Origin of the sequence: Demequina lignilytica, assembly GCF_030418305.1 — a bacterium.
In the GTDB taxonomy this organism is placed as follows: domain Bacteria; phylum Actinomycetota; class Actinomycetes; order Actinomycetales; family Demequinaceae; genus Demequina; species Demequina lignilytica.
The window spans coordinates 112,392-225,995 of record NZ_JAUHPX010000002.1; the positions used below are offsets into that span (position 1 = coordinate 112,392).

The 113,604-nt window shown below is 72.5% G+C and carries 109 protein-coding genes (2 of these 109 running past the window's edge); 20 read left to right on the top strand and 89 right to left on the bottom strand.

The window, feature by feature from the left end:
- The 4 genes from QQX10_RS03830 to mraZ form a co-directional block, all read right to left on the bottom strand.
- On the bottom strand, positions 1–1,144 hold the 5' portion of the coding sequence (locus QQX10_RS03830; RefSeq protein WP_301118363.1) for a peptidoglycan D,D-transpeptidase FtsI family protein. 644 nt of this gene lie to the left of the window's left edge; only the first 1,144 of its 1,788 coding nucleotides appear in the window; it begins with the start codon at positions 1,142–1,144; the stop codon falls past the left edge of the window.
- Positions 1,145–1,148: 4 nt separating this feature from the next.
- Complete coding sequence (ftsL, locus tag QQX10_RS03835) at positions 1,149–1,598, bottom strand: cell division protein FtsL (protein WP_301118364.1); 450 nt, start codon at positions 1,596–1,598, stop codon at positions 1,149–1,151.
- Entirely contained in the window at positions 1,595–2,587 is a 993-nt protein-coding gene (gene rsmH / locus QQX10_RS03840) for a 16S rRNA (cytosine(1402)-N(4))-methyltransferase RsmH (protein ID WP_301118365.1), read from the bottom strand. Before rsmH ends, ftsL begins: the two co-directional genes overlap by 4 nt.
- Before the next feature lie 111 nt (positions 2,588–2,698).
- Positions 2,699–3,166 carry a division/cell wall cluster transcriptional repressor MraZ gene (gene mraZ / locus QQX10_RS03845; protein ID WP_301118366.1) on the bottom strand — a complete coding sequence of 156 codons (468 nt, stop codon included), beginning with the start codon at positions 3,164–3,166 and terminating at the stop codon, positions 2,699–2,701.
- Between the two features lie 199 nt (positions 3,167–3,365).
- On the opposite strand from mraZ, the gene QQX10_RS03850 reads away from it, so the two are divergent.
- From QQX10_RS03850 to QQX10_RS03860, 3 genes are read left to right on the top strand one after another with little or no spacing between them, the layout of a single operon-like run.
- Complete coding sequence (locus tag QQX10_RS03850) at positions 3,366–4,358, top strand: AAA family ATPase (RefSeq protein ID WP_301118367.1); 993 nt, start codon at positions 3,366–3,368, stop codon at positions 4,356–4,358.
- Entirely contained in the window at positions 4,355–5,605 is a 1,251-nt protein-coding gene (locus QQX10_RS03855) for a DUF58 domain-containing protein (protein WP_301118368.1), read from the top strand. The genes QQX10_RS03850 and QQX10_RS03855 overlap by 4 nt, the downstream gene beginning before the upstream one ends.
- The gene (locus tag QQX10_RS03860; protein WP_301118369.1) at positions 5,602–7,764 is read left to right on the top strand and encodes a transglutaminase TgpA family protein; all 2,163 of its coding nucleotides are present in this window, start codon (positions 5,602–5,604) and stop codon (positions 7,762–7,764) included. Before QQX10_RS03855 ends, QQX10_RS03860 begins: the two co-directional genes overlap by 4 nt.
- A 6-nt stretch (positions 7,765–7,770) precedes the next feature.
- Here the strand turns inward: QQX10_RS03860 and QQX10_RS03865 are convergent, their stop codons facing one another.
- Positions 7,771–8,157 (bottom strand): SCO2097 family morphological protein, encoded by a 387-nt coding sequence (locus QQX10_RS03865; protein WP_301118370.1) that lies wholly within the window; start codon positions 8,155–8,157, stop codon positions 7,771–7,773.
- A 222-nt stretch (positions 8,158–8,379) separates the two neighbouring features.
- Here QQX10_RS03865 and QQX10_RS03870 point away from each other — a divergent pair, with 222 nt between their 5' ends.
- The gene (locus tag QQX10_RS03870; protein ID WP_301118371.1) at positions 8,380–9,018 is read left to right on the top strand and encodes a spermidine synthase; all 639 of its coding nucleotides are present in this window, start codon (positions 8,380–8,382) and stop codon (positions 9,016–9,018) included.
- Positions 9,019–9,100: 82 nt separating this feature from the next.
- Here the strand turns inward: QQX10_RS03870 and QQX10_RS03875 are convergent, their stop codons facing one another.
- Both QQX10_RS03875 and QQX10_RS03880 read right to left on the bottom strand, forming a co-directional pair.
- On the bottom strand, positions 9,101–9,304 hold the full coding sequence (locus QQX10_RS03875) for a cold-shock protein (protein WP_301118372.1): 204 nt from the start codon (positions 9,302–9,304) through the stop codon (positions 9,101–9,103).
- A gap of 142 nt (positions 9,305–9,446) precedes the next feature.
- The gene (locus QQX10_RS03880; protein WP_301118373.1) at positions 9,447–10,373 is read right to left on the bottom strand and encodes a PAC2 family protein; all 927 of its coding nucleotides are present in this window, start codon (positions 10,371–10,373) and stop codon (positions 9,447–9,449) included.
- Between the two features lie 156 nt (positions 10,374–10,529).
- Here QQX10_RS03880 and QQX10_RS03885 point away from each other — a divergent pair, with 156 nt between their 5' ends.
- Positions 10,530–12,725: a HelD family protein gene (locus QQX10_RS03885; RefSeq protein ID WP_301118374.1), complete on the top strand. Its 2,196-nt coding sequence runs from the start codon at positions 10,530–10,532 to the stop codon at positions 12,723–12,725.
- 16 nt (positions 12,726–12,741) lie between these two features.
- Here QQX10_RS03885 and QQX10_RS03890 read toward each other — a convergent pair whose 3' ends face one another.
- On the bottom strand, positions 12,742–13,554 hold the full coding sequence (locus tag QQX10_RS03890) for a zinc metalloprotease (RefSeq protein ID WP_301118375.1): 813 nt from the start codon (positions 13,552–13,554) through the stop codon (positions 12,742–12,744).
- 109 nt (positions 13,555–13,663) lie between these two features.
- Here QQX10_RS03890 and serA point away from each other — a divergent pair, with 109 nt between their 5' ends.
- Complete coding sequence (gene serA / locus QQX10_RS03895) at positions 13,664–14,869, top strand: phosphoglycerate dehydrogenase (protein ID WP_301118617.1); 1,206 nt, start codon at positions 13,664–13,666, stop codon at positions 14,867–14,869.
- 97 nt (positions 14,870–14,966) lie between these two features.
- Here serA and nrdR read toward each other — a convergent pair whose 3' ends face one another.
- A complete protein-coding gene (nrdR, locus tag QQX10_RS03900) occupies positions 14,967–15,452 on the bottom strand; it encodes a transcriptional regulator NrdR (RefSeq protein WP_301118376.1) in 486 nt (161 codons plus the stop codon).
- An 84-nt stretch (positions 15,453–15,536) separates the two neighbouring features.
- Entirely contained in the window at positions 15,537–15,857 is a 321-nt protein-coding gene (locus tag QQX10_RS03905; RefSeq protein ID WP_301118377.1) for a LysM peptidoglycan-binding domain-containing protein, read from the bottom strand.
- A gap of 188 nt (positions 15,858–16,045) precedes the next feature.
- Between QQX10_RS03905 and lexA the strand changes: the two genes are divergently transcribed.
- Entirely contained in the window at positions 16,046–16,792 is a 747-nt protein-coding gene (gene lexA / locus QQX10_RS03910) for a transcriptional repressor LexA (protein WP_301118378.1), read from the top strand.
- A 2-nt stretch (positions 16,793–16,794) separates the two neighbouring features.
- Here the strand turns inward: lexA and QQX10_RS03915 are convergent, their stop codons facing one another.
- Both QQX10_RS03915 and hflX read right to left on the bottom strand, forming a co-directional pair.
- On the bottom strand, positions 16,795–18,750 hold the full coding sequence (locus QQX10_RS03915; protein WP_301118379.1) for an ATP-dependent DNA helicase: 1,956 nt from the start codon (positions 18,748–18,750) through the stop codon (positions 16,795–16,797).
- A complete protein-coding gene (hflX, locus tag QQX10_RS03920) occupies positions 18,747–20,255 on the bottom strand; it encodes a GTPase HflX (RefSeq protein ID WP_301118380.1) in 1,509 nt (502 codons plus the stop codon). The genes QQX10_RS03915 and hflX overlap by 4 nt, the downstream gene beginning before the upstream one ends.
- Positions 20,256–20,317: 62 nt before the next feature.
- On the opposite strand from hflX, the gene QQX10_RS03925 reads away from it, so the two are divergent.
- A complete protein-coding gene (locus QQX10_RS03925) occupies positions 20,318–20,920 on the top strand; it encodes a class I SAM-dependent methyltransferase (protein ID WP_301118381.1) in 603 nt (200 codons plus the stop codon).
- A gap of 10 nt (positions 20,921–20,930) precedes the next feature.
- Here the strand turns inward: QQX10_RS03925 and QQX10_RS03930 are convergent, their stop codons facing one another.
- From QQX10_RS03930 to pgsA, 11 genes are all read right to left on the bottom strand, one after another.
- Complete coding sequence (locus QQX10_RS03930; RefSeq protein WP_301118382.1) at positions 20,931–21,515, bottom strand: YdeI/OmpD-associated family protein; 585 nt, start codon at positions 21,513–21,515, stop codon at positions 20,931–20,933.
- A 2-nt stretch (positions 21,516–21,517) separates the two neighbouring features.
- On the bottom strand, positions 21,518–22,390 hold the full coding sequence (gene dapF, locus QQX10_RS03935) for a diaminopimelate epimerase (protein ID WP_301118383.1): 873 nt from the start codon (positions 22,388–22,390) through the stop codon (positions 21,518–21,520).
- A gap of 31 nt (positions 22,391–22,421) precedes the next feature.
- Positions 22,422–23,384, bottom strand: coding sequence for a tRNA (adenosine(37)-N6)-dimethylallyltransferase MiaA (gene miaA / locus QQX10_RS03940; protein WP_301118384.1), 963 nt, complete (start codon positions 23,382–23,384; stop codon positions 22,422–22,424).
- Positions 23,381–24,886: a tRNA (N6-isopentenyl adenosine(37)-C2)-methylthiotransferase MiaB gene (gene miaB / locus QQX10_RS03945; protein WP_301118385.1), complete on the bottom strand. Its 1,506-nt coding sequence runs from the start codon at positions 24,884–24,886 to the stop codon at positions 23,381–23,383. Before miaB ends, miaA begins: the two co-directional genes overlap by 4 nt.
- Positions 24,883–26,349 carry a ribonuclease Y gene (gene rny / locus QQX10_RS03950; protein WP_301118386.1) on the bottom strand — a complete coding sequence of 489 codons (1,467 nt, stop codon included), beginning with the start codon at positions 26,347–26,349 and terminating at the stop codon, positions 24,883–24,885. The genes miaB and rny overlap by 4 nt, the downstream gene beginning before the upstream one ends.
- A gap of 15 nt (positions 26,350–26,364) precedes the next feature.
- Positions 26,365–26,913, bottom strand: a complete 549-nt coding sequence (locus QQX10_RS03955) for a regulatory protein RecX (RefSeq protein WP_301118387.1) — start codon at positions 26,911–26,913, stop codon at positions 26,365–26,367.
- Complete coding sequence (gene recA, locus QQX10_RS03960) at positions 26,913–27,986, bottom strand: recombinase RecA (RefSeq protein ID WP_301118388.1); 1,074 nt, start codon at positions 27,984–27,986, stop codon at positions 26,913–26,915. The genes QQX10_RS03955 and recA overlap by 1 nt, the downstream gene beginning before the upstream one ends.
- 179 nt (positions 27,987–28,165) lie before the next feature.
- Positions 28,166–28,402: a DUF3046 domain-containing protein gene (locus QQX10_RS03965; RefSeq protein WP_301118389.1), complete on the bottom strand. Its 237-nt coding sequence runs from the start codon at positions 28,400–28,402 to the stop codon at positions 28,166–28,168.
- Positions 28,403–28,405: 3 nt separating this feature from the next.
- Complete coding sequence (locus QQX10_RS03970) at positions 28,406–28,717, bottom strand: helix-turn-helix domain-containing protein (protein ID WP_301118390.1); 312 nt, start codon at positions 28,715–28,717, stop codon at positions 28,406–28,408.
- A 92-nt stretch (positions 28,718–28,809) separates the two neighbouring features.
- Positions 28,810–29,292, bottom strand: coding sequence for a CinA family protein (locus QQX10_RS03975; RefSeq protein WP_301118391.1), 483 nt, complete (start codon positions 29,290–29,292; stop codon positions 28,810–28,812).
- Positions 29,279–29,848 (bottom strand): CDP-diacylglycerol--glycerol-3-phosphate 3-phosphatidyltransferase, encoded by a 570-nt coding sequence (pgsA, locus tag QQX10_RS03980; RefSeq protein WP_301118392.1) that lies wholly within the window; start codon positions 29,846–29,848, stop codon positions 29,279–29,281. Before pgsA ends, QQX10_RS03975 begins: the two co-directional genes overlap by 14 nt.
- Positions 29,849–29,917: 69 nt before the next feature.
- Here pgsA and QQX10_RS03985 point away from each other — a divergent pair, with 69 nt between their 5' ends.
- A complete protein-coding gene (locus QQX10_RS03985) occupies positions 29,918–31,246 on the top strand; it encodes a CapA family protein (RefSeq protein ID WP_301118393.1) in 1,329 nt (442 codons plus the stop codon).
- Between the two features lie 48 nt (positions 31,247–31,294).
- Here the strand turns inward: QQX10_RS03985 and QQX10_RS03990 are convergent, their stop codons facing one another.
- The 4 genes from QQX10_RS03990 to dapA form a co-directional block, all read right to left on the bottom strand.
- Positions 31,295–33,562 carry a putative bifunctional diguanylate cyclase/phosphodiesterase gene (locus tag QQX10_RS03990; RefSeq protein ID WP_301118394.1) on the bottom strand — a complete coding sequence of 756 codons (2,268 nt, stop codon included), beginning with the start codon at positions 33,560–33,562 and terminating at the stop codon, positions 31,295–31,297.
- On the bottom strand, positions 33,547–36,192 hold the full coding sequence (locus tag QQX10_RS03995) for an FtsK/SpoIIIE family DNA translocase (protein ID WP_301118395.1): 2,646 nt from the start codon (positions 36,190–36,192) through the stop codon (positions 33,547–33,549). The genes QQX10_RS03990 and QQX10_RS03995 overlap by 16 nt, the downstream gene beginning before the upstream one ends.
- A 71-nt stretch (positions 36,193–36,263) precedes the next feature.
- Entirely contained in the window at positions 36,264–37,946 is a 1,683-nt protein-coding gene (locus QQX10_RS04000; protein WP_301118396.1) for a ribonuclease J, read from the bottom strand.
- Between the two features lie 10 nt (positions 37,947–37,956).
- Positions 37,957–38,850 carry a 4-hydroxy-tetrahydrodipicolinate synthase gene (gene dapA / locus QQX10_RS04005; RefSeq protein WP_301118397.1) on the bottom strand — a complete coding sequence of 298 codons (894 nt, stop codon included), beginning with the start codon at positions 38,848–38,850 and terminating at the stop codon, positions 37,957–37,959.
- A 224-nt stretch (positions 38,851–39,074) separates the two neighbouring features.
- Here dapA and QQX10_RS04010 point away from each other — a divergent pair, with 224 nt between their 5' ends.
- The 7 genes from QQX10_RS04010 (at position 39,075) to QQX10_RS04040 (ending at position 43,565) form a co-directional block, all read left to right on the top strand.
- On the top strand, positions 39,075–39,950 hold the full coding sequence (locus QQX10_RS04010) for a hypothetical protein (protein ID WP_301118398.1): 876 nt from the start codon (positions 39,075–39,077) through the stop codon (positions 39,948–39,950).
- A 112-nt stretch (positions 39,951–40,062) separates the two neighbouring features.
- Positions 40,063–40,866, top strand: coding sequence for a thymidylate synthase (locus QQX10_RS04015; protein ID WP_301118399.1), 804 nt, complete (start codon positions 40,063–40,065; stop codon positions 40,864–40,866).
- 2 nt (positions 40,867–40,868) lie between these two features.
- Positions 40,869–41,372, top strand: a complete 504-nt coding sequence (locus QQX10_RS04020) for a dihydrofolate reductase (RefSeq protein ID WP_301118400.1) — start codon at positions 40,869–40,871, stop codon at positions 41,370–41,372.
- Positions 41,369–42,001, top strand: coding sequence for a GNAT family N-acetyltransferase (locus QQX10_RS04025; protein WP_301118401.1), 633 nt, complete (start codon positions 41,369–41,371; stop codon positions 41,999–42,001). The genes QQX10_RS04020 and QQX10_RS04025 overlap by 4 nt, the downstream gene beginning before the upstream one ends.
- Positions 41,998–42,681: an AzlC family ABC transporter permease gene (locus QQX10_RS04030; protein WP_301118402.1), complete on the top strand. Its 684-nt coding sequence runs from the start codon at positions 41,998–42,000 to the stop codon at positions 42,679–42,681. The genes QQX10_RS04025 and QQX10_RS04030 overlap by 4 nt, the downstream gene beginning before the upstream one ends.
- Positions 42,678–43,001, top strand: a complete 324-nt coding sequence (locus tag QQX10_RS04035) for an AzlD domain-containing protein (RefSeq protein WP_436968574.1) — start codon at positions 42,678–42,680, stop codon at positions 42,999–43,001. The genes QQX10_RS04030 and QQX10_RS04035 overlap by 4 nt, the downstream gene beginning before the upstream one ends.
- Positions 43,002–43,055: 54 nt before the next feature.
- Positions 43,056–43,565, top strand: a complete 510-nt coding sequence (locus QQX10_RS04040) for a GNAT family N-acetyltransferase (RefSeq protein WP_301118403.1) — start codon at positions 43,056–43,058, stop codon at positions 43,563–43,565.
- Here QQX10_RS04040 and QQX10_RS04045 read toward each other — a convergent pair whose 3' ends face one another.
- The 17 genes from QQX10_RS04045 to rimP all read right to left on the bottom strand — a co-directional run bounded on the left by QQX10_RS04045 (position 43,566) and on the right by rimP (position 60,286).
- On the bottom strand, positions 43,566–44,048 hold the full coding sequence (locus QQX10_RS04045) for a GNAT family N-acetyltransferase (RefSeq protein ID WP_301118404.1): 483 nt from the start codon (positions 44,046–44,048) through the stop codon (positions 43,566–43,568).
- The gene (locus QQX10_RS04050; protein ID WP_301118405.1) at positions 44,045–44,506 is read right to left on the bottom strand and encodes a hypothetical protein; all 462 of its coding nucleotides are present in this window, start codon (positions 44,504–44,506) and stop codon (positions 44,045–44,047) included. Before QQX10_RS04050 ends, QQX10_RS04045 begins: the two co-directional genes overlap by 4 nt.
- The gene (gene dapB / locus QQX10_RS04055; RefSeq protein WP_301118406.1) at positions 44,503–45,246 is read right to left on the bottom strand and encodes a 4-hydroxy-tetrahydrodipicolinate reductase; all 744 of its coding nucleotides are present in this window, start codon (positions 45,244–45,246) and stop codon (positions 44,503–44,505) included. The genes QQX10_RS04050 and dapB overlap by 4 nt, the downstream gene beginning before the upstream one ends.
- 61 nt (positions 45,247–45,307) lie before the next feature.
- A complete protein-coding gene (locus tag QQX10_RS04060; RefSeq protein WP_301118407.1) occupies positions 45,308–46,633 on the bottom strand; it encodes a M16 family metallopeptidase in 1,326 nt (441 codons plus the stop codon).
- A gap of 146 nt (positions 46,634–46,779) precedes the next feature.
- Positions 46,780–48,984, bottom strand: a complete 2,205-nt coding sequence (locus tag QQX10_RS04065) for a polyribonucleotide nucleotidyltransferase (RefSeq protein WP_301118408.1) — start codon at positions 48,982–48,984, stop codon at positions 46,780–46,782.
- Positions 48,985–49,321: 337 nt separating this feature from the next.
- Positions 49,322–49,591, bottom strand: coding sequence for a 30S ribosomal protein S15 (rpsO, locus tag QQX10_RS04070; RefSeq protein ID WP_062301281.1), 270 nt, complete (start codon positions 49,589–49,591; stop codon positions 49,322–49,324).
- 157 nt (positions 49,592–49,748) lie between these two features.
- The gene (locus tag QQX10_RS04075; RefSeq protein ID WP_301118409.1) at positions 49,749–50,813 is read right to left on the bottom strand and encodes an amino acid ABC transporter permease; all 1,065 of its coding nucleotides are present in this window, start codon (positions 50,811–50,813) and stop codon (positions 49,749–49,751) included.
- Entirely contained in the window at positions 50,810–51,463 is a 654-nt protein-coding gene (locus tag QQX10_RS04080; RefSeq protein WP_301118410.1) for an amino acid ABC transporter permease, read from the bottom strand. The genes QQX10_RS04075 and QQX10_RS04080 overlap by 4 nt, the downstream gene beginning before the upstream one ends.
- Positions 51,464–51,520: 57 nt before the next feature.
- Positions 51,521–52,402, bottom strand: a complete 882-nt coding sequence (locus QQX10_RS04085; RefSeq protein WP_301118411.1) for a glutamate ABC transporter substrate-binding protein — start codon at positions 52,400–52,402, stop codon at positions 51,521–51,523.
- 54 nt (positions 52,403–52,456) lie between these two features.
- A complete protein-coding gene (locus tag QQX10_RS04090) occupies positions 52,457–53,206 on the bottom strand; it encodes an amino acid ABC transporter ATP-binding protein (protein WP_301118412.1) in 750 nt (249 codons plus the stop codon).
- A 94-nt stretch (positions 53,207–53,300) separates the two neighbouring features.
- Entirely contained in the window at positions 53,301–54,275 is a 975-nt protein-coding gene (locus QQX10_RS04095) for a bifunctional riboflavin kinase/FAD synthetase (RefSeq protein WP_301118413.1), read from the bottom strand.
- Positions 54,276–54,280: 5 nt separating this feature from the next.
- A complete protein-coding gene (truB, locus tag QQX10_RS04100; RefSeq protein ID WP_301118414.1) occupies positions 54,281–55,240 on the bottom strand; it encodes a tRNA pseudouridine(55) synthase TruB in 960 nt (319 codons plus the stop codon).
- Positions 55,241–55,243: 3 nt separating this feature from the next.
- Entirely contained in the window at positions 55,244–55,675 is a 432-nt protein-coding gene (gene rbfA, locus QQX10_RS04105) for a 30S ribosome-binding factor RbfA (RefSeq protein WP_301118415.1), read from the bottom strand.
- Complete coding sequence (gene infB, locus QQX10_RS04110) at positions 55,675–58,380, bottom strand: translation initiation factor IF-2 (RefSeq protein ID WP_301118416.1); 2,706 nt, start codon at positions 58,378–58,380, stop codon at positions 55,675–55,677. The genes rbfA and infB overlap by 1 nt, the downstream gene beginning before the upstream one ends.
- Positions 58,381–58,472: 92 nt before the next feature.
- Entirely contained in the window at positions 58,473–58,793 is a 321-nt protein-coding gene (locus QQX10_RS04115) for a YlxR family protein (RefSeq protein WP_367281255.1), read from the bottom strand.
- Between the two features lie 18 nt (positions 58,794–58,811).
- Complete coding sequence (gene nusA, locus QQX10_RS04120) at positions 58,812–59,819, bottom strand: transcription termination factor NusA (protein WP_301118418.1); 1,008 nt, start codon at positions 59,817–59,819, stop codon at positions 58,812–58,814.
- Positions 59,819–60,286, bottom strand: coding sequence for a ribosome maturation factor RimP (rimP, locus tag QQX10_RS04125; protein ID WP_301118419.1), 468 nt, complete (start codon positions 60,284–60,286; stop codon positions 59,819–59,821). The genes nusA and rimP overlap by 1 nt, the downstream gene beginning before the upstream one ends.
- 94 nt (positions 60,287–60,380) lie before the next feature.
- On the opposite strand from rimP, the gene QQX10_RS04130 reads away from it, so the two are divergent.
- Positions 60,381–61,319, top strand: coding sequence for a hypothetical protein (locus QQX10_RS04130; RefSeq protein WP_301118420.1), 939 nt, complete (start codon positions 60,381–60,383; stop codon positions 61,317–61,319).
- 13 nt (positions 61,320–61,332) lie between these two features.
- Here the strand turns inward: QQX10_RS04130 and QQX10_RS04135 are convergent, their stop codons facing one another.
- From QQX10_RS04135 to rpsB, 14 genes are all read right to left on the bottom strand, one after another.
- Positions 61,333–63,126 carry a proline--tRNA ligase gene (locus QQX10_RS04135; protein ID WP_301118619.1) on the bottom strand — a complete coding sequence of 598 codons (1,794 nt, stop codon included), beginning with the start codon at positions 63,124–63,126 and terminating at the stop codon, positions 61,333–61,335.
- A gap of 60 nt (positions 63,127–63,186) precedes the next feature.
- On the bottom strand, positions 63,187–63,903 hold the full coding sequence (locus QQX10_RS04140; protein ID WP_301118421.1) for a glycerophosphodiester phosphodiesterase: 717 nt from the start codon (positions 63,901–63,903) through the stop codon (positions 63,187–63,189).
- Positions 63,904–63,973: 70 nt separating this feature from the next.
- On the bottom strand, positions 63,974–65,359 hold the full coding sequence (locus tag QQX10_RS04145; RefSeq protein WP_301118422.1) for an S-layer homology domain-containing protein: 1,386 nt from the start codon (positions 65,357–65,359) through the stop codon (positions 63,974–63,976).
- A 176-nt stretch (positions 65,360–65,535) separates the two neighbouring features.
- Positions 65,536–66,456 carry a GNAT family N-acetyltransferase gene (locus tag QQX10_RS04150; protein ID WP_301118423.1) on the bottom strand — a complete coding sequence of 307 codons (921 nt, stop codon included), beginning with the start codon at positions 66,454–66,456 and terminating at the stop codon, positions 65,536–65,538.
- Between the two features lies 1 nt (position 66,457).
- Positions 66,458–67,588: a flavodoxin-dependent (E)-4-hydroxy-3-methylbut-2-enyl-diphosphate synthase gene (gene ispG / locus QQX10_RS04155; RefSeq protein ID WP_301118620.1), complete on the bottom strand. Its 1,131-nt coding sequence runs from the start codon at positions 67,586–67,588 to the stop codon at positions 66,458–66,460.
- A 57-nt stretch (positions 67,589–67,645) separates the two neighbouring features.
- The gene (locus tag QQX10_RS04160) at positions 67,646–68,956 is read right to left on the bottom strand and encodes a M50 family metallopeptidase (protein ID WP_301118424.1); all 1,311 of its coding nucleotides are present in this window, start codon (positions 68,954–68,956) and stop codon (positions 67,646–67,648) included.
- Between the two features lie 5 nt (positions 68,957–68,961).
- Positions 68,962–70,134 carry a 1-deoxy-D-xylulose-5-phosphate reductoisomerase gene (gene dxr, locus QQX10_RS04165; RefSeq protein ID WP_301118425.1) on the bottom strand — a complete coding sequence of 391 codons (1,173 nt, stop codon included), beginning with the start codon at positions 70,132–70,134 and terminating at the stop codon, positions 68,962–68,964.
- Positions 70,131–70,697 carry a DivIVA domain-containing protein gene (locus QQX10_RS04170; protein ID WP_301118426.1) on the bottom strand — a complete coding sequence of 189 codons (567 nt, stop codon included), beginning with the start codon at positions 70,695–70,697 and terminating at the stop codon, positions 70,131–70,133. Before QQX10_RS04170 ends, dxr begins: the two co-directional genes overlap by 4 nt.
- Entirely contained in the window at positions 70,697–71,809 is a 1,113-nt protein-coding gene (gene rlmN / locus QQX10_RS04175; protein ID WP_301118427.1) for a dual-specificity RNA methyltransferase RlmN, read from the bottom strand. Before rlmN ends, QQX10_RS04170 begins: the two co-directional genes overlap by 1 nt.
- Complete coding sequence (locus QQX10_RS04180; RefSeq protein ID WP_301118428.1) at positions 71,806–72,942, bottom strand: phosphatidate cytidylyltransferase; 1,137 nt, start codon at positions 72,940–72,942, stop codon at positions 71,806–71,808. Before QQX10_RS04180 ends, rlmN begins: the two co-directional genes overlap by 4 nt.
- 31 nt (positions 72,943–72,973) lie before the next feature.
- Complete coding sequence (gene frr, locus QQX10_RS04185; RefSeq protein WP_436968576.1) at positions 72,974–73,522, bottom strand: ribosome recycling factor; 549 nt, start codon at positions 73,520–73,522, stop codon at positions 72,974–72,976.
- A 34-nt stretch (positions 73,523–73,556) separates the two neighbouring features.
- Positions 73,557–74,303, bottom strand: coding sequence for a UMP kinase (gene pyrH / locus QQX10_RS04190; RefSeq protein WP_301118430.1), 747 nt, complete (start codon positions 74,301–74,303; stop codon positions 73,557–73,559).
- 54 nt (positions 74,304–74,357) lie between these two features.
- Positions 74,358–75,197: a translation elongation factor Ts gene (tsf, locus tag QQX10_RS04195; protein ID WP_301118431.1), complete on the bottom strand. Its 840-nt coding sequence runs from the start codon at positions 75,195–75,197 to the stop codon at positions 74,358–74,360.
- Positions 75,198–75,208: 11 nt separating this feature from the next.
- Positions 75,209–76,090, bottom strand: coding sequence for a 30S ribosomal protein S2 (rpsB, locus tag QQX10_RS04200; protein ID WP_301118432.1), 882 nt, complete (start codon positions 76,088–76,090; stop codon positions 75,209–75,211).
- A 338-nt stretch (positions 76,091–76,428) separates the two neighbouring features.
- On the opposite strand from rpsB, the gene QQX10_RS04205 reads away from it, so the two are divergent.
- Positions 76,429–76,965, top strand: coding sequence for a murein hydrolase activator EnvC family protein (locus QQX10_RS04205; RefSeq protein ID WP_301118433.1), 537 nt, complete (start codon positions 76,429–76,431; stop codon positions 76,963–76,965).
- 15 nt (positions 76,966–76,980) lie between these two features.
- Here QQX10_RS04205 and QQX10_RS04210 read toward each other — a convergent pair whose 3' ends face one another.
- The 13 genes from QQX10_RS04210 to rimM all read right to left on the bottom strand — a co-directional run bounded on the left by QQX10_RS04210 (position 76,981) and on the right by rimM (position 87,984).
- The gene (locus QQX10_RS04210) at positions 76,981–77,799 is read right to left on the bottom strand and encodes a sigma-70 family RNA polymerase sigma factor (RefSeq protein ID WP_301118434.1); all 819 of its coding nucleotides are present in this window, start codon (positions 77,797–77,799) and stop codon (positions 76,981–76,983) included.
- Positions 77,800–77,813: 14 nt separating this feature from the next.
- Positions 77,814–78,740, bottom strand: a complete 927-nt coding sequence (locus tag QQX10_RS04215; protein WP_367281256.1) for a tyrosine recombinase XerC — start codon at positions 78,738–78,740, stop codon at positions 77,814–77,816.
- A gap of 105 nt (positions 78,741–78,845) precedes the next feature.
- A complete protein-coding gene (gene dprA / locus QQX10_RS04220; protein WP_301118435.1) occupies positions 78,846–80,000 on the bottom strand; it encodes a DNA-processing protein DprA in 1,155 nt (384 codons plus the stop codon).
- Positions 79,997–81,508, bottom strand: coding sequence for a YifB family Mg chelatase-like AAA ATPase (locus tag QQX10_RS04225; protein ID WP_301118436.1), 1,512 nt, complete (start codon positions 81,506–81,508; stop codon positions 79,997–79,999). Before QQX10_RS04225 ends, dprA begins: the two co-directional genes overlap by 4 nt.
- Positions 81,505–81,921 carry a YraN family protein gene (locus tag QQX10_RS04230; RefSeq protein WP_367281257.1) on the bottom strand — a complete coding sequence of 139 codons (417 nt, stop codon included), beginning with the start codon at positions 81,919–81,921 and terminating at the stop codon, positions 81,505–81,507. Before QQX10_RS04230 ends, QQX10_RS04225 begins: the two co-directional genes overlap by 4 nt.
- 155 nt (positions 81,922–82,076) lie before the next feature.
- Positions 82,077–83,642, bottom strand: a complete 1,566-nt coding sequence (locus tag QQX10_RS04235) for an MDR family MFS transporter (protein WP_301118437.1) — start codon at positions 83,640–83,642, stop codon at positions 82,077–82,079.
- 31 nt (positions 83,643–83,673) lie between these two features.
- A complete protein-coding gene (locus QQX10_RS04240) occupies positions 83,674–84,342 on the bottom strand; it encodes a TetR/AcrR family transcriptional regulator (protein WP_301118438.1) in 669 nt (222 codons plus the stop codon).
- A 134-nt stretch (positions 84,343–84,476) separates the two neighbouring features.
- A complete protein-coding gene (locus tag QQX10_RS04245) occupies positions 84,477–84,800 on the bottom strand; it encodes a DUF2469 domain-containing protein (RefSeq protein ID WP_301118439.1) in 324 nt (107 codons plus the stop codon).
- A 35-nt stretch (positions 84,801–84,835) separates the two neighbouring features.
- Positions 84,836–85,498, bottom strand: a complete 663-nt coding sequence (gene rnhB / locus QQX10_RS04250; RefSeq protein WP_301118440.1) for a ribonuclease HII — start codon at positions 85,496–85,498, stop codon at positions 84,836–84,838.
- A gap of 1 nt (position 85,499) precedes the next feature.
- The gene (gene lepB, locus QQX10_RS04255; RefSeq protein ID WP_301118441.1) at positions 85,500–86,129 is read right to left on the bottom strand and encodes a signal peptidase I; all 630 of its coding nucleotides are present in this window, start codon (positions 86,127–86,129) and stop codon (positions 85,500–85,502) included.
- Between the two features lie 86 nt (positions 86,130–86,215).
- A complete protein-coding gene (gene rplS / locus QQX10_RS04260) occupies positions 86,216–86,563 on the bottom strand; it encodes a 50S ribosomal protein L19 (RefSeq protein ID WP_301118442.1) in 348 nt (115 codons plus the stop codon).
- Positions 86,564–86,737: 174 nt separating this feature from the next.
- The gene (trmD, locus tag QQX10_RS04265; protein WP_301118443.1) at positions 86,738–87,448 is read right to left on the bottom strand and encodes a tRNA (guanosine(37)-N1)-methyltransferase TrmD; all 711 of its coding nucleotides are present in this window, start codon (positions 87,446–87,448) and stop codon (positions 86,738–86,740) included.
- Between the two features lie 2 nt (positions 87,449–87,450).
- Positions 87,451–87,984, bottom strand: coding sequence for a ribosome maturation factor RimM (rimM, locus tag QQX10_RS04270; protein WP_301118444.1), 534 nt, complete (start codon positions 87,982–87,984; stop codon positions 87,451–87,453).
- Between the two features lie 106 nt (positions 87,985–88,090).
- On the opposite strand from rimM, the gene QQX10_RS04275 reads away from it, so the two are divergent.
- Together QQX10_RS04275 and QQX10_RS04280 are read left to right on the top strand one after the other, a co-directional pair.
- The gene (locus QQX10_RS04275) at positions 88,091–88,504 is read left to right on the top strand and encodes a hypothetical protein (RefSeq protein WP_301118445.1); all 414 of its coding nucleotides are present in this window, start codon (positions 88,091–88,093) and stop codon (positions 88,502–88,504) included.
- A gap of 50 nt (positions 88,505–88,554) precedes the next feature.
- Positions 88,555–88,965 carry a hypothetical protein gene (locus tag QQX10_RS04280; protein WP_301118446.1) on the top strand — a complete coding sequence of 137 codons (411 nt, stop codon included), beginning with the start codon at positions 88,555–88,557 and terminating at the stop codon, positions 88,963–88,965.
- A gap of 61 nt (positions 88,966–89,026) precedes the next feature.
- Here the strand turns inward: QQX10_RS04280 and QQX10_RS04285 are convergent, their stop codons facing one another.
- From QQX10_RS04285 to smc, 18 genes are all read right to left on the bottom strand, one after another.
- Complete coding sequence (locus QQX10_RS04285) at positions 89,027–89,257, bottom strand: KH domain-containing protein (protein WP_062301210.1); 231 nt, start codon at positions 89,255–89,257, stop codon at positions 89,027–89,029.
- 2 nt (positions 89,258–89,259) lie between these two features.
- Positions 89,260–89,697 carry a 30S ribosomal protein S16 gene (gene rpsP, locus QQX10_RS04290; RefSeq protein ID WP_301118447.1) on the bottom strand — a complete coding sequence of 146 codons (438 nt, stop codon included), beginning with the start codon at positions 89,695–89,697 and terminating at the stop codon, positions 89,260–89,262.
- A 161-nt stretch (positions 89,698–89,858) separates the two neighbouring features.
- On the bottom strand, positions 89,859–90,632 hold the full coding sequence (locus QQX10_RS04295) for an FAD:protein FMN transferase (protein ID WP_301118448.1): 774 nt from the start codon (positions 90,630–90,632) through the stop codon (positions 89,859–89,861).
- A 46-nt stretch (positions 90,633–90,678) separates the two neighbouring features.
- A complete protein-coding gene (locus QQX10_RS04300) occupies positions 90,679–91,152 on the bottom strand; it encodes an FMN-binding protein (RefSeq protein ID WP_301118449.1) in 474 nt (157 codons plus the stop codon).
- 13 nt (positions 91,153–91,165) lie between these two features.
- Positions 91,166–92,509 (bottom strand): ferredoxin reductase family protein, encoded by a 1,344-nt coding sequence (locus tag QQX10_RS04305; RefSeq protein WP_301118450.1) that lies wholly within the window; start codon positions 92,507–92,509, stop codon positions 91,166–91,168.
- 116 nt (positions 92,510–92,625) lie between these two features.
- Complete coding sequence (locus QQX10_RS04310; protein ID WP_301118451.1) at positions 92,626–99,459, bottom strand: choice-of-anchor D domain-containing protein; 6,834 nt, start codon at positions 99,457–99,459, stop codon at positions 92,626–92,628.
- Positions 99,460–99,668: 209 nt separating this feature from the next.
- On the bottom strand, positions 99,669–101,075 hold the full coding sequence (locus tag QQX10_RS04315) for a ferredoxin reductase family protein (protein ID WP_301118452.1): 1,407 nt from the start codon (positions 101,073–101,075) through the stop codon (positions 99,669–99,671).
- Entirely contained in the window at positions 101,072–101,659 is a 588-nt protein-coding gene (locus tag QQX10_RS04320) for an FMN-binding protein (protein ID WP_301118453.1), read from the bottom strand. Before QQX10_RS04320 ends, QQX10_RS04315 begins: the two co-directional genes overlap by 4 nt.
- Before the next feature lie 72 nt (positions 101,660–101,731).
- On the bottom strand, positions 101,732–102,805 hold the full coding sequence (locus tag QQX10_RS04325; protein ID WP_301118454.1) for an amidohydrolase family protein: 1,074 nt from the start codon (positions 102,803–102,805) through the stop codon (positions 101,732–101,734).
- A gap of 1 nt (position 102,806) precedes the next feature.
- A complete protein-coding gene (gene ffh, locus QQX10_RS04330; RefSeq protein ID WP_301118455.1) occupies positions 102,807–104,408 on the bottom strand; it encodes a signal recognition particle protein in 1,602 nt (533 codons plus the stop codon).
- 29 nt (positions 104,409–104,437) lie between these two features.
- Positions 104,438–106,231, bottom strand: a complete 1,794-nt coding sequence (locus QQX10_RS04335) for a [protein-PII] uridylyltransferase family protein (protein ID WP_301118456.1) — start codon at positions 106,229–106,231, stop codon at positions 104,438–104,440.
- Between the two features lie 17 nt (positions 106,232–106,248).
- On the bottom strand, positions 106,249–106,587 hold the full coding sequence (locus QQX10_RS04340) for a P-II family nitrogen regulator (RefSeq protein WP_042215355.1): 339 nt from the start codon (positions 106,585–106,587) through the stop codon (positions 106,249–106,251).
- 2 nt (positions 106,588–106,589) lie between these two features.
- Positions 106,590–107,858 carry an ammonium transporter gene (locus QQX10_RS04345; protein WP_301118457.1) on the bottom strand — a complete coding sequence of 423 codons (1,269 nt, stop codon included), beginning with the start codon at positions 107,856–107,858 and terminating at the stop codon, positions 106,590–106,592.
- Between the two features lie 193 nt (positions 107,859–108,051).
- Positions 108,052–108,645, bottom strand: coding sequence for a DUF2510 domain-containing protein (locus tag QQX10_RS04350; RefSeq protein WP_301118458.1), 594 nt, complete (start codon positions 108,643–108,645; stop codon positions 108,052–108,054).
- Positions 108,646–108,652: 7 nt separating this feature from the next.
- A complete protein-coding gene (locus QQX10_RS04355; protein ID WP_301118459.1) occupies positions 108,653–109,381 on the bottom strand; it encodes a DUF2510 domain-containing protein in 729 nt (242 codons plus the stop codon).
- Between the two features lie 70 nt (positions 109,382–109,451).
- A complete protein-coding gene (gene ftsY / locus QQX10_RS04360; RefSeq protein ID WP_301118460.1) occupies positions 109,452–110,585 on the bottom strand; it encodes a signal recognition particle-docking protein FtsY in 1,134 nt (377 codons plus the stop codon).
- Between the two features lie 48 nt (positions 110,586–110,633).
- Entirely contained in the window at positions 110,634–110,876 is a 243-nt protein-coding gene (locus QQX10_RS04365; RefSeq protein WP_301118461.1) for a hypothetical protein, read from the bottom strand.
- A gap of 240 nt (positions 110,877–111,116) precedes the next feature.
- Positions 111,117–113,604 carry the 3' portion of a chromosome segregation protein SMC gene (gene smc / locus QQX10_RS04370; RefSeq protein ID WP_301118462.1) on the bottom strand. The gene runs 1,061 nt beyond the window's last position, so 2,488 of the gene's 3,549 nt are visible here — the last part of the coding sequence; its start codon lies off the right edge, out of view; its stop codon occupies positions 111,117–111,119.

The following is a 113,604-nucleotide window of genomic DNA, read 5'->3' on the forward strand; positions in this document are numbered from 1 at the left end:
TGGTGAGCAGCTCGCCCACCTGGACGGTGCCCGTGTTGGAGGACTCCGCGAGGATCCCCGCCAGCGTGAGCTGCTGCGTCTCGTGCTCGTGGGAGTCCTTGAAGGTCTGGTTGTTGTCGGTCGTGTACTGGTAGGGCGCGACGAACTCCGACGTGGGCGTCGCGACCCCCTCCTCGAGCGCGGCGGCCATCGTGATGACCTTCGCGGTCGAGCCGGGCTCGAAGACCGTCGACACCGCCCGGGACCCGCGCGCGGCGCTGTCGGTGGCGGACGGGTCGTTGGGATCGACCGACCCCGAGTCCACGAGCGCGAGGATCTCGCCGGTCTGGACGTCCTCGACCACCACCGTGGCGCGGCTCGCCCCCGTCTCCTTGAGCGCCTGCGCGACCCGCTCCTGGGCGTACCACTGGATGTCGCGGTCGAGGGTCAGCACCACGTCGTCCCCGGGCACGGCCGCGACCTCCTCGCGCACGCCCGTGGGGATGATCGTGCCGTTGGGGCCGCGCTCGTAGGTCAGCGAGCCCGCCTCCCCCTCGAGCTGCTCGCTGTACGAGAGCTCCACCCCCGCGAGCCCGACCGTGCCGGCGCTCTCGCCGTCGCCGCCCATGAAGCCGACCACGTTGCCCGCGAGCGCTCCGTTGGGGTACACGCGCTTCTCGACGGCCTCGGGTTCGATGCCCGTGATCTTCTCCGCCGCGATCAGGTCCCACGTCTCCGGCGAGATGTCCTTCACCAGGTAGACGAACGTGCTGTCGCCGACCATGGAGGCGGCGAGTTCGGACGCGTTCATGTCGAGGATGGGTGCGAGGATCTCCGCGGCGCCGGACGGCCCCGACAGCGTGACCTCGCCGTTCTCCGTGCGTTCGAAGTCGGCGATCTTGACCTGGTTCACGCCCACGTTGTAGCGCTCCACCGAGGTCGCCAGCACCACGCCGTTGCGGTCGACGATGTCCGCACGCGGCTCCGTCAGCACCTTGGTCGCGAGCCGCGAGGACAGGGCCTCCGACGACAGCACGGACGACCGCACCCCCTGGATGAAGACGAGCCGCGCGGCGAACACGACCAGCACGAGCAGCAGCAGGATCGCGAGGATGCGCTGGCGCGTGCGCGGATCCGCGAGTCGCGGCGCGCGCGGTGAGGCCATGCGGCTACTTCCCGTTCTCGAGGACGATGCCGTCCGATAGTGACATGAAGCCCAGCGCCGTCGCGGGAGCCATGCCGAGCTGCTCGGCTCGCGCCGCGAGCGCCTCGGGCGCGCCGTTCGCCTCGAGCGTCTCGGAGAGCGTCTCCGCCTCCTGGTGCAGGGCGGCGATCTCGATCTTCAGATCGCGGCGCTCGTAGGCGCCCTCCGCCATCGCGGTGTTGATCAGCAGGACCGCCGCGAGCGCGCCGACCACGGGAAGGATGCACGCCCACATGAAGGGCATGAGCGAGCGCGCCTGCTCGGGGGCCGCGACCGGGCGGAGGTGGCGCTGGGGATCCGACGGACGCGCGCCGGCGGCGGACCGCGAGGCGCGTCCCGTGGCCGGCGCTCCCGCGCGCTGGTCCGGACGCTGCCGCGGGATGGGTCGCTGCTGGCGCAGGGGCGCGGCGCTCATGCGATCCTCCTCAGGCGCTCGGGGGGTGTGGGCCGGATGCGCTCGACGGCGCGCAGCCGCACCGGCTTCGACCGCGGATTGGCCTCGGCCTCCTCGACCGAGGCCTTCTCCGCGCCCCGCGTCAGCAGCGCGAGGTACGGCTGGTCCGCGTCGGGGACGATCGGCAGCCCGGGGGGCGCCGTCGACTCCGCGCCGGCGGCGAAGGCGTGCTTGACGATCCGGTCCTCGAGGGAGTGGTACGACATCACCACCACGCGGCCCCCGACCGCGACGCCCTCGATGGCGGCGCGGATCGCGTCCTCGAGCACCTCGAGCTCGCGGTTGACGGCGATCCGCAGCGCCTGGAAGGTGCGCTTGGCGGGGTTGCCCCCGTGCACGCGCTGGGCGGCGGGGATGGACGCTCGGACCACGTCGACCAGCTGCGACGACCGCTCGAACGGCTCGCTCTCGCGCCGACGCACGATCGACCGCGCGATCTTGAGGGCGAACCGCTCCTCGCCGTAGTCGCGGAGGATCCGCGTGAGCTCGCGCTCGTCGGCGTCGCGCAGGATGTCCGCGGCCGTCACGGGATCGCCGGGGTTCATCCGCATGTCCAGCGGCGCGTCCTGCGCATAGGAGAAGCCGCGCTCCGCATCGTCGATCTGCAGCGAGCTGACGCCGAGGTCGAGGAGGACGCCGTCGGCGATCTCCGCTCCCGCCGCCTCGAGGGCGCCCTCGACGTCGTCGTACTCGGAGTGGTGCGCGACGAACCGGTCCCCGAAACGCGCCAGCCTCGCCGACGCGAGGGCGATCGCCTGCGGGTCGCGGTCGATCCCCACGACCCGGGCCTCGGGGCAGCGCTCGAGGATGGCCTCGCTGTGCCCGCCCATCCCGAGGGTGCCGTCGATGGCGAGCGCGCCCGGGCGTGACAGGGCGGGCGCGAGCAGCTCGACGCACCGGTCCAGCATCACCGGCGTGTGCCGCGTGGCCGCCTCGTGGCGCTCGTCCATCTCACCCCTCCCTGCCTGCTCGGTGCCCGTGCCCCGTGGTCTCCCTCCGGGCTCCTCTGGCGGGGGGAAGTCCGCCAGAGCGACACGGGAGGAGGCCACGGGGCACGCGCGCTACATCACGTCGAAGATCTCTGCTGCCGTCTGGGCGTACGCGTCCTCGCCCGACTCCTGATAGTCGTCCCAGGCCTGGGCGTCCCAGATCTCGACCCGGGAGCCCATGCCCACCACCGCGACGTCCCGGTCGAGCCCCGCGTACCTGCGCAGCGGGGACGACAGCAGGATCCGGCCCTGCTTGTCGGGGATGTCGTCGTTGGCGAGCCCGAGGAACGCGCGCATGTAGTCGCGCGCGGCCTTGTTCTCGAGCGGCGCCTTGCGCAGGCGCTCGTGCACCACCTGGAACTCGTCGAGCGGGAAGAGGAACACGCACCGGTCCAGACCGCGCGTCGCCACCAGGCCGGAGGCCAGACGACCGCGGAACTTCGCCGGGAGGATCAGCCGTCCCTTGTCGTCGAGACGGGGCGTGAAGTGGCCGAGCAGCAGGCCCGTGGGGCCCAGCCCGAGCGAAGCCGTCTCCGACATCGGACCTCCCCTCCGGATCCCTCGTGCTCCCGATGCCCCCACTTTACTCCACTTCCCTCCACATTTCGCGGAAATATCGCAAGAATCGCGTCGTGAGGCCACATAGACCCAGGTATCAGCGATGGAGCATGGTGGAGGGAATCTCCCGCCACTCTGACGGCGCCCTGGGATAGGCTCGTGCTCAGCGGGAGGGGGAGCCATGGAGCCGACGGTGCCGTCCGAATCCGACCTGGCCACGGTGGCCGACCTGGCCCGATCGATCAGGACCGAGCTGGCCCGCGTGCTCTCCGGCCTCGATCGCGCCGTCGACGCGGTCCTCGCCACCGTGCTGGCCGAGGGACACGTGCTCCTCGAGGACGTGCCCGGCGTCGGCAAGACCACCCTGGCTCGCGCCCTGGGACGCGCCTGCGACGTCAGCGTCGGCCGCATCCAGTTCACCCCGGACCTGCTCCCCTCCGACGTGACCGGCGTGAGCGTCCTGCGCGGCACCGACCGCGCCTTCGAGTTCCGCCCGGGACCGGTGTTCGCGAACATCGTCATCGCCGACGAGATCAACCGGGCCTCGCCCAAGACGCAGGCGGCCCTGCTCGAGTCGATGCAGGAGCACGCCGTCACCGTGGACGGCCAGACGCGTCCGCTGCCACGGCCGTTCCTGGTGGTCGCGACCCAGAACCCCGTGGACATGGAGGGCACCTACCCGCTGCCCGAGGCCCAGCGCGACCGCTTCATGACACGGATCACCGTCGGGTACCCGTCCGGCGACGATGAGATGGAGATGCTGCGCACCCACGACCGCGTGGACCCGCTCGACAGCGTCGCGGTGGTCGCCGACGCCGGAGCGCTCGCGCACGCGATCGAGGTGGTCCGGTCGGTCTACACCTCGGAGCCCGCGCGGCGGTACGTCGTCGACCTGGTGCGGGCGACGCGCGAGAGCCCCGAGCTGCGGCTCGGCGCCTCACCGCGGGCGTCCCTGCAGCTGCTCGCGCTCGCGAAGGCGCGCGCCGCGATGTCGGGGCGCGACCACGTGCTCCCCGACGACGTCAAGGCGCTGGCTCCGGCCGCGCTCGCCCATCGCGTGATCCTCACCGCCCAGGCACGCTCCGCCGCACGCACCGCGGAGGCGGTCGTGACCGACCTCACCGCGTCCGTGCCGGTGCCCACGGCGGGACGGCCGGTCCCGGCGCCGCGGTGACCGCCGGCGCACGCACCGACGCGGGCGGCCGCTCGCTCTTCGTCACCACGCGCGGCATCGGGATGACGGCCTCGGCGGCCGCGGTGACGGTGCTCGGCGTCGGCATCGCGTCCCGTCCGCTCGTGCTCGTCGGCGCCGCCATGATCGGAGCGGTCCTGGTGGCCGTGGCGTGGATCCTCGTCTCCGTCTGGGGTGCGCGGCGCGCGCTGAGCGCGGTCGAGCGCACCGTCAGCCCTCCCACGCTCGCGGTCGGCGGCCGCGGCGCGGTGGAGGTACGGGTCGGGGCCCATCGCGCGCTCGCCCGCACCCTCGCCCTGCGGGAGCAGGCCGCCTCCGAGCTCACGGGAGACACGCCGGTCCGCGCCACGGTCGCGCGGTCCCGCGACGAGATCCGCCTGCGCTACCCGCTCGCGCCCGTGCAGCGTGGGCGCTGGGCGCTCGGCCCCGCGATCGCGCGGACTCTTGACCCGTTCGGGCTGGTCGAGGTGGAGCTGGAGATCGGCGGCGCGCACCGGATCGCGGTGTGGCCCGCGGTGGACGACCTCGCGGCGAGCGCCGGCGACCTCATGGCGGTGTCCGACCGCGCCCACGCGGGCGCGCGCACCCCGGCGACCGACGACGCCGCGCTCCGCGACTACCGCGACGGCGACGACCTCCGCCGCATCCACTGGCGCTCCTCGGCGCGACGCGGCGAGCTGCTCGTCCGCTCGGAGGAGCAGCAGGGCCGCACCGAGGCCACCGTGCTCGTGGGGCTGCCGCCCGACCCCACCGCGCTCGAGTGGGCGATCCGCGCCGCCGCGTCCGTGTCCCTGTCGGTGCTGGACGCCGGGCATCCCGTCAGGCTCATCGCCGGAGGCGCGACCGCGTCGGCGCACGGCACCGTCGCTCGGGCCGCGGAGACGGCGCGCGCGGCGATCCTCGACGCCATGGTCGACCTGCACGGAGCGCCGAGCGCGGCAGCGGCGGAGCGCGACGTCGCGACGGGCGCCGAGCTCATCGAGGCGGGTCCGGGCGCGGTGACCGTGGCGATCGTCGAGCCGCTCGGCGCCACCGCGCTCGCGGCGCTCGAGCCCCACGGGGACCTCGGACGGGCGTGGGCGCTCGTCCGCGGCTACGACCGCGACCGGCTGCGCGCCCAGCGCACCGCGGACGCGCTGCGGGCCGCGGGCTGGCGGGCCGTCGTCACCACCGCCCCGGAGAGCGTGCCGGACGCCTGGTCCCGGCTGCTCGCGGAGGCGCAGCCATGAGCCGGGCGTCGCTGGGAGGAGCCGCGGCGCGCACCTGGGCGACGCCCGCCGTCGCCATCACGGTCGCCCTGTCGCTCGCCGGCGTCGCCGCCCTGCTCGAGCCCGGCGGCTGGTACCGCACCCCCGCGACCATCCTCGGCGCGACCGCGCTCGTGGTGGTCATCGCGCGGCTCGCGACCAGGCGCGCCTTCGTGCCGACGGCGATCGGCGGCCTGGTCGGCGCGTGGCTCGTGCTTCTCGCCTACGTGCCCGCGCCGGACGGCGGCAGGAGCTGGTGGCCGTCGCCCGGCGCGCTCCGCTCGGCGCGCGACATGGCCGTCGACGCGGTCGGGTACGTCTACGACACGGTCGCGCCCGCCCCCGTGACCGTCCCGCTCGAGGCGCTGCTGGCCACCGCCGCCCTCGCGCTCTTCCTCGCGGCGGACGCGCTCGCGGTGGGCGCGGGGCTCGCCGCGACCTCCGGGATCCTGCTGCTCGCGCCGTGGATCCCCCCGCTCGCGCTCGGGGCCGACGTGCCCGTCGGGGCGCTCGTCGGGTGCCTGGCGCTGTGGTTGGCCACGGTGGCGCTCACGCGGCGCTCGACGGGCACGCGCTGGCGCTCGCGCGCGGCGGACGCCCCTGCGACCGGGGGCGTCGTGCTGGGCGCGGCCTCGCTGGCCGTGCTGCTCGCGGTGGCGATCGCCCCCCTCGCCCCCGGGGTGCCCGGCTGGGGCGACCTGCCTCGCGCGACCCTGCCGTCCGCGTGGGGTGGGGGCCAGCGCCTCGACCTCGAGATCGACCTGCGCGACTCGCTCACGGCGCGCTCCGACGAGCCGTTCCTGGTCTACACGTCCGCGTCCGGGCGCGTGCCCGTGCTCCGCGCGTTCTCCCGCGCGGACTTCGACGGCAACGGATGGCGCGTGGAGACGCCGACGGAGACGGAGCAGCCGTCGGGGCCGCTGTGGCCGCTGCCGTACGCGGGCTGGGTGGGCGACCAGACGCGCTCGTTCACGGTCAGGGTCGGCGACGTCCGCAACGCCTTCGTCCCCATCCCCGACGCGCCCCGCTCGGTGAGCGCGGCCGCGGGCTGGACGTACGCACCGAGCTCGGACGAGCTGCGGGTCGGTGAGGGGGACCTGGTCGCCTTCGCGCAGTACAGCGTCAAGTACGCGACCGGCTTCCACACCGAGGAGGCCCTGCGCGCCGCCGAGGCGGCCATCGCGGCGGGCGGGGACGCGGAGGTCGAGGCACGCTACGTGGCGGTGCCGGACGCCCTCGACCAGGACGGGGTCCGCGCGCTCGCGGAGGAGGTCACCGCAGGCGCGGCCGACCGCTACGAGATGGCGCGGCAGCTCCAGGACTACCTGAGCGGTGACACGTTCGCGTACCGCACCGACGTCGACTACGACGGCGACGACATGGTGTCCGCCTTCCTGGAGGACCGCGCCGGATACTGCATCCACTTCGCCACCACCATGGTGATGATGGCGCGCACCCTCGACATCCCCGCGCGCTTCGCCGTCGGCTTCCTCGGCGGCACGGACACCGGCGGCTCCGAGTTCGTCGTCACGGGAGGCGACGCGCACGCCTGGCCGGAGATCTACTTCCCGGGCCATGGCTGGGTGCGCTTCGAGCCGACCCCTCCGATCCAGACGGGCGCACCGCCCGAGTACGCCGCCCCGGAGGCCGGCCCCGAGGCCGTGCCCGACGTGCGTGACACGATCCGGCCCACCGCCGCCCCGTCGACCGCGACCACCTCCCCCAGCGCGACCGCGACCGCGGTGACGGACCCGGTCGCGGAGGACGAGCAGCCGTGGGCGTTCGCGATCGCGGTCGGCGCGCTCGTGCTGACGGCTCTCGCGCTCGCGGTCGCCGCGGCGCGCCTGGCGGCGCGGCGCCGGGTCCTCGACCCCGAGCGCGCGTGGCAGTCGGCGCTGCGGGCGGTGGACGGCGGCGCGACCGCGAGGGCGCAGACCCCCGCGGAGGCGAGGGAGACCCCCACTCTCGCGCAGGACGAGTGGACCGACGATGAGCGGGAGGCCTGGAGGCGCCTCGCGGCCGCGGTCGAGGATCACCGGTACGCGCCGGGAGGCAGCACGGCGACGCCCGAGGAGCTCGGGATGTGGGTGGCCGCGATCAGGCGGGCCGGGCGGCGCACGCCGCGTCGCGGCTCGCGATGACGAGCGTCAGATCTCGCCCTGCTCGCGGCGCTTGTCGAAGCGCTGCTCCATCCGGTTCATGAAGCTGGTGTCGCCCTTGCGGCGGCTGCCCTTCGCCTTGGCGGCCTGCGCTCCACCGGCTCCGGTGCCGGCGGCGGCGTGAGGACGGGGCGCGAGCAGCGCCCACACGGCGGCGGCGAGCATGACGGCGAAGCCGAGGACGCCGACCAGCATCAGCTGGGTCACCGCGCCGACCACCACGACGGCGAGGCCCACGAGCACGCCGAGACCGGCCCACACGTAGCGGCTGCGCGGACGCGAGGCACGCGCCATCGCGGAACCGAGCTTCGGATCGGAGCCGAGGTCCCGTTCCATCTGCTCGAGCACGCGCTGCTCGTACTCAGACAGCGGCATGGCGACTCCCTTCGGTGAACCGTGTCCACCAGTCTATCGGCCCGGCGGCGTGCGCACCACGGGCGGTCTAGGGTTGTTCTCGTGGCCCGCCGTCAACCCGCCCGGATCGCTGCGGACGTCCCTCGCGGGGAGCCCATCGCGATCGCGACCGGCACGGTGGAGCTGCGAGACGACCCCGACGGTTCAACGAGCGTATGGGTCAACGGAGTTCCCAGCTCGAGCATGCATCCGGACCCGGACCACCTCGACTTCGAGTACATGCGCCACCTGGCGGCGGCGGTACGCGCCTGGGGCCCGCCGCCGCGCATGCTCGCGCTCCACGTGGGCGCGGCGGCGTGCACCCTCCCCCGGCACCTCGCGCACCGCTATCCCGACTCCGGGCACATCGCCGTCGATGTCGACACGACCCTCCCCGAGCTGGTCCGCACCTGGTGGGACCTGCCGCGAGCGCCGCGCCTGCGGATCCGGGCCCAGGACGGGCTCGACGCCGTGGCCTCGCGACGCGAGCACAGCCTCGACCTGGTGGTCCGCGACGCGTTCGCCGGCGACGAGACCCCCACGCACCTCGCGGGCACGGACTGGTGGGCCGCCGCCGCGCGCGCGATCCGTCCCGGCGGGCTGGTGCTCGCCAACGTCGGGACGCGGCCCGGGTCGCGGGCGGCGGCGGCCGACGCGGCGGCCGCGCGCGCGGCCCTTCCCGTCGCCGTCGCCATCGGCGAGCACGCGGTGCTCAAGGGACGTCGGCGCGGGAACGTGGTGCTCGCCGCGGCTCACGGCCCGGAGGTCGACATCGACGCGCTGCGCCGCTACGCCGCCTCCGCTCCCCTGCCCACCGGCGTCGATCCCGGCTGGGCCGGTTGACGGCCGCGTCGCCGCATCGTCCCGGACGCGACGAAGGCCGCCGCCCCGGAGGGCGACGGCCTTCGCTCACGAGATCGTGAGATCAGAGGGGGCGAACCTGCTCCGCCTGCGGACCCTTGGGGCCGTTGGTGACCTCGAACTCGACGCGCTGCGCCTCCTCGAGGGTCTTGTAGCCGTCGGTCTCGATCGCCGAGTAGTGGACGAACACGTCCGCGCCGCCACCGTCCTGCGCGATGAAGCCGTAGCCCTTCTCCGAGTTGAACCACTTCACAGAACCCTGTGCCATGCCTGTCTTCCTTGCCTTGAATGCCCTCGACGGGAAGGCCGCGCACCGTGCCGGCCTTGTCGCCGCAATGCCGCGTTCCTGGCCAGGTCAGACAGGTTCTTGCACACTACGTTCTTGCAACCTGCCCCTAGTGTGTCAGACGTCAGGCTCCCGTAGGGGGATCGCGGCGTTCCTGAGCCAAGAATTTCTCGAATTCGGCCGCGATCTCGTCCGCCGAGGGCAGCTCGCCGTCGTCGATCGGCAGACCCCGACCGCGCGCCTCGTGGAACGCGTCGTACTGGTTCTCGAGCGCGTCGACCAGCGCCTGCACCTCCTCGGACTCGCCGAGCTGGCGCGCAATCTCCTCGTCGGCCCGCGCGGCGTCGGGGTCCAGGTCCTCGCGCGCGAGCGCCAGCCCTGCGACCGCCTCGAGGCTCGCCAGCGCCCGCTGCGCCGCCTGCGGGTAGCTCGACTGGGCGAGGTAGTGCGGCACGTGCACCGCGATGTTGACCATCGCGAGGCCCCACTGCCCGAAGCGGTACTCGAGGAGGTTCTGCGCGGAGGCCGGCACCGTGACGGTGCCGAACATCGACGGGGTGTCGGGCAGCAGCTCCTGATCGGTGCCGTGGAGGGTCGCCGTGAGCGGGCGCGTGTGCGGCACCGCCATCGGGATCCCGTGCGACCCCGCCACCAGGTCGACGCCCAGCCGCTCGACCGCCTCGCGGACCGCGGCGATGTAGCGCTCCCAGAGGATGTCCGGCTCGAAGCCGTGCAGCAGCAGGAACGGGGTGCCCTCGACGTCGCGCAGCATGTCGAGCTCGAGGTGGGGCTCGTCGTACGACGTCCACTGGTTGACGGAGAAGGTCATCTCGGGCCGGCGCGAGCGGTAGTCGAGCAGCCGGTCGATGTCGAACGTCGCGACCCTCACGGGCTCGCTGAGCTCGAGCAGATGATCGCTCACGAGCAGGCCGGCCCGCCCGGCGTCGATGAAGCCGCGCAGGGAGTGCACGAGCACGCCGCCGTCCTCCGGAGCCGCGTCCGCCCATGCGCGCACGCCGTCCGGGTCCCAGGTCACCAGAGGTCCGTCCATGATGTGCTCCATCCTCCCACCGGGTCGCGATCATGAGCGCGGTTCTCGCTAGACGCGAAACGACATCCCGGCGCGGGCGCTTCCGACCACCCCTCCGGTGGGGCGATAATGGGTGACTGCCTGCGCGGGAGAAGCGGGCAGCGAAGGGGTGGGCGTATGTCGAACGAGCGAGGACTGACGGCGGAGCGCGGCGGCCTGACGGCCGAGCAGGAGGTCGTGGACGGCCTGTACTCGAGGCTCGACGACCTGCGCGGCGAGGCCGAGCAGCGGCTCGCCGCGATCCGCCGCGAGGGCCCCTCGGGCTCCCCCCAGAACCGCTCCGAGCGCGACGCGTTCGCCACGCTCTACGAGGACCGCATCGCCCAGCTGGACGCGGTGGAGGACCGCCTCTGCTTCGGTCGTCTCGACCTGCGCGACGGCGAGCACTTCTACGTCGGCCGCATCGGCCTGTCCGACGCCGAGCATGTCCCGCTGCTCACGGACTGGCGCGCCCCCGCCGCCCGCGCGTTCTACTCCGCGACCGCCGCGAACCCCGGCCCGGTGGTGAACCGCCGCCACCTCACGACCTCCGGGCGGCGGGTGACCGCGGTCGAGGACGACGTGCTGGACGTCGACGCCCTGCGCGAGATGGGCGCGGACACGGCCCTCGCGGGCGAGGGCGCGCTGCTCGCGGCGCTCGGCGCGCGCCGCACCGGCCGCATGGGCGACATCGTCGCGACCATCCAGGCCGAGCAGGACGCCGTGATCCGCGCCCCCATGACCGGCGCGCTCGTGGTGCAGGGCGGTCCCGGCTCGGGGAAGACCGCCGTCGCCCTCCACCGCGCCGCCTACCTGCTCTACCACCACCGCGAGCAGCTCGAGTCGAAGGGCGTGCTGCTGATCGGCCCGTCGCGCACCTTCCTGCGCTACATCGACCACGTGCTGCCGTCGCTGGGCGAGACCGGCGCCGTGTCCACCACGCTGGCCGGGCTCGTGCCCGGCGTCGACGCGAGCGCCGTCGAGGACGACCGCGTCGCGCAGATCAAGGGCCGCACCGAGATGGCCGCTGTGGTCGCGGCCGCGGTGAAGGAGCGCCAGCGGCTGCCGCGTGCCGACAGGACCATCCGCATCGACGGGCGCACCGTGACCATCCGCCGCTCCGACATCCGCGACGCGCAGGCGAAGGCCCGCCGCGACGGCCGGCCCCACAACGAGGCGCGGGCCGTGTTCGCCAAGGAGATGATCACCCGGCTCACCCGGCAGCTGATGGAGCAGCTCGACCACACGTTCGGCGACGAGGACCGGATCGAGCTCGAGCGCGACGTGCGCGACGACCGCAACATCCGCATCGCGATCAACCTGTGCTGGCTGCCCGTCACCCCCGAGCAGCTGCTCCGCGACCTCTACTCGAAGCCGCACCTGCTCGACCACGCGGCCCGCGGGCTCACACCCGACGAGCGGGACCTGCTGCTGCGGCCCCCGCACGCGCCGTTCACCGACGCGGACGTGCCGCTGCTGGACGAGGCGGCGGAGCTGCTCGGCGAGATGCCCGGCGGTCGACGGCGCCGGTCCGACGAGCCGTCCGCCGAGGAGATCCAGTACGCGAAGGACGTGCTCGACACGTTCGGCGACGGCGGCATGGTCACCGCCGAGAGCCTCGCGGCCCGCATGAAGGGCGGCACGGCCCGGCTCAGCGTCGCCGAGCGCGCCCGCGGCGACCGCACGTGGACCTACGGGCACGTCGTGGTCGACGAGGCCCAGGAGCTCAGCCCCATGGCGTGGCGGATGCTGCTGCGCCGATGCCCGACGCGGTCCTTCACGATCGTGGGCGACGTCGCGCAGACCACGGCGTCTGCGGGCACACGGTGGTGGCCCGAGACGATGGACCCGCTGTTCCAGAGCTCGTGGGAGCTGCGCGAGCTCACCATCTCCTACCGCATCCCGGCCGCCGTGGCGGCGGCCGCTCAGGGCTTCGCCAAGCGCGCGGGGCTGCCGGTCAGCGAGCTGAGCGCCGCGAGGGAGCTGGACGATGCGGTGGGCATCACGTCGCTGAGGAGGACGGACGATGCGGTGAGCGCCGCCGCCGGGCTCGCGCGCGAGCACGCGGAGGGCTTCGCGGACGCCGCCGGCGGGCTGGTCGCGGTGATCGCTCCGGAGCGGCTGGTCGCCGCGACGCGGGCGGCCGTGGCGGGCACGGAGATCGAGGTGTGCACGGCGCGCGAGTCGAAGGGGCTCGAGTTCGACGTCGCGGTCGTGGTGGAGCCGGCCGCGATCGCCGTCCGTCCCGGGGACCTGTACGTCGCCCTCACCCGGCCGACGCGGCGCCTCGAGGTGGTCCACGCCGAGCCTCTGCCGCCCGGCCTGGCCGGCTGACGTCTCGCGCGGCGGGTCAGCCCGGCTCGCACCCCCCGGCACCGGCGATCGCGAGCCCCTGGAGGTCCCCCGGTCCCCAGTCGAGGAGCCTCAGGTTCGACTCGTGCATGAGCTCGTGCGTGTCGAGCACGTGCGCGAGGCCCACCACATGGCCGAGCTCGTGCGCGATCACCGCCTCCGCCAGCGCCGCTCCCCCGTCGGGATCCGCGAGGATCGCGGCGAGGTCCTCGAAGTCGAGGATCAGGACGCCGGCCCGCAGGTAGCGGTCCGCTCCGTACGCACCGGGCACCGCGCTGGAGCCGCCGAGGCCCGTGACGGAGCCCGCGAGAGACGGGTTCTGCGTCTCGTTCTGGAACCCGATGACCAGCGGGGCGTACCCGCCGTCGTACCGGTCCTGGATCACGTCCCGCGAGAACGAGGCGGGCTCGGTGGTGGTGCCGAGGTAGTCGAACCGGAGCCCGGTGGCCTCCTGCACGCGCGCGATCGCGTCGTGCACGAGCGGCTCCGCACCGTCGGGCATGAGCGTCAGGTTCAGGGTCCACTCCACCGGGCGGCACGGATCGAAGCGGACCGGGCCGCCGCCCGCGCCCTCCGACGGGAACAGGAAGTCGTACGAACCCGAGGTCGCCACCGGCACCTCGGGCAGGAGGCGCTCGGCGGGACCGTCGGCGACGGGGATGCGCGCGTCTCCCGTGGACGTCTCGAGCACGTTGCGCGGCGTCCCCCAGTGCGTCACGTCCGACCATTCGACGCCGCGCCACCACGCGCCGGCCACCAGGACCGCGACGCACGCCGCGACCGCGATGAGGATCCGCGAGCCCGACGACATGCGCCAACTCTGCCACGCGGTGCCACGCTCGTGGTGCCACGACGGGCGTGCCGCGCCGCATGCAGGCGGGACCGTACGGCGTTTTGCGCGGGCTCGGTTTTGGGGGAGGATTGCCCCCGTGCGCGCACTCCTGCTTGAAAGCCTCCATCCCAAGGCCACCGAGATCCTCACGGCCGCCGGCATCTCCGTCGAGAACCACGCCGGCGCGCTCGACGAGGACGAGCTGATCGACGCCCTCGACGGCGTCCAGCTCCTCGGCATCCGTTCGAAGACGCAGCTCACCGAGCGCGTCATCCAGGCCCGACCCGAGCTCATCGCGGTCGGCGCCTTCTCCATCGGCACCAACCAGATCGACCTGGCCGCGGCCGCCCGCCACGGCATCGCCGCGTTCAACGCGCCGTTCTCCAACACCCGCTCCGTGGTGGAGATGGCCGTGTCCGAGATGATCTCGCTGACGCGTCGGCTGCCGGACCACAACAGCAAGCTGCATGCGGGCGTGTGGTCGAAGTCGGCCACGGGCGCCCACGAGATCCGCGGTCGCACGCTCGGCATCGTCGGGTACGGCAACATCGGATCCCAGCTCTCGGTCATCGCCGAGGCGCTCGGCATGAACGTGATCTTCTACGACAACGCCGAGAAGCTCGCGCTGGGCAACGCGACCCGCATGCCGACGCTCGAGTCGCTGCTGGCGGAGGCGGACATCGTCACGCTGCACGTCGACGGACGCGCGGGGAACTCAGGATTCTTCGGGCGTCCCCAGTTCGAGACCATGAAGCCCGGCGCGTTGTTCCTCAACCTGTCGCGCGGGTTCATCGTCGACATCCAGGCGCTCAAGGAGCAGCTGGAGTCGGGCCACATCGGTGGTGCCGCGGTCGACGTGTTCCCGGACGAGCCGAAGAAGACCGGCGACCTGTTCGTCTCGCCGCTTCAGAACATGCCGAACGTGATCCTCACGCCGCACATCGGCGGCTCCACCGAGGAGGCGCAACGGGACATCGGCATCTTCGTCGCCACCCGTCTGCGCGACTACGTCTTCCACGGGTCCACGTCGCTGTCGGTGAACCTGCCGAACCTGTCGCTCGACCAGGTCCAGGGGTCCCACCGCATCGCCCACCTGCACGAGAACATCCCCGGTGTGCTCGCGGCCGTGAACCAGGTGTTCGCGGAGCACAACGTCAACATCGACGCTCAGCTGCTCGGCACTCGCGGCGAGCTCGGCTACGTGGTCACGGACGTGGCGTCCGGCATGGACGAGGATGCGGTCTCCGCGCTCGCGCAGATGCCCGGCACGGTCCGCCTCCGCGTCCTTTCCTGACGATCGGACCTCACGCCCCGGCGCGCCGCCCTCGCGGCCGTCGGGGCGTCGCCGTCTGCGCGTGCACAGGCGAGCGGCGGCGCGCCGGGAGCGCCTGCTACGAGCCCGCGGAATCGGACTCGGACGCGGCCGCCTCGGCGTCCTCGGCGCGCAGACGCGCGATCGCGTCCTCGAAGTCGTCGAGCGTCGCGAACGCCTGGTAGACGGACGCGAACCGCAGGTACGCGATCTCGTCGAGCTCCCGCAGGGGCGGGAGGATCGCCAGGCCGATGTCGGGGGCGTCGATCTCCGCCTGACCGTTCGAGCGGAGCGTCTCCTCGACGCGCTGCGCGAGCAGCGCGAGGTCGTCGTCGCTCACCGGCCGGCCCTGGCAGGCCTTCTTGACCCCCGAGACGATCTTGTCCCGGCTGAAGGGCTCCGAGACGCCGTTGCGCTTGACCACCGTGAGGCTCGCCGTCTCCACCGTGGTGAAGCGTCGACCGCAGCTCGGGCACTCGCGCCGGCGCCGGATGCTGGTGCCGTCGTCCGCGGTGCGCGAATCCACGACGCGCGAGTCGCCGTGGCGGCAGAACGGGCAATGCATGCGCTCACTCTGCCATGAACGACGCATGCCACCCAATCGCCGGCCGCTCCCGAATCGCGGCCGGCGCGGGTGACGCCGGGTCGGTCAGCCGGCCACCGGCACGTAGATCTGGTCGCCGGCGCGCAGATCGCTGCCGCTCATGGCGTTCAGCTGCTGGATCTCGACGACCGTGTCGCGCACGTCCTCACCGGGCTCGGTCCGCGAGACCGCGATCCCCCACAGGGTCTCGCCGGAGCCGACCGTGTACGTGTCCGCGACGACCGGCGCGACGTCCCCGGCCTCCGTGGCGAACGCCTGCGGACCCACGACGGCGGCGGCGAGCACCGCGAGCACGAGCGCGAGCACACGGCCGGTGCGGGCGCGTCGAGCCCGGGCCACGGGGTTCTGCGGTGCGTAGATGCTCATGATCGCCTCCTGATTCGAACGCCTGTTCTATCGAACGCTTGTTCTAGTTCTACCATCACGCCCCGACACCCGCAAGACACGCTCGAACATATGTTTGATTTCGCATGGCGGTTGCCCTAGCGTCGTGACACAAGAGGACCACCGGGGTCTGACATCGGATGCGGACCACGAGACGGGAGGCGCGGACCATGGCCCACGACACGACGGACGGGCTCCCGTCCCCTGGCGGCGCCGAGGGCGCCACGGTGCACGAGCTGCGCGACCCCGCCACCGGGCTCACCACCCGCCAGCGCGCGGTGGTCGACTTCATCCGCGCCACGGTCGCGGACCGCGGCTACCCGCCGACGCTGCGGGAGATCGGCGAGGCGGTCGGGCTCACGTCGCCGTCATCGGTCAAGCACCAGCTGGTGGCACTGGAGGCGAAGGGCGTGCTGCGACGCGACCCTCACCGCCCGCGCGCGATCGAGGTGGTCCTGCCCGGCGACGAGCCGCTCGAGGCCGCTCCGCCCGCCGCCGACGAGGCGCCGACGCCGCTGCCGGCGACCGCATCGTCCGCCGACCACATGGCCACGGTGCCGCTGGTCGGACGGATCGCCGCCGGCGGGCCGATCCTCGCGGACCAGGAGGTCGAGGACGTGTTCTCGCTGCCCCGCCAGCTCACGGGCGAGGGCGAGCTGTTCATGCTCAACGTGTCCGGAGACTCCATGATCGACGCCGCGATCTGCGACGGCGACTGGGTCGTGGTACGCCGCCAGCAGAGCGCGGAGAACGGCGACATCGTCGCGGCGCTGCTCGACGACGAGGCGACCGTCAAGACCTTCCGCCGGCGCGACGGCCAGGTCTGGCTCATGCCGCACAACCCCGCGTACACGCCGATCGACGGCACCCACGCCCGCATCATGGGCAAGGTCGTCTCCGTCCTGCGCCGCGTCTGACCTCAGGACGCGGCGAGGCGCCGCAGCGCGCCCAGCGCGATCTCGCGGTCGGTCGTGGGCCACAGGTCGGGCATCGACCGCGCGAGGAACCCCCCGTACCGCGCGGTGGCGAGCCTGGGATCCAGCACCGCCACCACGCCGCGGTCCGATGAGGACCGGATCAGCCGTCCCGCGCCCTGCGCCATGAGCAGCGCGGCGTGCGTGGCGCTCACCGCCATGAACCCGTTGCCCCCGCGCTGCGCGACGTCCTCCGTCCGCGCCTGCGCGATCGGCTCGTCCGGCCGCGGGAACGGGATCCGGTCGATCACCACCAGGCTCGAGGTGCGACCGGGCACGTCGATGCCCTGCCACAGCGACGTGGAGCCGAACAGGCAGGTGCGCTCGTCCTCGGCGAACCGCCGGACCAGCGTCGGAAGCTGGTCGTCGAGCTGGTAGAGCACCGGCACGTCGAGACGCTCCCGCATCGCCTCCGCCGCCTGCTGGGCCGCCCGATGCGAGGAGAACAGGCCGAGCGTGCGCCCGCCGGCGGCCGCGACCAGGGCCTCCAGCTCGTCGAGCGCCGCGGCGGACATCCCGCCCATGCCCGGCTTCGGCAGGTGGCGGGCGACGTAGAGGATCCCCTGGCGCGGGTAGTCGAAGGGGCTGCCGGCGTCGAGCGTCACGGGATCGTCGACTCCCAGATGCCTGGCGATGGCGCCGAAGTCGCCGCCGAGCGCGAGCGTGGCGCTCGTCATCACCGACGCCTTCTCCTCGAGCAGGCGCGTGCGGATCAGGCCGGCGACGTCGAGCGGCGCGGCGACGATGCGCTCGGGCACCTCCGCGTCGTAGTCGCCGTCGCGGGGGGCCAACCAGACGACGTACCGCCCGCTCTCCCCCTGCAGCTCCTCGCAGACGTCGAGGATCTCGCCGAGCGAGGCCGAGGCGATCTTCCCCGCCGATCCGGCCTGCTCGGCGTGCTTCTGCACCTGCGAGGCGATCGCCCGGGCCGCGCCGCGCACCTCCTCGACCGCCGCCGACAGATCGTCCGGCAGACCGAGCCGGAGCCGGTCGACCGTGCTGTCACCGAGCGCACCGTCGAGGTGACGCGCCGCGCGATCCAGGTCCTCGGTGGTGACGCCGCAGCGTCGAGCGGCCCTCGCCGCGCGGTCCACCGAGGCGACCGTGAGCTCGTGGGTGGCCGACGAGGTGATCCGCTGCACCAGCTCGTGAGCCTCGTCGACGATCAGCACGGAGTGCTCGCCCAGCATGTCGTGGCTGGTGGCCTGCACGCCGAGCACCGCGTGGTTGGTGACCACCACGTGCGCCTTCGACGCGTCCTCGCGCACGTGCTGGGAGAAGCATTCGTCCAGCACGGGGCACTTGGACTCGAGGCACTCGCGGCCGCTCACGGACACCTGTGCCCACGCGCGGCCGCTGACGCCGGGCACCAGGTCGTCCCGGTCCCCCGTCTCCGTCTCCTCCGCCCACTCGTGCAGGCGCGCGACCTCGCGGCCCAGCTCCGACGTGGGTCCGATCGGGAGCGTGCCCTCGTCGGGCTCGGGGTAGCCGCCGCCCATCTTGTGCACGCAGAGGTAGTTGCCGCGCCCCTTGAGCAGCGCGACGCGCGCACGCTCGCCCAGCGCAGGCTCGAGCGCCTCCGCCACCATCGGGAGGTCCTTGGTGAACACCTGCCGTTGCAGCGCGAGGGTCGCGGTCGAGACCACCACCCGCGTCCCGGACCGGACGGCGTGGGCGACCGCGGGCACCAGGTACCCGAGCGACTTCCCCGTGCCGGTGCCGGCCTGGATGAGCGCGTGCGCGTCGTCGGCGAGGGTGGTCGCGACGGCGCGGGCCATCTCACGCTGGCCCTCGCGCGGCTGTCCCCCGAGCGCGGCGACCGCGCGGTCGAGCAGCGCGTCGGCGTCGTGCGCTCCGGACCCCGCCGGCGACGCCTGGGTCGCCTCGGATGGGGCCTTCACGCCGTGGCCGAGGTGACGCCGGCCTCCTCGAGGCGCGCCGCGAGCGCGGCATCCACGCGAGCGCTGAGGCGCGTCCCGTCGGCCACATGCTCCTGGGCGAGGACCTCGCCGTGGCGGTGCACCTCGCTGACCAGGTCGCCGCGGGTGTACGGGACCACCACGTCGACGGTGACCTCGGGACGCGGGAGCTCACGGCCGATGAGCTCCATCAGGTCGTCGATGCCCTCCCCCGTGAGCGCCGAGACCTCGATGGTGACCTCGCGGCGTCCGCGCAGCCTCAGCAGCGTCTCGGCGTCGGCGATGTCGGCCTTGTTGAGGACCAGCACCTCCTTCACCTGATCCGCCCCGGGGACGTCGGCGAGCACCTCGCGCACGGCGCGGACCTGGCTCTCCGGGTCGGGGTGGGAGGCGTCGACCACGTGCAGCATGAGGTCGGCGTGCGCGACCTCCTCGAGCGTGGAGGCGAACGCGGCGACCAGCTGGTGGGGAAGATCGCGGACGAAGCCGACCGTGTCGGAGACCGTGAACTCGCGGCCGTCGGGCGTGCGGCTGCGGCGGACCGTCGGGTCGAGGGTCGCGAACAGCGCGTTCTCGACCAGCACGCCCGCTCCCGTCACGCGGTTGAGCAGGGAGGACTTGCCCGCGTTCGTGTAGCCGACGATCGCGACGTTGGGCAGGGTCAGGCGGCGGTCGCGACGCACGGCGCGGGCGGGCTCCATCGCCTTGATCTCGCGCCGCAGCTGCGCCATGCGCGTGCGGATCCGGCGCCGGTCCAGCTCGATCTTGGTCTCACCGGGTCCGCGCGAGCCGATCCCCGCACCGCCGGCGACGCGGCCACCGGCCTGCCGCGACATCGACTCGCCCCACCCGCGCAGGCGCGGGAGCAGGTACTCGAGCTGCGCGAGCTCGACCTGCGCCTTGCCCTCCTTGGACTTGGCGTGCTGGGCGAAGATGTCGAGGATGAGCGCGGTGCGGTCGATCACCTTGACCTTGACCACGTCCTCGAGGGCGCGGCGCTGGCTCGGCGCGAGGTCGTCGTTCACGATCACGGTGTCGGCGCCGACCGACGCCACGATCTCCCCGATCTGCTTGGCCTTGCCCGAGCCCACGTAGGTCGCCGGATCCGGATGGGGTCGACGCTGCAGCACGCCGTCGAGCACCTCGGAGCCCGCGGTCTCGGCGAGGGCCGCGAGCTCGCGCAGGGACACCTCGGCGTCGAGCGCGGTCCCGTGCGACCACTGGCCGACCAGCACCACCCTCTCGAGGCGCAGCTGGCGGTACTCGACCTCGGTGATGTCCTCGAGCTCGGTGGACAGCCCGGCGATGCGGCGGAGCGCGGCGCGCTCCTCGCGGTCGAGCTGTTCGCCGTCGTAGTCGGTGGCCTGTGTCCCGCCCTCGGCGACCGCCGTGCCGGCGCGCGAGAGCACCCGGTCGATCACCGCGTCGGCGCGGGAGCGGCCGGGCTCGTCCGCCTGGATGTCCTGGTGCGATTCCTGAAGTCCCATACGCGACCATTGTCGCACCCCGGCCCCTCGACCCCGTGCGGGCGGGCGATACGCTCGTCGTCGTGACCGAGGACCACTACTTCACCGCGCAGCCGGCCTCCGCGGACGAACGACGCCTGATCTCCGTCGCCCTCGGCGGTCTCGACCTCGAGGTCGAGACCGCGACCGGCATCTTCTCCCCCGGCCACGTCGACCTGGGCACGCGGGTGCTGCTCGCGCAGGTGCCGGACCCGCGGGGACGCGTCCTCGACATCGGCTGCGGGTGGGGGCCCATCGCCCTCGACGCGGCGCTGCGCGGACCCGACGACGTCACGGCGATCGACGTCAACGAGCGTGCCCTCGACCTGCTCCGGCGCAACGCCGACCGCATCGGGCGCCATCACGCGCTCGCACCCGTGGCCGCGATGCGTCCGGACGAGGTCCCGGCCGGGGCCACCTTCGACACCATCTGGTCGAACCCGCCGATCCGCATCGGCAAGGCCGCGCTGCACGAGCTCCTCGCGACCTGGCTCCCCCGTCTCGCGCCCGGCGGCGAGGCCTTCCTGGTGGTGCAGCGCAACCTGGGCGCGGACTCGCTGGCGCGATGGCTCGGCGACCAGGGCTGGGGCGCGGTCGACAAGGTCGCGAGCTCGAAGGGGTTCCGCGTGCTCCGCGTGGCCGCCTGACCCGGCCTCGCTACAGCCGCTCGCCGCGCGCGGCGGCATCGGCGATCGCGACGATGCGCGCGGCGCGCGTCGCCTCACGGCGCGCCATGGCGACGTGCCCGAGCATCTGCTTCCGGGCGGACGGCGAGAAGCCCTCCCAGGCCTCCCGTGCGCCCGGGCGGCTCGCCAGGGCCTCGGCGAGATCGGGCGGTACGACAAGGTCCTCGACGTCGTCGAGCATCGTCCACGAGCCATCTGCCTTCGCCGCGGCGACCACCGCGGCGCCCGAGGGAGCCATGAGCCCCGCGCGCTCGAGCTCGGCCAGGCGGACCTTGTTGCTGCGCGCCCAGCCGGAGCCGCGCCGGCGCGGCGCGCAGTACTGCAGCGTCCGCGAGTCGTCGAGCCTGCGCGTGATCGCGTCGATCCACCCGAAGCAGAGGGCCTGCCGCACCAGGTCCTCGTAGGTGAGGCCGGCGCGGCCCGCTCCGTGTCGCCACATCGCCACCCAGACCCCGGTGGCCTCCGCGTGATGCTGCTCGAGCCACGCACGCCACTCGTCGGCGTCGGCGGGGTGGATCCGTGCGACGCCGTCGTCGCCTGCCTCGATGGGGTGCACGGTCAGCCCGGCAGGTCGACCATGCCCTCGGCCACGAGCACCGCGGGCCCCTCGAGCACGGTCGAGTCCCGCGAGACCCGGACGGTCACCACACCGCCGGGCACCTCGACGTCCCACACGTCCGGAGCGTCGAGACCCGCCCAGAAGCGCATCGCGAGCGCGACGGCGCACGCGCCCGTGCCGCACGAGCGGGTCTCGCCGGAGCCTCGCTCGTGCACCCGCATGCGCACCCGGCCGCGGTGCTCGCCGGCCACGTCCTCGAAGCCCAGCGCGACGGCGAACTCGACGTTGCTGCCGTGCGGAGGCATGGGCGACACCGCCGGGGCGGCGGTCAGGTCGAGGGCGTCGAGCTCGCCGGTGTGGGCGAGCGCGACCACGTGGTGGGGGTTGCCCATGTCGACCGAGAGAGCCGGCCGCGCGAGGTCGAGCCCGCGCGCCTCCACCTCGGCGTCGAAGCCGGCGGCCGTGTCGCCGAGCCGGTGCACGCCCATCCCGATCGCGTAGCGGCCGTCGTCGAGCCTGGTGATCGTGCGCGGCCCGCCGCGCGTGCCGAAGGTCAGGCCCCCCGTGAGGTCCTCGCCCGCGTGACGCTCGAGGAGTGCGCCGAACACGCGTGCGCCGTTGCCGCACATCTCGGAGGTGGTCCCGTCCGAGTTCCAGTAGTCCATGAACCAGGTGTCGGGGGCAAGGTCCGCCCCGGCCTCGAGGACGCCCGCACGCACCGCGCGGATCACTCCGTCCCCGCCGATCCCGGCACGGCGGTCGCACAGGTACGCGACACGATCCGGGGTGAGGTCGATCTCGCCCGCCGGGTCGTACAGCAGCACGAAGTCGTTCTCGGTGCCATGGCCCTTGGTGAACGGGAGCGTCGTCATGGGGCCCAGCCTACGGGGGACGATGCGCGGGTCAGGCCGCGTCGGCGGCCCGCACCTGGGCGAGCGCGTCGGCGGAGGCGCGAGCGACATCGTCGGGGCCGACGGGCGCGCCGATCCAGCGCACCCGCGGGTCCGGGCGGAACCACTGGGCCTGCTTCCGCGCGAGCCGGCGCGTGTGCTGCGCGATCAGCTCGCGCGTCTCCTCGGCGTCGAGCTCGCCGTCGAGATGACGCAGCGTCTCGGCGTATCCGACCGCCCGGCGCGCGGTGACGCCCTCCCGCAGCCCTCGCGCCTCGAGGCCGCGCACCTCGTCGACCAGGCCCTGCTCCCACATCGCGTCGACCCGGGCGCCGATCCGCGGGTCGAGCACGTCGTAGGCGAGTTCGAGGGCGATGGTGACCGCGGGCGCGGCGTAGGCGTGCCGGGGAAGCGAGCTCCGCGTCGATCCAGTCAGCGTGATGATCTCGAGGGCGCGGACCAGGCGCTTCACATTCTGCGGCGGGATCTTGGCTGCGGCCTCCGGGTCCGCGGCGGCCAGCTCGCGATGCAACGCGCCCGGCCCCTCGGCGTCCGCGCGTGCCTCGAGCGCGGCGCGCAGCGCGGGATCGGTGCCCGGGAACTCGAACACGTCGAGAAGCGCGCGCAGGTACAGGCCCGAGCCGCCCACCACGATCGCGCGCCGGCCGCGCGCGTGGATCGCGGCGATGTCGGCGCGCGCCTCGGCCTGGAATCTGGCGACCGAGGCGTCCTCGTGGACGTCGAGGGTGTCGAGCTGGTGGTGAGGGATCCCGCGCCGCTCGCCGAGCGGCAGCTTGGCGGTGCCGATGTCCATGCCGCGGTAGAACTGCATCGAGTCGGCGTTGACGATCTCGCCGTCGAGGGCCCCGGCGAGGTCGAGGCTCACGGCGGACTTGCCCGTCGCCGTGGCGCCCACCACCGCGACGATCACCGGCGCATCGTCCCTCGCCGCGGTCGGACCCGAAGGCGTCGTCACGCGCGGCGCAGCGTCGGGATGCCGAGCCCGACCGGTCCGGCGGCACCGCCTCCGGTGCCGCACGCGTCGCCGCCGTGATCGTGGTCGTCGGCCTGCGCCGCGTCCCAGGCGTCGCCGGCGCGCGTACGTCGCACCTGGTACAGCCCTCCATCGAGACCGGAGTCGGCGATCAGGTGATGCGGCGCACCGTGCGTGACGCGGACCCGCACCATGTCGCCGGGACGGGGCGTGGCCTCGCCGGCGGGCACGGAGAAGTGGACCAGGCGGTTGCCGGGTTCACGCCCGGACATCCGCGCCGACTCGCCGTCCTTGCGTCCACCCGAGTCCAGCACCAAGAGCTCGAGGTCGCGGCCGACCAGCGCCCGCGAGTCCTCCAGCGTGATGCGCTCCTGAAGCGCGACGAGGCGCTCGAAGCGCTCCTGCACCACCGCCTTGGGGAGCGGCTCCAGCTCGTACGCGGGCGTGCCCGGGCGCGGCGAGTACTGAAAGGTGAAGGCCGACGTGAACCGCGACGCCTCGACCACCCGGAGGGTCTCGGCGAAGTCCTCCTCGGTCTCGCCGGGGAACCCGACGATGATGTCGGTGGTGATCGCCGCCTCGGGCATCGCCGTCCGCACGCGGTCGATGATGCCGAGGAACCGCTCCGAGCGGTACGAGCGGCGCATCGCGCGAAGCACCCGATCGGACCCCGACTGCAGCGGCATGTGGAGGCTCGGCATCACGTTCGGCGTCGCGGCCATCGCCTCGATCACGTCGTCGGTGAAGGCCGCGGGATGGGGCGAGGTGAAGCGCACGCGCTCGAGGCCGGGGATCTCGCCGCAGGCGCGCAGGAGCTTAGCGAATGCGCCGCGGTCGCCGAACTCGACGCCGTAGGAGTTGACGTTCTGACCCAGGAGCGTGACCTCGACGGCGCCCTGGGCGACCAGCGCCTCCACCTCGGCGAGGATCTCGCCGGGACGCCGGTCGCGCTCCTTGCCGCGCAGCGACGGGACGATGCAGAAGGTGCAGGTGTTGTTGCACCCGACCGAGATCGACACCCAGCCGGACGCGTGAGAGTCGCGTCTCGAGGGCAGCGTCGACGGGAAGACCTTGAGCGACTCCTCGATCTCGACCTGCGCGGCGGCGTTGTGACGCGCGCGCTCGAGCATCGCGGGCAGCACGTCGATGTTGTGCGTGCCGAAGACGACGTCGACCCACGGCGCGCGGGTGACGATCTCGCCGCGGTCCTTCTGCGCGAGGCAGCCACCGACGGCGATCTGCATCCCGGGACGCTCCGCCTTGACGGCCGCGAGCTGCCCGAGGTTGCCGTACAGGCGCGTCGCGGCGTTCTCGCGCACTGCGCAGGTGTTGATCACGACCACGTCCGCGACGTCGGCGCCCGCGGGCGCGGCGGCGTACCCGGCCTGCTCGAGCAGGCCCGACATGTGCTCGGAGTCGTGAACGTTCATCTGACACCCGAGCGTCCTGACGAGGTACGTGGGTGCGGGGGAAGTCTGGGTCATGCCTGTCCTGCGACGGCGTCCGCGCGTAGCTCGCGGATCACCGTCACCTTGATCTCTCCGGGGAAGGTGAATTCCTTGCTGATGTGCCCCGCAATTGTACGCGCCAGCGCCTGCGTGCCCTCGTCGTCGACCTCGTCGGGCTCGACGATCACGCGGACCTCGCGCCCGGCCGACATCGCCAGCACTCGCGTGACGCCCTCGTGTGCCGCGACGAGCTCCTCGAGGGTCTCCATCCGCGACACGTACGCGTCGAGGTCCTCCCGCCGGGCGCCGGGTCGGGCCGCGGAGAGGGCGTCGGCGACCTGGACGATCACCCCCTCGACGCTCTCCTGCGGCACCTCGTCGTGGTGGGCGGCGATGGCGGCGACCACCAGCGGCTCCTCGCCGTGCTCGGCCGCGAAGCGTGCGCCGACGGCCGCGTGGGTGCCGGGGAGGTCGTGCGTGAAGGCCTTGCCGATGTCGTGGAGGAACGCGGCCCGCCGCGCGACCTCGACGTCGGCGCCGACAGCGCGGGCGATGTCCTCCGCGAGCTGGGCGGACTCGACCAGATGGGCGAGCACGTTCTGCCCGTACGAGGTCCGCAGCCGGAGCCGCCCGAGCACTTCGACCATCTCGGCAGGGACCGCGCTGATCCCGGCCGCGGCGATCGCATCGAGCCCGGCGTCGCGGTGGCGCTGCGAGGCGCCCGCGACGGCACGCGCGTACGCGGCCTCCACGCGCTGGGGCTGGATGCGGCCGTCCTGGACGAGCGCCGCGAGCATGACCTCCGCGATCTCCCGTCGCTCGGGGTCGAAGCAGGAGAGCTGGACGGCGTTGACGCCCTCCTCCACCAGCACGTTCACCCCGGTGAGCGCCTCGAACGCGCGGATGTTGCGACCCTCGCGCCCGATGATGCGGCCCTTCATCTCCTCGCTCGGCAGGTCGACCCACGTGGTGCCGTGCTCGGTCGACGTGGCCTGGGCCTGACGCTGCATCGCGTCCACGAGGATCTCCCTGGCGCGGAGGTCGGCCTGGTCACGGGTGCGGCGCTCGATGCGCCGGACCTCGCCCGCGGCCTTCGCGCGCGCCTCGGCGACGAGGGCCGCGCGGAGCTCCTCCCGGGCCTCCTCAGGGGTGGTGCCGGCGACATCCGCCAGGGCCGCCGCGCGCTCCTGATCGACGTGCGCGCGCTCCTGCGCGAGCCGCTTCTCGTCACGCACCACGACCGCCGCCCGTTCCTCGAGCGAGCGCGCGTACTGCTGCGCCTGCCGGTGATCGGCGGCGATCTCCGCTTCACGGGCCAGCGCCAGCTCCTCCCGACGCTTGGCCTCGGTCAGCCTGGCGCGTGCGTCCTCGCGCAGCGACTCGGCCTCGCGACGGCCGGCCTCCCGCTCGGCGCGGGCCTCTCGGCGGGCGAACAGGACCAGCAGCAGGGCGACCAGGGAGGCGCCCAGGAGCACCAGGACGATCACCGACGTCGGCATCCCGGCTCCCTCCGCTTAGTGGTCCTCCTGACTATCGGCATCTCGCAAGTCTCGCACGAGGGCGAATGCGAGCGAGCTCGAGTAGCCCTTGCGGCCGAGCATGGCGACCACGCGCCTGGTGCGCACCTCGTCCGGGTGCGACGCCAGCTGGTGCCACCGGCGCGCGGCGAGCTCGGAGGCGCGCCGACGCTCGTCGTCCTCGTCGACCTGGGCGAGCGCCGTCTCGATGTCGTGGTCGTCGAAACCCTTGCGGCGGAGCTCCTGCCGGATGGCCCGACCGGCCTGGCCCCGCTCCGCGTGCCGGGTTCGCACGATGGTCGCGGCGAGCGCGGAGTCGTCGAGCAGGCCGACCTCGATGTACCGGTCCACGACGAGCTCCGCGGTCCCGGGATCGACGTCCCGCGCGAGGAGGCCGTCGCGCAGCTGGGATGCCGACCGGGGCGCGTGCGTCAGGAGCCGCAGCGCGATCTCGCGCGCGCGCTCGGCGGGGTCGGAGGCCGCCTCGGCCGCCCGCCGGTGCGCGGCGTCGTCCTCGCGACGCCGCGCACCGCGCGGGCCCGCCACTAGAAGTCCGCCTTGCCCTTGCGGCCGGAGGGCGCGACGACGGGCTCGGGGGCGTCCTGGCTCTCCTCACCGATCGGCACGCCGACCCCGAGCTTGGTCTTCACCTTGCGCTCGATCTCGTCCGCGAGCTGAGGGTTGTCCTTGAGGAAGTTGCGGGCGTTCTCCTTGCCCTGGCCCAGCTGGTCCCCCTCGTACGTGTACCAGGCACCGGACTTCTTGACGAAGCCGTGCTCCACGCCGAGGTCGATGATGCCTCCCTCGCGGGAGATGCCCTGGCCGTACAGGATGTCGAACTCGGCTTGCTTGAACGGCGGCGCCATCTTGTTCTTCACGACCTTGACGCGGGTGCGGTTGCCGACGGGCTCGGTGCCCTCCTTGAGGGTCTCGATGCGGCGCACGTCGAGGCGGACCGAGGCGTAGAACTTGAGGGCCTTGCCGCCCGTGGTGGTCTCGGGGCTGCCGAAGAACACGCCGATCTTCTCGCGGAGCTGGTTGATGAAGATCGCGGTGGTGCCGGTGGTGTTGAGGGCACCCGTGATCTTGCGAAGCGCCTGCGACATGAGACGTGCCTGGAGGCCGACGTGGCTGTCGCCCATCTCGCCCTCGATCTCGGCCTTGGGCACCAGCGCCGCGACCGAGTCGATGACCAGGATGTCGATGCCGCCGGAGCGGACCAGGATGTCGGCGATCTCGAGGGCCTGCTCACCCGTGTCGGGCTGCGAGACGATGAGGTTGTCGGTGTCGACGCCGAGCTTGCGGGCGTACTCCGGGTCGAGCGCGTGCTCGGCGTCGATGAACGCCGCCGTGCCGCCCTGCTTCTGCATGTTGGCGACCGCGTGGAGCGCCACCGTGGTCTTTCCGGAGGACTCCGGGCCGTAGATCTCGACGATCCGGCCCCGCGGCAGCCCGCCGATGCCGAGCGCGATGTCGAGCGCGAGCGAGCTGGTGGGGATCGCCTCCACGGCGACCTTCTGCTGCTCGCCCAGGCGCATCGCCGAGCCCTTGCCGAACTGACGGTCGATCTGACCGAGTGCCGCCTCGAGGGCCTTGCTGCGATCGGGTGCCTGTGCCATGTCGCTTCCTTCCGTTGCCTGATGCGGCGGGTGATGCCGGGTCGAGGTCGACGCTACGCCGAGCCTCTGACACCGGCCGGTCGGGGCCTCCCACGTCGGGGAGGGCTCGGGCCGGTCGGCGTCCTGTCGACCACAGTAATCGAACGCGTGTTCGATCGGAAGCGACACGCCGTGGCGCGTCATCGGCGCGGCGGGGGCACCAGCCGTTCGATGTCTCCGCCGTCGCGCCGGTCGAGCGGCACGTCCATCTGGGCGCACCACGCGTGCCAGACGTCCCGGGGGGCGTGCCCGCGCTCGAGCGCGGCGGCGGGGGTCAGGGACTCGAGGTCCGACAGCGCGAGCTCGCGCGCCAGGGTGCGCGCGTAGGCCTCGCCGAACACGGCGTCGGCCAGCGCCCAGAACTCGCTGAGCCTCACGCCCTAGCGGGACCGCATCGAGCTGAGCAGCTCGGGGACGGTGTCCGGGATCGACGGCATCATCGTCACGGAGTCGAGGGACTCGGCGGCGGCGAAGCGGTCCGACACCTCGCGCAGGATGTCCGACATGGGGACGTCGAGCGCGTCGCAGATCGAGGCGAGCAGCTCCGAGGAGGCCTCCTTCTGGCCGCGCTCCACCTCGGACAGGTAGCCGAGGGAGACGCGCGCTCCCGAGGAGATGTCACGGAGGGTCTTGCCCTGCGTGAGACGGGCGTCGCGAAGGACCTCGCCGATCTCGTTGCGAAGCACAGGCATGCGCCCTCCCCTCATCGTCGTCATGCGGCCCTTGTCCATGTCTGACACAACGCACCATACCCCACGGTTGTTCCGCCCCCGTGGCGCGCGCGTTACAGCCCTGTCACGTCTCCCGCCATCGCCGCGCGCAGCATCGCCAGCGCTTGCTCCACCGCTCCGGTGCGCACGGCGTCGCGGTCCCCCGGGAGGTGCACCGTCGCCACCTGGTCACCGCGCGGGCCCGCGACGGCGAGGCACACCGTCCCCGCCTCCCGTCCGCCGTGCCCGTCCGGACCCGCGACGCCCGTGGTCGCGATGCCGAACGTCGCTCCGGTGAGCGTGCGCGCCGCGGCGGCCATCGCGGTCGCCACCTGCTCGGAGACCACCCCGGCGCGCTCGATGAGCGACGCATCCAGGCCGAGCAGGCGCTGCTTCATCTCGACGGTGTAGGCGACCACGCCCCCGCGCACGACCGCCGACGCCCCCGGCACGGCGACCAGCGCGGCGCAGACGGCGCCGCCGGTCATGGACTCGGCGGTGGCCACCGTCTCGCCGCGGTCGGCCAGGCGGGCGACGAGCAGCTCAGCCGTGCTCACGGCCGCCCGCCCGCTGGTGGCGCGCCGCCGCCAGGATCTTGATCGTGTAGTCCACGCCGGTGACGACGGCCAGCACGGTGGCCGCCATGAGCACCCACCAGGCCGCGGTGTCGACCCAGGCGGGCGTGCCGGGCAGCAGGTAGAGCCAGATCGCCAGCAGCTGGGCGAAGGTCTTGAGCTTGCCTCCGCGGGACGCCGCGATGACGGTGTCCTCCGCGACCAGCAGGCGCCCGACGGTCACCCAGACCTCGCGCACCGCGATGACGACCACCGGCCACCACGGGACCCCGTCGATCAGCACGATCATCACGAGCGCCGCCAGCACGAGCGCCTTGTCGGCGATCGGGTCGGCGAGCTTGCCGAAGGAGCTCACGACGCCCCAGCGGCGGGCGAGGTAGCCGTCGAGGTAGTCCGTGGCGGCCGCCGCCATGAACAGTCCGACGCCCCACCAGCGCATCGCGCCCTCGTCGCCGCCGTCGGCCCACAGGAGCACGACCATGACGGGAACCACCACGAGCCGCGCGACGGTGAGCAGGTTGGGCAGAGCGGATGTCACGGCATCACCCTAGTGGGGTTCGAGACCCGCCTGGCCGGGACCCCCGCCAAGGCGCGCGATACTTGAGCCATGAGCCGCCCCGCACGCCACGGATCGTCGCGCGCGCGCACGCCCGGCGCCGCGGGGGCGCTCGCCGCCACCCTCGCGGGGGCGATCGGCGCGGTGATCGGCCTGGCGGCGTTCCAGGCGCTGCCGACGCCCACGTCCACGCCGGCCGCGACGCAGACGTCCGACGCGGCCGCCCCGGCGGCATCCGTGCCCGCGGAGGACGCGGTCACCGCATCGCCCAGCCCGAGCCCCGAGCCTCCCACGCCCGTGCGGTTCACCCTGGTGGCGGCGGGCGACGTCCTCCCGCATACCCCGGTGAACCGCTCGGCCGCCGGCGAGAACGGCTACGACTACAGCCCGCTCATGGCCGCGCTGGACCCCTACGTGTCGGGGGCGGACCTGGCGTTCTGCCACCTCGAGGTCCCCGTCACCCCGGAGGGGTCGTCACCGTCGGGGTACCCGCTGTTCTCCTCGCCGCCGGAGCTGGTCCGCGACCTTGCCGAGGCCGGCTGGGACGGCTGCTCGACCGCGTCGAACCACACGGTCGACAAGGGCGTCCGCGGGGTCGAGGCGACCCTCGCCGCGCTCGATGCGAACGGCCTGCAGCATGCGGGCTCGGCCCGGACCGCGGAGGAGGCCGCGGAGACCTCCTTCTACACGGTGTCGAGCGGGGACCGCGAGATCCGCGTGGCGCAGATCTCGTTCTCCTACGGCACGAACGGGATGCCGGTCGCCGACCCCTGGGAGGTCAACCTGTTCGACGCGGAGGCGTCGGACGCGGCGCCGATCATCGCGGCCGCCGAGCAGGCGCGCGCGGACGGCGCGGACGTGGTGGTCGCGTCCGTCCACTGCTGCGTCGAGTACCGGACGGAGCCGACGGACGCTCAGCGCCTCCTGGCGGAGCGGATCGCGGAGTCGGGCGCGGTCGACCTCTACGTCGGCCACCACGCGCACGTGCCTCAGCCGATCGAGCTGCTTCCCGGCGGCCCCGCGGGCGAGGGCATGTGGACGGCGTTCGGACTCGGCAACTACCTCTCGAACCAGAGCACCCTGTGCTGCGTGCCGCAGACGTCGAACGGCGTGGTCCTCACGGCCACGTTCACGGTGGATCCGGACGACGCGGTGCAGGTCGCGGTCGAGTGGACGGCGATCACCGTTGACCGCGCCGACTCGCACACGATGCACGTCCTGACCGACATCCCGGACGGCGCCGGCACCCTCGGCGCCGCCGAGGTCCAGCGGCGCTGGCAGATGGTGCGCGACGCGGTCGGCGACGAGGCTCCCGAGCGCACGTCACCCGCGCAGGCGCTGGCGGAGGCGTCCGCGGCGGTCCTCACGCCGGCCGCCTGAGCGCGTCGCCGTCGGTCCCGCGGGCATCCCGCGACGCGACCCGCGCGGTCAGCCCCCGAGGCCCTTGAGGTCCAGCTCGCCGGTCTCGCGCGGGTTCGGGTCGATCAGGCTGGTCGACAGCCGCGAGTGCGCCGCGATCACGGCGGCGCCCGGCTGCGCGACCCCGAAGAGCCACCCCTGCCCGTACCGCCAGCCGCATCGGCCGAGGAACTCCGCCTGCGCCTCGGTCTCGATGCCCTCGGCGATCGTCGCCAGCCCGAGCTCGCGGGCGAGCGCCCCGAGCGCGCGCGACACCTTGGCACCCGACGGGTCCTCCGGGATGCCCGCGACGAACGACATGTCGAGCTTGACGCCGGACACCGGCAGGTCGCGCAGGTAGGACAGCGGCGACACCCCGGTCCCGAAGTCGTCGAGCAGGATCGGGACGCCCGCGTTGCGCAGCTCGGTGAGCTCGTGCCGGATCCGCGTGTTCGGGGCGACCAGGGAGGCCTCGGTCAGCTCCACGACGATGCGTTGCGGGGTGAGGTGGTGACGGCCGATCGCGCTCAGCACGCGGTCGGCGAACTCGGAGTCGCCGAGCTGGTCCGCCGACACGTTCAGCGACACCCACGTGCTCTCCGACGGGTGGCGCGCGAGGAACTGGGACGCCTGCTCCACCAGGGCGGCGCCGAGCGTGACCGCGAGGCCCTTGTCCTCGATCAGCGGGAGGAACGCGCCGGGCAGCAGCAGCCCGCGCGTCGGGTGCTGCCAGCGCACGAGCGCCTCGTATCCGACCACCGAGCGCGTCGCGAGCTCGAGGATCGGCTGGTAGTGCAGGACCAGGTCGCCGTGCTCGATCGCGCGTGCGAGCTCGGCACCGAGCGCGCTCTGGCTGTCGTGCGAGGTGCGCATCGACGCCTCGAACACCTCGGTGCGGGACTTCCCGGCCGCCTTCGCGCGGTACATCGCCGCGTCGGCGGCACTCAGGAGCGTCGCCGACCCTCCCGCGAGGCTGTCGTCGTCGGCCATGGCGATGCCGATCGAGGCACCCAGCTGGATCTGGTGACGCTTCACCGCGAGCGGGCGCTTGAGCCCCTCGTGGATCGAGGCGGCGATGTCGAACAGCGCCTTCGAGCAGTCCGGATCCTGGACGGCGATCACGAACTCGTCGCCGCCGATGCGCGCGACGGTGCCGCTGCCGCCGGTCGCGGCCCGGAGGATGCCGGCGACGTGGACCAGCGCGCTGTCGCCCGTGGCGTGGCCGAAGCGGTCGTTGAGCCCCTTGAAGCCGTCGAGGTCCACCGCGATCACGCCGACGCGTCCGTCGGCGTCGGGCTGTGCGAGCAGGTTCTCCAGCACCTCGTGGAGCAGCGTGCGGTTCGCGAGGCCGGTCAGCGGGTCGTGCATCGCGCGGTGCGCGAGGAGCTCGGAGTGCATGCGGTCGTCCGTGGTGTCGCGGAGCTGCACCACGTAGTGGTCGGGCGCGCCGCCCGCGTAGCGCACCAGCCCCACGTCGAGCACCGCCCAGACGACGTTGCCGTCGGTGCGGACGTAGCGCTTCTCGAGCGAGAAGTGGCTCTGGTAGCCCTCGTACAGGCGCTCGAGCTGGTCCCGCTCGGCCTGGATGTCCTGCGGGTGCGACAGCGCCGAGAAGGGGGTGCCGCGCAGCGCCGCGACGGTGTGGCCCATCATCTCCGCGAACGCGCGGTTGACCTCCATGAGGCGCCACTCGAGGTCGACCAGCGCCATGCCGGTCGGAGCGTTCTCCATCGCGCGGCGGAACTGCGCGTCCGAGCGGTTGAGGGCCTCGGCGGCCTCGCGCAGCCCCGTGGTGTCCATGATGGTGACCACGGTGACCGGCTGGCCGTGCGGCGCCTGCTCGACCTGGTCCGCCTTGATGTGCAGCCACCGGATGTCGTCGGGTCCGCGGCGGCCCGGGACGCCGATGATCCGCGGCCGGCCCTCCTCGGTGAGCGCGAACGCGTCGCGGCCGAGCAGCGGCCGGTGGTGCTGGTCGACGCACCGCAGCGGCAGCCGGGACAGCGGCAGCCCGGTGGTGTCGGCGGCGTTGAGGCCGAGGATCCCGGCGGCGACATCGGACATGAGGGCGACATCGCCGGTGCGCGTCAGGATCATGATGCCGTCGCGCGAGGACGTCATGACGGCCTCGAACTGCTGGCGCAGCAGGCGCTCCTGCTCGAGGGCCGTGTCGCGGGCGACCCGCTCCCTGCCGGAGCGCCAGAAGAAGTAGAACGCGGCGAGCGCCAGCACGACCAGAAGCGCGCTCGAGCCGGCGACGAACGCCGGCTGCGCGAACAGGTCTAGCGCTCCGTCCATTCGCCGTCCTCACCGTCGGGTTCCACCTGGGTGGTGCCCACGCTAGCGCCTGACTCCCCTCGTAGGACAGCAAGAGTCGACGCCAGCTCCTCAGGTGTGACCAACACGTCACGCGCCTTGGAGCCCTGCGAGGGCCCGACCACGTCGCGCGTCTCCAGGAGATCCATGAGCCGGCCCGCCTTCGCGAAGCCCATCTTCAGCTTGCGCTGGAGCATCGAGGTCGATCCCAGCTGCGTGGTGATGACCAGCTCGGCGGCCGCCAGCAGGTCGTCGAGATCGTCGCCGATGTCCTCGGCGACGGCCGCGGCACCCGTGGCCGCCTGCGTGACGTCCTCGCGGTACTCCGGGTCGGCCTGCGCCTTGGCGTGCTCGACCGCGGCGTGGATCTCCGTCTCCGACACCCACGCGCCCTGCACGCGCATCGGCTTCGACTCCCCCATCGGCAGGAACAGGGCGTCGCCCTGACCGATCAGCTTCTCCGCGCCGGGCATGTCGAGCACCACCCGCGAGTCCGCGAGCGACGAGGTCGCGAACGCCAGCCGCGAGGGCACGTTCGCCTTGATGGTGCCGGTGATGATGTCGACCGACGGGCGCTGCGTCGCGAGCACCAGGTGGATGCCTGCCGCGCGGGCGAGCTGGGTGATGCGCTGGATCGACTCGTCGACGTCGCGGGGCGCGACCATCATGAGGTCCGCGAGCTCGTCCACGATCACCAGCAGGTAGGGGTACGTGTGGATCTTCCGCTCGGAACCGGGCAGCGGCTTGACCTTGCCCGCCCGCACCGCCTTGTTGAAGTCGTCGATGTGCTTGAAGCCGAACAGCGCGAGGTCGTCGTAGCGCATGTCCATCTCCTTCACCACCCACTCGAGGGCCTGCGCGGCCTTCTTCGGGTCGGTGATGATCGGAGTGATGAGGTGGGGGATCCCCTCGTAGATGGTGAGCTCGACGCGCTTGGGGTCGACCAGCACCATGCGCACCTCGTGGGGGGTGGCGCGCATCAGGATCGACGTGATCATCGAGTTCACGAACGACGACTTGCCGGCGCCGGTCGCGCCCGCGACCAGCAGGTGGGGCATCTTGGCCAGGTTGGCCATCACGTAGCCGCCCTCGACGTCCTTGCCGATCCCGATCGCCATCGGGTGGTCGTTGCGGGCCGCGACCTGGGAGCGCAGCACGTCGCCGAGCATGACGGTCTCGCGATCGACGTTCGGGATCTCGATGCCGATCGCCGACTTGCCGGGGATGGGCGAGAGGATGCGGACGTCCGCGCTCGCGACGGCGTACGCGATGTTCTTGCTCAGCTGGGTGATCTTCTCGACCTTGACCCCCGCGCCGAGCTCGACCTCGTAGCGCGTGACGGTCGGGCCGCGCGTGAAGCCGGTGACGGTCGCGTCCACCCCGAACTGCTCAAGCACGTCGGTGAGAGCCGCCACGACCCGGTCGTTCGCGGCGGACCGCTCCTTGTGGGGCGCGCCCTTCACGAGCATGTCGAGGTCGGGAAGCACGTAGGGGGCGGAGTTCTCGAGGGTGCCCTGCTCCCCCACCGGGACGATGCGCGTGGTCGGCGGCGCCACGGGCGCGGCGGCTGGGATCGCCTGGGTGACGGCGTCGGCCGCGTCCTCCCACGGCGCGCCGTCGTCCTCGGCGTCCTGCGGCACCTCGTAGGGCGAGATCACCTCGGTCACGGGCGGGCGCCCGGCGCCCTCGGGGTCGAGGATCAGGTCGTCGAAGTCGGTGCGGCCCACCTGAGCGGCGGTCGCGAACGCCTCGTCGGCCTCGTACGAGTCGAGTCCATCCTCACCCGCCGGCTCGCCGTGCAGCGCCCGGTCGAGGAGCTGCCGCGCACGGCCGCGACGCTTCCGCGCCGGCTGCTCACCGGAGCGCGCGAGGGTGCGGTGCTCGGGCAGGTCGAGCTCCTGGTCCTCGTCGTCGCCGTGACGCACCTTGGCGGAGACCTCGCGGACCCACGCCACCGCCTCGCGCATCGAGATCCCCGCGACGATCAGCAGCGCGAGCAGGGCGAGCAGGACCATGACGACGATCGCGAGCGGCGCGGACACCAGCGACGCCAGCGGCGTCCCGATGAGGAAGCCGAGGATCCCGCCCGCCGCCTGGATGCCCTCGACGCCCGCGGTCGGGCTCGGCTGCCCCTGGGCGACGTGGATGATGCCGTCGACCATGATGGCGAGCATCAGCGCGCCGAGGGTGATGCGGTGGTTGGCGGACTCCTCCTGCGGGGCCCGCATGAGTCGGATCGCCATCGCGACCAGGACCACCGGAAGCCCGTACGCGAGCACGCCGAACGTGCCGGCGGCGACCCAGTGGATGGCGACGCCGGCCCAGCTGCTCAGCTCGAACCACTCGCGCGCGGCGACCAGGATCGCGACGATGACGAGCAGGATCGCCCACCCGTCACGTCGCACGGCGGGGCTCACGTCGCGCGCGCCGTGCCCGATCCCGCGGACGGCGTTGCCGGTCGCGGCGGCGGTCCCCTGCCCCACCTTCCGGAGCACGCGCAGCACCGCCGGAGGACGCTTCTTGGCCGGCTGCCGGGCCGCGGGGCGGCGGCCGCCGCCCTTGCCCGTCGCGGCGGATCGAGTCGCGGGGCGGCTCTGTCGCGTGTCTGCCATGGGTCAGGACGGTACCGCGCACCCCCGACTTCGGCCGGTTGCCACCCCGCGCGACCCCCGCATCGTCCCCCTCAGGCCTCCACGACCACCGGGATGATCATCGGTCGCCGGCGCAGCTTGGTGCCGACGTACCGGCCGAGCACGCGGCGCGCCACCTGCTGGAGCTGATGCGTGTCGGCGGCACCCGAGCGGGCGGAGTCCTCGATCGCCTTCTTGATCTCGGGCAGGATCGCGTCGAAGACCGCGTCGTCCTCCGCGAGGCCGCGCGCGTGGACCTCGGGGCCGCTGACGACCGTCCCGTTCGACGAGTCGACCACGGCGAACACGGACACGAAGCCCTCCTCCGCGAGGATCCGGCGGTCCTTGAGCTCGGTCTCCGTGATCTCCCCGACCGACGAGCCGTCGACGTACACGTTGTGGAACTCGACCCCGCCGACGACCTTCGCGACGCCGTCCTTGAGGTCGATCACGGTGCCGTTCTCGGCGTGGACAACGTTCTCCGCCGGGATGCCGGTGCGCATCGCGAGGCGGCCGTTCGCCAGCAGGTGGCGCACCTCGCCGTGGATGGGCATGACGTTCCGCGGGCGCAGGATGTTGTAGCAGTAGATGAGCTCGCCCGCGCTCGCGTGGCCGGACACGTGGACGCGCGCGCTGCCCTGGTGGACCACCGTGGCGCCGAGCCGCATCAGGCCGTTGATCACGCGGAACACCGCGTTCTCGTTGCCGGGGATGAGGGACGATGCGAGGACCACCAGGTCCCCCTCGCCCACCTCGACCTTGTGGTCGCGGTTGGCCATGCGGGACAGCGCCGCCATCGGCTCGCCCTGCGAGCCGGTCGACATGTACACGACCTTGTGACGCGGCATCTGGTCCGCGGCCTTCGGGTCGACCAGGATCCCGTCGGGGACGCGCAGGAAGCCCATCTCGGCGGCGATCCCCATGTTGCGGACCATCGACCGGCCGACGAACGCGACCTTGCGGCCGTGCTCCTCCGCGGCGTCGATCACCTGCTGGACGCGATGCACGTGGCTCGCGAAGGACGCGACGATGATCCGCCCCTTGGCCTGCGCGAACTGCTGGTTGAGCACGGGACCGATCTCGACCTCGGCCGTGGTGAACCCGGGGACCTCGGCGTTGGTGGAGTCGACCATGAAGAGGTCGACCCCCTCCTCGCCCAGGCGGGCGAAGGCGCGCAGGTCCGTGATGCGACCGTCGAGCGGGAGCTGGTCCATCTTGAAGTCGCCCGTGTTGAGCACGGTGCCGGCGGAGGTGCGCACCATGACCGCGAGCGCGTCCGGGATCGAGTGGTTCACCGCGATGAACTCGAGGTCGAAGCGCCCGAGCTGCTCGCGCTGGCCCTCCTTCACGGCGAGCGTCACGGGGGTGATGCGGTGCTCCTTGAGCTTCGCCTCGATGAAGGCGAGCGTGAGCTGCGAGCCCAGGATCGGGATGTCCCGGCGCATGCGGAGCAGGTACGGGACGGCGCCGATGTGGTCCTCGTGGCCGTGGGTGAGGACGATCGCCTCGATGTCGTCGAGCCGGTCCTCGAGGTAGTCGAGGTCGGGCAGGATCAGGTCGACGCCCGGCTGGTGGTCCTCGGGGAAGAGGACGCCGCAGTCGATGATGAGGATGCGCCCGTCGATCTCGAGCGTGTGCATGTTGCGGCCCACCTCGCCCAGCCCCCCGAGGGGGACGATGCGCAGGGTGCCGGATTCGAGCGGCGGCGGGGCGGGCAGGTCGGCGTGGAAGGTCATGCGGTCTCCGTCAGGGATGGATGCCCGCGGCGGTCAGGCGCGAGATGAGCGCCTCATGCTCGGCGGGCGTGTTGGGAAGAAGCGGGAGCCGCATCGCGCGGCTCGGGATGGCGCCGAGCCAGTGCACGGCGGACTTCGCGTTGGTGGCGCCGGGGCCGGTGAAGACGGCCTCGTGCACCGGCAGGAGCGACTCGTGGATGCGGTCGGCCTCGGCGTCGTCGCCCGCGTCGTGCGCGGCGATCATGGCGGCGAGCTCGGCGGACACCACATGGCTCGACACCGAGACGACTCCGACGCCGCCGGCGCGGAGGAACTCGAGGGTGAGCGCGTCGTCGCCCGAGTACCAGGCCAGGCCGGTGCGCTCGATGCGGGCCTTCGCCTGCGCCACGTCCCCGGTGGCGTCCTTGACCGCGACCACGCGCGGGTGCGCGGCCAGCTCGTCCATCGACTCGTCGGAGATCGCGAGCGCGGTGCGGCCCGGGATGTCGTAGAGCATCGCGGGCAGACCCGTGGCGCCCAGGATCGCGCGGAAGTGCGCGACGACCCCCGCCTGCGACGGCTTGGAGTAGTACGGGGTGAGCGCGAGGATGCCGTCGGCGCCGGCCTCCTCGCCCTGCTCGGCCATCCGCACCGCGTGGGCGGTGTCGTTCGAGCCGGCGCCCGTGAGGATCGTGACGTCGGGTCCGACGGCCTCGCGGACCGCCTGCAGGAGGTCGACCTTCTCCGGTGCGTGCGTCGTCGGCGCCTCGCCGGTGGTGCCCGAGAGCACCAGCCCGTCCGAGCCGCGGGCCACGAGGAAACGGGCCAGAGCCTGGGCGGATGCGAGGTCGAGGGCGCCGCCCTCGTGCATCGGCGTGACCATCGCGGTCAGCACGGTGCCGAACGGCCGGGAGGTGGAAGTCATGGGACTCAACTTACCGCGCGCGCCGGGCCGCGCGGCGTCCCTCGCCGGGCCCCGCGTGGTCGTGGACGGGGGTTGCATGTGCGCCTGGGTGTCATGTCACCGGCCTCATGCGCGGCGACCCGCGCGCGTAGCGTGGAAGATGCGGGGTCCGGCGAGGGAACCGGACCCCTGGCGGTGCGGCAGCCGCCACGCGTGCCTCACCGTCCGGATGGAAGGAGAGGAAGATGCGCACGAGAGTGCTGAGCCTCATCGCCGTGGCGCTCATGACCGTCGCCCTGGCGGCGCCGGCGGGCGCCCAGGGCAAGCCGGATGGCGTCGGCGGGGGCGGTCCGCCGTCCGGAGTCGGGGACACCGGGCTGTACAACAACCTGTCGGTGCCCACGCTCCTGGTCAGCGCGGCCGGCCAGTCGCCGCAGCCGTACCTGACGATGGGGTGCGGGACGGCCGTCGCGCCGGGTCACGACGAGCAGGCGACGGACCCCGACTTCGACGGCTACTGGACGCAGAAGTCCGAGTCGACCTGGACCGCGACCTGCGGAGTCGTGCTCGCGGCCTCCGCCGTGATCGACTGGGGCGACAACCTGACCGGGAGCACCGCGCTCAAGTCCGGGAAGACCATCCGCGTGGAGGCGAGCCTGCTCGCACCCGTCGGCGCGGGCGACACCGGGTACTACGTGGAGAAGCTCACGGACGAGCTCGACCGCTACGCCACCTACGGCACCGATGGCACCACCCTGGCGGAAGCGGCCGCGGACCCGGGCATCGACCTGCCGGCGCCGATGACGCTGGCCAGGGTCTGGGACCCCGGCGCCTACCTCACCATCGCGGAGCTCGACAAGGACGATGTGGTCGGGAGGACCGTCTACGAGGGGGTCGCCGTGGCCGAGGTCAACTCGGCCGGCGCGATCGTCTACGGCTTCAACTGGGGCCAGAAGGGCGCGGCTCCCCTGCCGGGCTCGTACCGGATCACCTTCGAGGTATCCACGGCGACCACGCTCACGGGCGTGTTCGACACCGTGGGCGACACCGACCTGCCGGACGCGCACACCGCGACGCTCGACATCGTCCTGACAGCCTCGGGAGGCAAGAACGCACGGTAGCCGGGCCGCACCGGCGCCCGGGGGACGGGGTCGACGGCCCCGTCCCCCGGACGACCCCGCATCGTCCCGCGCCGGCCCCACCCATGGCCGCCGGGCGCACTAGGCTGGCCGCGTGAGCGCGATCCCGACCCCGTACGAGGACCTGCTGCGCGACGTGCTGGCCACCGGCACGCAGAAGGGCGACCGCACCGGCACCGGCACGCTGTCGGTGTTCGGCCGCCAGCTTCGCTACGACCTCTCCGAGGGTTTCCCGCTGATCACCACCAAGCGCGTGCACGTACGGTCAGTCGTCGGCGAGCTGCTGTGGTTCCTGCGCGGCGAGACCAACGTGCGCTGGCTGCAGGAGCGCGGGATCACCATCTGGGACGAGTGGGCGGACGCGGACGGCGAGCTCGGCCCGGTCTACGGCTACCAGTGGCGCTCGTGGCCGACCCCGGACGGCCGGCACGTCGACCAGATCGCGAACGTGATCGAGTCGATCCGGTCCAACCCGGACTCGCGGCGGCACATGGTCTCGGCGTGGAACCCGGCCCTGATCGACGAGATGGCGCTGCCGCCGTGCCACGCGATGTTCCAGTTCTACGTCGCCGACGGTCGCCTGAGCTGCCAGCTGTACCAGCGCAGCGCCGATCTGTTCCTGGGCGTGCCGTTCAACATCGCGTCCTACGCGCTCCTCACGCACATGATCGCCGCGCAGACCGGGCTCGAGGTCGGCGACTTCGTGTGGACCGGCGGCGACTGCCACATCTACTCGAACCACATGGACCAGGTCGCGCTGCAGCTCAGCCGCGAGCCCTTCCCGTACCCGACGCTGCGGCTCGAACCGAAGGACTCGCTGCTCGACTACGACATCGACGACGTGATCATCGAGAACTACCAGCACCACCCGGGCATCAAGGCCCCCGTGGCGGTCTGACGATGGTCAAGGCGATCTGGGCGCAGGCACGGGACGGCGAGGGCCGCCCGGTGATCGGGCTCGGCGGGACGATGCCGTGGCACCTTCCCGAGGACCTCGCCCACTTCTCGGAGACCACGCACGGCGAGGTGGTCATCATGGGCCGTCTGACCTGGGAGTCGCTGCCCGAGCGGTTCCGCCCGCTGCCCAGCCGCACCAACATCGTCGTGTCGCATCACGAGAACACGTTCCACGGCGCCGCGAGCGCCTCCTCGCTCGAGGGTGCGCTCGACGCCGCGGAGGACCTCGACCCCGACGCGACGTGCTGGGTGATGGGCGGTGCGCGGCTGTTCGCGGAGGCCGCGGGGATCGCCGACGAGATCGTGGTGACCGAGATCGACCTGGTGACCGAGGGCGACACCTTCGCCCCGACCCTGGACCCGGACGCGTGGCGCGTGAAGGCCGCCGACTGGCAGGAGTCCCGCACTGGCCTGCGGTACCGGATCGTCCGCCACCGGCGCCGATGACCTGGCCCGTCCCCGCGCGGATCGCCACCGAGCGGCTCGTGCTCCGCCGCTACGCCCCCGCGGACGCCGAGGCTCTCGCCGCGGTCGCCGCGCGCAACCGCGAGCACCTGATCCGGTTCCTGCCGTGGGCCGCGGACGAGCCGCAGAGCGTCGCGCAGCGACGCGCGTGGATCGCCGAGGTCGACGCCGCGTTCGACGCGGGCACCGAGTTCACCATGGGCCTCTTCCTCGCCGACGGCACGCTGGTGGGAGGGACGGGCTACCACGTCCGCACCGAGCCCGAGCCGTACCTCGAGATCGGCTACTGGATCGATGCGGCGCACGAGGGGCTCGGCCTGGTCACCGAGGCGGTCGCGGCGCTGACGCTGGTCGCCCTCGAGATCTGCGGCGTGCCGACGGTCGGCATCGCTCACGCCCCCGCGAACACCCGCAGCGCCGCCGTGCCCGCGCGCCTCGGCTACGCGAGGCAGCCGGACACGGCGATCCTCACATGCAGCGACGGCGGCGCGGCCGTCGCGCCGGTCGAGTGGCGCGCGACGCCCTCCACGCTCGCCGTGGAGCCCCTCGCCTCATGGCCGCGCCCCGCGCTCACCGACGCCGATGGAGCGGCGGTCGCGTGGCCCGGATGATGCTCGACGCGACCCGCCAGCAGGCGCTGTCGGTGTCGCTCGCGACGGGCGCCTACGGGCTGAGCTTCGGAGCGCTCTCGGTGGCCGCTGGACTCGACGTCTGGCAGACCTGCGCACTGTCGCTGCTCGTGTTCTCCGGGGGCTCGCAGTTCGCGTTCGTCGGCGTGATCGGCGCCGGCGGCGGACCGTGGGCCGCGGCGGCGACCTCGACCTTCCTCGGGCTGCGCAACGGGTTCTACGGCGTCGGCCTCGCGCCCGTCATGCGACCGATCACCGGCTGGCGGCGGGCCTGGGCCGCGCAGGTGACCATCGACGAGTCGACGGCGGTCGCCCTCGCGCAGCCGGCCGACCACCGGGAGGCCCGGCGCACCGGCTTCTGGTGGACCGGCGTCGGCGTCTTCCTCGCGTGGAACGCGATCACGCTGCTGGGCGCCCTGCTCGGCAGCCGGATCGGGGACCCGGCCGACTGGGGCCTCGACGCCGCCGCCGCCGCGGCGTTCCTCGCGCTGGTGTGGCCCCGGCTCGCGCATCGTCGCGCCCAGGCCGTCGCCGCGGGAGCGGCGGTGCTCGCGCTCGCCCTCACGCCCGTCGCGCCGCCGGGCGTGCCCGTGCTCGCCGCCGCGGCGATCGCGATCCTGGCCGGCTGGGGGCACCCGCGGCTCGAGGAGGTGCCCGAGTGAGCCCCTACGCCTGGACCTGGGCGGCGATCGTCGCGGCCGGGCTGCTCGCCTGGCTGACCAAGCTCGCCGGACACGCGGTGCCCGAGTCCTGGCTCGAGGACCCGCGGGTCCACCGCATCGCCGCGTTCGTGACGGTCGCCCTGCTGTCCGCGCTGGTGGCGGTGCAGACCTTCGCGTCGGGACGCGCGCTCGCCGTCGACGCCCGGGTCGCCGCGCTCGCGGTCGCGGCGCTGCTGCTCTGGCGCCGCGCGCCGTTCATCGTGGTGGTCGCGGCGGCGGCGGCGGTCGCGGCGGGCCTGCGCGCGCTCGGCTGGGGCTGACCGGCTGCCGCGAGCCTGTTTCCATCGCGGCGCGGCGTCACTAGGCTCGGCATCATGAGCCCTGCTCCCGCTGCCGATGCATCCGTCCGCCCCGCCCGACCCGGCGATGAGGCCGCCGTCGCTCGCATCCAGGTGGACTCCTGGATCGCCGCGCTCGGCGAGCGGCTCGGGCCGCGGCGCCACAGCGCGTTCGACCTCGCCTCCGTCGAGGCCGGCTGGGCCGCCGCGATCGTGCAGCCGCCGACGCCGGGCCACCAGGTGCTCGTCGCGCTGGCCGGCGACCGGATCGTGGGCTTCGCGGCGGTGGCGCCGCCGCGCGACATCATCGCGCTCGAGGTCGCGCCCGACCAGCGCCGTCGCGGGCACGGCTCCCGGCTCCTGTCGGCCGTGGTCGACCACCTGCGCTCCCACGGCGCGGACGAGATGCGCCTCTGGGCCCTCGAGAAGGACAAGGTCCGCTCGGACTACCTGCGCTCGGTCGGATTCGCGGAGGCAGGCATGCGGCGCGAGCTCGACGGCCCCGGGATCAGCATCCCCGAGCAGCTCTGGCACGCCACGGTCTGATCAGGCGTCGGCGAGCGCGAGCGTGTAGAACCGCGAGTGCGGATCTGACCTGTAGGACCCGAAGGGCCCGCACGCGACGAACCCGTGGCGCTCGTAGAGACGGTGCGCGGGCGCGAAGAAGTCCTGGGTCCCGGTCTCGAGGCTGAGACGGGCGAGACCCCGCTCGCGCCCGAGGTCGACGATACGGGCAAGCACCGCGGCCGCCACGCCTCGCCCGCGTGCGGCGGGCGTGGTGCGCATCGACTCGATCTCGCCGTGGTCCGGGCCGAGCACCGCGAGCGCCCCCACGCCGAGGAGGGCCCCGGCGTGGTCGCGCGCGGCGAGGAAGGTGACGTGCGGGGCTCGCAGCGCGCGCACGTCGAGCGCGTGCACGGACTCGGCCGGCGAGGTCGCGTGCATGTCCGCGAGGTGCTCCGACAGCAGTGCGACGACGTCGTCGGTCGCGGGGTCCTCGACCGCGATCCGGACCTCGGGGGTGCTCACCCGGCTGACCTGCGGAAGAGCTCGGCGGCGTAGCGGTAGGAGCGCCTCGCCTGCGCCCGGTCCTCCATCACGGAGTACCCGGCGGCGAGGTGGAACCAGGCGACCCAGCTGTCGGGCTCGAGGTCGACGCCCGCGCGCGCGACCTCGTACACGTCGCGCGCGGCCTGCTCCTCGAGCCTCCCGCTCGGCGTGCGCGGGCCGTCGTGGACCGGCAGCCGCCCCTCCTGCTCGAGGCGCGCGCCCATCCGCTGGACGGCGATCACCAGCCGCCACTCCTGCCACAGGTACCAGGCCGCCACGAACGGCAGCACCAGGGACGCGACGCCGATCCCCCGCGCCAGCCACGAGTCGTCGCGGAGCAGGGCGAAGGACAGCGACGCCACCACCGAGATGTAGAGCGCGAGCAGCAGGGTCAGCGCCCCCGCGGCCAGGAACGCCGGACGCCGGAGGAGCTTCACAGGTCCATGTAGGAGTCGAGACCCACCGCGAGCCCGGGCCGGCGGACCACCTCGCGCACGCCGAGCAGCACCCCGGGCATGAAGCTCACGCGGTCGAAGCTGTCGGTGCGGATCGTGAGCTGCTCGCCCGGGTTGCCCAGCAGCACCTCCTCGTGCGCGACCAGGCCGCGCAGCCGCACCGCGTGGACGTGCACGCCGTCGATCACCGCCCCGCGCGCCCCGTCGGGGTCGTGGGTGGTCGCGTCGGGCGAGGCCGCGATGCCCGCGGCGGCGCGCGCGGCGGCGATCCCGCGGGCCGTGTGCACCGCCGTGCCTGACGGGGCGTCGACCTTGTCGGGATGGTGCAGCTCGACCACCTCGACGGACTCGAAGTACCGCGCGGCCGCCGCGGCGAACCGCATGCTCAGCACCGCGCTGAGGGCGAAGTTCGGGGCGATCAGCACGCCGAGCTCGGGACGCTCCCGCAGGTGCTCCTCCACCCGCAGCAGCGACTCCTCGGTCCAGCCCGTGGTGCCGACGACCGCGTTGATGCCGAGGTCGATCAGCGCGTGCACGTTGGCCTCGGTCGCGGTGGGAACGGTGAAGTCGACCGCGACCTGCGCGCCGGCTCGGGCCGCCTGCGCTACGTCGTCGGAGTGGTCGAGCGCCGCGACCAGCTCGAGGTCCGGCGCGGCCCCGACCGCATTCACGACGTGGGTCCCCATGCGCCCGGCGGCGCCCAGCACTGCGACGGTGATCATGCGACCACCCTACTGGCGCCCGGACGCCGGGCAGCGCGGTGCACCGCGGCCTCCATCGTCCCTACGCGCGCTCGGGGCCGACCCTCACGCTCACGCGGGCACGGGCGGCGAGGTCGGCGGCGAGGCCCTGCACCTCGGAGGCCGTGACGGCGTGCACGTCGTCGAGCATCTCGGCGATCGACCACAGGTCGCCGAAGACGAGCTCGGCCTTCCCCAGGCGCGACATGCGGCTGTACGAGTCCTCCAGCCGCAGCACCATGGACCCCGCGATCTGGCCCTTGGCGCGCTCGAGCTCCGCGTCGGTGACCCCCTCGGCCATGCGCTCGAACTCGTGCGTCATGAGCCGCACCACCTCGTCCGCCTTGCCGGGCGCGCAGGCGCCGTAGATGCCGAACACGCCCGTCTCCGCGCTGGGGGCGCCGAAGGAGTAGACCGAGTACGTCAGGCCCCGCTTCTCGCGGATCTCCTGGAACAGCCGGGAGGACATCCCGCCGCCGAGGATCGCGTTGTACACGGCGAGCACGCTCCGGCGCTCGTCCGTCGCCCGGAAGCCCGTGGTGCCCAGCAGCACGTGCGCCTGCTCGAGCTCCGAGCGGGTGATGCGGATCTCGGGCGTGACGCTCGCCTCCACCGGGGCGAACCGGTCGCGCCGGCCGGTCGGGATGCCGTCGGCGGGAAGGTCCCAGCCGCCCGCGTCGAGCGCGCGGGCGACCAGCGCGCAGACCGCGTCGTGGTCGACGCCGCCCGCGGCGGTGATGATCAATCCGCGGGGCGTGTAGTGCTGACGGTAGTGCTCCTCGACCGCGTCCCGCGTGACGGCCTCGATGATCTCGGGGGTACCGCCGATGGGGCGTCCGAGGGGATGGCCCCCGAGCACCGCCTCGGTGAAGCGCTCGTGGATGACGTCGCCCGGGTCGTCCTCGTTCATGGCGAGCTCCTCGAGGATGACCCCGCGCTCCATGTCGAAGTCGGCCTGGTCGAGCCGCGCGCTCGTGACCATGTCGAGCACCACGTCGATCGCCATCGGCAGGTCGGTGTCGATCACCCGCGCGTAGTAGCAGGTGTACTCCTTGCCGGTCAGGGCGTTGGACTCGCCCCCGACCCGGTCGAACTCCTCGGCGATGTCGAGCGCGCTCCGGCGCGCGGTGCCCTTGAACAGCAGGTGCTCGAGGAAGTGGGTCGAGCCGCCGTGCTCGGGGGCCTCGTCCCGCGAGCCGACGCCCACCCACGCGCCGAGCGTGGCCGACCGCATGCCCGGGATCTGCTCGGTGAGGACGCGCACGCCGCCGGGCAGGATCGTGCGACGGATCACCGCCCCGTGATCCTGCTCGATCGCGATGTCGGAGCCGATGGCGCCGGAGTGGACCAGGGGAAGCATGTGCGGCATGGGGGTGAGCCTAGCCGCGGCGCGGCCCCGCCCGGGCACCGGGGACGATGCGCGCGCCGGGCGACCGTCGCATCGTCGCCCGGACGCGCCGGAGGGGCGGCCCCGCTGCGCGGGACCGCCCCTCCGGACGTCAGGACTGCGAAGGCCTACGCCTCGACGGTCTCCTCGGCGGCCGCCTCCTCGACCACGCCGAGCGAGAGCTTGCCGCGCGGGTCGACCTCGGTGATCTCCACCTGGATCTTCTGACCCACGCCGAGCACGTCCTCCACGTTCTCGACACGCTTGCCGCCCACGAGCTTGCGGATCTGCGAGATGTGCAGCAGACCGTCCTTGCCCGGGGTGAGCGAGATGAAGGCACCGAACGCGACGGTCTTCACCACGGTGCCGACGAAGCGCTCGCCGACCTCGGGCACGTGCGGGTTGGCGATCGCGTTGATCGCCGCGCGCGCGGCCTCGGCCGACGGGCCGTCGGTGGCGCCGATGTAGACGGTGCCGTCGTCCTCAATGGAGATGTCCGCACCCGTGTCGTCCTGGATCTGGTTGATCATCTTGCCCTTGGGGCCGATGACCTCGCCGATCTTGTCGACGGGGATGCGCACCGCGATCACGCGCGGGGCGTGCGGGCTCATCTCGTCGGGCTCGGAGATGGCCTGCGCCATCACGCCGAGGATGTGGACGCGGGCGTCGTACGCCTGCTGCAGCGCGCCGGCCAGCACCGAGGCGGGGATGCCGTCGAGCTTGGTGTCGAGCTGGATCGCGGTGACGAACTCGGAGGTGCCGGCGACCTTGAAGTCCATGTCGCCGAACGCGTCCTCGGCGCCCAGGATGTCGGTGAGCGCCGCGTAGCGGGTCTCACCGTCGACCGTGTCGGACACGAGGCCCATCGCGATGCCCGCGACGGGGGCCTTCAGCGGCACGCCGGCGTTGAGCATGGCCAGCGTCGAGGCGCAGACCGAGCCCATCGAGGTCGAGCCGTTCGAGCCGAGCGCCTCGGACACCTCGCGGATCGCGTAGGGGAAGTCCTCGCGCGACGGGAGCACCGGCACCAGGGCACGCTCGGCGAGCGCGCCGTGGCCGATCTCGCGACGCTTCGGGGAGCCCACGCGACCGGTCTCGCCCGTGGAGAAGGGCGGGAAGTTGTAGTGGTGCATGTAGCGCTTGTGCGTCTCGGGCGAGAACGAGTCGATCTGCTGCTCCATCTTGAGCATGTTCAGCGTGGTGATGCCCATGATCTGGGTCTCGCCACGCTCGAAGATCGCGGAGCCGTGCACGCGGGGCACCACGGCGACCTCGGCCGACAGCGGACGGATGTCCTTGAGGCCACGGCCGTCGATGCGGACGCCGTCCTTGAGGATGCGCTGACGGATGGTCTTCTTGGTGACCGAGCGGACGACCGCGGAGATCTCCTTCTCCCGGCCCTCGAACTGACCGTCGAACTGCGCGTGCGCGCCGTCCTTGATCTCGTCGAGGCGCGACTCGCGGGTCTGCTTGTCGGCGATGGTGAGCGCCTCGGCGAGGTCGCCCTCGATCGCAGGCGCGACCACCGAGTACAGGTCGTCCTGGTAGTCGAGGAAGCGCGGGAACTCCGCGGTCTCCTTGGCGGCCTTCGCGGCGACCTCGGCCTGCGCCTCGCACAGGGCGCGGATGAACGGCTTCGCAGCCTCGAGGCCCTCGGCCACGACGGCCTCGGTCGGCGCCTGGGCGCCCTCGGAGACCAGCTCGAAGGCGGTCTCGGTGGCCTCGGCCTCGACCATCATGATGGCGACGTCGTCACCGACGACGCGGCCGGCCACGACCATGTTGAAGACCGCGTTGTCCATCTCCGACCAGCGCGGGAAGCAGACCCACTGGCCCTCGATGAGCGCGATGCGCACGCCGCCGATGGGGCCCGAGAAGGGCAGGCCGGCGAGCTGGGTGGACATGGACGCCGCGTTGATCGCGACGACGTCGTACTGGTCGTCCGGGTGGATCGCGAGGACGTCGACGACGACCTGGATCTCGTTGCGCAGGCCCGACACGAAGGACGGGCGCAGCGGACGGTCGATCAGACGGCAGGTGAGGATCGCGTCCGTGGTGGGACGGCCCTCGCGACGGAAGAACGAGCCGGGGATCTTGCCCGCGGCGTACTGGCGCTCCTCGACGTCGACGGTCAGGGGGAAGAAGTCGAAGCCGTCACGCGGCGCCTTGGAGGCGGTGGTGGCGGACAGCAGCATGGTCTCGCCGTCGAGGTAGGCGACGGCGGAGCCGGCGGCCTGCTTGGCGAGACGACCCGTCTCGAACCGGACGGTGCGGGTGCCGAAGCGACCGTTGTCGATCGTGGCCTCGGCGAACTGGATCTCGGGACCCTCCATAGGGGTGAGTGCTCCTTGCCTAGGAGGCAGGCAGGCGGATATGGCTCACGCCACGTCACTGATCGTCAGTCGAAATGCTCAGAACGACGCCCGCTCGCGGGGGGTTCTGCCCATCACCACCGAGGATCAGCATCCGGCTGGCCTGCCAGGTTGTGTTGGCTGGCTCGAACTTCCGAGCCGCGTCAATGGTATCAGTCACACGCCTGAAACACGCGAGTCGGACACGCGGACGGCCCAGGGACGATGCCCGCGCCTCCCCCGGACATGCGAAAGCCCGGCCGCTGCGACCTTCACGGGGAAGGGCGCGGCCGGGCTGACGCGTGAGCGGGCTGCGCGCTTAGCGGCGCAGGCCCAGACGGGCGATCAGGGCGCGGTAGCGCTCCACGTCGACGCGCTGGAGGTAGTTGAGGAGGTTGCGACGGCGACCCACGAGGAGCAGCAGGCCACGACGCGAGTGGTGGTCGTGCTTGTGCTCCTTGAGGTGCTCGGTCAGGTCCTTGATGCGCTGCGTGAGCACCGCGACCTGGACCTCGGGAGAACCGGTGTCGCCCTCGCGGGTCGCGTACTCGGCCATGATGGACTGCTTCACTGCTGCGTCGAGCGCCACTGTGATCTCTCTTTCACTCGTTGCGCGGCGCACCCGGGCCTGTTCACCGGGGCACTGTTAACCGCGGCCGTTCTGACGGCGAAGATCAATGGTACAGGACGTTGCGGGGATCGGGCGACCTCGGGAGGCATGGCCCGCGCGCGGCGGCCCGCGAACGCTACCAGGAGTCCCCGGTACGGCTGTTCGCCTGCATGCCCGCGCGGGTCGGGTCGCTCAGCACCGCGCGCCTGCGGCGCTCCTCCTCGTCGTCGCCCGGCCGTCGCTGCGGGATGGGCTGGGAGCTGACAGGCCGTCCCGCCCCGAACAACGGGTCGCCCGCGTGGGCTCCCTCCTCGCGCGCCGGGCCGCCGATGCCGGACTGCGGGATCGGCCCGGTGGGCCCGATCTCCGGCGGCGTCAGCCCACGGCCTGCCCCGCCCTCGCGCAGGCGACGCTCGATGTAGGTCGCGAGCCGCGACACGGCCATGTTGATCAGGATGTAGATGGTCGCGCCCACGAGGAACAGCGGCAACGTGTAGTCGACGCCGAAGTAGTCGCGGTTGAGCTTGATGGTCCGCAGCAGCTCGGGGTACGCGACGATGAAGCCGAGCGAGGTGTCCTTGAGCAGCACGACCAGCTGGCTCACCAGCGCGGGCAGCATGATCCGCACCGCCTGCGGGAGCTCGATCAGGAGCGTCGTGCGCATGGTCGACAGGCCGATGCTGAGCCCTGCCTCGCGCTGGCCCTTGGGCAGCGCGGCGAGACCGGCGCGCAGGATCTCGGCGACCACCGCCGCGTTGTAGACCACCAGCCCGAAGACCACGGACCACAGCACGTCCCAGCCGAACACGAGCTTCGCGAGGAACATCAGCAGCAGCACGGGGAGGCCGCGCGCGAGCTCCGTCACCACGGCGGAGGAGCCCGACAGCACGCGGCGGGCCGAGCCGCGCCGCACGATAGCGATCGCGCCGCCCAGGATGAGGGCGACGGGCGCGGCGAGGGCCGCGGCCTTGAGCGTGTTCCCCAGACCCTTCGCGAGCGACAGCCAGACGTCGCCGGCGGTCTGACCCTTCGGCGGGTCCCACAGGATGGCCCAGCGGTCGTCGAAGATCCCGCGCTGGTACCAGGACCACAGGATCCACGCGCCGATCGCGACGAACGCGAGCGAGAAGACGAGGTTGAGCGTCCGGTCGAGCCGCTTCGCGCGGGGGCCGGGGGCGTCGTAGAGGACCGATCCGCTCATCGTGCGAACGCCACCTTCCGCTCGATCTGCCCGGCCAGGAGGCCGAGCGGGATGGTGATCACCAGGTACATGAGGCCGATCCCGAAGAAGATGAACAGCCCGTCGGCGGGGTGCGTGTTGGTGAGGCGCTGCTGGATCGCGACCAGCTCGGTGAACGCGAAGCCGGCGGCGACCGACGTGTTCTTGGTGAGCGCGATCAGCACCGAGATCAGCGGCGGGATCGCGGTGCGCCACGCCTGGGGCAGCACCACCTGGGACAGCGTCTGGCCGAAGGTCAGGCCGATGCTGCGGGCGGCCTCCGCCTGCCCGATCCCGACGGAGTTCACGCCGGAGCGCAACGCCTCGCAGACGAAGGAGCTGGTGTACAGGCTCAGCGAGACCACCGCGGGCCAGAAGCCCAGCTCGGGGAACAGCAGCCCGAACGTCGGGGCGACGAAGACCCAGAAGAAGAACATGAGCGTCAGCGGGGTGTTGCGGACGATCTCGACGTACGCGGTGCCGAAGCTCCGCAGCGGGCCGACGGGCGACACGCGCATGGTCGCGAGCAGGGTGCCGAGCACGAGCGACAGCGCCCCCGCCACCGCCGTCAGCGACAGCGTCGCGAGGAAGGCCCCCCAGATGAGGCCGAACTCCTCGATGAACGTCTGCATGCTCTCCTCCGGACGGGCCGTGCGGCCCCTCGGACGAGGGGCCGCACGGCGTGGTCGCTAGTTCTCGTACCGGTCGACGGTCGGGACATCCGGGTCGGGCAGCACGGTGCCCGCGGTGGCCTGCCACGCCTCGAGCCAGCTGCCGTCCTCGAAGATCTCCTCGAGCACGTCGTTGATCCACATCCGGAACTCGGTGTCGTCGAGCGCGAGACCGATGCCGTAGGGCTCCTCGGTGAACGGCTCGCCGACCACCTTGAACTCACCGTCCGACTCGGCCACGTAGCCCGCGAGGATCACGTTGTCCGTCGTCACCACGTCGACCTGACCGTTGCTGAGCGGCTCCAGGCAGTCCGTGTACGCGCCGAACAGCGAGAGGTTCGCGTCCGGGTAGTTGTCCGCGATGTTCTGCGCGGGGGTCGAGCCCTCGACGGAGCAGACGTTCTTGCCCGCGAGGTCGTCGGGACCGTTGATGTCGTCCGTGGTGGACAGCGTCATCAGCGCCTGGCCGGCGTTGTAGTACGGACCCGCGAAGCTCACGAGCTCCTTGCGCGCGTCGTTGATCGTGTACGTCGCGATGACGATGTCGACGGTGCCGTCCTGGATGAACGGCTCGCGGTTCGCGGACACGGTCTCGACCCACTCGATCGAGCCTTCGTCGATGCCGAGCTTGCCCGCGATGATCTTGCCGATCTCCACGTCGAAGCCCTCGGGGTCGCCGCTCGGCGCGAGCAGCCCGAACAGCGGCTGGTCGAACTTGGTGCCGATCGTGATCGAGCCCGCCTCCGAGAGGGCGGCCATGGTCGACCCCTCGGCGAACTCCATCATCGAGCCGTCATCGCCCGAGGCCTCCGCATCCGAGTCGTCCCCCGACGAGCACGCCGCGAGGGTGAGCCCCGCCACGATCGCCGCTGCGGCCCAGGCCGCCTTCTTCCGCATCATCTCTGCCTCCTCCATCCGGGCGCCCCGCGGTCGCGGAGCGCCAAGCCGTTGCTCTCAGTGCGTCAGGATCTTCGACAGGAAGTCCTTGGCACGCTCCGACGTCGGCGACGTGAAGAACGTCTCCGGGTCGGACTCCTCGTGGATCCGTCCATCCGCCATGAACACCACGCGGTTCGCCGCCTTGCGCGCGAAGCCCATCTCGTGGGTGACCACGATCATGGTCATCCCTTCGTGCGCGAGGGAGGTCATCACGTCGAGGACCTCGTTGATCATCTCCGGGTCGAGCGCGCTGGTGGGCTCGTCGAACAGCATCACCTTGGGCTTCATGGCCAGGGAGCGGGCGATCGCGACGCGCTGCTGCTGGCCGCCCGAGAGCTGAGCCGGGTACTTCTGGGCCTGGTTGGCGACGCCGACGCGCTCGAGCAGCGCCATGGCCTGCGCGTCGGCCTCCTTCTTCGCCACCTTCTTGACCTTGATGGGCCCGAGCGTGACGTTCTCGAGGATCGTCTTGTGCGCGAACAGGTTGAACGATTGGAAGACCATCCCGACGTCGGCGCGGAGGCCGGCGAGCGCCTTCCCCTCTTGCGGCAGCGGCTGGCCGTCGATGGTGATCGACCCGCTGTCGATGGTCTCGAGGCGGTTGATGGCGCGGCACAGCGTGGACTTGCCCGAGCCGGACGGCCCGATCACGACGATCACCTCGCCGCGGGCCACGGACAGGTCGATGTCCTGAAGCACGTGCAGCTCGCCGAAGTGCTTGTTGACCTTGTCGACCACCACGAGGGCATCGGTTGCGGTTGGCATCTCTCCACCCTAGGCCCGCAGGTCCGGGTCCGCCCGAGATGTGACACAAAAGCGACCGAAACTTAACTGCCTGGTAACACGCCCCGGCCGTGCGTCACGGGCGGATCTCGAGCGCCTCCCGGCACCAGTCGACGTCCTCCTCGAGGCCCACCACCAGCGCCTCGACGGAACCGAAGTCGAGCATCGGGCGCCGCCACTCGACCAGGTCGAGGGCGACCTCGGCGCCGTACAGGTCGAGCCCCTCGGCGTCGATCACGTAGGCCTCGATGCGCAGGTCGGTGCCCCCGACGGTGTAGTTCATCCCGAGGCTCACGGCGGCGGGCAGGCGCTCCTGCGCGATCGCCGCGGCGCGAGCGTTGTCCCCGGGATCGATCACCGTGAGCCAGGCCGCGTAGACGCCGTGGCGCGGGATCATCCCTGCGGTGTGGTCGAGGTTCGCGGTCGGGAACCCGATGGTCCGGCCGAGCTTGTCGCCGTGGATCACCACGCCGCGCACCCGGTGCTCCCGGCCCAGCACGTCGGCGGCGCCGCGCAGGTCGCCCTCCTCGACGAGCTCGCGCACCCAGGTCGACGACCAGCGCCGCCCGGACTCGGACACCGCGCACGCGTCGTCGATGATGTCGACGTCGAAGCCCAGCCGGTCGCCCAGCTCCCGCATCGTCTCGACGTCGCCGGCGTTGCCGCGCCCGAAGCGGGTGTCGCGCCCGACCACGACGCACGAGGCGCGCATGCCGCGCACGAGGTAGTCGCGCACGAACTCCTCAGGCGTCTGGCGGGCGAAGTCCAGCGTGTAGCGCACGACGAGCACGCCGTCGAGCCCGATCGCCGCCAGCCGCTCCAACCGGTCGTCGATCCCGGTGAGGAGCTCCGGCGGGTGCGCCGGGTCGTGCACGGCCTTCGGATGCGGGTCGAAGGTCATCGCCAGCGCGACCTGGCCGCGCGCCCGGGCGTCGGCGACCATGGCCCCGAGCACCGCCTGGTGGCCGCGGTGGACGCCGTCGAAGTTGCCGAGCGTGACCACGGCGGGGCCCAGGTCGGGGATCTCCGCGAGCGAGCGCCAGACGTGCATGCGCGTCATTCTGCCGCAGCCGGCGGGGCCGACGGTCCAGGTGCGGACGATGCGGAGGCGACCTCGAAGACCACCGCGGGCTTCGCGCGGCCTGCCTTGGGCTCCACGATCGCGACCGCGCGCGGCCCGGGCGCGATGGCCACCGCGGTGCCGTCGAGGCCGGGAGCGTCGATCCACTGGCCGAAGCCGAGCGCGGTCGCGTCGCGATCCGACACCTCCAGCACCGGCAGCGTCGCGGAGGCGGCGTCGGCGAGCGGGATGCGCGGCATGGTCTCGCCCCCCTCGACCACCGCGCCCAGGTCCTCGAGCGTGCGCGCCATGGCGAGGTCGATGCCGCCCACCCGCGTCCGGCGCAGCGCGGTCAGATGCCCTCCGACGCCGAGCGCGGCGCCCAGGTCGCGGGCGAGCGCCCGCACGTACGTGCCCGACGAGACGTCGACCGTCACGTCGACGTCGACGACCGGGCCCGACCGGCGCACCGCGCGCACGTCGAAGCGCGAGACGGTGACGGGTCGCGGCGGCAGCTCGACGTCCTCTCCCCCGCGCACCCGCGCGTAGGAGCGCCTGCCGTCGACCTTGATCGCGGAGACCGCGGACGGCCGCTGCTGGATGTCGCCGGTGAGGTCGGCCACGGCCGCCCGCAGCGCCTCGTCCGTCACCGCGGAGGCGTCGGCCTCGGAGGTGACGTCACCCTCCGCATCGTCCGTCACCGTGGACTGGCCGAGGCGGATGGTCGCGTCGTAGGACTTGTCATGCCCGACCACGTAGGTGAGCAGCTTGGTCGCGCGTCCGATGCCGAGCACCAGCACGCCCGTCGCCATCGGATCGAGCGTGCCGGCGTGGCCCACCTTGGAGGTGGACGCCAGCCGGCGGACCCGCGCGACGACGTCGTGCGAGGTCCAGCCGGCCGGCTTGTCGACCACGACCAGGCCGGGGACGGGCTCGGGCCCGCCGCGGCGGCCCATGCCCTAGCTCTCGTCCTCGTCCGGGTGCTTGTACGGGTCCGCCTCGCCGGCGAACTGCGCGTTCTCGCGCAGCCGCTTGAGCTCCTCGTCCCGCTGGTGCGCCTCGTGCAGCGCGCGGTCGAGCGAGGCGGCCGTCTCGGGGACCGCGTCGAGGTGGAAGGACAGCGTCGGGGTCAGACGGATGCCCAGCCCGGAGCCGACGATCGACCGCAGCCGGCCCGTGGCCTTGGCCAGGGCCTTCGCCGCGTCCTCACGCTCGGTCTCGCCGCCCATGACGGTGTAGAACACCGACGCCTGCTGGAGGTCGCCCGTCACCCGCACATCGGTGATGGTGACGAACGCCAGCCGGGGGTCCTTGATCTCGGTCTGAAGCGCGCGGGCGACGATCTTCTTGATCGTGCCCGCGAGCTTCAGCGCGCGTGCCTTGTCAGCCATCAGTCCCTCGGGATCTCGACCATCTCGAACGTCTCGATGATGTCACCGACCTGGATGTCGTTGAACTTGCCGAGGCCGATACCGCACTCGAAGCCGTCCTTGACCTCCGTGACGTCGTCCTTGAAGCGACGCAGGGTGTCGATGGTCGGCTCGCCGATGACCACGCCGTTGCGCACGACCTTGGCCTTGGCGTTGCGGGTGATCTTGCCGGTGCGGACCAGGCAGCCGGCGATGTTGCCGAACTTGGAGGAGCGGAAGATCTCCATGATCTCCGCGCCGCCGACCTGGCGCTCCTCGAACTCGGGCTTGAGCATGCCCTTGAGCGAGGCCTCGACGTCCTCGAGCGCGCGGTAGATGACCGAGTAGAAGCGCATGTCCACGCCCTCGCGGTCCGCGAGGTCCTGGACGCGCTCCGCCGGACGCACGTTGAAGCCGAGGATGATCGCGTTGTCGACCGTCGCGAGGTTGACGTCGTTCTGCGTCACCGCACCGACACCGCGGTGGATGATGCGCAGGTCGACCTCGTCGCCCACGTCGATCTGGAGCAGCGCGTCCTCGAGCGCCTCGACGGCACCGGAGACGTCACCCTTGATGATGAGGTTGAGGGTCTCGACCTTGCCCTCCTCGAGGGCCTTGTTGAAGTCCTCGAGGGAGATGCGCTTGCGGCGCTTGGCGAGCTGAGCGGCACGCTCGGCGGCCTCGCGCTTCTCGGCGATCTGACGGGCGGTGCGGTCGTCGTCGGCCACCAGGAAGGTGTCGCCGGCGCGGGGCACCGAGGTGAGACCGATGACCAGCACCGGGCGGCCCGGCGTGGCGACGTCGACCGGGTTGTCGTGCTCGTCGAACATCGCACGCACGCGGCCGTGGGCCGTGCCCGCGACGATCGCGTCGCCGACGCGGAGCGTTCCGGAGTTGACCAGGACGGTCGCGACGGCACCGCGGCCCTTGTCGAGGTGGGCCTCGACGGCCACACCGCGGGCGTCCTTGTTCGGGTTCGCCCGCAGGTCGAGGCCGGCATCCGCGGTGAGCAGCACGGCCTCGAGCAGATCGTCGATGCCCTTGCCCTGGAGCGCGGACACGTCGACGAACATGGTGTCGCCGCCGTACTCCTCGGCCACCAGGTTGTACTCGGTGAGCTGCTGGCGGATCTTGGCGGGGTTGGCCCCCTCCTTGTCCACCTTGTTGACCGCGACCACGATCGGCACGTTCGCCGCCTGGGCGTGGTTCAGCGCCTCGATCGTCTGGGGCATCACGCCGTCGTCCGCCGCGACCACCAGGATCGCGATGTCCGTGACCTTCGCACCGCGGGCACGCATGGCGGTGAACGCCTCGTGACCCGGGGTGTCGATGAAGGTGATGGCACGGTCGACGTCCTCGTGCGTGGTGTGCACCTGGTACGCGCCGATGTGCTGGGTGATGCCGCCGGCCTCGCCGGAGATGACGTCCGCCTTGCGGATCGAGTCCAGCAGACGGGTCTTTCCGTGGTCGACGTGACCCATGACGGTGACGATCGGGGCACGCGGCTCCAGGTCCTCGTCGGTCTCCGCCTCGAGCTCGGCGTCCAGGTCGAGGCCGAAGTCCTCGAGGAGCTCCTTGTCCTCGTCCTCCGGCGACACGATCTGGATGACGTAGCCGAGCTCGCTGCCGAGGGCCTCGAAGGTGTCCTCGTCGAGCGACTGCGTCGCGGTGGCCATCTCGCCCAGGTGGAACAGGACGGTCACGAGCGACGCGGGGTTGACGTCGATCTTCTCAGCGAAGTCCGTCAGGGTCGCGCCGCGACGCAGGCGGATCGGGGTCGAGCCGTCGCCGCGAGGGATCTGCACGCCGCCGATCGACGGCGCCGCCTGCTGCTCGTACTCGGCCCGCTTCGCCCGCTTCGACTTCCGGCCGCGCGCGGGCTTGCCGCCCGCACGACCGAAAGCGCCGGCGGTGCCGCCGCCGCGGCCACGGCCGCCGGGGGCCGGACGGCCGCCGGGGCCGCCGAAGCCGCCGGGACGGCCCGGAGCGCCACCGGGACCGCCGCCCGGGGCACCGCCCGCGGGACGGGGGCCGAAGCCGCGACCAGGGGTGCCCGCGGGGGCGCCGCCGGGACGGCCGGGTGCGCCGCCGGGACCGCCGGGACGTCCGCCGCCGGCGCCGCCGGGACGGGGGCCCTGCGGACGGGGCGACTGGAACGGGTTGTTGCCGCCCGGACGGGGGCGGGGACGCGGACCTGCGTTGCGGTCCGAGAACGGGTTGTTGCCGGCCGGGCGCGGACGCGGGCGCGGCATGTCGCTCGGCGTCGGGGCCGCCGGGCGAGGTCCGGGGGTGGGCGCGCCGGGCTTGCGTGCCGGGGCGGCATCGGACGATGCGGGGGCCTGGGCCGCGGGCTTCGCCGCGGCAGGCTTCGGGCCGGGTCCGGCGGGCTTGCGCGCGGGCTCCGGGGCCTCGACCTGCTCGGCGGCGGGCGCCGCCTTGGGGCCGGGCTTGGGTGCGCCGGGCTTGGCGGCCGGCGCGGCAGCGGGCTTCGGCGCGGGCGCGGCCGCCTTGGCGGCGGGCTTCGCGGCGGACGCGGGGAAGGCGTCGCGCGCCTTGCGCACGACCGGCGCCTCCAGGGTGGAGGACGGACCCTTGACGTACTCGCCGAGCTCGTTCAGCTTGGCGATGAGGTCCTTGCTCGAGACTCCGAGCTCCTTCGCGATCTCATGAACGCGGGGCTTTGCCACAATTCTCCTGTCTTGACTCGACCAAGACAGGGTCGAGCCGTCGTTACGGGTGGGTACTCATTTCGAGGTACTCATCGGATGGCCATGGGCTTTCATCCCGTCTGACTCGTGGGTGGACGCGGTCCGGGCTCGTCGACCGTGAGGCCGGTGACGTCGAGATCCGACGCGCGCAGCGCGCGCGGCAGGGCCCGTCGCCTCAGAGCCTGCGCGAGGCACTCCGGATCGGGGTGCAGCCAGGCGCCCCGGCCCGGCATGCTCCGACGATGGTCGACGACCGCACGGCCGTCCTCGATCGCCACTCGCACAAGGACCGACCGAGAGCCCCGACCCCTGCATCCCACGCACGTCCGCTGCGGCTCCTGAGGAGCGCTGGCGGCCTCGTCGGCCACACGAGACGGGTCTCTCGGTGTCACCAGTCTAGCGGCTTCCCGTCAGCGCCCGGAACCGCCGCGCCCGGGGACCTCCGGCGCCTCGTCCGAACGGATGTCGATCCGCCACCCCGTCAGGCGGGCGGCGAGGCGGGCGTTCTGGCCCTCCTTGCCGATCGCGAGCGAGAGGTGGAAGTCGGGCACGACGACGCGCGCCGCGCGCGCCTCCTCGTCGACCACGGTCACCGACACCACCCGCGACGGGGACAGCGCGTTGCCCACGAAGGTCGCGGGGTCGTCGTCCCAGTCGATGATGTCGATCTTCTCGCCGCGCAGCTCGCTCATCACGGCGCGCACGCGCGCGCCCATGGGGCCGATGCACGCGCCCTTCGCGTTGACGCCGGGCACGGTCGCGCGCACGGCCAGCTTGGTGCGGTGCCCGGCCTCGCGCGCGAGGCTCATGATCTCGACCGTGCCGTCGGCGATCTCCGGCACCTCGAGCTCGAAGAGCTTGCGGACCAGGCCCGGGTGGGTGCGCGACAGGGTGATGGACGGGCCTTTGGCGCCCCGGGCCACGTCGAGCACGAAGCCCTTGAGCCGCTCGCCGTGCACGTAGACCTCGGTAGGCACCTGCTCGTGCGGCGGCAGGATGGCCTCCACCTCGCCGAGCTGGACGTGGACGTTCTTGGGGTCCGACGACTGCTGGATGATGCCCGACACGATCTGCCCGGTCTTGCCGGCGTACTCGCCGAGCACCGCATCGTCGCCCGCCTGGCGCAGGCGCTGGAAGATCACCTGACGCGCGGTCGACGTCGCGATGCGTCCGAAGTCCGCGGGGGTGTCGTCGAACTCGGGCGCGGTCATCGGATCCTCGCCGGGCTCCACGTCCTCGCGGGCGAAGATGCTCACCTTGCCCGTCGCGCGATCAAGGTGCGCGCGGGCGTTCCGGTAGGCGCCGGGCGACTTGTGGTACGCGGAGAGGAGCGCCTGCTCGATCGCGTCGACCAGGACGTCGAGCCTGATGTCGCGCTCGCGCTCGAGCCCGCGCAGCGCCTGCATGTCGATGTCCATCAGTCCTCCGAGATCCTCTTCATCTCCACCTCGATGCGGCCGGTGCGCACCTGCGACAGCGGCACGCGCCGCTCCTCGCCGTCGACCGCCAGCACCAGGTCGTCGCCGTCCACGTCGGTCAGGCGGCCCGTGAGCGCACCGTCCTCGACGGTCAGCGTCACCAGGCGCGTCCGTGCGCGCATGAAGTGGCGGCGCTCGGTGAGCGGCCGGCTGGTCCCGGGCGTCGACACCTCGAGCACGTAGGGGTTCTCCGGCACGTTCGCCTCGTCGAGCGCGGCGCCGATCGCGCGCGACGCGTCGGCGATCCGGTCGAGGTCGGCGCTGCCGACCTCGGTCTCGGGCAGGTCGAGCGTCACGATCACGCGCGAGCGCTTGCCCGCCGCCTCCACCGTGACGTCCTCGACCACGAGCCCGGCGGACGCCGCCGCCGGGGTCGCGAGCTCGGTGATGCGGCTCGAGATGTCCATGGCATCGCCTCCCGCGCGCGGCGCGCGCTCCGTTGCTGAAATTCGGTCGGAGACCATTCTAGGGCCCTCGCGGGGGCGTGTCATGATGTGCCACGTGACCGTCTGGGCCGAGCGAACCGTCCGCTGGGGCGCCGTCGCGGCCCTGGCCGCGGCCGCGCTCTCCGGATGCTCGCTCCGCGCCGAGACGCCGCCGCTCGAGCGGCGCACGCCGCTGCCCGAGGTGGTGGTCAGGGACGATGCCGCGGTGCGGGAGCAGGCGGTCGTCGACGCCGCGTCCGACGGGTCGTCCACGCTCGCCGCGGTCGAGTCCGTCACGGCGCCCGTGCGGCTCGAGGTGCTCGGGCCGGTCTACGTCGCCACGCCCGGCGCGACGCCCTCCCCCACGCCGGTCGAGCTGAGCGACGCGGTCCTCGATGCGCGCGACGGCGCGCTCGCCGCGGCTGCGGCCACGCCCGACGAGGAGCTGGCGGTGCTGCTGCGCGCCACCGCGCTGGGGCACTCGCTCGCGCTCGCCGCCGACTTCGTCGTGACGCCCGACGGCTGGCCCGAGATGACCGAACGGCTGGCGGGCGTCGCCTCGCTGGGCGACGCGCTGACCCCGGTGGGAGACCCGAGCGTCGACTCCGACGAGCTCGCCGGGCTGGCCCTCGTGCACGACCGCGCCGCGTTCGCCTACGAGGTGGCGGCGGCGCGCGCCGCGGACGACGAGCGGACGGCGTGGCTCGAGCGGTCGGCGCTGCACCGGGCGAGGGCGGAGGCGCTGCTCGCCGTGCCCGGCGTGGAGGACCGTCGGGACGACCTGTACGACGTGCCGCCGGAGGCCGTCGCGGACACGGACGCGCGCATCGCGACGGCACGCGCCACCGAGACGGCGCTCGGCGAGCGGTACGCCGCGCTCTGGGCGAGCGTGGGCGGCCCGGAGGACGGCTGGCTGTGCAACGCCGCCTACGACGCCTACGCCGCGGCCTTCGCGCTGCCCGGCTTCGACGTGGCGGACGTGCCGGCCCTGGCCGGCGTCGCCGCCGTGTCCTGAGCCCGCCGGGCCGTCAGCCGGCCAGCGCGGCGCGGACCCGGGCGACCACCACGGCCGCCGCATCGTCCACCGGCAGGGCCTCGCTGGTCCCCTCCGCGCGGACCTTGAGCTCCACCGTGCCCTCCGCCAGCCCGCGGCCGACCACCAGGATGAACGGCGCGCCGATCAGCTCTGCGTCCTTGAACTTCACCCCGGGCGAGACCTTCGGGCGGTCGTCGTAGCAGACCTCGACGCCGGCCGCCTCGAGCTCGGTCGCGAGCGCCGCGGCCGCCTCGAACACCGACTCGTCCTTGCCCGTCGCGACCACGTGCACGTGGTACGGCGCGACCTGGACCGGCCACGTGAGGCCGAGCTCGTCGTGGTTGTTCTCCGCGAGCAGGGCGACGGCGCGGGTGACGCCGATGCCGTAGGAGCCCATGGTGACCACCTGCTGCTTGCCGTTGACGTCGAGCACGCGCAGGTCGAGCGCCTCGGCGTACTTCCGGCCGAGCTGGAAGATGTGACCGATCTCGACACCCCGCGCGAGCTCGAGCGGGCCGGAGCCGTCCGGGGCCTCGTCGCCGTCGCGGACGTCGGCGGCCTCGATGGTGCCGTCGCCCACGAAGTCGCGCCCCATGACCAGGTCGAACACGTGCCTGCCGTGCTCGTTCGCGCCCGTGATCCAGCGGGTGCCGGGGACGATCCTCGGGTCGAGCATGTACGGGATGGTCGCGTCCTCCTCGGAGAGGAACGCGACGCCCTCGGGGCGCGCCTGCGGGCCGAGCACGCCCGGGCCGATGTAGCCCTTCACCAGCTCGGGGTGCGTCTTCAGGTCGTCCTCGTTCGCGGCCTCCACCGTCGCGGGCGCGAGCGCCGCCTCGAGGCGGGTCATGTCGACGTCGCGGTCGCCGGGGACGCCGACGACGAGCAGCCCCCGCTCGCCGGCCGGGTTCGTCGCCGCGACGACCACGTTCTTGAGGGTGTCCGCGGCCGTCCACGCGCGGTCGTCGCGCGGGTGGTCCGCGTTCGCGGCGGCCACCAGGGTCTCGATCGTGGGGGTGTCGGGGGTGTCCTCCACGTGCGCGGCGGGCGCGTCGTCCCAGGCCTGCGAGGCGGGCACGGGCGTGGTGACGGCCTCCACGTTCGCGGCGTAGCCGCCGGGCGAGCGCACGAACGTGTCCTCCCCCACCTCGGTGGGCGAGAGGAACTCCTCCGACCGGGAGCCGCCCATCGCGCCCGACTGCGCCTGCACGATCACGTACTCGAGGCCCAGGCGGTCGAAGATGCGGATGTACGTCGCGCGCTGGGCCGCGTAGGACGCGTCTAGGCCCTCGTCGGTGACGTCGAAGGAGTACGAGTCCTTCATGATGAACTCGCGTCCGCGCAGGAGCCCGGCGCGAGGACGCGCCTCGTCGCGGTACTTGGTCTGGATCTGGTAGATCGTCAGCGGCAGGTCCTTGTACGACGAGTACAGGTCCTTCACCAGCAGCGTGAACATCTCCTCGTGCGTGGGCGCGAGCAGGTAGTCGCCGCCCTTGCGGTCCTGCAGCCGGAACAGGTTGGGCCCGTACTCGGTCCAGCGCTGCGTCGCCTCGTAGGGCTCGCGCGGCAGCAGCGCCGGGAAGTGGACCTCCTGGCCGCCCGCGGCATCCATCTCCTCGCGGACGATCGCCTCGACCTTGGCCAGCACCTTGAGGCCCAGCGGGAGCCAGGTGTAGATGCCCGGCGCGGCACGGCGGATGTAGCCGGCGCGGACCAGCAGCTTGTGCGACGCGACCTCGGCGTCGGCGGGGTCCTCGCGCAGCGTGCGGAGGAAGAGCGTGGACATGCGAAGCATGGGGACAAGGGTATCGGGCGTCGGGCGGGACGATGCGCGGGCCCGGGGCGGTCAGGAGCCCGCGAGCGAGTCCCGCAGCGCGACGGCACCGCGCGGGTCATCCGTGATGAGGGCGTCGATCCCGGCCGCGATCAGCTCACGCTGCTCGTGGGGGTCGTTCACCGTCCAGGCGCGGACGCCGATCCCCGAGGCGGCCAGGCCGGCGAGGATCCCGGGGCTCGCGAGCCTCGGCGCGTACGCGTGGACCGCCTCGGCGCCGAGGCGCGTCGCGAGCTGCCACGGATGCGCACGAGGCCACTGGTAGAGGGGCGCGATCCGGGCGCCGGCGTCCAGGCGGCGGATCCGCCGCAGCGCGCCGTGGTCGAAGCTGGAGTGCACGACCCGATCGGCCATCCCCGAGGCATGCATCGCCGCGAGCGCCTGCTCCTCGAGCCCGCGGTCCGGCAGGGCTCGACGCTTGAGCTCGACGTTGAGGGTGAGGGCCGTGGGCGCGAGCATCGCGTAGGCCTCGGCGAGCGTCGGGATGCGCTCGCCGTCGCCGAGGCGGACCGCCGCGAGGTCGGCGGCCGTCACGTCGCGCAGCGCGCGGACCGAGCCGTCGGCCAACGCGACGCGGGGGTCGTGGTGGATCACGAGCACGCCGTCCGCGGTGCGACGCACGTCGAGCTCGATCCCGTCCGCGCCGGCGTCGATGGCGGCCGCGAACGCCGCGAGCGTGTTCTCGGGCGCCTCGAGCCGCGCCCCGCGGTGCGCCCAGACCTGCGTCATGCCTCGAGCCTAGGCGCGCCGAAGGCGCCGACCCCTGGGGGACGGCGCCTTCGGAACGGTGCGATGCGTCTCAGATGGTCATCGACCTGCGGAACAGGAACGCGGCGAGCGCGTCACGCTTGGTCGCGGTGAACGGCCGGTAGGTGCCGTCGGACCAGCCGGTCGAGAGGCCCGCCTCGTGCATCCACACGATCGCGACACGGTGCTCGATCGAGGTGTCCGAGAGCGCGACGTCCGAGAACGGCGACGACGAGGTCGCCAGCGCGGGCGAGCCGGCCAGGCGGTACAGGAACGCGGCGATCGCGTCACGCTTCACCGGGCTCAGGGGACGGTAGGTGCCGTCCGCCCATCCGTCGGCGAGGCCCGTCTCGCTCATCCAGAAGATGGCCTTCCAGTGCTCGTTGTAGAGCGGCGAGGAGGGGTCGCCCGACACATCCGCGAACGGCGAGGCCGTCAGGGTCGGCTCCGGCGAGCCGGACTGGCGCCAGAGGAACGCGGCGAACGCGTCACGCGTGGTCTGGGCCAGGGGACGGAACTCCTGGCCGCCCGGCGTGGTCCACCCCTTCGACAGGCCGGACAGCGCCATCCAGCGGATGGCCAGCTCGTGCTCGCTGTAGCCGGCCGCGCCCTCGACGCCGGTGACGTCGACGAAGGGCTGGCAGCCCTCGGAGGGGCGCTCCGCGTTCATGAGGACGTTGTCGATCGGCAGCTGCTCGAAGCCGTTGACGGTGATCCAGCCGTAGCGGTTCGCGCCCACCGCGTCCGGGATGGTGTCGGCGGGCGAGGTGCGGGTCCACGAGGCGAGCTCGACGCCGTCGGCGTCCAGCACGGTCATGTCCACCGCGAGCACACCGGCCTCGTCGCGGAAGTCGTGCGCGAACGTGTACCAGCCGGACTCGGTGACCGTCAGGGTGTCGCCGGTCAGCGGGCTCGCGCCCACGCCGACGAAGCCCGAGTTGTTGCTCGCGCCGATGGTCCAGGAGCCGGCTCCCGCCGACTGCGCGTGGAAGATGTAGTCCCGCTGGTGAGCGCCGTCCGAGCCGTTGGCGGCCACCGACCAGTCGAACTGGTCGAGCGAGCCGCCGGTGGCGACGTCCACGTCCAGGTAGAAGTCCGCCGACGCGGTCCAGCCGCCGGCAGGGAAGGTGTCGCCGTAGCCCCCGAAGCGGGTGAACTGGTACGCGTAGTCGCCGTCGTCCAGGTTCTGGGCCGCGATCGCGTAGAAGCAGCCCGAGGCGGCGTCGAGGCCGGAGATGCCGCTCATCGCGCGGGTGACGCCGATGACACCGTCGGTCGAGTCGTCGGAGGCGGCGATGCTGGCGGCGTCCTCGAAGCCGTACAGGGCCGTCGGGGCGGCGGAGGTCGCCAGCGCCGGTGCGCCGGCGGCGACGAGGCCGGCGGCGCCCAGGGTGGTGGCGAGGATTCCCGCGAGGGCGCGGGAATGCGTGTGCTTCATGGTGATCCCCTCAGATCATGCGCGCGCGGCGCAGACCCGGGTGGGCCGGTGCGTCGCTGCGCGCGGTTGGTGAGTGGAATCTATGGCCCGCGGATGACGAATGGTTGGCGAACAGCGAAATAACCACGTCAGTGTGATGAAGCCCATATCCGACGGTTGTCGGATGTCCGAAACGCCTAGAACATCACGGTGGCGAAGGTGCCGACCCGCGCGAGGCCCACCGCCTCGTACGCCCGGATCGCCGCGGGGTTGAAGTCGTTGACGTAGAGCGACACCGTCGGGGCGATCGATCGCCGCACCGCGTCGATCACGCCGCCGAGGCCCGCGCGGGCGAGCCCGCGCCCGCGCAGCCGGGGGTGCACCCAGACGCCCTGCAGCTGCGCGACTCCCCCGGCGACGGCGCCGACCTCCGCCTTGAAGACCACCTCGCGCCTGCCGTCGATCGTGCCGAGCTGCAGGAACGAGCGTCCCGAGCGGACCAGGAAGCGCAGCCGCTCCTCGTAGGCGGCCCTGCCGTGGGCGAGCGGGTCGTAGCCGACCTCGCCGATGAACATGTGGACGCACGCGGGCAGCAGCAGGTCGTAGTCGTCGAGCGTGGCGCGGCGCACGGCGTCCAGGGCGAGTCCCGCATCGTCCACCCCCGCGACCCTCACCGGGGCGCCGGAGATCGCCATCGAGAGCTGGCGCGGGCGGAGCTCCCGCTCCGGTCCCCACCACGGCTCGACCCGGCCCCACAGGTCGAGCACGGTCTCGGAAGGACCGACGATCGCTGCGGGGCGGGTGAGCCGGCCCACCGCGGCGGCGGCCACCTCGGCGCGCATCGCCTCCGACTCCTCCGACGCGTCCGCGGGGAGGACCGGGCACAGGTTCGCGCCGTTCCACACGAGCGCGACCAGCTCCGCCCTGAGTCCCGCGCGTCGACGCACCGCCCACATGGAGGTGGGCGTCACGCCCGAGTCGCGCGCCATCTCGAGGTGCATCAGCGGCACCACGTTCGCCACCGGGTCGGCCCCGGCGATCTCGAGCGCCTGCGCGAGCTCCCGTCGCTGCAGGGGCGCCAGCGAGTGCTGCGCGCGCCTGAGCAGCGAGTCGGTCATGTCAGCTCGGCACCACCAGCGGCGACGCGCCCTCGACGGGCTCCATCGTCTCGGCGATCTTCATCGCCTCCTCGATGAGCGTCTCCACGATCTGGGACTCCGGCACGGTCTTGATGACCTCGCCCTTCACGAAGATCTGGCCCTTGCCGTTGCCGGAGGCCACGCCGAGGTCCGCCTCGCGTGCCTCGCCCGGGCCGTTCACCACGCAGCCCATGACGGCGACGCGCAGCGGCACCTCCATGCCCTCGAGCCCGGCGGTGACCTTCTCCGCGAGCTCGTAGACGTCCACCTGCGCACGCCCGCAGGACGGGCAGGAGACGATCTCGAGCTTGCGAGGCCGCAGGTTGAGCGCCTGGAGGATCTGGATCCCGACCTTGACCTCCTCGACGGGCGGGGCGGACAGCGACACGCGGATGGTGTCGCCGATGCCCTGCGCGAGGAGCGCGCCGAACGCGGTCGCGGACTTGATGGTGCCCTGGAACGCGGGACCGGCCTCCGTCACGCCGAGGTGCAGCGGCCAGTCGCCTCGCTCGCTCAGCATCTCGTAGGCGCGGACCATGACCACCGGGTCGTTGTGCTTGACGGAGATCTTGAAGTCGTGGAAGTCGTGCTCCTCGAACAGGCTCGCCTCCCACACCGCGGACTCGACGAGCGCCTCCGCCGTGGGCTTGCCGTACTTGTCGAGCAGGCGCTTGTCGAGGGAGCCCGCGTTGACGCCGATGCGGATCGACGTGCCGTGGTCCTTCGCCGCCTGCGCGATCTCCTTGACCTGGTCGTCGAACCTCTTGATGTTGCCCGGGTTGACGCGCACCGCGGCGCAGCCGGCCTCGATCGCGGCGAACACGTACTTGGGCTGGAAGTGGATGTCCGCGATCACCGGGATGTTCGACTTGCGCGCGATCGGCGCGAGCGCGTCGGCATCGTCCTGCGTCGGGCAGGCGACGCGGACGATGTCGCAGCCCGACGCGGTCAGCTCGGCGATCTGCTGCAGCGTCGCGTTCACGTCGTGCGTCTTGGTGGTGCACATCGACTGCACGCTGATGGGCGCGTCGCCGCCGACGTACACGTCGCCGACCTTGATCTTGCGCGTCCTGCGCCGGGGCGCGAGGACGGGGGCGGGCATGGCGGGCATTCCGAGTCCGATGGCGGTCACGGTGTCAGTATCTCCCAACGGTCGAGGGCGGACGGATCACACCACGCTGACGGGCGCGACGATGTCCGCGTAGATGAGGACGACGCCCATGACGAGCAGCAGCGCGAAGACCCCGTACGCGAGGGGCATCATGCGCGCCACGTCCACGGGCGCGGGGCGCGGCAGGCCGCGCACCTTGGCGTAGGCGTTCTTGACGGCCTGCCACAGCGCCGAGGCGATGTGGCCGCCGTCGAGCGGCACCAACGGGATCATGTTGAAGGCGAAGAGCGCGAGGTTGAGGCCGCCGAGCAGCATGAGCATGTCCGCCACGCGCTCGCCGATCGTGTAGCCGGGCGCCTCGAGGGAGGAGATCTCGCCGGCGACCCGGCCCACGCCGACGATCCCCATGACGGAGTCGGTGGTGCGCTCCTCGAGGCCGACGGCGGCGCGGGCGACGTCCCACACGCGCTGCGGGAGGTGGATCACCACGTCCGCGGTGGTGGCGAGCACCTCGCCCGTGTACGCGAGGCCGGCGGTCGCGCTGCGCTCCATCGCGATCTCCGGGTAGATGCCCATGTAGCCGACCGTCTCGGTGACCACGGCGCCGGACGCATCCGTGACGACGGCGCCGTCGTCGTCGGTCACGGCGCGCTCCCGCTCCGCGGGGGTGAGGTCGAGCGTCACGGCCTCGCCGTCGCGCAGCACCGTCAGCTCGAGGTCCTCCCCCGGGCGGGCGCCGACGTACGCGGTGAGGTCCTCCCACTCGGTCATCTCGACGCCGTCGACGGCCGTGATGGTGTCGCCGGCCTGCAGGCCGGACTGCGAGGCGGGCGACGCCGGGTCGGCCGCGGTGCAGTCGGATGCGCCCACGGCGGGGACGCACGCCGTCACCTGGGAGACGGTGAGGGTCGGCGTGGTCGGGGTGCCCATGACCGCCATGACGCCGGTGAAGATCAGCACGGCGAGCAGCAGGTTCACGAACGGGCCGCCGAACATCACGATCGCCTTGCGCCACCAGGTCAGGTGGTAGAAGGCGCGGTGGTCCTCGCCCTCGCGGATCTCCTCGACCGCGGCCTCACGCGTGTCGGCGATGATCCGGGCGATGCGCCCGGTGCCGCGCACCGGCTTCACCGCGGTCTCCGGCGGGATCATCCCCACCAGCCTGACGTAGCCGCCGAGGGGGATCGCCTTGACGCCGTACTCCGTCTCCTTGCCGCGGCGCGACCACAGGGTGGGCCCGAAGCCCACGAAGTACTCGCTCACGCGCACGCCGAACCTCTTCGCCGGGATCATGTGACCCAGCTCGTGCAACGCGATCGAGACGAGCAGCCCCACGATCAGGACCGCCCAGCCCAGCACCTCAGCCATGTCTCCTACCTTGCTCCCTGCGCCGCGATCGCGCCACGGGCGCGTTCCCGCGCCCATCTCTCGGCCTCGTCGACGGCGTCGAGATCGACGGTCGCCGGGGCGTCGTACGCCTCCACAACGCTTCTGACGGTGTCAACGATCCCGAGGAACGGCAGCATTCCCTCGACGAAGGCCTGCACGCACTCCTCGTTCGCCGCGTTCAGCACGGCCGGGTGGAGGGACGATGCGGCGAGCGCGTCGCGCATGAGACGCACCGCCGGGAACGCGACCTCGTCGAGCGGCTCGAACGTCCACGACTGCGCCCGGGTCCAGTCGAGGCGCGGCGCCACGTCGGGCAGGCGGTCGGGCCAGCTGAGACCGAGCGCGATGGGCAGCCGCATGTCGGGCGGCGACGCCTGCGCGATGGTCGCGCCGTCGACGAACTCGACCATCGAGTGCACGATCGACTGGGGATGCACCACCACGTCGATGCGGTCGAGCGGGATCCCGAACAGCAGGTGCGCCTCCGCGACCTCGAGCGCCTTGTTCACCATCGACGCCGAGTTGATGGTGACCACGGGCCCCATGTCCCAGTTGGGGTGCGCGAGGGCGTCGGCGGGCGTGACGTCCGCGAGCGAGGCCCGGCTGCGACCCCGGAAGGCGCCGCCCGAGGCCGTCACCACCAGGCGCCTCACCTCGCCGTGCGATCCCGCGCGCAGGCACTGCGCGAGCGCCGAGTGCTCCGAGTCGACGGGCACGATCTGGTCGGGCCGCCGCTTCGCTGCTTCGACGAGCGCACCCCCGGCGATCAGCGACTCCTTGTTCGCCAGCGCGAGCGTCGAGCCCGACTCGAGCGCGGCGAGGGTCGGGCGCAGGCCGACCGAGCCGGTCATGCCGTTGAGCACCACGTCGGCGCCGAGCCGCGCGGCCTCGACCACGGCCGCGGCACCGCCGCGGACGTCCACCCCGGCGACTCCCGCATCGTCCAGGCCCGCGCGGACGGCGTCCGCGGCCGACTCGCGGGCGACGGCGACGTAGCGGGGACGATGCGCGATCGCCTGCGCGATCACCGCGTCGGGGTCCGCTCCCCCGGCCGCGAGCGCGATGACGTCGAAGGCGTCGGGGTGGCGGTCGACGACGTCGAGCGCCTGCGTCCCGATCGAACCGGTCGAGCCGAGCAGGGCGACGGTGCGGGTCATCCCTCGTCGACGCCGAGCAGGATGTCGACCATGCGGGCGAGGAACGCGTCCACGGTCGGCTCGTCGTAGGCGCGCGAGCCGCGGCCGGACTTGAACGTCGCGGACCGGACCTCGTCGGCGGTCAGCGGCGCGCCGCGGTCGAAGAACGAAGTGACGCGCGCGAGCAGCTCGTCGACGTCGCTCGCACGGTAGCCGCGTCCCATCCCCGAGGGGTGGGCGAACCGCTCGCCCGCGGGCCGACGCAGCCGCGGGTAGAGGGTCTGGGCCCGGCTCGCGAGCTCCTGCATCCACGCGTCCTTGCCGTGCTGGCGGACGAACGCGTCGCGCTGCCGGCCCACGAACGCGAGCTCGAGCCGGTCGAGCGCGGAGTCGACCGCGGCGGTCTGGTAGCCGCCGTGCTTGAGGTCGAACGCCGTCCGCCGCACCTCGAGGGGGCCGAGCGCGGTCTCCGGGGTGCCGGACTGCTCGTACGCGGCGCGCGCCTTGTCGAAGAACTCCTCGACCTGATGCGGGTGATAGCCCAGCTTCAGCGCTCCGACCTTGGGGAACAGGCTCGTCGTCATCATCTCTCCTTGATCGCCAGCTGCCCGCAGGCGCCATCGATGTCGCTTCCCCGAGTATCCCTGATGGTGGTCGGAATCCCGTGCATTCGGAGGATGCGGACGAACTCCTGCTCGACCTTCGGGTCCGACGCGGTCCACTTCGAGCCGGGCGTCGGGTTGAGCGGGATGGGGTTGACGTGGACCCAGCCGTCGCCGCGGGCGGTGAGCTTCTGCGCGAGGAGCTCGGCGCGGTGGGCGTGGTCGTTGATGTCGCGGATGAGCGCGTACTCGATGCTCACGCGGCGTCCGGTGGCGTCGAAGTAGCGGCGTGCGGCGTCGAGCGCCTCGTCGACCTTCCAGCGCGCGTTGATCGGCACCAGCTCGTCGCGGAGCTCGTCGTCCGGGGCGTGGAGGCTGAGCGCGAGGGTGACGGGGATACCCTCGGCCGCGAGGCGGTCGATGCCCGTCACCAGGCCCACCGTCGACACCGTGACGTGGCGCGCGGACAGGCCGAAGCCCTCCGGCGGCGGGCTCGTGAGCGCGCGCACCGCGGTGATGACGGCGGCGTAGTTGGCGAGCGGCTCGCCCATGCCCATGAACACCACGTTCGACAGGCGCACGGGGTCGCCGCCCAGCTCGCCGTCGCGGGCCTGCTTGGCGGCGAGGCGCACCTGCTCGACGATCTCGCCGGCGGACAGGTTCCGCGTGAGGCCCATCTGGCCGGTCGCGCAGAACGGGCAGGCCATGCCGCAGCCGGCCTGGCTCGTGACGCACAGGGTCGCGCGGTCGGGGTACTTCATCAGCACCGACTCGACCTTGGCGTTGTCGATGAGGTTCCACAGCGTCTTGACCGTCTCTCCGCCGTCGGCGGCGAGGGAGGTGACCTTGGTCAGGAGCGGCGGGAACAGCTCGGCGGCCAGGTCCTCGCGCGCGGCCGCGGGCAGGTCCGTCATGTCGTCCGCCTCGACCGTGAGGTGGTCGTAGTAGTGCGTCGCGAGCTGCTTGGCGCGGAACTTGGGCTGCCCGAGCTGGGCGAGCGCCTCGACACGCTCGGCGGCGTCGAGGTCGGCGAAGTGGCGCGGCGGCTTGCCGCGACGCGGGGCGAGCATGGGGAGCAGAGGATGCTGGGTCATCGGGTTCCGATCAGCAGGGCGAAGACGATGTACGCGACGGCGGCGGCGGGCAGGAGCGAGTCGAGCCTGTCCAGGATGCCCCCATGGCCGGGGATCGCGCTCGACATGTCCTTCACGGCGATGTCGCGCTTGAGGGCGGACTCGGCCAGGTCGCCGAGCACGGCGGCGACCACGCAGGCCGCACCGACGGCCGCGCCGAGCCACCAGCGCCCGTCGAACAGGTAGAAGCTCAGGACGGCGGAGCCGATGATGCCGAAGGCGGCACCGCCGATCGCGCCCTCCCAGGTCTTCTTGGGGCTGACGCGCGGCGCGAGCTTGCGGCGGCCGAACAGCATCCCGGTGAACAGCGCGAAGGTGTCGTTGAGGACCACCGCGACGATCACGACGAGCACACGGCGCCAGCCGTCGTCGGCGAGCTCGAGCAGCACCAGGAAGGACGCGAGGAACGGGATCCACGCGAGGGTGAAGATGCCGACCAGGGAGTCCGCGAGCGTGTTCTCCACACGGTCGTCGACGATCCGCCAGGCGATCACGCCGGCGCAGGCGACCAGCAGCGCGACCACGAGGCCCTCGCCGCGCCCGAACACGGTCGCGACGCCCATCCCGAGCGTCGCCAGCAGCACCGGCACCACGGACACGTGGAGACCGAGCCGGCCGAGCGCGTGCCGCCACTCGAGCACGGCGGCCACCGCGAAGGCGTACACCACGGCGGTGAACACCAGGGGGTGGTAGATCGCGGCGGCGATCGCGCCGACGCCGAGCACGACCCCCGTCGCGGTCGCGAGCCACAGGTTGCGGCCCGCGCGCGGGGGCGCCGGCACCGGCAAGGCCTCCGTGGACGGGACGTCGAGGTCCACGGGGTCGACCGCATCGTCCTCGCCCGCCCGGTGCGGCGCCTCGGCCGCGACGGCCGCGGCCACGCGCGCGGACACCTGCTCGGCGGCGTGCGCGACCGGAGCGGTCTCGGGGGCGTGCTCGACGGCCGCGTCGGCGGGCGGCAGCGGCTCGAGCTCGACCTCCGCGTGCCCCGCCGGGGTCACCTGGGTCACCGGCGCGAAGGGGCTGCCGTCGGAGACGACAGGGGCGTCCTCCGGGGTGGGGGGATCCGCCTGGCGGCGGCGTCCCCACCTCATCGGACGCCCTGACGTGAGGTCGTGACCGTCATCAGACCTCGAGCAGCTCGCTCTCCTTGTGCGCGAGGAGCGCGTCGATCGCGTCGACGTGCTTCTTGGTGAGGGCGTCGAGCTCCTTCTCGGCGCGCGCGCCCTCGTCCTCACCCACCTCGCCGTCCTTGACGGAGGCGTCGATCAGATCCTTGGCCTTGCGGCGCATGTTGCGGAGCGTCACGCGGGACTCCTCCGCCTTGGACTTCGCGAGCTTGACGTAGTCGCGGCGGCGCTCCTCCGTGAGCTGCGGGAGGTTGACGCGCAGCACCTTGCCGTCGTCCGTGGGGTTCACCCCGAGGTCCGAGTTCCGCAGCGCGGTCTCGATCTCCTTCTTGGCGCTCACGTCGTAGGGCGAGATCACCACGGAGCGCGCCTCGACCACCTGGATGGAGGCGAGCTGCTGCAGCGGGGTGGGGGCGCCGTAGTAGTCGACGGCGATGTTCGCGAACATCGCCGAGGACGCCTGCCCGGTGCGGATGGACGCGAAGTTGCTCTTCGCGACCTCCACCGCGTTGTCCATGTTCTCCTCGGCCTCGAGGAGGATCATCTCAGTCACGCAAGTCTCCTTAAGAGGGACGGGCTCACGCCGTCACCCGGGTTCCAATCCTCTCACCCAGCAGGGCGCGAGTCACATTTCCAGGCGTGTCGAGGCCGAACACCTGCATGGGCATCCGGTTGTCCATCGCGAGGGAGAACGCCGCGGCGTCCATGACGGCGAGACGCTTCTGCAGCGCCTCGGCGTAGGTGACGTGCTCCAGGCGCTCCGCGTCGGGGTCCTTGCGCGGGTCGGCGGTGTAGACCGCGTCGACTCCGTTCTTGCCCATCAGCACCTCGGAGCAGCGGGTCTCGAGGGCGCGCTGGAGGGAGACGGTGTCGGTCGAGAAGTAGGGCATGCCGGCGCCCGCGCCGAAGATCACCACGCGGCCCTTCTCCATGTGACGGATGGCGCGCAGCGGCAGGTAGGACTCCGCGACCTGGCCCATGGTGATGGCGGTCTGGACGCGGGTGGTGACGCCCGCCTGCTCGAGGAAGTCCTGGAGGGCGAGGGCGTTCATGACGGTGCCCAGCATGCCCATGTAGTCGGCGCGCGAGCGCTCCATGCCCCGCTCGGACAGCTCGGCGCCGCGGAAGAAGTTGCCGCCGCCGACCACGACCGCGACCTGCACGCCCTGGTGGACGGCGTCCGCGATCTCGCGCGCCACGCGGCTCACGACGTCCGGGTCGAGGCCGAGCTGGCCCCCGCCGAACATCTCGCCGGAGAGCTTGAGAAGCACGCGGCGCGCCGCCTGGGGCTCCGTGCCCGGGATCAGATCGCTGGTCTCGGTCACGGAATCCTCCTGACGGCGCGCCGCGCCTTGGTCATCTATGGGTGAAGCTGGGTCCTAGGCTCCCACACGGAAGCGCGCGAAGGAAACGAGCGCGCCACCCGTGGCGTCCACGACCTTGCCGACCGTGGTCTTGGGGTCCTTGGCGAACGCCTGCTCGACGAGCACGTTCTCCTTGAACCAGCCGTTGAGGCGGCCCTCGACGATCTTCGGCAGCGCGGCCTCGGGCTTGCCCTCCGCACGCGACACCTCCTCGGCGACGCGACGCTCGTTCTCCACGACGTCCGCCGGAGCGTCCTCACGGGTGAGGTACGCGGGCGAGTACGCCGCGGTGTGCATCGCGACGTCCTTGGCCACCGAGGCGGCCTTGGCGTCCGAGCCCACGAGGACGCCCACCTGGGCGGGCAGGTCCTTGTTGGTGCGGTGGAGGTACTCGGTCACGACCGGGGCCTCGACGCGCGCCACGCGGCGCAGCACGACCTTCTCGCCGAGCGTGCCGGCGGCCTCGTCGATGAACGCCTGGACGGTCTTGCCGTCGATGTCGGCGGCCAGCGCGGCCTCGGCCGAGTCGGCGCCGGCCGCGGCCGCCGCGTCGAGCACGGCGTTCGCGAGCGTGATGAACTTGTCGTTCTTCGCGACGAAGTCGGTCTCCGAGTTGAGCTCGAGCAGGGTGCCGACCTGAGCGCCCTCGTCACCCTCGATCTTGGTGATGACGAGGCCCTCGGAGGCCGCGCGGCCCTCGCGCTTCGCGACGCCCTTCAGGCCCTTGATGCGCAGGATCTCGACGGCCTTCTCCTGGTCGCCGTCCGCCTCGTCGAGCGCCTTCTTGACGTCGAGCATGCCGGCGCCGGTGCGCTCGCGGAGCGCCTGGATGTCGGCAACGGTGTAGTTGGCCATGTGAGGGGTCCTTACTTCTCGTCGGCCGCGACCACGGGGGTCTCGGCGTCAGCGGTGGTCTCGGCGGGGGCCTCGGCAGCCTCGGCGGCGGGCGCCTCGGCGGCCTTCTCCTCGGCCTTCGCGCCGTCCAGGAGCTCCTGCTCCCACTCGGCGAGGGGCTCCTCGCCCGCCTCGGCCTCGGCGCCGGTGGCGGCCGAGCCCGAGTGACGCAGGCGGATGCCCTCCGCGACGGCGTCGGCGATCACGCGGGTGAGCAGGCCCACCGAGCGGATGGCGTCGTCGTTGCCGGGGATGCCGTAGGCGACCTGGTCCGGGTCGCAGTTCGAGTCGAGGATGCCGACGACCGGGACGCCGAGCTTCTTCGCCTCGTCGACCGCGAGGTGCTCCTTGTTGGTGTCGACGATCCACACGACCGAGGGGACCTTGGCCATGTCGCGGATGCCGCCGAGGGTCTTGTCGAGCTTCTCCATCTCGCGACGGAGGCCCAGGAGCTCCTTCTTGGTGCGGCCCGAGCCGGCGACGTCGTCGAAGTCGATCTCCTCGAGCTCCTTGAGGCGCTGCACGCGCTTGCTGACCGTCTGGAAGTTGGTCAGCATGCCGCCGAGCCAGCGCTCGTTCACGTAGGGCATGCCCACGCGCTTGGCCTGCTCGGCGATCTGCTCCTGCGCCTGGCGCTTGGTGCCGACGAACAGCACGGTGCCGCCGTGGGCGACGGTGTCGCGCACGAACTCGTAGGCGGCGTCGATCTTGGACAGCGACTGCTGAAGGTCGATGATGTAGATGCCGTTGCGCTCGGTGAAGATGAAGCGCTTCATCTTGGGGTTCCAGCGGCTGGTCTGGTGTCCGAAGTGGACACCCGAGTCGAGCAGCTGGCGCATGGTCACGACGGCCATGGCTCATCCTTGTCCGCACGCGCACGCGCGTGCCTGGTGTGGGGGCGCACGGGGCGCCCATGTTCGGTTGACGATGCGGGCCGGGAGGCTCGCATCCCTGGCGCCAACGCGGTCGGGCACCGATTGCTCGGACCTCGCCCTTCCGGCGCGTCCCCTCACGGGGGCGCGAATGGCGCGCGATGTCATCCGGGCATGCCGGATGCGGGATCAATGGTACCTGAGGGTGGCGGCCACGCGCGACCGCCGACCGATGTCCCCCGCCCGCGAAGGCGGACGGCTCGTCCCCGGGCCGCGGCGGCGGCGCCCCGGCGCCACCGGGGCGACCGCAGCATCGTCCCATGAGGATCCGTCCCCGCCGTCGCGGAGCGGCCGCCGCGCTGGTCGCGCTCGCGCTCGCCGTCACCGCCGTCGGCGCCACCGCGCCGGCGGGACGGGCGGTCGCGCCGGGGCCGGTCGAGGAGGCCGCTCCGGTGCTCGACGCACCGGTCCAGCCGCTGCGCGCCGCGGGCCTGTTCGACCCTCCCGCGCGGCCGTGGCTGCCGGGGCACCGCGGGCTCGACCTGATCGCGGTCGTGGGCGCCCCGGTGCTCTCCCCCGGCGCCGGCGTCGTGACGTTCGCGGGACGGGTGGTGGACCGCGGCGTGGTGACCGTCGACCACGGGTCGCTGCGATCGTCCCTCGAGCCCGTCGACGCGCACGTCGCGGCGGGCACGGCCGTGCAGGCGGGCGAACCGGTGGGCGTGGTCGGGTCGGAGCCGGGGCATTGCGCCCCGACGACCTGCCTGCACTGGGGCGTGCGCGCGGGCGACGCCTACGTCGACCCGCTCGACGTGCTGCGCGGCTACGGCCCGATCATCCTGCTGCCGGACCGGTAGGCGATGCGGCCCCGATCAGTCGAAGGCGCCGGTCCGCACCAGGGTCTCGCGCAGCTTCTTCACCGCGGCCGAATGGATCTGCGACACGCGCGACTCCGTCACGCCGAGGATCTCGCCGATCTGCGCCAGCGTGAGGTTCTCGTAGTAGTAGAGGCGCAGCACCTCCTGCTCGCGGTCGCGCACGCCCTGCACGGCGACCGCCAGGAGCGAGGAGCGCTCCCGCGCCTCGAGGGCATGGTGCGTCGCCCCGAGCATCCCCGCGCCGAGCGTCGGGATCGGCCGCGTGTCGGGCTCCACGGGCATGCCGTCGAGCGCCGCGACATGGGACAGTGCGACCTGCGCGCGAACGGTGCGCACCTCCGCCGTGGCCCAGCCGAGGTGCTCGGCCACGTCCTCGTCCGTCACGGGGCGCAGCAGCTGCTGCTCGAGCGTGCGCGTCGCGTGCTCGAGGGTGCGCGCCTTCGACCGCACCGACCTCGGCACCCAGTCCGCCGCCCGCAGCTCGTCGATGATCGCCCCGCGGATGCGCGTGGCCGCGTAGGTCTCGAACTTGAACCCGCGCTCGGCCTCGAACTTCTCCACGGCGTCGATCAGGCCGAACATGCCGTACGAGACCAGGTCGCCGAGCTCGACCGTGTCGGGCAGCTTCGCGATCACGCGGGTCGCGACCTGGGTGACGAGCGGGGCGTAGTGGGTGATGAGCGCGTCCCGGGCGGCGGCGCGGCGGTCGCCCTCGCCCGCCATCGCCTCCCACCACGGCGCGGTGTCGACGGTCCTCAGGGCGACGGGACGGTCGGGCTCGACCTCGGACAGGAGCGTGTTCAGCTCGGACATGGTGGCGTCTCCCTCTAGGCGCGCGGGTGGGCGAGTTGGTAGGCGGCGCGCAGCCGCTCCGCGGTGACGTGGGTGTAGCGCTGGGTGGTGGACAGGCTGGCGTGCCCGAGGACCTCCTGGACCGACCTCAGGTCGGATCCCCCCGAGAGCAGGTGGGTCGCGGCGGTGTGCCGCAGCGCGTGGGGCGCGACCTCCTCGACCCCGGCGAGACGGCAGAGCTCGTGGACTGCCTCGCGGACCTGGCGCTGGTTGACGCGCTGTCCACGCCGGCCGAGCAGCAGCGCCGCGTCGGTCGACTCGGAGACGAGCAGCGGTCGCCCGCGCTCCAGCCACTGCTCGATCGCGCGGGCCGCGGGCTGGCCGAACGGCACCATCCGCTCCTTGCCGCCCTTGCCCATCACCCTCACCAGGCGCTGGGCCAGGTCGACGTCACCGATCTCGACCCCCGCGAGCTCGCCCACGCGCATGCCGGTCGCGTAGAGCAGCTCGACGGCGGCCCAGTCGCGCAGGTGGAGCGGGTCGCCGTCATCGGCGCGGGTGCCCGCGAGCTCGAGGAGCGCCAGGACGTCGGCGTTCGACAGCACGGTCGGCAGCGTCGAGGCCGGCCGCGCCGAGGCGAGCCGCAGCGCGGGGTTGGGGACGATGCGTCCGGTCTCCTCGGCCCACCCGAAGAACGTGCGCGCGGCGGCCCCCCGCCGCGCCAGCGTGGTCCGGGACAGCCCCTCCGCGTGCATCGAGGCGAGCCAGGCGCGCAGATCAGCGAGCGTCGCGGCCGTCAGCGCCACGTCCGGATCGCCGTCGGCGTCGAGGTGGCGGGTGAGGTGGCTCAGATCGCCCAGGTACGCGCGCACCGTGTTGCCCGAGAGTCCGCGCTGGTGGCGCAGAAACCCCTCGTACGAGCGCAGAAGGTCGCTCGCGGTGGCGATGTCCATGGTCGACATGGCCACACCATGGCACCGTCACACCTGTCAAATCAATACCTTCAGTCACATTTGTCACATGATTCACACCTGACACACATGGTTTGCATGGGAATGTCCGATTTATCAGGGCGAAAGGCGGTGCCACCGCCCGTCGCGGAGCTCCACGAGCCCTCGCAGGCTCAGGCCGCCGAGCGCGGCCTGCGCCTGGCCCCCGGTCAGGCCCGCGGCGCGCGCGATCGCGTCGGTGGTCGAACCGCGCGCACCGATCCCGGCGTGGGCCGCGCGCTCCTGCGCGCTGCCGAAGTCGGTGCGGCCGTCGCTCCCGACTGCGGCCGGCTCGTCGACCTCCCCGAGGGGAGCGGCGAGTTCGAGCGCCTCGCCGGGACCGGTCACCAGCACGGCCGCGCCGGCCCGGATCAGGGCGTGGCATCCGGCGGACGCCCCCGAGGTCACCGGACCGGGCACGGCCCCGACCGGACGCGCGAGCTCCGACGCGTGGCGGGCCGTGTTGAGCGCGCCCGACCGGGCAGCGGCCTCCACCACGATCGTGGCCGACGCCGCGGCGATCAGCCGGTTGCGGCTCAGGAAGCGGTGCCGCATGGGGGCGCGGCCCGGCGGCTGCTCCGAGACCACGGCGCCGCACGCCACGACCTGCTCGAGCATGCGTGTGTTGCCCGCTGGGTAGAGTCGGTCGACCCCTCCCGCCAGGACGGCGATCGGCGCACCGACGCAGGCGAGCGTCGCGCGATGCGCGGCCGCGTCGATCCCGTACGCTCCCCCGCTGATGACGGCGATGCCGCGCGCCGCCGCCTCGGCGGCGATCGCTCCCGCCACGTGCTCGCCGTACGCCGTCGCGGCCCGCGCCCCCACGAGCGCGATCGAGCGCGACCAGCTCGCCGCCGGATCGAGCTCACCGCGGATCCAGAGTGCGAACGGAGCAGCCGCGCCGAGCCGGTCGAGCGCCGGCGGCCATCCGCGCCCACCGCGCGTGACGAGGCGCGCCCCCAGCAGGTCCGCCCGCTCTCGTAGCGCACGCGGATCCGCCTCGGGCAGCCGCGCGACCCATCGGGGCAGCGCCCCCACCAGCGCGTCCCGCTGCTTCCGATCGAGCGCGGGAGGGCTCAGGAGCACGCCGGACCCGGCGCAGCTGCGCACCCAGGCGAGTGCCTCCGTCGCACCGAGGGCGGCGACGATCCCGAGCGCGAGCGGGTCGTCCGGCTCCGCGAGCGCGCTCCACGCCACGAGCGCCGAGGCCTCGGTGCCGGTCCCGTCGCTCACGCCGTCACCCCCTGCCGCAGCACGAGCGCCCGAGCCACGTGGTCCCGCCGCGGCGACTCGACGCCGTCCAGATCCGCCAGCGTCCAGGCGACCCGGAGCACGCGGTCGAACCCCCGTCCCGTGAGGGTGCCCCTCTCCACCGCGCGGAACAGGTCGGTGGTGACCGCGCGTGAGGTCACGGTCCTGAGCCACGGGCCCGGCGCCCGCGCCGACACCCGGATGCCGAGCTCTGCCAGGCGCGCGGCGCCCGCCGCCCGCGCGGTTGCGACCCGGGAGGCCACCGTCGCCGAGTCCTCGCCGCGCTCGGTATCCGCGGCTCCGACGGGGAGGAGCGCGACCTGGAGGTCGACCCGGTCCAGGAGCGGACCGGAGAGGCGGCCGAAGTACCGGCGTCGCGCGAGCGGCGTGCACTCGCAGCGTGCCCCGGGTGCGCCGAGCTGACCGCAGGGGCACGGGTTCGCCGCGAGCACGAGCTGGAAGCGCGCCGGGTAGCGCACCGCTCCCTGCGCGCGGTGCAGCACGATCTGACCGCTCTCGAGCGGCTGGCGCAGCGTCTCGAGCACCCGCACGGGGAACTCGGGCGCCTCGTCGAGGAAGAGGACGCCCGCATGCGCGCGCGAGATCGCCCCCGGCCGCGCGATCCCGGACCCGCCGCCGACGATCGCGACGGTCGACGCGGTGTGGTGAGGCGCCTCGAGCGGGGGCCGGCGCAGGAGGCCCCCGGCGGCGTCGAACGTCCCGGCGAGCGAGTGGATGCCGGTGGCCGCGAGCGCGTCCGGGTCGTCGAGGGGCGGCAGGATGCCGGGCAGGCGTTCGGCGAGCATCGTCTTGCCGGCGCCCGGCGGTCCGACCATGAGCAGGTGGTGCCCCCCAGCGGCTGCGACCTCGATCGCCATGCGCGCGTCCGCCTGCCCCCGCACGTCGGCGAGGTCGAGGTCGGGCGGCGTGGCGCTCGGCGGCCGTCGCGCGAGCACCGGCTCGACCGCGGCGGGGCTCGCGTCGCCGCCGAGCGCCCGCAGCACGGCCGCGAGGGTCGCCTCGGCACGGACCGTCGCCCCGGGGACCAGCAGCGCCTCGTCCCGGTTCCCCGCCGGCACCACCACGTCGCGCGCACCCGCCTCGACCGCGGCCGCGACCGCGGGGAGGACGCCGCGCACGGGGCGGATCCGTCCGTCGAGGCCGAGCTCGCCGAGGAGCATCAGCCGCCCGGCCCGGCGCGCGTCGATCCGACCGCCCGCCGCGAGCACCGCGGTCGCGATGGCGAGGTCCGTGGTCGAGCCCGACTTGGGCAGCGACGCCGGCGAGAGGTTCACGGTGACCCGGCCGCGCGGCCACTCCATCCCCGAGGACGCGACGGCCGCTCGCACCCGCTCCTTCGACTCCGCGAGGGAGGCGTCCGGGAGGCCGACGATGGTGAAGGCGGGCAGTCCCGCGGCGGCGTGCGCCTCCACGTCGATCACGTGACCGGACAGCCCGGTGAGCACGACCGAGCGGGCCCGCCCGATCATCCGACGTCACGCAGGTGCTCGACCACCGGCGGGCCCGACCGCGGGAGCGTGACCGCGACCACGTCGATGCGGGCGCCGTCGAACGCACGGTCCTGGGACGCGAGCCACGCTCCCGCGAGGAGCCGGAGCCTGCGCAGCTTCGCCGGCGTCACCGCGGCGACGGCGCCTCCGTAGGCCTCGGAGCGCCGGGTCTTCACCTCGACGAACACCGCGTCGCGGCCGTCGACCGCCACCAGGTCGAGCTCGCCGAGCGCGCACCGCCAGTTGGTCGCGAGCACCTCCCAGCCGTGCTCCCGGAGCCGCCGCTCCGCGAGCCGCTCCCCGAACCGCCCCACCGCATCCTTGAGCGCCATGGCACCTCCCGCGACCACGATGCGGGAGCCACCGTTCACCGGCACTCGCAGCGCCCACACCGGTGGACAGCGTCGGCGGCGGGGCCTCCGGGGGACATCGGCGTCCCCCACGCAACGGCGACGACGCCCCGAGGCGACCCTCGCCTCGTCACTCCCAGGCGAGGGCGAGGCGACGGGCCACCGGGGGCGCCACCGAGGATCGCGCGTGGCGGGGGCTACACGGCGACGGCCTCGGGCTCGGTCTCCGGGGCCCGGGTCTCGAGGGTGGTGCGCAGCGGCGCCTCCTTCACGAACAGCAGCAGCGTGAGCGACAGCAGCGCGAGCGGCACGATGTACAGGAACACCGGGGTGAGCGCGTCGTTGTACGAGCTCACGATGATGTCCTGCGCGGCCTGCGGCAGGTCCTGGACGGCGGCGGGCGTGAGCGAGTTGGCGTCGGCGAGCGCGGAGCCGCCGCCGTCCACCCGCTCCGACAGCAGCGCGACCAGGCGGTTGGTGAAGAGGGACCCGACCACCGCGGCTCCGAGCGATGCGCCGATCTGCCGGAAGTAGTTGTTCGCCGCGGTCGCGGTGCCGACCATCGTCAGCGGGAAGGTGTTCTGCACGATCAGCACGAGCACCTGCATCTGCAGGCCCAGTCCCATGCCGAACACGGCCAGGTAGAGGCAGGTCACCCACACCGGCTGCGTGTAGGTCATGGTCGACAGCAGGTACATCGCCACGGCGATGATCACCGAGCCCGCGACCGGGTACCACTTGTACCGGCCCGTGCGGCTGACCGCGCGGCCCACGATGATCGAGGTGGGCAGCATCGCGCCCATCATGGGGATCATGAGCAGGCCCGCCGTGGTCGCGTCCACCTGGGCGACCATCTGGAGGTACGTGGGCATGTAGGCGAGGGTGCCGAACATCGCGATGCCCATGAGCAGGCCCGCGCCCGTGGTGAGCACGAAGTTGCGCTCGCGGAACATGTGCAGCGGCATGATCGGCTCCGCGGCGCGGCGCTCGACGGCGACGAAGGCGGCGCCCGCGATCACGGTGACAGCGACGAGCGACAGGATGACCGGCGAGTCCCAGTCGTACTGGCCGCCGCCCCACGAGGTGAACAGCACCAGCGCGGCGGAGGCGATCGCGATGAGCATCATGCCGGCGATGTCGAGGCGGGGCTTCGCACGACCCTGCGGGTTCGGGTGGAGGAACAGGATGGCCGAGAGGATCGCGATCGCGCCCAGCGGGATGTTGATCCACATGCACCACCGCCAGCCGACGGACTCGGTGAACCAGCCGCCCAGCAGCGGGCCGATCACGGAGGCGAGGGCGAACACGCCGCCCATCACGCCCATGTAGCGCCCGCGCTCACGTGCCGGGACGATGTCCGCGATGATCGCCTGCGACAGGATCATGAGCCCGCCGCCGCCGAGGCCCTGGATGGCGCGGCCGACGATCAGCTCCGTCATGCCCTGCGACAGGCCGCCCACGATCGAGCCGACCATGAACAGCGAGATCGCGATGATGAACAGCGACTTGCGTCCGATCAGGTCGCCGAGCTTGCCGTACACCGGCATCATGATGGTCGCCGCGAGGATGTACGCGGTGGTCACCCAGAGCATGTGGTCGACGCCGTCCAGCTCGCCGACGATCGTCGGAAGCGCCGTCGAGAAGATGGTCTGGTCGAGCGCGGACAGCAGCATGGCCGTCATGAGCCCGACGAAGACCAGCAGGATGCCCCTGCGGTCGGTGGGCGGCTCCGCGTGGGCGCGCGCCGATGAGGTGGTGGTCATGGGTCTTCTTCCTGGGGGGACGTGGCGCGGGTCAGGCGCCGGGGCAGACGATGCGTCGGACGCGGGAGATCGCGTCGTCGACGAGGGCGGCGATGTCGGGGCTGGCGACGTCGGCGGCGGTCCATTCGCGGCCGAGCTGCTGGAAGGCTGACATCGCGATGCCGTGGGTGAGGTGGCCCTCCCGCAGGGCGGCCTCCTCGGACAGGGCGGGGTCGGCGGCGCGCAGGCGGGTCGCCACGGTGGCGGCCACGCGCTCCCTCTTGTCGGCCACGCGGCTCAGCTGCGCGGCGTGCAGCACGGGCTCGCGCGCGAACAGCTCGCGGCGCATGCGCCAGATCTCCATGTCGGGCTCGTTCGCGAGGAACGTGGTCGCGAGCAGCGTCATCAGGTCCTCGAGCACGGTGCCGTCGCCGGCGAGGAACACCTCGACCTGAGCGTCCGTGAGCGGGGCGGGAGGGGCGCCGAGGAGCGCGCTCTCCTTCGAGCCGAAGTAGTTGAAGAACGTGCGGGCCGAGATGTCGCTCGCGTCGCAGATCGCGTCGACGGTGGTGGCGTCGAGCCCGTGCTCGAGGGCCAGCTCGAGGGCCGCGCGCTCGACGCGCCGGGTGCGGCGCAGACGGTTGCGCTCACGCAGGCCCGTCGGGGCCGGGGCGGATGCGGGGGCCGCACCCGCGGCCTCCCGCGACGGTGCAGTGTGCATATTCTGCATTCTTGCAGACTCTGCAAATTTGCGTCAAGTGCACGAATCGTTCGCGCGCCAGAGACCCAGGTCCCGGATCGGGGGCGGCGAGGCGATCGAGGGGGACGATGCGCGGGCGAGGCGCCCGCGGTGCGTCAGCGTCCGCGGAGCTGGCGCAGGTCGGGGAGGTCGTCGTCGCGCGCCAGCTCCTCGATGTTGACGTCCTTGAAGGTGACCACGCGCACGTTCCGCACCAGCCGCGCGGAGCGGTAGACGTCCCACACCCAGGCGTCGGCCATGGTGACCTCGAAGTAGACGTCGCCTCCGGACGCCTTCACCTGCAGGTCCACCTTGTTGCACAGGTAGAAGCGGCGCTCCGTCTCGACGACGTACTGGAACAGGCCCACGACGTCGCGGTACTCGCGGTACAGCGCCAGCTCGGCTTCGGTCTCGTAGTTCTCGAGGTCCTCGTGGCTCACCGGTCCATCATACGAACGCACGCCGCCCGCGCGCGTCACGCCTCGCGCGTCGGCAGCCTCCAGCTGACCCGATGGAGCGGCGACGGCCCGAGCCGCCGCAGCGCGTCCAGGTGGGCCGCGGCCCCGTAGCCCTTGTTGCCGTCCCAGCCGTAGGCGGGATGGTCGGCGTGGGCGGCCGCCATCAGCGCGTCGCGCTCCACCTTCGCGATCACCGATCCGGCGGCGATCGAGGCGCAGGCCCGGTCGCCCTTGACCACCATGGTGACGGGCGGCGCCTCCCACTCTTCCGCATCGTCCCCCAGGCCGCTGAAGAGGTCCGCCGGCGGCGGCGTGAGCCAGTCGTGCGTGCCGTCGAGCAGGACGGCGTCGACGGGCAGCGCGATCTCCTCGAGAGCACGCCTGGCGGCGAGGCGGAGCGCCGCGACGATGCCGACCGCATCGATCTCGCCCGCGCTCGCGTGCCCGACCGCGCGGCCCTCGCCGAAGGTCGAGAGCGGCTCCATGAGCGCCTCGCGACGGGCGGCCGTCAGCAGCTTCGAGTCCGTGAGCCCCTCGGGCCAGGTCTCGCATGGGCCGAGCACCACCACCCCGACCGAGACGGGACCGGCGAGCGCGCCGCGCCCGACCTCGTCGATGCCGGCGACCAGCCGTGCGCCCGCGTCCCACAGCGCGCGCTCGTGGGCGAGCGAGACGGTCACGTCAGTCGTCCTCGGAGACCGCCTGGTCCCCGAAGGGGTTGCCGACGCCGGTGAAGCGGTCGAGCGGCCAGACGACGGCGAAGGTCGTGCCCACGACGTTGGCCCGCGGCACCGCGCCGCCGCCGGGGTCACCCATGTGGGCCCGCGAGTCGGCGCTGTCGTCGCGGTTGTCGCCCATCACCCACAGGTAGCCGTCGGGCACCACCGCGGTGAAGGTGGTGCCGCAGGCGCGCGATCCCTCGGCGATGTAGGGCTCGTCGAGCGCCTCGCCGTTGACCACGACCGGTCCGTCCGGGTCGTCGCAGACGACCGTGTCGCCGGGCAGCCCGATCACACGCTTGATCAGGTGCTCGCCGGCGTCCTCCGGCAGGAGGCCCGTCCACGTGAGGACGTCCTTCACCACCAGGTGCAGCCCGCTCTGCTCCTCGGAGGAGTGGCCGAGCCAGTTGTTCGGGTCCTTGAAGACCACGATGTCGCCGCGTCGCAGCGGCAGCGGATCCGGCCGCCACTTGGTGACGAGGATCCTGTCGCCCACCTCGAGGGTCGGGACCATCGAGGGCGAGGGGATGTAGAACGACTGGAAGAAGAAGGTCTTGATGATCAGCGAGAGCAGCAGCGCGCTCACGATCACCAGGGCGGTCTCCTTGATCCACCCCCACGCACGACGGCCGGCAGACGGATTCCCGTCTGCCGGCGCGTCGTTGGCGGTCGCGATGGTCAGCTCTCGCGCTTCTCGCGGATGCGCGCGGCCTTGCCGCGGAGACCGCGGAGGTAGTACAGCTTCGCGCGACGGACGTCGCCGCGACGGTCGACCTCGATCTTCTCGATGGTCGGCGCGTGGAGCGGGAACACACGCTCGACGCCCACGCCGAACGAGATCTTGCGGACCGTGAAGGTCTCGCCGATGCCCTGGCCCTGACGCGCGATGACGACGCCCTGGAACACCTGGATACGCGAGCGGTTGCCCTCGATGACCTTGACGTGGACCTTCACGGTGTCGCCGGCGCGGAAGGCCGGGATGTCGTCGCGGAGCTGGCCCGCGACCACGTTGTCAAGCTTCTGCATGACTCTCTCTCCTCGTACATGCCACAGGTCACGCACGGTTCTGCCCGAAGGCATTCGATGTGACAGCTGCGTCGCGGGCTGAGCCGGACCCCCTGTGGCAGATCCCGGCGCCGCGCGCACCGAGGATCTATTCTGCCATATCCGGGCGGGACGATGCGAGGGGCGCGGTGCGCGTCATCCTTCCGGGGGCAGCAGGTCGGGGCGGCGGGTCCGCGTGCGCTGCAGCTGCTGCTCGTGCCGCCACTCCTCGATGCGAGCGTGGTGCCCGCTGAGCAGGATGTCGGGCACGTCGTGACCCCGCCAGGTGGCCGGGCGCGTGTAGCTCGGGTATTCGAGCAGCCCGTCCGCGTGAGACTCCTCGACGATCGACTGCGCGTTGCCCATGAACCCCGGGATCAGCCGCGTGACGGCCTCGGTCATGGCGAACGCCGCCACCTCTCCCCCGTTGAGCACGTAGTCGCCGAGGCTGACCTCGAGGACCCGGTGCCCGGCCGCGGCGTAGTGCTCCGCGACGCGCGCATCGATGCCCTCGTAGCGACCGCACGCGAACACCAGCTGCGGCGCCGTCGCGAGATCGGCGGCCAGCGCCTGGGTGAAGAGCGTGCCCGCGGGGCTGGGGATCACCAGCACGCCGCCGGGCTCGAGGACGTCGTCGATCGCCTTGCCCCACACGTCGGGCTTCATCACCATCCCGGCGCCACCGCCGAACGGGGCGTCGTCGACCGTGCGGTGGACGTCCGGGGACCCGTCGGCCTTGAAGGCCGCGTAGTCGCGGAGGTCGTGCACGCGGGTCTGCACCAGCTCCGCCTGCCGCGCCTTGCCCAGCAGCGAGACGTCCAGGACCGAGAAGAACTCGGGGAAGATCGTGATCAGGTCGATGCGCATGGTCAGCCCGCGGTCTCCCCGGTGCTCTCCGGCTCCTCGCCCGCCAGCAGGCCGTAGGGCGGCGTCAGCACCACGCGCCCGCCGTCGAGATCGACCTCGGGCACGAACTCCTCGACGAACGGGATCATCGCCCGGTGACCGTTCGGCTCCTTCACCACCAGCACGTCCTGCGCCGGCATCGAGAGCAGGTCGACCACCTCGCCGACCGGCGCGCCGTCGGGTCGCACCGCCGCGAGTCCCACGAGCTGGTGCACGTACCAGGCGTCGTCCTCGTCGGACTCGGCGCCGTCGAGCGTGAGCTCGACCCCGCGGGCGGCCTCGGCCGCGTCGCGATCGCCGATCTCCGCGAACTGCACGTACCAGCGGCCCGCCTGGACCCGCACCCGCGCCACCGTGAGCGGGCCCGCGGACGCCGGCTCCGTCTCGAACACCTCGCCCGGCACGAGCCTGTCGTCGGGGATGTCGGTCCGGAGCTCGACGGACACCTCGCCCTTGAGCCCATGGGCGCGTCCGATGCGCGCGACGGTCAGTCTCATGGGTCCAGGGTACGGTCCCCGCGGGTCCGGGAGGTCCTCGGCCCTGGCGGAGCGCTCCCCCGCGCGCTAGCGTGGAGAGGCCGGTTACCAGCGGAAAGGATCCTCGATGGCCAGCACCGTCAAGCGCCCTGCGGGTGTGACGTTCGTCGTGATCCTCACCTGGCTGTCCGCGCTGCTCGACCTGGTCGGCGGTGCGATGCTCGTGTGGCTGTCCTTCAGCACCGAGCCGATCGACGTCGACGTCACGGAGCGCCAGCTGCAGATCTACGGAGGCTCCCTGCTCGGGCTCGCACTGGTGACGGCGGCCGTCGCGCTGGGGCTGGCCGCCGGGTCGCAGGTCTCGCGGGTCGCGGTGTACCTGCTCATGCTCGCGCGCATCGTCGTCGCGGGCTACGCCCTCGCGACGCTGGGCGACCTCACCTACTGGCAGGCGATCGGCCAGATCGTCGGCGCCGCCCTCATCATCCTGATGCTGTCGACACCGCGCGCCTCCGCGTTCTTCCGCGGGCCGCGCGCCTAGCCTGGAGCAGAGGCGCGACGACGACGCCGTCGCCTCACCCAGGAGGCGACATGTCCACCGCTGAACGCACCCGACCCGGCAGCGTCATCACCGTCATCATCCTGACGTGGCTGGCCGCGATCCTCGACGTCCTCGGCGGCGTCATCATGATGGCGCTGTCACGCAGCTCGACGTTCACGGACGCCATCGAGGTCAGCGGCGCCACCGTGCTCATCTCGGGGATCGTGTCCGTCGCGGTCGGGCTGGTCACCGGGGCGGTCGCCGCGTTGCTGGGCGCCGGCGCCGCGATGGCCCGGATCCTCGTCTCGGTGGTGATGGTCGTGCGGATCGCCGCCGGCGTCTACAGCCTCGTCCTGCTCGGGACCGGCGGCGCGATGTCGGCCGTCATCACCATCCTGTTCGCGGTGCTCATCCTCGCCCTGCTGTGGAACAAGGCCGCCAACCGGTACTTCGCTCACTGACCTCCCGGACGCGCAGAGGCCCCCTTCCCTGACGGGAAGGGGGCCTCTGCTGCGAGAGATGTCAGGCGACGTCGACGATGTTGACGCGGACGTCGTCCCTGGCGACCGCCTCGACCACCGTGCGGATGGCCGTCGCGGTGCGACCGCGGCGACCGATCACGCGGGGGAGGTCGTCGGGGTGGACCACCACGTTGAGGGTGGTGCCCCGGCGCCCGGAACGCTCGGTCACGCGCACGTCGTCCGGGTTGCGGACGATGCTGCGGACCAGGAACTCGAGCGCGTCGACGACCATGCTTACGCGTCCTCGCCGTCGGTCGCCTCGGCGGCCTCGGCCTCGGGGGCCTCCTCGGCCTTCGCGGCGTCCTTCTTGGCGGCGGCGTCGGCCTTGGCCTTCTCGGCCGCGTCGGCGTGAGCCTTGATCGCGTCGGCGGCGTCGGCCTTGGCGACGGCGCCCTTGACGTTGTTGACGCCCTTCTCACCCTTGAAGGTGGCCCAGTCGCCGGTCAGCTTGAGCAGCGCGGCGACCTGCTCCGTGGGCTGCGCGCCCACCGAGAGCCAGTACTGCGCACGCTCGGAGTCGATCTCGATGACCGAGGGCTCCTCGGTGGGGTGGTACTTGCCGATCTCCTCGATCGCGCGGCCGTCGCGGCGCGAACGCGAGTCCATCACGACCACGCGGTAGAAGGGGGCGCGCTTCTTGCCGAAGCGCTTCAGACGAATCTTGACAGCCATGGCTGTTGCTCCTTGATCATTCGGTGTGAGCCGGCGCTCGCTCCCCTGGGGAAATCAGAGGGGCCGCCGGCAAGACGAATCGGCTCACACGGGTAGAGGGCCGCGATCACCAGCGACCCATTGTGCCAGAACCCGCCCGCCTCGACCAACACGCGGCGCGCTCAGCGCACGCTCGGCCAGCCCGGGGACGTCTGCGCGTCGAAGGTGCCGTCGTACCGCTCCCCCGTCACCACCATCACCTCGAGGCCCCGGTCGAGCGCCGCCGCGACGATGCGCGGGCCGCCTCCCGCGATGGCGGTCGCCCAGGCGTCGGCCTCCGTCAGGTCGGTCCCCGCGACCGACACCTGCTGGTAGTGCCGGGCGACCTCTCCGGTCGCGGGGTCCCAGATGTGATCCACCACCTGCGCCCCGCCCGAGGTCGCGAGAGCGGTGAACGCTCCGCCGAGCGCCACCACGTCGATCACCGCCGTGCCCGTCGGATCGCCCTTGACTCGCGGGTCCGCGATGCCGATCCGCCGGTCCGTCCCCGGCGCGACCAGCACGTCGCCGGAGGCTCCCACCATCCAGCCCGTGCCGCGAGCGCCGTCGAGGTGGCGCGCCGCTCGCGCGACCGCCCACCCCTTGACCAGGCCGGTCGGGTCGACCACGCCGTCGGCGCGGCGGGCGTCGAAGCCGCCCGCCGTCACCTCGCGGAACCACTCGCACGCCTCCAGCACCTCGCGCAGCTCCCGCGGCGCCTCGTCGAGGGTCAGCTCGCCGCGCTCGAGCATCCTGAGGTAGGAGTCCTCCCGCCACCGCGAGAACACGTCGTCCGCCCACTCGAGGGCGGCGTGGAACTGCGCCACGGCCGGCTCGCACGCCTCGGCGTCGGCGTCATCGATCTCGACCACGAACGGCATGGCCATCGAGTGGACGGTGGTGCGGAAGGTCGTCATGCCCGGCATCATCGCAGGCGAACCTGGCAGGCGGCTGGGCGCGCGCTCACAGTCCGGCGCCGGCGAACGCCCCTTCGACGGACTCGAGGAAGCCCGGCGAGGTGAAGCTGGCGCCGGACACGTGGTCCACGTCCCACGTCTGCGCCGCCAGCACGCGCGCGGCGAGCTCCGGCACCGCGGCGGCGTTGATTCGGACGGACTCGGCGTCCTGGGTCCCCGCCGCGAGCGCCTCGACCGCGGTGACGGTGCCGTCGACCACGGTGATGCGGGCCTGATAGTCGCCCCTGATGTTGGTCACGACCGGGCCGTCGACCACGACCGCATCGGCGTCGCCGCCGTCGGCGGTCGACGTCGGATCGGCCGTCGGATCGGCTGTCGGCTCAGCCGTCGGATCGGCCGTCGCGGCGCCGTCCGGCTCGGCCAGGTTCAGGTCGGGCAGCTCCTTGGGCGACACCGCCCAGCCGGCGCCCACGATCGCGACGCAGCCGCCGGCGACGATCACCGCACGCGACGCACGCATCGTCCACCTCCCGTCACCAGCCGAACCTCTCCTCATGGATGGCGTGCCGGGGCACCCCGGCCGCCCGCGCATCGTCCCGCACCCGCGCGGTCCAGGCGGGCGGGCCGCACACGTACACGTCACGGTCGGCGACGTCGGTCACCAGCGAGGCGAGCGTCTCGCCTGCCGCCGTGCCCCACCCGGTGGATGCCCGCGGCCCCTCCACGACGTGCAGCGCGACGCCGCGCTCCGCCGCGAGGGCGGCGACCTCGTCGAGCAGGGGCGCCTCGGACCGCGAGCGGACCCGGTAGATCAGCGCGGCGGGAGCGTCGTCGCCCTCGAGCAGCGCGCGCATGGGCGTGATGCCGATCCCCGCCGCGACGAGCACCGCGCCCGGCGCATGCGCGCTGTCCTCGGTGAAGACCCCCAACGGACCCTCGGCGACCACGCGGGTGCCGGGGCGCAGGGCGGCGAGGCCGCGCGAGTGATCGCCGGACGGCTTCACGGTGAGCCGCAGCGTGTCGGCCTCCGGCGCCCGCGACAGCGAGTACGGGTGCGCCTCGGTCCAGCGCTCCCGGTCGAGGAACCGCCACAGCATGAACTGGCCGGGACGGGCGCGGAGGCGGTCGAGGCCGCGACCCGCGAGCACGATGCTGGTGGACCCGTCCGCGAGCGGCTCCACCGACGCCACCCGCAGGCCGTGGGCGGAGGTCCGGATCGCCGGCACGACGATCCGCCAGAGCAGGAACGAGCCCAGGGCGAGCACGTAGAGCACGAGCCAGAACCACCACGCGGCACCCGCGTCGCGGAAGGTCGACCCCTCGAGGAACTGGTGCGGCACCGCCGCGGCCACTCCCACGTACACGAGGAGGTGGACCGCGTGCCAACGCTCGTACCGCCAGCGCCGGCGGACGGCGACCAGGGAGGTCGCGGCGATCACCAGGAAGATCCCCAGCGCCGCCTGCGCGGCGATCATGAACCATCCCAGCTCCCAGAACGCGGCGCTCTGGGACAGCACCGAGTGCCCGTCGTACTGCGCCGACACCACCGTGATGATGCCGGCGTGGACCAGCATGAGGATCACGACGGGCTTGCCGAGGCGCGTGTGGACGGCGGCGACGCGATCGTGGCCGAAGGCGCGCTCGACGAAGGGCGCGCGCGAGATCAGCGTCATCTGCACGAGCACCAGGATCGCGGCGACGATGCCGGTGAGGCGTCCCGCCGCATAGATCCCGTCGAGCGCCGAGGTGGCGAGGAGCGCGCCGTCTGCGATCGCGAACGCGATCCCGATCGCGCACAGCAGGTAGATCGAGCCCTCGAGCCCGTCACGCCACCACGAGCGCGCCGCCTGGCGACGCGCGTAGGTCGCGTGGGTCATCGTGCCTCCGGGGTCGATCGGCAGCGGGTTCCGTCACATCCTACGAAGGCGGTGCCGCGTTCCGGCAACCGTGCTCAGCCGGGACGTCTCTTCGCGGCGGTCGACGGGGTCTCCGCTCACGGGAGCGCCAGGACGATCACCGGCGACGCCGCCCCGGTGTCACCGTCGGCGTCCCGGATCACGGCGACGAGGTAGTTGTACCCGCCCTCGGTGACGGAATCGGTGAGCGTCACGGGGATGTCCACGCTCCCGCTCGTCACGGTTCCGGAGATCACCTCGACCACGACCGCGCTGTTGATCTCGTACGGATCGACGTCGACGCCACCGCCGGACTGCTCGAACATGGCGCCCTCGACCCGCAGGAGCTCGTACGTCGCACCGGCGGGGCCGGTGAGCGTGACGGTCTGCGCCACATCGGTCACGTCCGCCGGTCCGGCCCCGACGCCGGCCACCGAGATGGTCGGTGCGGCGGCGGCGTCAGCCTTGGCGATCGCGATCGCGCCCCCGTCGCTGCCGTCCGAGAAGAGCGTCGCGACGTGGGTCTCGCCGTTGGAGAACGTCATGGTGACCGTCGCGCCCGTCAGCTCGAGCCCCGAGACGGATCCCGACTCGCCTGGCCCGGGCGAGCCCGTGCCCTTGATGCTGGTCGGGTCGATGTCCACCTGGAAGCCGAACGCGTAGGCGCCCGAGCCATCGTCACCCTCGTCGAAGTCGTCGAACTCGAGGTGCAGCGTGCGGAAGCCGTCCTGGTACGGATCCAGGAAGGCATCGGTGAGCGGCTGCGGCGCGTCCGGCCCGCAGTTCTCACCGGAGATCAGCTGCGTGGTCAGGCCCGTAGCCGCGGCGCCCGAGTTGGGAACGAAGCAGACATCGGTGTTGTCGCCCGCGGTGGTCCCGTCGTCCGGGTCGAAGACCAGATCGGGGAGGATCGCCGTCGACAGGTCGAACTCGACGGAGGTGAGGAGCACGCCGGGGTCGCTCTCGTTCGTGATCTGGATCGTGTTCGTCCCCCACGTCGACGTGTTGAGCGCGCCGCCGGGCGTGACCTCGACCCGTGCCTGGGCGATCGGGGCCGGGTCCACCGGCGGGTCCGGGTCCACCGGCGGGTCCGGGTCGACCGGCGGGTCGGTCGGGGTCACGAAGAGATCAGTCCAGGCGGCGTCGAACGGCTCCGCGGCGCCGCGCGAGGTCGCGATGATGCCGGCCGCGAGGGTCGACGCAGGATCGCCGGTCTCGAGGTACGCGGGGCCGTCGAACCACGACATCGGGATGGTCATCTCCGGGAGCACCACCGGCGTGCCGTCGTCGACCACGTAGGACGGCACCACGGTCGCCTCGGTCGTCCCCGGCGTGACGTCGAGGATCAGCCCGACGTATGCGGCGTCGACGGCGTCGGGAGCAGCGGGCGCGTTGACCTCCACGACCGTGTCGTCGACCTCCTTGAGCGCCTGGATGACCACTCCACCGTCGTAGGCGAGCGCGAACCTCAGATAGTTCGACTGCGTGCCGTCACCGATGAACACCCCCTGCGCCGCGAAGTCCTGTGCCGCGCCGGCGAACGCGGGATCGGTGCTCGCGAACGACGGCGCCGCGATCGTGGTCTCGACACGGAAGGGCGTGCCCGCCGTGTCGACACCCACCTGCAGAGCGTCCATCTGGTCGTTGCCGCCGGCGAACGCGTCGCCCTCCTTGACCTCGTTGATCTGGATCAGCGGCGAGGTGCCGCCCCAGATCACGTCCGTCCGGTTGAGCAGGTCGAGGTAGTCGTCACCCGCGCCGGCGCCCTTGTCGGTGGCGTTCACCATCAGACCGGTGAGCCCCGCACCCTCGAAGCCGCCCGCGTTCTGGGTGGCGTCGAACGTGAGGAGGATCTCGGTGGTCCCCACGCCGTTGGTCGGGTCCACCTGGAACGGGTCGACCACGTCGGCCAGGCCGTCGTTGTCGTCGTCGGGGTCCGTGACGTCACCGATCAGGTCGCCATCGAAGTCCGGCGGTCGCGACCCGTTGTTGCACGGCGCCGTCCCGCTCGCCACCTCGTCGGCGTTCGTGTAGCCGTCGCCGTCGCTGTCCGCAGCCGGGTCCGACGGGTCGCACGCCGCGCCGCCCGCGGGCTCCCACAGCACGATGCTCGCCGCCGCCTGGTAGGCGACGGCCGCCACCAGGCCCGGGAACTCCTCGTCGTCGCCCTGCGCGACCACGTCGAGCGGGTAGGCGCCGAAACCGGAGAACAGCTCGACCTTCTGCGTGGTGAGCGACAGCCCGTCCGCCGACGGGATCATCGCCCAGATCACACCGTTGCCGGTGTAGGAGGCCGTCAGCAGCGCCCCCTCGAGCGCGCCCCCGAAGACCGACGAGGCGGTGTACTCGGTGATGCCGTTCGTCGAGGAACCGAAGGTCGTGAGCGCGCCGTCCAACCCGGCGGGCAGGTACTCGCACTCGCGCGGATCCTGGTACCAGGCCCCCGGGATGGCCGCTCCGAAGTTCTCGACGCCGTCGGGCAGCCCGAGGGGGTTGCCGCGAGTGACGTTCGGGTGCCCACCGTAGTCGCCGGCGTTCGCCCGATGAAGCTGGTCGGGCTTGGTCGTTCCGCCCGCGGCGTACGACGAGTCGACGCACAGGCCGTTCTCCACCGTGGCGTCGCCCGCCCCCGTGATGTCGTCGTCGACGTAGCTCGCGCTCGGGGCGTGCCCCCAGCCACCGTTCGGCCCGTTGTCCACGGTGAAGAAGTTGCCGTTCTCGGTCAGCACCACGTCGTAGGCGTTCCGGTAGCCGGGCGAGTGGATCTGGACGGGGCCGCCCTCGATCAGCATGGCCATGTTGGCGCCGCCCTGCCCGCCCCACGGCATGACGCCCGCGCCGGGGTTGGGGCCGGAGCTGATCGTGGGCAGGAGGTACTTGTAGTCGACACCGTCGATGGTCTGCGTGGGCATCGCGTCGATGGCGCCGAGGTCGATGCTCAGGATCGCGGAGCCGAGCGCGTACTCGGGGAGCTGGTCCATGTTGTTCGAGCGGGCACCCTGGTTGGTGTTGCCACCCGAGGTGATGTACGCCATGTTGGCGCCCGGATCGATCTGGATGCCGCCGAGCATGTGGTCGTGCTGGGAGCGCGGAAGGCCCGCGACCAGGACGAGGTGCTCCCATGAGCTGCCCGTCCACGAGACCCGCGAGAGCGCGCCCGAGTTGGTGTCGATGGCGGTTCCGCCGTTGATCATCGGGTGGTTCGAGGTGACGTAGATGACGGGGTTCGCCGCGGTGCCCTCCACGAGGATGCCGAGGATCACCCTGCCGGTCATGGTCGGCTGCGCCGTGCCCTGGTCATCGTGGTTCGGGATCTCCTTCACCACGTCGATCTGCTCGCTGGCGGTGACGACGTAGGTCCCCGGAACGCTGTAGTCGGTACCCTGCTCACGCTCCACCGTGTAGGCGAAGATCGTCCCGTCGATCTGCGCGACGTAGAGCCTGCCGTCGGGACCCCAATCGAGGGTGGTCGCGGACTGCGACACCTCGCCGCCGAGCTGCGACTGGTTCCACGAGAGCGCGTCGATCGACAGATCCGTCACGCCCACACCCGACAGCGGCACGATCAGGCTGCCCGTCTCGCCGTCACGCTCGTAGTCGAACGTGGCGGTGGCGGAGTGCGACGCCACGCTCGACGGATCGAAGGCGAGGTCGACCGTGGCTCCCGCTCCTGGCGCGATCGCCGCGCCCGGCAGCGCGCCCGCGGAGAACTGCGGGTCGGAGACGGTCACGCCCGTGATGGTCACCGCGCCCTCGCCCGACGCGCCCGTGTTGAGGAGCTGCACCGGCACGGTGTTGCTGCCGCCGTCCACGAGCGTGTCAGGGAAGGTCACCGCATCGGGGTCGGCCGCGAGCGCGTCGGCGATCGGCGTCGACTCGGCGCCCGTGCCCGTGAGCGCGACATCGACCTCGCCGGAGCCCGCGGAGCTCGAGTACGCGACCGTCATGGTGGCGGTGTCGACGCCCGTCGCGGTCGGCGCATAGGTGACAGCGACCGACGAGGACTGTCCCGGCGCGATCGACGAGACGCTGGGAGCGCCCGTCGAGAACACCAGGTCCGGCGAGACGGTGATCGCGTCGATCGTGATGTCCGGGTCGCCCGCACCGCCCGTGTTGACGAGGTCGATGGACGCGCTCGAGGATCCACCCACGATCGCCGAACCGAGGTCGAGCGATGTGGCTTCGGGGATCAGGACGCCCGGCTCGGGGACCGTCTCGACGATCTCGATGGCGTTGATCAGCGGGTTCTCCACGATCCCGGTGAAGCCGATGTCGACCGCGCCGTCCGAGTACACAGGGATGGCGAACATGTGCCCGACCTGGTGGCCGAACTGCGCCGACAGGTCGATGGCCGACAGCTCCGGCGGCACCACGCCGTCGATGCTGATGTCGAACACGCGCTGGCCGGGCTGGGAGGTCCCGCCCCACCCGTTCGCCGCGTAGAGGCGCACCTCGACCCACGTGCCCGCGGGCACGTCGAACGAGTAGGCCATGGTGCTCGTCGTGTCGTACCGCTCGGACGAGAAGACCTGCGGCGGGGTCGTCGCCGGCACCGACGCGTCGGGAGTCGAGTTGACGGAGATGCCGCCGTTCGAACCCGCGGCCACCAGGTAGTCGGACGGGATCGAGCTCGTGTCGATCTGCCACGGAGGGCCGTCGTCCAGGGCCGCAAGCGTCGCTCCGCCCGAGTTCACGCGGTACAGCACCGTGCCGGAGGACAGCACGGGCACACCGGTGCCGGAGAGCGGCACGCTCACCGTCTGCGGGGCTCCGGAGCCCTGGTAGTCCACCACGAGCGAGCCGCTCACCGGGCCGTCGCTCGACGGCGCGAACGTGACGTCGAGCGAGACGCTGTCGCCGCCGGCGACGGATGTGCCCGTCAGGTCCGGATCGATCGCGAAGTCGTCACCGGCGCTCACCGACAGGATCGTCAGCTCAGGGTCGCCGACGGCGCCCAGGTTGGTGAGTGCGAGCGTCTGCGCCGCAGACGTGTCTCCGACCGTCACACCGCCGAAGGACAACGCGTCGGGGGTGGCGGCGAGGATGCCGTCGTAGGAGGTGAGGTCGGTGATCTCGATACCCTTGAGCGCCGGGTTCTGCGCCACGTGCAGGAACACCAGGTCGAGCGTCGAGTCCGTGGCGGTGAACTCCACGGTGCGCGCCATCGCGCCGGCCGCGCCCGCCTGGGCGAAGGCGTCGATGCCGTCGAACTCAGCCGGGACCGCACCTTCGAGCGAGACGTCGAACACGCGCTCGCCCACCGTGTCGATGCCCGCGTACAGCTCCGCGAACAACAGGCTGACCCGGTACGTGGAGCCCACCGTCACCGGGAAGGCCCAGGTCATCTCGTCCCCGCCGGAGTTGTCCCAGCGCTCGGTCTCGAACACCGCCGCCGCGGCGCTCGCCGGCACGCTCGCGTCGCTCATGTCGATCGGACCTGAGTACGCGCTGCCCGCTCCCAAGGCGTACGTGTTGTTGCTGCCACCGACGCGGTACGGCGAGAGCGACGCGCCCGAGTCGGCACCCCAGTCGGGGCTCGTGCCGTCCGCGGCGGCCACCAGCGGGCCGCCCACGTTGATGCGGTACACCACGTTCTCGACCGGCGCCGAGCCGGCCTCACCTGTGCCGGCGAGCGGCACCACGAGGCTGGCGGTCTCGCCATCCCGCTCGTAGTCGATGGTCGCGGTGGCGGTCTGGCTGCCTGCGGCAGCGGGATCGAAGGTGAAGTCCACGTCCGTCGTGGCACCCGGGTCGATCGCCGCGACCGGCAGGGCGCCACCGCCGAACTGCGCGTCGGAGATGGTGATCGCCGTGACGGTGATGGCCGACTCGCCCACGGCGCCGGCGTTCGCCAGCTGCACGGACACGGTGCTCAGGCCGCCGTCGACCAGGGTCGCGGGGAAGGTCACCGACGCGGGGTCGGCCGTCAACGCGCTGCCGATCGGCGTCGGCTCGACACCGGACCCGCTGAGCGGCACCTCGACCGTCGCGGCGCCCGCGGTGCTCGAGTACGCGACGGTGAGGGTGTCCGAGTGCGCCCCCGCGCCGGTCGGCGCGTAGGTGACGTCGAGCGCGACGGTTCCGCCCGGGCCGACCACCGTGGTGCTCGGCGCGCCGGCGGAGAAGTCCGTACCCGTGGCCAGGGTGATCGAGTCGATGGTGATGGCCGGGTCGGGCACGACCCCGACGTGGGTGAGGGTGAGCGCCTGCGGCGCCGAGGAGACGCCGACGTTCACGGCTCCGAAGTCGAGCGCGGCGGGGGACGCGGCGAGAGCGACCTCGCTGGACGAGATCTCGACGATCTCGATGCCCTTGAGCGCGGGGTTCTGCGCGACATGGAGGAACTCGAGGTCGAGCGTGCCGTCCGCCGCAAGCACCTCGACGGTGCGCGCCATGGCGCCGGTCGCACCCGCCTGGGCGAACGGGTCGATGCCGGAGAACTCGGTCGGCACCGCACCGTCCACCGAGACGTCGAACACGCGCTCGCCGACCTGGTCGATGCCCGAGTACAGCTCCGCGAACAGCAGGCTCACCCGGTACGTGGAACCGACCGTGACCGGGAACGCCCACGCCATCTCGGTGCCGCCCGAGTTGTCGTAGCGCTCGGTCTCGAACACCTCGGCGGGCGCGCTCGCGGGCACGCTTCCGTCGCTCATGTCGATCGGGCCGGAGTACGCGCCTCCACGCCCGAGCCCGTACGTGTTGTTGCTGCCGGCCACGCGGTACGGCGAGGTGGACCCGCCCGTGTCGGCGCTCCAACCGGGGCTGGACCCGTCCGCGGCGGCCACCGCGGGGCCGCCCACGTTGATCCGGTACACCACGTCCTCGAGGAGCGCCGCGGACGTGGGGCTCGCCTGTACGACCAGCGCTCCCAGCAGCAACACCAACAGCGTGGCGGCCCAGCCCGCCCTCATGGACTTCCGCGTCGTCATCGTGGCCATGTTTCTCCCCCCAGAACCCAGGCTCGACTCGAACCTAGCGAAGATGGGGGTTTGTCCACAAGATGCAGTTTTTCCGATTTGACCGCTACGGCGAGCGGCCGGCCGCGGGAGGCGCGGGGTTCTGCGCACGGGGACGTCGCGCCGAGGCCTCGCGCTCGCGACGCCGTCGGCGTCGGATCAGCGGGTCAGGACCGCCCGCCTCACCAGGAGAACTCCTCGGCGTGCAGGTGCTTCTGTGAGAGTCCCGATGCCTCGGCGTCGGCGAACAGACTCTCGACCCACGCCGTCGGCCCGCACGCGTAGACGTCGGCGTCGGCGATGTCGGGGACCAGCTCCGCGATCCGGACAGGGTTCTCGGCGGGGCTCCACCCGTCACCGCGGGGGCCCGTGAGAACGTGCACACGGGCGCCTCGTTGCTCGGCGATCGCGATCACCTCGTCCAGGTGGGGCGCCTGCTCGATGCTGGACGCACGGGCGATGACCGTGCAGCGACCAGGATCGATGTCGGCGGTCTCGAGGAACGCCAGGATGGGCGTGATGCCGATGCCCGAGCCGGCCAGCACGAGGTGGTCGCCCGTGCGGGTCTTCTCGGTGAACACGCCGAGCGGCCCCTCGACCATCACCGTGGTGCCGATCTTGAGCTCGTTCATGCGCGCCGAGTGGTCCCCGAGCGGCTTGACCGTGATGCGCATCCAGCGGTCCAGCGGGGCGCGCGACAGCGAGTACGGATGCGCCTCGCCCCACAGGTCCTTCTGCAGGAAGCGGAAGAGGAAGAACTGGCCGGCCTCCGGCCTCATCCGGAGCAGGTCGCGCCCCGTCAGGGTGATGACCGTCGAGCCGTCGGCGAGCGTGTCGATCGCGGCCACCGAGATGCGGTGCCGGAAGTACCGCACCAGCGGGCGGACCACGCGGTACGCGATCAGCCCTCCCACCGCCACGGTCCACAGCGTGAGCCAGTACCACCAGGCGAAGTCCATGGCCATGAAGGTCTCGCCGTCGGTGAACTGATGCGGGATGGCGAGGCCGACCGCGATGTAGCTGAAGATGTGGACCGCGTGCCAGTTCTCATACCTCCAGCGCGAGCGGACCAGCGCGAGCGAGGTCACCACGACGATCGTGAGCACCGCGAACCCGGCCCACGCGAGGAACATCGGGCCGCCGTACGCGACGATCAGCTGCCACGTCTGGTCCCAGATCCCGGTCTGGGTGGGCAGCGCGTAGCCCAGCACCAGGGTGACGATGTGCGCGAGCATGACCAGGAAGCCCATGCGTCCCAGCTGCCCATGAAGGCGCGCCGCGCGGTCGTGACCGACCACGCGCTCGACCACCGGCATGCGCGCGATCAGGATGAGCTGGCCCATGATCATGGTCGACGCGACGATCCCGGTGATGCGGCCCATGGTGACGAGGAACCCGGAGAGCGACGTCACGTCGACGGTGCCCGAGGAGAGCATGAAGGCGAGCGAGCCCACCCCGACGAGCCAGAGCGCGGCCTCGACGGAGTCCTTCCAGCGGCTGCGGCGGGCGGCCCGCCGGCGGCGCTCATCGCGCTTGCGGCGCGCCTCCTCCTGCCCGGTGGCGGGGACGGCCCAGCTCAGCGAGGTCATGCCAGACCCGCCGCCTGCATCGCGGAGAGCACGGCCTCCTCGACGCCCTCGGACGTGTAGCTCGCGCCGGAGATGTAGCCGACGTCGGTCGACTGCGCCTCGAGGATGGCGTCCTCGAGCTGGGGGATCGCGTACTCGTTGATCTGCTGCGACTTGTGATCGGCCTCGCCGTCCTGCAACCAGGTGATGGCGGTCATGACGCCGTCCACCACCGTGATCTCGGCCTGGAAGTTCCCGTACCTCGTGGTCACGGCGGAGCCGTCGAACGTACCCGAGACGCTGGTCGTCGAACCCGTCGAGGTATCGGTGGACGCGTCCGTCGACGTGTCGGTCGAGGTATCGGTGGAGGTGTCCGTCGAGGAGCCGGTCGAGCTCTCCGTCGACGAACTCGCCTCCGGCGTGGCCTCGGTGGTGGCGGTCGAGTCGCTGGTCGTCGTCGAGTCCGACGTGTCGAGGGTGGCGGCCTCGGCGGTGGAGGTGGTCGTCGACTCTCCGCCGGAGAAGAGGCCCGACCCGCTGGCGGCGCCGGCCGTCAGCAGCACGGCCGAGAGGCCCGTGACGATGATGCCTGAGGATCGCTTCATGACACCAATATCACCGCCTGCCCCTGAGAGGACTCACAGGCGGACCTCAGAGTTCGCTGGGACGCGGCGGGGTCACACCAGCGCGCCGCGCAGCATGACGTGCCGCGGCGACGCGAGGGCGGCGATGTCCACCCGCGGATCGGCAGCGTAGACCACCAGGTCCGCAGGCTCGCCCTCCTCGAGCACGGGGGCGCCGAGGAAGGCCCGTGCGCGCCATGAGGCGATCGCGACCACCTCGTCCGCGGGGATGCCGGCCTCGACCAGCAGCGCAGCCTCGTCCGGCAGCACCCCGTGCCCGATGGTGCCGCCCGCATCGGTCCCGACCAGGAGGGGGACCCCGGCCTCGTGCATCGCGCGGACGTGGGCGAAGCGCCGCTCGTGCATCGCGCGCATCCGGGCGGAGTAGGCGGGGAACTTCTCGGCACCCTGCTCGGCGTAGCCCTCGAAGTTCGCCACCTGGAGCAGCGTCGGGACCACCGGGATGCCGCGGCGCACGCACTCCTCCACGTGCTCCGGCTGAAGACCGGTGCCGTGCTCGATGCAGTCGATCCCGCCGTCGAGCAGCGCGTCCGCGGCCTCGGTCGCGAAGGTATGGGCGGTGACCCGCGCGCCTTGCTCGTGCGCGGCGGCGATACCCTCCGCCAGCACGTCGGCGGGCCACAGCGGGGTGAGGTCGCCGGCGTCGCGGTCGATCCAGTCGGCGATGATCTTGACCCAGCCGTCGCTCTTGCGCGCCTCCTCCGCCATCACCGCGGGCAGGTCGGAGACCTCGATCTCGCGGGCGTAGTACCGGAGGTACCGCTTGGGGCGCGCGATGAATCGCGCGGCGCGGACGATGCGCGGGGCGTCGGCGACGGCGTCGAGGAACCGGGTGTCGGTGGGCGAGCCCGCGTCGCGGATCAGCAGCGTGCCGGCGTCGCGGTCGACCATCGCCTGCTTGAGCGCGAGATCGCGGTCCACCTCGCCCCCGCTGTCGAGTCCCACGTGGCAGTGGACGTCGACCAGCCCGGGCACCACGACGCCGTCCAGGGTCGCCGTGACCGGGGCCGCGGGCTCGCGGTAGGTGATGCGGCCGTCCACCACCCAGGCACCGTCGCGGACGTCTCCGTCGCCCGCGAGGACCGGTCCCGAGAGGCGGATCGCCACGTCAGCGGCCCAGGTACTTGCCGAGACCCTCGCCGAGCGAGGCGCGGTCGACCTCCTGCGGCGCCGGCTGCCCGATCCCGAAGGCGGAGCCCGCCTGCTGCGAGGGACCGTTCACCGCCCGATCGCGGGCGGCCGCCTCCTGCTGGGCGCGCTTCGCCGGGTTGCCGGACTTGCCCTTCACCTTGCGCTGCGGGGCCTGCTTGCCCTTCGACTTCTTCCCGCCGGGGAGACCGCCGAAGGCGCCCGGGCCCCCGCCGGCGCCCGGCATCGCGGGCATGCCGCCGCCCCGCGACATCGCGCGCATCATCTGCTGCGCCTGCTCGAACCGCTTGATCAACGAGTTGATCTGGGCGACCGACGTGCCGGATCCCGCGGCGATGCGGGTGCGACGCGAGCCGTTGAGGACCTTGGGGTTCTCGCGCTCGAGCGGCGTCATGGACTGGATGATCGCCTCGGTGCGCACCAGCTCGCGCTCGTCGAAGTTCTCGATCTGGTCGCGGACCTGGCCCATGCCGGGAAGCATGGTGAGCATCTTCTTCATCGAGCCCATGTTCTTGAGCTGCTGCATCTGCGACAGGAAGTCCGCAAGCGTGAAGTCCTCGCCCTTGCTGACCTTCTCCGCCATGCGCTCGGCCTCGGCCTGGTCGAACGTGCGCTCGGCCTGCTCGATGAGCGTGAGGATGTCGCCCATGTCGAGGATCCGCGACGCCATCCGGTCCGGGTGGAAGACCTCGAAGTCGTCGAGCTTCTCACCCGTCGACGCGAACATGATCGGGCGGCCCGTGACCTCGGCGACCGACAGCGCGGCACCGCCGCGCGCGTCGCCGTCGAGCTTGGTGAGCACCACGCCCGTGAAGTCGACGCCCTCCTGGAAGGCGGTCGCGGTGGCGACGGCGTCCTGACCGATCATCGCGTCGATGACGAACAGCACCTCGTGCGGCTCGACCGCCTTGCGGATGTCGCCGGCCTGACGCATCAGCTCCTGGTCGATGCCGAGCCGGCCCGCGGTGTCGACGATCACGACGCTGTGCTGGCGCTGCTCGGCCTCCTTGAGACCCTTCTTCGCCACCTTGACGGGATTGCCGCGCGGGCGCTCGTCCTCGCGGGTCACGCCCGGCTCGGGTGCGAACACCGGCACGCCGGCGCGCTCGCCGACCACCCGGAGCTGGGTGACGGCGTTCGGGCGCTGCAGGTCCGCCGCGACGAGCAGCGGCGTGTGGCCCTGCTGCTTGAGGTGATGGGCGAGCTTGCCCGCGAGCGTGGTCTTGCCCGCGCCCTGCAGACCCGCCAGCATGATCACGGTCGGGCCGTTCTTCGCGAACCGCAGCGGGCGGGACTCGCCGCCGAGGATCGCGATGAGCTCCTCGTTGACGATCTTGACGACCTGCTGTCCGGGGTTCAGGGCCTGCGAGACCTCGATCCCGAGCGCGCGCTCGCGGATGTTGCCGGTGAACGTCCGCACCACCGGCACGGCGACGTCGGCGTCGAGCAGCGCGCGGCGGATCTCGCGGATGGTGCCGTCGATGTCGGCCTCGGAGAGGCGACCCTTGCCCCGCAGATTGCGGAACGTCTCTGTCAGGCGATCGGAGAGGTTGGCGAACACGGAAATCCCTTCACAACGTGCGCACCAGCCTACCGTCCCCCACCGGCCTCCCCCGTGGCCAGCGCCCGCCGGGCGCGATCGGTGAGCGAGTCGATCAGCTGCGCGCGCCAGGCCGTCCACGCCTTCGGGCCCGCCGCCTTGGAGTCGGCCTCGGTGAGCGCCCGGAGCAGCTCGAGCAGGTCCGCGCGGTGGTCGACGGCCTCGAGCAGGCGCGCCACCGTCTCGGGGGCCTCGGGGTCCTTGGTGGTCGCGAGCGACGCGAGCGTGAGGTGCTCGCGGACGAGCCTCTCGAGGTCCGCCGCAGAACCCTCCGACAGGCCCATGCGGGAGGCGATGCGCGGGATGAGCGCCGCGCCGTCCATCGAGTGGTCGGTCGCGCCGGCGCGCTTTCCGATGTCGTGGAACAGGGCGGCCAGCAGCAGCAGGTCCAGCTGCGGGACGCCGCGACGGTGCCGTCCCGCGAGCACCACGGCCTCGAGGTTGTGCCGGTCGACCGTGAACACGTGGATCGCGCTGCGCTGCGGACGGTTGCGGACCCCGTCCCACTCGGGGATCCACCGCACCACCTGGCCCCAGAGGTCGACCGCCTCCCAGACGCCGACCAGGTGAGAGCTGGAACGGAGCAGGTCGCGGAGGTGCTGGCGCGCCTCGGACGGCCACGGCTCGGGAAGGTCGGGGGCGCGGCGCATCGACTCGAGCAGCGTCGGCGTGAACGTCAGCCCGGTGGTAGCGGCGACGGCGGCGGCGCGCAGCGGGAGCAGCGCGTCCTCCTCGACGGGGTGATGCGGCGCCAACGCGAGCTCGCCGTCGACGTCGATCAGGCCGGGAGCGACCGAGACATGGCGGGGCGCGGCCGCGCGCCGGCGCGCCAGGAACGCGCGGCTGCCGACGCCGGACCGCTCGAGGGAGCGGCGCGCGCCGCGCTCGGTCGTGTCCAGCGCGAACGCGACCGTCCGCCCGGCCTCGGCCAGACCGGCCAGGAGGTCGTCGGGGTCGTCGAAGCCGACCCGCTCCGCGACCTCCGGCGCCAGGTGGCGGCCCAGGACGTTGACCGCGCGGCCCGACTCCATCTGGATCGCGTCGCGGACGTCCATCAGGAAGTCGCCGGCGGCGTCGACGGCGCCGTGCGGGCGGTCGGTCAGCCAGGTGGCGGAGAGCGCCGTGAGGCTCGTGAAGTCGCGCATCCCGCCGCGCGCCTCCTTGAGGTTCGGCTCGATCAGGTACGCCAGCTCGCCATGCCGCTCGGCGCGGGCGCGCGAGGCCGCCAGGAGGTCGGGCAGACGCTTGCGCGACGCCGCGCGCCAGTCCTGGTAGATGTAGGTGCGAGCCTGCTGGATCACCTGCTCGTCACCGGCGATCGCGTGCAGGTCGAGCAGCCCGGCGGCTGCGGCGAGGTCCTTCTGCGCCACCTGTCGGCACTCCGTGAGCGTGCGGGTCGAGTAGTCCAGCTCGAGACCCTCGTCCCAGATCGGGTACCAGAGGCTCTGCGCGAGGTCGGCGACGGTCTGCTTCGCGTGGGTCGATCCGTCGTGCAGGATCACCAGGTCCAGGTCCGACGCCGGACCGAGCTGGTTCCGGCCGAGCGACCCCACGGCGCCGAAGGCGATCCCCGACTCCAGGCCCGGGGCGTGCTGGAGCCAGTGCTCGCGGAGCCGCGCGAGCACGAACGCGGTCAGCTGCTGGCGCCGCTCGCGACCGGGGACGTTCTCGGCATAGAGCTTCTCGGCGAGCTCCCGGCGGACGCGCTTGAGGTCCCGCACCCCCAGGGGGTGCGGGACCTCAGCGTCGGAGCCGTCACGTGCAGGGACGTCACGGCCCGACATGGATGGAGCGGAGTCCCTTAGAGGGCGTCCGCGCCGTGCTCGCCGGTGCGAACACGCGCGACGTCGTCGACGGGGACGACCCACACCTTGCCATCGCCGATCTTGCCGGTCTGCGCGGCCGAGACGATCGCCTCGGTCACGGTGGCGGCGTCGGCGTCGTCCACGAGGACCTCGAGACGGGTCTTCGGGACCAGGTCGACCGTGTACTCGGCGCCACGGTAGACCTCGGTGTGGCCCTTCTGGCGGCCGTAGCCGGCAGCCTCGGACACGGTGACGCCCTTGACGCCCGCGGCCTCGAGGGCCGCACGGACCTCGTCGACGCGGTGGGGCTGGATGATTGCGGTGACCAGCTTCATGGTTACTTGACCTCCTCGTAGGCGGTCTCGCCGTGAACGGCGAGGTCGATACCCGACACCTCAACATCCTCGCTCACACGGAGACCCATCGTGTACTTGATGAGCAGACCGATGATGAGCGTCGCGATCGCCGAGTAGACGATCGTGACGGCCGCAGCCGCGGCCTGGACGCCGAGCAGGGTGATGCCGCCGCCGAAGAACAGGCCGGCGTCGCCGTTGATCGCCTCGGTGGCGACCAGGCCGATGGCCAGGGTGCCCCAGAGGCCGGACACGAGGTGGACGCCGACGACGTCGAGCGAGTCGTCGTAGCCGAGCTTGTACTTGAGGCCGACCGCGAGGGCCGAGAGCACACCGGCGAAGAAGCCGATGATGATGGCGCCCCAGGTGTCCACCGACGCACAGGCGGGGGTGATGGAGACCAGACCGGCGACCACACCGGAGGCGGCACCGAGCGAGGTGGCCTTGCCGTCGCGGATCTTCTCGGTGATGAGCCAGCCGAGCATGGCGATCGCGGTGGCGACGGTGGTGTTGACCCACGCGACGGCCGCGTAGCTGTCGGCGGCGAACGCCGAACCGGCGTTGAAGCCGAACCAGCCGAACCACAGGAGCGCGGCGCCGAGCATGACGAACGGCAGGTTGTGCGGACGCATGGGCTCCTTGCCGAAGCCCTTGCGGATGCCGAGCAGGAGGGCGAGCACGAGGCCCGCGACACCGGCGTTGATGTGGACGACCGTTCCACCGGCGAAGTCGTACGGGCCGGGCAGGTCCGCGAAGAGCGGGCCGCCGCCACCGAGGAGCGCGTCGAAGCCCTCACCGGCGGTACCGGTGCCCCACACCCAGTGGGCGACGGGCGAGTAGACCAGGATGACCCAGAGGAACGCGAAGACCAGCCAGGAGCCGAACTTCATACGGTCCGCGACCGATCCGGAGATCAGGGCCACGGTGATGATCGCGAAGGTGGCGCCGAAGCCGGCCGCGATGATCGCGCCGGCGTCGCCGGACTCGAGCGTCGCGATCATGCCGAAGTCACCGAACGGGTCACCGAACAGGTTGTTGACGGTCTCGCCACCACCCGAGATCGAGTAGCCGAACAGGACCCAGGCGAGCACGCCGACGCCCATGGCGCCGAAGCTCATCATCATCATGTTCAGGACGGACTTGCTTCGCGACATGCCGCCGTAGAAGAACGCCAGTGCGGGCGTCATCAGCAGCACCAGCGAGGCCGAGACGAGGAGCCAGCCGACTGCTCCCACGCCATCGGCGTATGCCATTGCGTCTTCCATTGGTTGTCTCTCCTTTTCGCTAGCCCTCCGGCTAGTCAACGATGAGACTTCCCTAGAACTGTTACCCCTGAACGACCTCCGTGTTTCCGAACGGTTACATCAGGGGGTCAAGCGTAAAAGGTGTGTTGCATGACCATGCAGAGAGGAACGATGCGGACATCTCGCGCGTCCTCGCGACGGCTCACCATGCCGCGTCGACGAGCCAGCGACCGTCGACGCGCACGAGGTCGTAGGTCCATTCCTCGGTGTCGCTGGTGCCGTCCGACCATGTGACCTCCTCGACCGCGGTCAGACGGGCCTCTCCCCCGTCGACCTCGAGCGCGGTGATCTGCATCGACCACGACGGGAGGTCCGCCTCCGTGAACGGCTCGCCCATCTCGGCGCAGTACTCGTCGGCGCTGCCGCCGCGGTAGGCCGCCGTGGTGAGGGCCGCCTCGGCCGCGCAGTCGTTCGCGTACCAGGCGTCGAGATAGTCCGCGTAGGCGTCGGCGACCGCGCGCTCGTCCGCGGAGGCCACCGCCACCGGCGCGCCCGTCGCGTCGGAGGCCTCACCCGCGCCGATCAGGGCGGGGACCAGCACGAGGGCGACCACCACGCCGACGCCGACCACGAGCGCGATCGCCGCCGCGGCGACGCCGATCCACAGCCCCGTGCGGCGGGCGGGGCGAGGCGCGACGGCCGGCTGCTGCACATGCTCCGTCCACGCGGAGCCGTCCCACCAGCGCAGCGCGCCGTGACCGTCCGGATACCAGCCGGGTGCAGGGCTCTCGCTCACCGGGGCGTCACTCGATCCACTCGAAGTCGGACACCCGCCAGCCGGCGTCGGTCAGGACGAGCATGTACGCGGTGGTCGAGTCCGAGGTCCACCCGTCGCCCCAGTCGACCGTCTCGAGCAGCGTGACCTCGGCGGCGTCGGCCCCGACCGACTCGTCCAGCACCTCGGCGCCGACGAGCACGGGCTCGTCACCGGTGGGCTCGATCCCCTCGCAGTAGTCCTCCTCGGACATGCCCCACGTGCGCTCCTCGGAGCTGAGACGGTGCTCGGCGATGCAGTCGTTCGCGTTCCATGCGGCGACCCAGGCGATCGCGACCTCCGAGGGCGACGAGTCGGCGGTGATCTCCGCGATCTCGAGCGCAGCCGCCGGCTCGACGGTCTCCTCTGCGGCGCCGGCGGCGGTCGCGTCCGCGGACGGCTCGGCACCGCCGCTCGCGCTCGCGACGCTCGTGGGAGCGGGTGCCGCCGCGGTCGACGAGCCCAGTCCGGTCAGCGTCGGCACCAGCATCAGCCCGATCCCGGCGAGCGCGAGCACGCCGGCCACGACGAGCGCTCCGATCTGGCCGCCGCTGAGGGGCCGTGCGGCGGGCGCGGCTTCCGCCGCGACCGGGAGCACCTGGGTCGGCGCCGGCTCGGCGGGAGGCGCGGGGTCGTGGGTGTGCTCCGTCCAGGCCTGGCCGTCCCAATACCTCAGCAGCCCGGATCCGTCCGGATACCAGCCAGGATCAACGTTCACCATGCCCCCTCAGCGCGTGTCTGCGTGCATCGTGGCGGGGGGCCCATGACGCTGTCAACCCGGTGTGCGGTCAGTCACCCAGGAGCGAGTCGACGAAGCCGTGAGGATCGAACGGCGCGAGGTCGTCGGCCCCCTCGCCCAGGCCGACGAACTTCACCGGCACGCCGAGCTCGCGCTGCACGGCGAGGACGATGCCGCCCTTGGCGGTGCCGTCGAGCTTGGTGAGGACGATGCCGGTCAGCGGCGCGACCTGGCCGAAGACCCGGGCCTGGGTGAGACCGTTCTGCCCCGTGGTCGCGTCGAGCACGAGCAGCACCTCGCGCGGCGGGCTCACCTTCGACACGACGCGGACGATCTTCCCGAGCTCGTCCATCAGGCCCTGCTTGTTCTGCAGGCGGCCCGCGGTGTCGACGAGGAGGACGTCCACGGAGTCGTCGCGGGCACGGTCGGCGGCCTCGAAGGCCACGGAGGCGGGGTCGGCACCGTCGGCGTGCGCGCGCACCACCGGCACCCCGACGCGTGCACCCCAGGTCTCGAGCTGGTCCGCGGCGGCGGCGCGGAAGGTGTCGGCGGCGCCGAGCACCACGGTGCGGCCCTCCGCCACCAGGACGCGCGCGAGCTTGCCGACCGTGGTGGTCTTCCCGACGCCGTTGACGCCGACGACGATCACCGCGTCGGTCTCGCCGCGGCCGGGCTCGCCGAACGCCAACGTGCGGTCGAGGCCCGGGTCGACCACGTCGAGCAGGGCGGCGCGCAGAAGCTCGCGCGGCTCGGCCTCCGGGTCGGCGCGCAGACGGGCCCGCAGGTCCGCGAGCAGCGCGTCGGAGGCCGCGGCTCCGACATCGGCGAGCAGCAGGGTCTCCTCGAGCTCGTCCCAGTCGTCCTGGGTGAGGGCGCCGCGGCGGAAGATGCTCAGCAGCGACGCGCCGAGCCCGCTGCTGACCCGGCGTCGGAGCCGAGCGAAGCGATCCTCGACGCGCTCGGGAGACTCGGCCGTCGCGACGGCGGGCCCCGCATCGTCCTTGGGCTCGAGCTCGACCGCGGGCGCCTCGGGTGCGGCCGAGGGGGACGTGGGCGGAGCGGGTCGCGGCGGCGCCTGACGCGTCCTGCCGATCAGCGCGGCGGCCGCGCCACCGAGCACGACCAGACCGGCCACCACCGTCACGATGAGGTCGTTGTCACCTGGGATCCACGAGACGTCCATGGACGCAGTCTCTCAGGTCGGAAGGGAGCAGGGAACGCCCCCGCCGGCTCAGCGTCCGGAGACCTGCAGCTCCCGGGTCTGCGGGCGACCGAGCTTGTCGACGACGTCGAGCGACGCCTCCGGCCGGTCGAGCTCGTCGAACAGGTGCTCGCGCACGGGGCGGCGCTCCTCGACCCCGAGCAGGATGCGGATGACGCGCTGGCCCCGGCCCTCGGCGGCGAAGGCGGCGACGATGACTCCGGCGGCGATGAGGCCGGCGACGATGAGGGTGCCCTCCATGTGGCTGAACATCGACTCTCCAAGCTGTGACGACCACTCGGTCGGTGCTGACATGTGCGTTCCCTCGGGAGGAATTGTCACCCGAAGCGGACAAGCGCGACAAACTCCCACGTGGGATCGCGTGTCGCAGAGGGTTCAACGCGGAGGGAGGCGGCTTGTTCCCGACCCGGCGCCCGAGGGGACGGTCGCGCCGGCGCCGCGCACGATGATATCTCAACGGCACGCCGTGCCGGAACCGGGCTCGCGCCCCGGTCAGACCTCGTCGCGCAGGCGCTGGCTGATGACGGTCGTGACGCCGTCGCCGCGCATCGTCACGCCGTAGAGCGCGTCGGCGATCTCCATCGTCCGCTTCTGGTGCGTGATGACGATCAGCTGCGAGTCCTCCTGCAGCTCGGTGAAGATCTCCAGCAGCCGGCCCAGGTTGACGTCGTCGAGCGCGGCCTCGACCTCGTCCATCACGTAGAAGGGGCTCGGGCGGGCCTTGAAGATCGACACGAGCAGCGCCACGGCGGTGAGCGAACGCTCGCCGCCCGACAGCAGCGACAGCCGCTTGACCTTCTTCCCCGCCGGCCGGGCCTCGACCTCGATGCCCGTCTCGAGCATGTTGCCGGGGTCGGTCAGCACGAGCCGCCCCTCGCCGCCGGGGAACAGCCGGGGGAACACGCGGTCGAACTGCGCGGCGGTGTCCGCGAAGGCCTCGGCGAACACCTGCTCGACGCGGGCGTCGATCTCCTTGACGATCTCGAGCAGGTCGGCGCGCGACTTCTTGATGTCGTTCAGCTGGTCGGTGAGGAACTTGTGACGCTCCTCCAGCGCGGCGAACTCCTCCAGGGCGAGCGGGTTGACCCGGCCCAGCTGGTTCATCGCGCGCTCCGCCTGGCGCAGCCGCTTCTCCTGCTGCTCGCGCACGTAGGGCGTGGCGGGCGCCTCCTCGTCGTCCGCGGCGGCCTCCGTCGACGGCACGGGGACCTCGGGTCCGAACTCCTCGACCAGCCGGTCGGGATCGACGCCCAGCTCGTCGATCGCCCGCTGGCGGAGCTGCTCGAGACGGATCTTCTGCTCGGCACGCGCGACCTCGTCGCGGTGCGCCGAGTCCGTGAGGCGGGCGTGCTCGCCACCGAGCTCCTCGACCGTGCGGCGGACGTCGGCGAGGGTGCCGGAGCGCTCGGCGCGCTCCGCCTCGACAGCAGCTCGCGCATCGTCCGCCCGTTGGACGGAGCCGTCGATCAGGTGCAGCGCGTCCTCCGCGCCCGCGATGACCTCGCGGGCGGCGCGCGACTGGCGCTCGCGGCGCGCCGCGGCCTCCGCCGCTCGCGCACGGGCGTCGCGTTCCGCGACCACGGCTCGCTCGAGGCTCTCGGCCCTCGAGGCGAGCGCCCGGCCGCGCTCCTCGGACGTGCGGAGCGACAGCCGTGCCTCGGTCTCGCGGGCACGCGCGGCCTTGGCCGACTCCTCGTCCTCGTTCCGCCGCTCGAGCGCCTCGGCGGTGTCCGCCTCGAACTGCTCGGGCTCGGCCTGGGCGCCGGCGAGGCGCTCGGCGAGGCTCTCGAGCTCCTGCGCGTCGGCCGCCATGCGCTCGTGCGCCTGCTCGAGCTGCACGTCGAGGCGATCGGCCTCGTTCCGCGCCGCGCGGGCCTGCGCACCCAGCTGGCCGAGCTGCTCGGCCACGGCCGCCATGCGGGCGTCGGACTCGTTCAGCCGGGCGAGGGTGCGCTCGTGCCCCGCGCGGGTCTCGGCCTCCTCGCGCTCGGCCGTCGCGAGGCGCGTCTCGAGGGTCTCGAGCTCGGCGACCGCCGCGTCCCTGCGCTCCCGCGCGTCGTCGAAGGCGGCCTGCATGTGCAGCACGCTCGGGGCGTCGCCGGCGCCGCCGGAGGCGCTGCGCGCGCCCAGGAGATCGCCCCGGCGGGTGACGGCCACGATCTCGCGGTGACGCCCCACGAGCGCGCGGGCGGCGGCGAGGTCCTCGACCACCACGACGCCCGACACGAAGGCGCGGACCGTCGCGCCGACCCCGCCCGGGCCGGACACCAGCTCGGACGCCCACGCGGCGCCCTCGGGCAGGTCGATCGCGGGGTTGTCGACGGCGGCGCCGGCGTCGGCGACCACGAACCATGAACGCCCCGCGTCCTCGTCCCGCAGCCACCGGATCGCGTCCACCGCGTCCTCGACACCGTCGACCGCGAGCGCGTCGGCGAGGCCGCCGAGCGCGGCCGCGATCGCATCCTCGGCGCCGGCCGCGATGTCGATCAGGGAGGCCAGCGAGCCGCGCACCGCGCGCGTGCCGCTCGCCAGGAGCGCCCCCGCACCGTCCTTACGGACCAGCGACAGCTCGAGCGCCTCGCCGCGGGCCGCCCACGAGTCGCGGTCGCGCATCGCGGCATGGCGTGCGTCCTTGAGGTCGGACAGCCGCTGCTTCGCCTGCTCCCAGGCCTCGGTCGCGGACTCGTGCTGGACGTCCAGGTCCTCCTCGCCCGCCTCGACGGAGGCGACGGAGGTCTCGACGTGCTGGAACTCGGCGTTCGCCTCGTGCGCGCGTCGCTCGGCCGCGGCGCGCTGCTCCTGGAGGCGCCCGATCTCGGCCTCGGTCGACTCGACCCGCGAGCGCTTGGCGGCCACCTGCCCGGCGAGCCGCGCCACCCCCTCGCGGCGGTCGGCGACGGAGCGCAGCAGGTTGGCGTGGTGGCGCTCGGAGGCGAAGGCGGTGTCCTCGGCGCCCTTGCGCGCCTCGATCGCCGCCTCC

Excerpts from the sequence above, each read along its gene's own strand:
- ftsL (WP_301118364.1), bottom strand. The coding sequence starts at position 1,598 with ATGAGCGCCGCGCCCCTGCGCCAGCAGCGACCCATCCCGCGGCAGCGT.
- rsmH (WP_301118365.1), bottom strand. The coding sequence starts at position 2,587 with ATGGACGAGCGCCACGAGGCGGCCACGCGGCACACGCCGGTGATGCTG.
- mraZ (WP_301118366.1), bottom strand. The coding sequence starts at position 3,166 with ATGTCGGAGACGGCTTCGCTCGGGCTGGGCCCCACGGGCCTGCTGCTC.
- QQX10_RS03850 (WP_301118367.1), top strand. The coding sequence starts at position 3,366 with ATGGAGCCGACGGTGCCGTCCGAATCCGACCTGGCCACGGTGGCCGAC.
- QQX10_RS03860 (WP_301118369.1), top strand. The coding sequence starts at position 5,602 with ATGAGCCGGGCGTCGCTGGGAGGAGCCGCGGCGCGCACCTGGGCGACG.
- QQX10_RS03865 (WP_301118370.1), bottom strand. The coding sequence starts at position 8,157 with ATGCCGCTGTCTGAGTACGAGCAGCGCGTGCTCGAGCAGATGGAACGG.
- QQX10_RS03870 (WP_301118371.1), top strand. The coding sequence starts at position 8,380 with ATGCATCCGGACCCGGACCACCTCGACTTCGAGTACATGCGCCACCTG.
- QQX10_RS03875 (WP_301118372.1), bottom strand. The coding sequence starts at position 9,304 with ATGGCACAGGGTTCTGTGAAGTGGTTCAACTCGGAGAAGGGCTACGGC.
- QQX10_RS03880 (WP_301118373.1), bottom strand. The coding sequence starts at position 10,373 with ATGGACGGACCTCTGGTGACCTGGGACCCGGACGGCGTGCGCGCATGG.
- QQX10_RS03885 (WP_301118374.1), top strand. The coding sequence starts at position 10,530 with ATGTCGAACGAGCGAGGACTGACGGCGGAGCGCGGCGGCCTGACGGCC.
- QQX10_RS03890 (WP_301118375.1), bottom strand. The coding sequence starts at position 13,554 with ATGTCGTCGGGCTCGCGGATCCTCATCGCGGTCGCGGCGTGCGTCGCG.
- nrdR (WP_301118376.1), bottom strand. The coding sequence starts at position 15,452 with ATGCATTGCCCGTTCTGCCGCCACGGCGACTCGCGCGTCGTGGATTCG.
- QQX10_RS03905 (WP_301118377.1), bottom strand. The coding sequence starts at position 15,857 with ATGAGCATCTACGCACCGCAGAACCCCGTGGCCCGGGCTCGACGCGCC.
- lexA (WP_301118378.1), top strand. The coding sequence starts at position 16,046 with ATGGCCCACGACACGACGGACGGGCTCCCGTCCCCTGGCGGCGCCGAG.
- hflX (WP_301118380.1), bottom strand. The coding sequence starts at position 20,255 with ATGGGACTTCAGGAATCGCACCAGGACATCCAGGCGGACGAGCCCGGC.
- dapF (WP_301118383.1), bottom strand. The coding sequence starts at position 22,390 with ATGACGACGCTCCCGTTCACCAAGGGCCATGGCACCGAGAACGACTTC.
- miaB (WP_301118385.1), bottom strand. The coding sequence starts at position 24,886 with ATGACCCAGACTTCCCCCGCACCCACGTACCTCGTCAGGACGCTCGGG.
- rny (WP_301118386.1), bottom strand. The coding sequence starts at position 26,349 with ATGCCGACGTCGGTGATCGTCCTGGTGCTCCTGGGCGCCTCCCTGGTC.
- recA (WP_301118388.1), bottom strand. The coding sequence starts at position 27,986 with ATGGCACAGGCACCCGATCGCAGCAAGGCCCTCGAGGCGGCACTCGGT.
- QQX10_RS03970 (WP_301118390.1), bottom strand. The coding sequence starts at position 28,717 with ATGCCTGTGCTTCGCAACGAGATCGGCGAGGTCCTTCGCGACGCCCGT.
- QQX10_RS03985 (WP_301118393.1), top strand. The coding sequence starts at position 29,918 with ATGAGCCGCCCCGCACGCCACGGATCGTCGCGCGCGCGCACGCCCGGC.
- QQX10_RS03990 (WP_301118394.1), bottom strand. The coding sequence starts at position 33,562 with ATGGACGGAGCGCTAGACCTGTTCGCGCAGCCGGCGTTCGTCGCCGGC.
- QQX10_RS03995 (WP_301118395.1), bottom strand. The coding sequence starts at position 36,192 with ATGGCAGACACGCGACAGAGCCGCCCCGCGACTCGATCCGCCGCGACG.
- QQX10_RS04000 (WP_301118396.1), bottom strand. The coding sequence starts at position 37,946 with ATGACCTTCCACGCCGACCTGCCCGCCCCGCCGCCGCTCGAATCCGGC.
- dapA (WP_301118397.1), bottom strand. The coding sequence starts at position 38,850 with ATGACTTCCACCTCCCGGCCGTTCGGCACCGTGCTGACCGCGATGGTC.
- QQX10_RS04010 (WP_301118398.1), top strand. The coding sequence starts at position 39,075 with ATGCGCACGAGAGTGCTGAGCCTCATCGCCGTGGCGCTCATGACCGTC.
- QQX10_RS04020 (WP_301118400.1), top strand. The coding sequence starts at position 40,869 with ATGGTCAAGGCGATCTGGGCGCAGGCACGGGACGGCGAGGGCCGCCCG.
- QQX10_RS04025 (WP_301118401.1), top strand. The coding sequence starts at position 41,369 with ATGACCTGGCCCGTCCCCGCGCGGATCGCCACCGAGCGGCTCGTGCTC.
- QQX10_RS04030 (WP_301118402.1), top strand. The coding sequence starts at position 41,998 with ATGATGCTCGACGCGACCCGCCAGCAGGCGCTGTCGGTGTCGCTCGCG.
- QQX10_RS04040 (WP_301118403.1), top strand. The coding sequence starts at position 43,056 with ATGAGCCCTGCTCCCGCTGCCGATGCATCCGTCCGCCCCGCCCGACCC.
- dapB (WP_301118406.1), bottom strand. The coding sequence starts at position 45,246 with ATGATCACCGTCGCAGTGCTGGGCGCCGCCGGGCGCATGGGGACCCAC.
- QQX10_RS04060 (WP_301118407.1), bottom strand. The coding sequence starts at position 46,633 with ATGCCGCACATGCTTCCCCTGGTCCACTCCGGCGCCATCGGCTCCGAC.
- QQX10_RS04065 (WP_301118408.1), bottom strand. The coding sequence starts at position 48,984 with ATGGAGGGTCCCGAGATCCAGTTCGCCGAGGCCACGATCGACAACGGT.
- QQX10_RS04075 (WP_301118409.1), bottom strand. The coding sequence starts at position 50,813 with ATGAGCGGATCGGTCCTCTACGACGCCCCCGGCCCCCGCGCGAAGCGG.
- QQX10_RS04080 (WP_301118410.1), bottom strand. The coding sequence starts at position 51,463 with ATGCAGACGTTCATCGAGGAGTTCGGCCTCATCTGGGGGGCCTTCCTC.
- QQX10_RS04085 (WP_301118411.1), bottom strand. The coding sequence starts at position 52,402 with ATGATGCGGAAGAAGGCGGCCTGGGCCGCAGCGGCGATCGTGGCGGGG.
- QQX10_RS04090 (WP_301118412.1), bottom strand. The coding sequence starts at position 53,206 with ATGCCAACCGCAACCGATGCCCTCGTGGTGGTCGACAAGGTCAACAAG.
- QQX10_RS04095 (WP_301118413.1), bottom strand. The coding sequence starts at position 54,275 with ATGCACGTCTGGCGCTCGCTCGCGGAGATCCCCGACCTGGGCCCCGCC.
- truB (WP_301118414.1), bottom strand. The coding sequence starts at position 55,240 with ATGGGCCGCCGCGGCGGGCCCGAGCCCGTCCCCGGCCTGGTCGTGGTC.
- rbfA (WP_301118415.1), bottom strand. The coding sequence starts at position 55,675 with ATGGCTGACAAGGCACGCGCGCTGAAGCTCGCGGGCACGATCAAGAAG.
- nusA (WP_301118418.1), bottom strand. The coding sequence starts at position 59,819 with ATGGACATCGACATGCAGGCGCTGCGCGGGCTCGAGCGCGAGCGCGAC.
- rimP (WP_301118419.1), bottom strand. The coding sequence starts at position 60,286 with ATGGACATCTCGAGCCGCATCACCGAGCTCGCGACCCCGGCGGCGGCG.
- QQX10_RS04135 (WP_301118619.1), bottom strand. The coding sequence starts at position 63,126 with ATGTCCACGCTCTTCCTCCGCACGCTGCGCGAGGACCCCGCCGACGCC.
- QQX10_RS04140 (WP_301118421.1), bottom strand. The coding sequence starts at position 63,903 with ATGACGCAGGTCTGGGCGCACCGCGGGGCGCGGCTCGAGGCGCCCGAG.
- QQX10_RS04145 (WP_301118422.1), bottom strand. The coding sequence starts at position 65,359 with ATGAAGCACACGCATTCCCGCGCCCTCGCGGGAATCCTCGCCACCACC.
- QQX10_RS04150 (WP_301118423.1), bottom strand. The coding sequence starts at position 66,456 with ATGACCGACTCGCTGCTCAGGCGCGCGCAGCACTCGCTGGCGCCCCTG.
- ispG (WP_301118620.1), bottom strand. The coding sequence starts at position 67,588 with ATGCCCGCCATGCCCGCCCCCGTCCTCGCGCCCCGGCGCAGGACGCGC.
- QQX10_RS04160 (WP_301118424.1), bottom strand. The coding sequence starts at position 68,956 with ATGGCTGAGGTGCTGGGCTGGGCGGTCCTGATCGTGGGGCTGCTCGTC.
- dxr (WP_301118425.1), bottom strand. The coding sequence starts at position 70,134 with ATGACCCGCACCGTCGCCCTGCTCGGCTCGACCGGTTCGATCGGGACG.
- QQX10_RS04170 (WP_301118426.1), bottom strand. The coding sequence starts at position 70,697 with ATGACGACGAGCCTGTTCCCCAAGGTCGGAGCGCTGAAGCTGGGCTAT.
- rlmN (WP_301118427.1), bottom strand. The coding sequence starts at position 71,809 with ATGACCCAGCATCCTCTGCTCCCCATGCTCGCCCCGCGTCGCGGCAAG.
- QQX10_RS04180 (WP_301118428.1), bottom strand. The coding sequence starts at position 72,942 with ATGAGGTGGGGACGCCGCCGCCAGGCGGATCCCCCCACCCCGGAGGAC.
- frr (WP_436968576.1), bottom strand. The coding sequence starts at position 73,522 with ATGATCCTCCTCGAGGCCGAGGAGAACATGGACAACGCGGTGGAGGTC.
- tsf (WP_301118431.1), bottom strand. The coding sequence starts at position 75,197 with ATGGCCAACTACACCGTTGCCGACATCCAGGCGCTCCGCGAGCGCACC.
- rpsB (WP_301118432.1), bottom strand. The coding sequence starts at position 76,090 with ATGGCCGTCGTGACCATGCGCCAGCTGCTCGACTCGGGTGTCCACTTC.
- QQX10_RS04205 (WP_301118433.1), top strand. The coding sequence starts at position 76,429 with ATGAGGATCCGTCCCCGCCGTCGCGGAGCGGCCGCCGCGCTGGTCGCG.
- QQX10_RS04210 (WP_301118434.1), bottom strand. The coding sequence starts at position 77,799 with ATGTCCGAGCTGAACACGCTCCTGTCCGAGGTCGAGCCCGACCGTCCC.
- QQX10_RS04215 (WP_367281256.1), bottom strand. The coding sequence starts at position 78,740 with ATGTCGACCATGGACATCGCCACCGCGAGCGACCTTCTGCGCTCGTAC.
- QQX10_RS04225 (WP_301118436.1), bottom strand. The coding sequence starts at position 81,508 with ATGATCGGGCGGGCCCGCTCGGTCGTGCTCACCGGGCTGTCCGGTCAC.
- QQX10_RS04235 (WP_301118437.1), bottom strand. The coding sequence starts at position 83,642 with ATGACCACCACCTCATCGGCGCGCGCCCACGCGGAGCCGCCCACCGAC.
- QQX10_RS04240 (WP_301118438.1), bottom strand. The coding sequence starts at position 84,342 with ATGCACACTGCACCGTCGCGGGAGGCCGCGGGTGCGGCCCCCGCATCC.
- rplS (WP_301118442.1), bottom strand. The coding sequence starts at position 86,563 with ATGCAGAAGCTTGACAACGTGGTCGCGGGCCAGCTCCGCGACGACATC.
- trmD (WP_301118443.1), bottom strand. The coding sequence starts at position 87,448 with ATGCGCATCGACCTGATCACGATCTTCCCCGAGTTCTTCTCGGTCCTG.
- rimM (WP_301118444.1), bottom strand. The coding sequence starts at position 87,984 with ATGAGACTGACCGTCGCGCGCATCGGACGCGCCCATGGGCTCAAGGGC.
- QQX10_RS04275 (WP_301118445.1), top strand. The coding sequence starts at position 88,091 with ATGGCCAGCACCGTCAAGCGCCCTGCGGGTGTGACGTTCGTCGTGATC.
- QQX10_RS04280 (WP_301118446.1), top strand. The coding sequence starts at position 88,555 with ATGTCCACCGCTGAACGCACCCGACCCGGCAGCGTCATCACCGTCATC.
- QQX10_RS04285 (WP_062301210.1), bottom strand. The coding sequence starts at position 89,257 with ATGGTCGTCGACGCGCTCGAGTTCCTGGTCCGCAGCATCGTCCGCAAC.
- rpsP (WP_301118447.1), bottom strand. The coding sequence starts at position 89,697 with ATGGCTGTCAAGATTCGTCTGAAGCGCTTCGGCAAGAAGCGCGCCCCC.
- QQX10_RS04295 (WP_301118448.1), bottom strand. The coding sequence starts at position 90,632 with ATGACGACCTTCCGCACCACCGTCCACTCGATGGCCATGCCGTTCGTG.
- QQX10_RS04300 (WP_301118449.1), bottom strand. The coding sequence starts at position 91,152 with ATGCGTGCGTCGCGTGCGGTGATCGTCGCCGGCGGCTGCGTCGCGATC.
- QQX10_RS04305 (WP_301118450.1), bottom strand. The coding sequence starts at position 92,509 with ATGACCCACGCGACCTACGCGCGTCGCCAGGCGGCGCGCTCGTGGTGG.
- QQX10_RS04310 (WP_301118451.1), bottom strand. The coding sequence starts at position 99,459 with ATGACGACGCGGAAGTCCATGAGGGCGGGCTGGGCCGCCACGCTGTTG.
- QQX10_RS04315 (WP_301118452.1), bottom strand. The coding sequence starts at position 101,075 with ATGACCTCGCTGAGCTGGGCCGTCCCCGCCACCGGGCAGGAGGAGGCG.
- QQX10_RS04320 (WP_301118453.1), bottom strand. The coding sequence starts at position 101,659 with ATGAAGCGATCCTCAGGCATCATCGTCACGGGCCTCTCGGCCGTGCTG.
- QQX10_RS04335 (WP_301118456.1), bottom strand. The coding sequence starts at position 106,231 with ATGTCGGGCCGTGACGTCCCTGCACGTGACGGCTCCGACGCTGAGGTC.
- QQX10_RS04340 (WP_042215355.1), bottom strand. The coding sequence starts at position 106,587 with ATGAAGCTGGTCACCGCAATCATCCAGCCCCACCGCGTCGACGAGGTC.
- QQX10_RS04345 (WP_301118457.1), bottom strand. The coding sequence starts at position 107,858 with ATGGCATACGCCGATGGCGTGGGAGCAGTCGGCTGGCTCCTCGTCTCG.
- ftsY (WP_301118460.1), bottom strand. The coding sequence starts at position 110,585 with ATGGACGTCTCGTGGATCCCAGGTGACAACGACCTCATCGTGACGGTG.
- QQX10_RS04365 (WP_301118461.1), bottom strand. The coding sequence starts at position 110,876 with ATGTTCAGCCACATGGAGGGCACCCTCATCGTCGCCGGCCTCATCGCC.